General features: G+C 59.0%; 107 protein-coding genes, 3 tRNA genes and 18 pseudogenes (1 of these 128 only partly in view). 85 read left to right on the top strand and 43 right to left on the bottom strand.

All coding sequences use genetic code 11. The features are described 5' to 3' along the window. Positions 1–71 precede the first annotated feature (71 nt). The gene (locus LMTR21_RS25795; protein ID WP_065755492.1) at positions 72–362 is read right to left on the bottom strand and encodes a hypothetical protein; all 291 of its coding nucleotides are present in this window, start codon (positions 360–362) and stop codon (positions 72–74) included. A gap of 119 nt (positions 363–481) precedes the next feature. Here LMTR21_RS25795 and LMTR21_RS25790 point away from each other — a divergent pair, with 119 nt between their 5' ends. The 3 genes from LMTR21_RS25790 to LMTR21_RS25775 all read left to right on the top strand — a co-directional run bounded on the left by LMTR21_RS25790 (position 482) and on the right by LMTR21_RS25775 (position 2,394). Then, positions 482–685: a hypothetical protein gene (locus LMTR21_RS25790; RefSeq protein WP_057861979.1), complete on the top strand. Its 204-nt coding sequence runs from the start codon at positions 482–484 to the stop codon at positions 683–685. 953 nt (positions 686–1,638) lie between these two features. Next, on the top strand, positions 1,639–1,818 hold the full coding sequence (locus LMTR21_RS25780) for a hypothetical protein (RefSeq protein WP_141688548.1): 180 nt from the start codon (positions 1,639–1,641) through the stop codon (positions 1,816–1,818). A gap of 168 nt (positions 1,819–1,986) precedes the next feature. Continuing rightward, complete coding sequence (locus LMTR21_RS25775; protein ID WP_065755491.1) at positions 1,987–2,394, top strand: Rieske (2Fe-2S) protein; 408 nt, start codon at positions 1,987–1,989, stop codon at positions 2,392–2,394. Between the two features lie 15 nt (positions 2,395–2,409). On the opposite strand, the gene LMTR21_RS25770 is transcribed toward LMTR21_RS25775, so the two are convergent. Then, positions 2,410–3,000: a hypothetical protein gene (locus tag LMTR21_RS25770; protein WP_065755490.1), complete on the bottom strand. Its 591-nt coding sequence runs from the start codon at positions 2,998–3,000 to the stop codon at positions 2,410–2,412. A gap of 279 nt (positions 3,001–3,279) precedes the next feature. Between LMTR21_RS25770 and LMTR21_RS25765 the strand changes: the two genes are divergently transcribed. The 18 genes from LMTR21_RS25765 (at position 3,280) to LMTR21_RS25675 (ending at position 14,434) form a co-directional block, all read left to right on the top strand. Continuing rightward, positions 3,280–3,603 carry a HesB/IscA family protein gene (locus tag LMTR21_RS25765; RefSeq protein WP_065755504.1) on the top strand — a complete coding sequence of 108 codons (324 nt, stop codon included), beginning with the start codon at positions 3,280–3,282 and terminating at the stop codon, positions 3,601–3,603. Positions 3,604–3,619: 16 nt separating this feature from the next. After that, the gene (locus LMTR21_RS25760) at positions 3,620–3,910 is read left to right on the top strand and encodes a NifU family protein (protein ID WP_065755489.1); all 291 of its coding nucleotides are present in this window, start codon (positions 3,620–3,622) and stop codon (positions 3,908–3,910) included. Then, positions 3,907–5,094 (top strand): cysteine desulfurase NifS, encoded by a 1,188-nt coding sequence (nifS, locus tag LMTR21_RS25755; protein ID WP_065755488.1) that lies wholly within the window; start codon positions 3,907–3,909, stop codon positions 5,092–5,094. Before LMTR21_RS25760 ends, nifS begins: the two co-directional genes overlap by 4 nt. Before the next feature lie 16 nt (positions 5,095–5,110). Beyond that, on the top strand, positions 5,111–5,332 hold the full coding sequence (nifT, locus tag LMTR21_RS25750) for a putative nitrogen fixation protein NifT (RefSeq protein ID WP_057861984.1): 222 nt from the start codon (positions 5,111–5,113) through the stop codon (positions 5,330–5,332). Beyond that, complete coding sequence (locus LMTR21_RS25745; RefSeq protein WP_065755487.1) at positions 5,332–6,195, top strand: SIR2 family NAD-dependent protein deacylase; 864 nt, start codon at positions 5,332–5,334, stop codon at positions 6,193–6,195. The genes nifT and LMTR21_RS25745 overlap by 1 nt, the downstream gene beginning before the upstream one ends. 273 nt (positions 6,196–6,468) lie before the next feature. After that, positions 6,469–8,031, top strand: a complete 1,563-nt coding sequence (gene nifB / locus LMTR21_RS25740) for a nitrogenase cofactor biosynthesis protein NifB (protein ID WP_065755486.1) — start codon at positions 6,469–6,471, stop codon at positions 8,029–8,031. Positions 8,032–8,041: 10 nt separating this feature from the next. After that, entirely contained in the window at positions 8,042–8,266 is a 225-nt protein-coding gene (locus tag LMTR21_RS25735; RefSeq protein ID WP_065755485.1) for a 4Fe-4S binding protein, read from the top strand. Positions 8,267–8,280: 14 nt separating this feature from the next. After that, a complete protein-coding gene (locus tag LMTR21_RS25730; RefSeq protein WP_141688546.1) occupies positions 8,281–8,622 on the top strand; it encodes a hypothetical protein in 342 nt (113 codons plus the stop codon). Further along, entirely contained in the window at positions 8,619–9,155 is a 537-nt protein-coding gene (locus tag LMTR21_RS25725; protein WP_065755483.1) for a tetratricopeptide repeat protein, read from the top strand. Before LMTR21_RS25730 ends, LMTR21_RS25725 begins: the two co-directional genes overlap by 4 nt. Beyond that, complete coding sequence (locus LMTR21_RS25720) at positions 9,145–9,918, top strand: 4Fe4S-binding leucine-rich repeat protein (RefSeq protein ID WP_065755482.1); 774 nt, start codon at positions 9,145–9,147, stop codon at positions 9,916–9,918. The genes LMTR21_RS25725 and LMTR21_RS25720 overlap by 11 nt, the downstream gene beginning before the upstream one ends. After that, complete coding sequence (locus LMTR21_RS25715) at positions 9,915–10,235, top strand: nitrogen fixation protein NifZ (RefSeq protein ID WP_065755481.1); 321 nt, start codon at positions 9,915–9,917, stop codon at positions 10,233–10,235. Before LMTR21_RS25720 ends, LMTR21_RS25715 begins: the two co-directional genes overlap by 4 nt. Beyond that, positions 10,232–10,471: a nitrogen fixation protein NifZ gene (locus tag LMTR21_RS25710; protein WP_065755480.1), complete on the top strand. Its 240-nt coding sequence runs from the start codon at positions 10,232–10,234 to the stop codon at positions 10,469–10,471. The genes LMTR21_RS25715 and LMTR21_RS25710 overlap by 4 nt, the downstream gene beginning before the upstream one ends. Before the next feature lie 15 nt (positions 10,472–10,486). Continuing rightward, positions 10,487–10,846, top strand: coding sequence for a DUF3024 domain-containing protein (locus tag LMTR21_RS25705; RefSeq protein ID WP_065755479.1), 360 nt, complete (start codon positions 10,487–10,489; stop codon positions 10,844–10,846). A gap of 34 nt (positions 10,847–10,880) precedes the next feature. Next, the gene (locus LMTR21_RS25700) at positions 10,881–11,150 is read left to right on the top strand and encodes a DUF6129 family protein (protein ID WP_065755503.1); all 270 of its coding nucleotides are present in this window, start codon (positions 10,881–10,883) and stop codon (positions 11,148–11,150) included. Positions 11,151–11,215: 65 nt separating this feature from the next. Further along, positions 11,216–12,349, top strand: a complete 1,134-nt coding sequence (locus LMTR21_RS25695; protein ID WP_246175780.1) for a DegT/DnrJ/EryC1/StrS family aminotransferase — start codon at positions 11,216–11,218, stop codon at positions 12,347–12,349. Between the two features lie 559 nt (positions 12,350–12,908). Further along, entirely contained in the window at positions 12,909–13,358 is a 450-nt protein-coding gene (locus LMTR21_RS25685) for a Rieske (2Fe-2S) protein (protein WP_065755477.1), read from the top strand. Positions 13,359–14,107: 749 nt separating this feature from the next. Beyond that, positions 14,108–14,183, top strand: a tRNA-OTHER gene (locus LMTR21_RS25680). Positions 14,184–14,348: 165 nt separating this feature from the next. Then, a tRNA-Ser gene (locus tag LMTR21_RS25675) sits at positions 14,349–14,434 on the top strand. Between the two features lie 3 nt (positions 14,435–14,437). Here the strand turns inward: LMTR21_RS25675 and LMTR21_RS25670 are convergent. Then, complete coding sequence (locus LMTR21_RS25670; protein WP_065755502.1) at positions 14,438–14,659, bottom strand: hypothetical protein; 222 nt, start codon at positions 14,657–14,659, stop codon at positions 14,438–14,440. 112 nt (positions 14,660–14,771) lie between these two features. Further along, positions 14,772–14,978 (bottom strand): hypothetical protein, encoded by a 207-nt coding sequence (locus LMTR21_RS25665; RefSeq protein WP_187399193.1) that lies wholly within the window; start codon positions 14,976–14,978, stop codon positions 14,772–14,774. 432 nt (positions 14,979–15,410) lie between these two features. Between LMTR21_RS25665 and LMTR21_RS25660 the strand changes: the two genes are divergently transcribed. The 4 genes from LMTR21_RS25660 (at position 15,411) to LMTR21_RS40300 (ending at position 19,928) form a co-directional block, all read left to right on the top strand. Then, a tRNA-Glu gene (locus LMTR21_RS25660) sits at positions 15,411–15,487 on the top strand. A 412-nt stretch (positions 15,488–15,899) separates the two neighbouring features. After that, a complete protein-coding gene (locus LMTR21_RS25655; protein WP_065755475.1) occupies positions 15,900–16,100 on the top strand; it encodes a globin family protein in 201 nt (66 codons plus the stop codon). A gap of 1,462 nt (positions 16,101–17,562) precedes the next feature. Beyond that, positions 17,563–17,910 carry a (2Fe-2S) ferredoxin domain-containing protein gene (locus tag LMTR21_RS25645; RefSeq protein WP_065755474.1) on the top strand — a complete coding sequence of 116 codons (348 nt, stop codon included), beginning with the start codon at positions 17,563–17,565 and terminating at the stop codon, positions 17,908–17,910. Between the two features lie 1,868 nt (positions 17,911–19,778). Then, positions 19,779–19,928 (top strand): hypothetical protein, encoded by a 150-nt coding sequence (locus tag LMTR21_RS40300; RefSeq protein ID WP_187399192.1) that lies wholly within the window; start codon positions 19,779–19,781, stop codon positions 19,926–19,928. Positions 19,929–20,923: 995 nt separating this feature from the next. Here the strand turns inward: LMTR21_RS40300 and LMTR21_RS25635 are convergent. Further along, positions 20,924–21,325: a hypothetical protein gene (locus tag LMTR21_RS25635; RefSeq protein WP_084030884.1), complete on the bottom strand. Its 402-nt coding sequence runs from the start codon at positions 21,323–21,325 to the stop codon at positions 20,924–20,926. 870 nt (positions 21,326–22,195) lie between these two features. Between LMTR21_RS25635 and LMTR21_RS25630 the strand changes: the two genes are divergently transcribed. Then, complete coding sequence (locus tag LMTR21_RS25630) at positions 22,196–22,417, top strand: hypothetical protein (protein ID WP_141688544.1); 222 nt, start codon at positions 22,196–22,198, stop codon at positions 22,415–22,417. Between the two features lie 1,705 nt (positions 22,418–24,122). Here the strand turns inward: LMTR21_RS25630 and LMTR21_RS41130 are convergent. Together LMTR21_RS41130 and LMTR21_RS25620 are read right to left on the bottom strand one after the other, a co-directional pair. Next, positions 24,123–24,391 (bottom strand): annotated as a pseudogene (locus LMTR21_RS41130) (IS3 family transposase); the annotation flags it as partial. A 215-nt stretch (positions 24,392–24,606) separates the two neighbouring features. Continuing rightward, positions 24,607–24,941: pseudogene (locus LMTR21_RS25620) on the bottom strand (hypothetical protein); the annotation flags it as partial. Positions 24,942–25,257: 316 nt separating this feature from the next. Between LMTR21_RS25620 and LMTR21_RS25615 the strand changes: the two are divergent. The 3 genes from LMTR21_RS25615 (at position 25,258) to LMTR21_RS25605 (ending at position 28,655) form a co-directional block, all read left to right on the top strand. Continuing rightward, positions 25,258–26,133: a tyrosine-type recombinase/integrase gene (locus LMTR21_RS25615; protein ID WP_187399165.1), complete on the top strand. Its 876-nt coding sequence runs from the start codon at positions 25,258–25,260 to the stop codon at positions 26,131–26,133. A 14-nt stretch (positions 26,134–26,147) separates the two neighbouring features. Continuing rightward, a complete protein-coding gene (locus tag LMTR21_RS25610) occupies positions 26,148–27,347 on the top strand; it encodes an IS91 family transposase (RefSeq protein ID WP_065756975.1) in 1,200 nt (399 codons plus the stop codon). 615 nt (positions 27,348–27,962) lie between these two features. Beyond that, the gene (locus tag LMTR21_RS25605) at positions 27,963–28,655 is read left to right on the top strand and encodes an alpha/beta fold hydrolase (protein ID WP_210250598.1); all 693 of its coding nucleotides are present in this window, start codon (positions 27,963–27,965) and stop codon (positions 28,653–28,655) included. Here LMTR21_RS25605 and LMTR21_RS41645 read toward each other — a convergent pair. Next, positions 28,652–28,864, bottom strand: a pseudogene (locus tag LMTR21_RS41645) (IS5/IS1182 family transposase); the annotation flags it as partial. The gene LMTR21_RS25605 and the pseudogene LMTR21_RS41645 sit on opposite strands and share 4 nt — an antisense overlap. A 140-nt stretch (positions 28,865–29,004) precedes the next feature. Between LMTR21_RS41645 and LMTR21_RS25595 the strand changes: the two are divergent. From LMTR21_RS25595 to LMTR21_RS25565, 9 genes and pseudogenes are all read left to right on the top strand, one after another. After that, positions 29,005–30,543: a S10 family peptidase gene (locus LMTR21_RS25595; protein WP_065754712.1), complete on the top strand. Its 1,539-nt coding sequence runs from the start codon at positions 29,005–29,007 to the stop codon at positions 30,541–30,543. A gap of 195 nt (positions 30,544–30,738) precedes the next feature. Beyond that, a pseudogene (locus LMTR21_RS41955) lies at positions 30,739–31,125 on the top strand (IS5 family transposase); the annotation flags it as partial. 523 nt (positions 31,126–31,648) lie between these two features. Beyond that, the gene (gene nolL / locus LMTR21_RS25585) at positions 31,649–32,761 is read left to right on the top strand and encodes a nodulation factor fucose acetyltransferase NolL (RefSeq protein WP_065754711.1); all 1,113 of its coding nucleotides are present in this window, start codon (positions 31,649–31,651) and stop codon (positions 32,759–32,761) included. A gap of 656 nt (positions 32,762–33,417) precedes the next feature. Next, entirely contained in the window at positions 33,418–33,540 is a 123-nt protein-coding gene (locus tag LMTR21_RS41510) for a hypothetical protein (RefSeq protein WP_283813511.1), read from the top strand. 288 nt (positions 33,541–33,828) lie between these two features. After that, positions 33,829–33,957 carry a hypothetical protein gene (locus LMTR21_RS41505; protein ID WP_283813510.1) on the top strand — a complete coding sequence of 43 codons (129 nt, stop codon included), beginning with the start codon at positions 33,829–33,831 and terminating at the stop codon, positions 33,955–33,957. A 127-nt stretch (positions 33,958–34,084) separates the two neighbouring features. Continuing rightward, positions 34,085–34,342 carry a hypothetical protein gene (locus LMTR21_RS25580; protein ID WP_065754710.1) on the top strand — a complete coding sequence of 86 codons (258 nt, stop codon included), beginning with the start codon at positions 34,085–34,087 and terminating at the stop codon, positions 34,340–34,342. Positions 34,343–34,581: 239 nt separating this feature from the next. Next, entirely contained in the window at positions 34,582–35,838 is a 1,257-nt protein-coding gene (locus LMTR21_RS41120; protein WP_246174192.1) for a hypothetical protein, read from the top strand. Positions 35,839–36,254: 416 nt separating this feature from the next. Continuing rightward, positions 36,255–36,985: pseudogene (locus LMTR21_RS25570) on the top strand (IS6 family transposase). Between the two features lie 853 nt (positions 36,986–37,838). Continuing rightward, positions 37,839–39,461, top strand: coding sequence for a tryptophan halogenase family protein (locus LMTR21_RS25565; protein WP_202639127.1), 1,623 nt, complete (start codon positions 37,839–37,841; stop codon positions 39,459–39,461). A gap of 387 nt (positions 39,462–39,848) precedes the next feature. Here LMTR21_RS25565 and LMTR21_RS40295 read toward each other — a convergent pair whose 3' ends face one another. Further along, positions 39,849–40,463 carry a hypothetical protein gene (locus LMTR21_RS40295; RefSeq protein WP_187399191.1) on the bottom strand — a complete coding sequence of 205 codons (615 nt, stop codon included), beginning with the start codon at positions 40,461–40,463 and terminating at the stop codon, positions 39,849–39,851. 82 nt (positions 40,464–40,545) lie between these two features. Here LMTR21_RS40295 and LMTR21_RS25545 point away from each other — a divergent pair, with 82 nt between their 5' ends. The 11 genes and pseudogenes from LMTR21_RS25545 to LMTR21_RS25495 all read left to right on the top strand — a co-directional run bounded on the left by LMTR21_RS25545 (position 40,546) and on the right by LMTR21_RS25495 (position 50,235). Further along, positions 40,546–40,752, top strand: coding sequence for a hypothetical protein (locus tag LMTR21_RS25545; RefSeq protein ID WP_141688450.1), 207 nt, complete (start codon positions 40,546–40,548; stop codon positions 40,750–40,752). 130 nt (positions 40,753–40,882) lie between these two features. Next, positions 40,883–41,767 carry a nitrogenase iron protein gene (gene nifH, locus LMTR21_RS25540; RefSeq protein WP_028350602.1) on the top strand — a complete coding sequence of 295 codons (885 nt, stop codon included), beginning with the start codon at positions 40,883–40,885 and terminating at the stop codon, positions 41,765–41,767. A gap of 118 nt (positions 41,768–41,885) precedes the next feature. Continuing rightward, entirely contained in the window at positions 41,886–42,602 is a 717-nt protein-coding gene (locus LMTR21_RS25535; protein WP_084030804.1) for a nitrogen fixation protein NifQ, read from the top strand. A gap of 10 nt (positions 42,603–42,612) precedes the next feature. Then, positions 42,613–43,128 carry a Fur family transcriptional regulator gene (locus tag LMTR21_RS25530; RefSeq protein ID WP_084030803.1) on the top strand — a complete coding sequence of 172 codons (516 nt, stop codon included), beginning with the start codon at positions 42,613–42,615 and terminating at the stop codon, positions 43,126–43,128. 172 nt (positions 43,129–43,300) lie between these two features. Beyond that, positions 43,301–44,488, top strand: a complete 1,188-nt coding sequence (nifV, locus tag LMTR21_RS25525) for a homocitrate synthase (RefSeq protein WP_065754707.1) — start codon at positions 43,301–43,303, stop codon at positions 44,486–44,488. 199 nt (positions 44,489–44,687) lie between these two features. Then, the gene (nifW, locus tag LMTR21_RS25520) at positions 44,688–45,029 is read left to right on the top strand and encodes a nitrogenase stabilizing/protective protein NifW (RefSeq protein WP_065754706.1); all 342 of its coding nucleotides are present in this window, start codon (positions 44,688–44,690) and stop codon (positions 45,027–45,029) included. A 474-nt stretch (positions 45,030–45,503) separates the two neighbouring features. Next, a pseudogene (locus LMTR21_RS41115) lies at positions 45,504–45,679 on the top strand (nitrogen fixation protein FixA); the annotation flags it as partial. 374 nt (positions 45,680–46,053) lie between these two features. Next, the gene (locus tag LMTR21_RS25510) at positions 46,054–47,163 is read left to right on the top strand and encodes an electron transfer flavoprotein subunit alpha/FixB family protein (RefSeq protein WP_057862009.1); all 1,110 of its coding nucleotides are present in this window, start codon (positions 46,054–46,056) and stop codon (positions 47,161–47,163) included. A 10-nt stretch (positions 47,164–47,173) separates the two neighbouring features. Beyond that, positions 47,174–48,481, top strand: a complete 1,308-nt coding sequence (locus LMTR21_RS25505; protein WP_065754705.1) for an FAD-dependent oxidoreductase — start codon at positions 47,174–47,176, stop codon at positions 48,479–48,481. Positions 48,482–48,513: 32 nt separating this feature from the next. Next, positions 48,514–48,810 (top strand): ferredoxin family protein, encoded by a 297-nt coding sequence (locus LMTR21_RS25500; protein WP_065754704.1) that lies wholly within the window; start codon positions 48,514–48,516, stop codon positions 48,808–48,810. A 666-nt stretch (positions 48,811–49,476) separates the two neighbouring features. After that, positions 49,477–50,235: a glucose 1-dehydrogenase gene (locus LMTR21_RS25495; protein WP_065754703.1), complete on the top strand. Its 759-nt coding sequence runs from the start codon at positions 49,477–49,479 to the stop codon at positions 50,233–50,235. 898 nt (positions 50,236–51,133) lie between these two features. Here the strand turns inward: LMTR21_RS25495 and LMTR21_RS41110 are convergent. Beyond that, positions 51,134–51,388: pseudogene (locus LMTR21_RS41110) on the bottom strand (SOS response-associated peptidase); the annotation flags it as partial. 302 nt (positions 51,389–51,690) lie between these two features. Between LMTR21_RS41110 and LMTR21_RS41105 the strand changes: the two are divergent. The 3 genes and pseudogenes from LMTR21_RS41105 to LMTR21_RS41100 all read left to right on the top strand — a co-directional run. After that, the gene (locus tag LMTR21_RS41105; RefSeq protein ID WP_246174189.1) at positions 51,691–51,867 is read left to right on the top strand and encodes a DUF2604 domain-containing protein; all 177 of its coding nucleotides are present in this window, start codon (positions 51,691–51,693) and stop codon (positions 51,865–51,867) included. After that, entirely contained in the window at positions 51,860–52,477 is a 618-nt protein-coding gene (locus tag LMTR21_RS25480) for a putative metal-binding protein (protein WP_065754702.1), read from the top strand. The genes LMTR21_RS41105 and LMTR21_RS25480 overlap by 8 nt, the downstream gene beginning before the upstream one ends. After that, positions 52,474–52,761, top strand: a pseudogene (locus LMTR21_RS41100) (Mov34/MPN/PAD-1 family protein); the annotation flags it as partial. The gene LMTR21_RS25480 and the pseudogene LMTR21_RS41100, both read left to right, overlap by 4 nt. Positions 52,762–52,775: 14 nt before the next feature. Here LMTR21_RS41100 and LMTR21_RS41095 read toward each other — a convergent pair. Further along, positions 52,776–52,973: a hypothetical protein gene (locus tag LMTR21_RS41095; protein WP_246175998.1), complete on the bottom strand. Its 198-nt coding sequence runs from the start codon at positions 52,971–52,973 to the stop codon at positions 52,776–52,778. Between LMTR21_RS41095 and LMTR21_RS25470 the strand changes: the two genes are divergently transcribed. Further along, positions 52,966–54,501: an E2 ligase fold family C protein gene (locus tag LMTR21_RS25470; RefSeq protein ID WP_065754700.1), complete on the top strand. Its 1,536-nt coding sequence runs from the start codon at positions 52,966–52,968 to the stop codon at positions 54,499–54,501. The genes LMTR21_RS41095 and LMTR21_RS25470 overlap by 8 nt on opposite strands. A gap of 205 nt (positions 54,502–54,706) precedes the next feature. Here LMTR21_RS25470 and ahpD read toward each other — a convergent pair whose 3' ends face one another. The 10 genes from ahpD to LMTR21_RS25420 form a co-directional block, all read right to left on the bottom strand. Then, positions 54,707–55,252: an alkylhydroperoxidase, AhpD family gene (gene ahpD / locus LMTR21_RS25465; protein ID WP_065754699.1), complete on the bottom strand. Its 546-nt coding sequence runs from the start codon at positions 55,250–55,252 to the stop codon at positions 54,707–54,709. Positions 55,253–55,259: 7 nt separating this feature from the next. Next, positions 55,260–55,814 carry a peroxiredoxin gene (locus LMTR21_RS25460; protein ID WP_057862001.1) on the bottom strand — a complete coding sequence of 185 codons (555 nt, stop codon included), beginning with the start codon at positions 55,812–55,814 and terminating at the stop codon, positions 55,260–55,262. A 438-nt stretch (positions 55,815–56,252) separates the two neighbouring features. Then, positions 56,253–56,846: a DUF2478 domain-containing protein gene (locus LMTR21_RS25455; protein WP_065754698.1), complete on the bottom strand. Its 594-nt coding sequence runs from the start codon at positions 56,844–56,846 to the stop codon at positions 56,253–56,255. A 74-nt stretch (positions 56,847–56,920) separates the two neighbouring features. Continuing rightward, on the bottom strand, positions 56,921–57,118 hold the full coding sequence (locus LMTR21_RS25450; RefSeq protein ID WP_065754697.1) for a hypothetical protein: 198 nt from the start codon (positions 57,116–57,118) through the stop codon (positions 56,921–56,923). 268 nt (positions 57,119–57,386) lie between these two features. Beyond that, positions 57,387–58,553, bottom strand: coding sequence for a molybdenum ABC transporter ATP-binding protein (modC, locus tag LMTR21_RS25445; protein WP_084030802.1), 1,167 nt, complete (start codon positions 58,551–58,553; stop codon positions 57,387–57,389). Continuing rightward, entirely contained in the window at positions 58,550–59,236 is a 687-nt protein-coding gene (gene modB, locus LMTR21_RS25440) for a molybdate ABC transporter permease subunit (protein WP_065754695.1), read from the bottom strand. The genes modC and modB overlap by 4 nt, the downstream gene beginning before the upstream one ends. Positions 59,237–59,246: 10 nt before the next feature. Beyond that, complete coding sequence (gene modA / locus LMTR21_RS25435; RefSeq protein ID WP_065754694.1) at positions 59,247–59,759, bottom strand: molybdate ABC transporter substrate-binding protein; 513 nt, start codon at positions 59,757–59,759, stop codon at positions 59,247–59,249. Between the two features lie 3 nt (positions 59,760–59,762). Continuing rightward, entirely contained in the window at positions 59,763–60,161 is a 399-nt protein-coding gene (locus LMTR21_RS25430) for a hypothetical protein (RefSeq protein ID WP_065754693.1), read from the bottom strand. A gap of 135 nt (positions 60,162–60,296) precedes the next feature. Then, entirely contained in the window at positions 60,297–60,632 is a 336-nt protein-coding gene (locus LMTR21_RS25425) for a DNA ligase-like domain-containing protein (protein ID WP_246175757.1), read from the bottom strand. A gap of 140 nt (positions 60,633–60,772) precedes the next feature. Next, positions 60,773–61,126 (bottom strand): hypothetical protein, encoded by a 354-nt coding sequence (locus LMTR21_RS25420; RefSeq protein WP_065754692.1) that lies wholly within the window; start codon positions 61,124–61,126, stop codon positions 60,773–60,775. Positions 61,127–61,232: 106 nt separating this feature from the next. Here LMTR21_RS25420 and LMTR21_RS25415 point away from each other — a divergent pair, with 106 nt between their 5' ends. Then, positions 61,233–61,418, top strand: a complete 186-nt coding sequence (locus tag LMTR21_RS25415; RefSeq protein ID WP_065754691.1) for a DUF3606 domain-containing protein — start codon at positions 61,233–61,235, stop codon at positions 61,416–61,418. A gap of 1,178 nt (positions 61,419–62,596) precedes the next feature. Here the strand turns inward: LMTR21_RS25415 and LMTR21_RS40600 are convergent. Then, entirely contained in the window at positions 62,597–62,812 is a 216-nt protein-coding gene (locus LMTR21_RS40600) for a hypothetical protein (protein ID WP_084030807.1), read from the bottom strand. Between the two features lie 823 nt (positions 62,813–63,635). Between LMTR21_RS40600 and LMTR21_RS25395 the strand changes: the two genes are divergently transcribed. The 5 genes and pseudogenes from LMTR21_RS25395 to ltrA (LMTR21_RS25365) all read left to right on the top strand — a co-directional run bounded on the left by LMTR21_RS25395 (position 63,636) and on the right by ltrA (LMTR21_RS25365) (position 71,206). Continuing rightward, on the top strand, positions 63,636–63,821 hold the full coding sequence (locus tag LMTR21_RS25395) for a hypothetical protein (protein ID WP_065754690.1): 186 nt from the start codon (positions 63,636–63,638) through the stop codon (positions 63,819–63,821). A gap of 468 nt (positions 63,822–64,289) precedes the next feature. Further along, a pseudogene (locus LMTR21_RS25390) lies at positions 64,290–65,728 on the top strand (IS1182 family transposase). Between the two features lie 572 nt (positions 65,729–66,300). Continuing rightward, complete coding sequence (gene ltrA, locus LMTR21_RS25380) at positions 66,301–67,623, top strand: group II intron reverse transcriptase/maturase (RefSeq protein WP_347339129.1); 1,323 nt, start codon at positions 66,301–66,303, stop codon at positions 67,621–67,623. Positions 67,624–67,921: 298 nt separating this feature from the next. Beyond that, a complete protein-coding gene (locus LMTR21_RS25375; protein ID WP_065754688.1) occupies positions 67,922–68,146 on the top strand; it encodes a hypothetical protein in 225 nt (74 codons plus the stop codon). Positions 68,147–69,817: 1,671 nt separating this feature from the next. Then, positions 69,818–71,206, top strand: coding sequence for a group II intron reverse transcriptase/maturase (gene ltrA, locus LMTR21_RS25365; RefSeq protein WP_084030799.1), 1,389 nt, complete (start codon positions 69,818–69,820; stop codon positions 71,204–71,206). Between the two features lie 110 nt (positions 71,207–71,316). On the opposite strand, the gene LMTR21_RS25360 is transcribed toward ltrA (LMTR21_RS25365), so the two are convergent. Then, on the bottom strand, positions 71,317–71,580 hold the full coding sequence (locus LMTR21_RS25360; RefSeq protein WP_065754687.1) for a hypothetical protein: 264 nt from the start codon (positions 71,578–71,580) through the stop codon (positions 71,317–71,319). Next, a pseudogene (locus tag LMTR21_RS25355) lies at positions 71,564–72,204 on the bottom strand (SOS response-associated peptidase). The gene LMTR21_RS25360 and the pseudogene LMTR21_RS25355 overlap by 17 nt, the downstream one beginning before the upstream one ends. Before the next feature lie 298 nt (positions 72,205–72,502). On the opposite strand from LMTR21_RS25355, the gene LMTR21_RS25350 reads away from it, so the two are divergent. Together LMTR21_RS25350 and LMTR21_RS25340 are read left to right on the top strand one after the other, a co-directional pair. Next, positions 72,503–73,282 carry a hypothetical protein gene (locus tag LMTR21_RS25350; protein WP_141688448.1) on the top strand — a complete coding sequence of 260 codons (780 nt, stop codon included), beginning with the start codon at positions 72,503–72,505 and terminating at the stop codon, positions 73,280–73,282. Positions 73,283–73,718: 436 nt separating this feature from the next. Further along, a complete protein-coding gene (locus tag LMTR21_RS25340; RefSeq protein ID WP_065754685.1) occupies positions 73,719–73,937 on the top strand; it encodes a hypothetical protein in 219 nt (72 codons plus the stop codon). A 706-nt stretch (positions 73,938–74,643) separates the two neighbouring features. On the opposite strand, the gene LMTR21_RS25330 is transcribed toward LMTR21_RS25340, so the two are convergent. Further along, on the bottom strand, positions 74,644–75,117 hold the full coding sequence (locus LMTR21_RS25330) for a hypothetical protein (RefSeq protein ID WP_141688447.1): 474 nt from the start codon (positions 75,115–75,117) through the stop codon (positions 74,644–74,646). On the opposite strand from LMTR21_RS25330, the pseudogene LMTR21_RS41950 reads away from it, so the two are divergent. The 4 genes and pseudogenes from LMTR21_RS41950 (at position 75,104) to LMTR21_RS25305 (ending at position 78,421) form a co-directional block, all read left to right on the top strand. After that, positions 75,104–75,537: pseudogene (locus LMTR21_RS41950) on the top strand (ATP-dependent DNA ligase). The gene LMTR21_RS25330 and the pseudogene LMTR21_RS41950 overlap by 14 nt on opposite strands. 253 nt (positions 75,538–75,790) lie before the next feature. Further along, positions 75,791–76,042 (top strand): hypothetical protein, encoded by a 252-nt coding sequence (locus LMTR21_RS41640; protein ID WP_065754683.1) that lies wholly within the window; start codon positions 75,791–75,793, stop codon positions 76,040–76,042. A gap of 300 nt (positions 76,043–76,342) precedes the next feature. Further along, entirely contained in the window at positions 76,343–77,617 is a 1,275-nt protein-coding gene (locus tag LMTR21_RS25315) for an IS256 family transposase (RefSeq protein WP_065750578.1), read from the top strand. Between the two features lie 474 nt (positions 77,618–78,091). Next, positions 78,092–78,421, top strand: a complete 330-nt coding sequence (locus LMTR21_RS25305) for a nuclear transport factor 2 family protein (RefSeq protein WP_065756776.1) — start codon at positions 78,092–78,094, stop codon at positions 78,419–78,421. A gap of 357 nt (positions 78,422–78,778) precedes the next feature. Here LMTR21_RS25305 and LMTR21_RS40285 read toward each other — a convergent pair whose 3' ends face one another. Both LMTR21_RS40285 and LMTR21_RS41070 read right to left on the bottom strand, forming a co-directional pair. After that, entirely contained in the window at positions 78,779–78,949 is a 171-nt protein-coding gene (locus LMTR21_RS40285; protein WP_187399189.1) for a hypothetical protein, read from the bottom strand. 2,094 nt (positions 78,950–81,043) lie between these two features. Then, positions 81,044–81,221, bottom strand: a pseudogene (locus LMTR21_RS41070) (transposase); the annotation flags it as partial. Positions 81,222–81,223: 2 nt separating this feature from the next. Here LMTR21_RS41070 and LMTR21_RS25290 point away from each other — a divergent pair. From LMTR21_RS25290 to LMTR21_RS25280, 3 genes and pseudogenes are all read left to right on the top strand, one after another. Further along, positions 81,224–81,397: pseudogene (locus tag LMTR21_RS25290) on the top strand (IS256 family transposase); the annotation flags it as partial. A 1,032-nt stretch (positions 81,398–82,429) separates the two neighbouring features. Further along, the gene (locus tag LMTR21_RS25285; protein WP_065756779.1) at positions 82,430–83,167 is read left to right on the top strand and encodes a glycoside hydrolase family 12 protein; all 738 of its coding nucleotides are present in this window, start codon (positions 82,430–82,432) and stop codon (positions 83,165–83,167) included. An 804-nt stretch (positions 83,168–83,971) separates the two neighbouring features. Beyond that, positions 83,972–84,304, top strand: a complete 333-nt coding sequence (locus LMTR21_RS25280; protein WP_141688674.1) for an AMP-binding protein — start codon at positions 83,972–83,974, stop codon at positions 84,302–84,304. On the opposite strand, the gene LMTR21_RS25275 is transcribed toward LMTR21_RS25280, so the two are convergent. Beyond that, positions 84,277–84,558 carry a hypothetical protein gene (locus LMTR21_RS25275; protein WP_065756782.1) on the bottom strand — a complete coding sequence of 94 codons (282 nt, stop codon included), beginning with the start codon at positions 84,556–84,558 and terminating at the stop codon, positions 84,277–84,279. The two genes, LMTR21_RS25280 and LMTR21_RS25275, sit on opposite strands and share 28 nt — an antisense overlap. A gap of 105 nt (positions 84,559–84,663) precedes the next feature. Here LMTR21_RS25275 and LMTR21_RS25270 point away from each other — a divergent pair, with 105 nt between their 5' ends. Together LMTR21_RS25270 and LMTR21_RS25265 are read left to right on the top strand one after the other, a co-directional pair. Next, on the top strand, positions 84,664–85,155 hold the full coding sequence (locus LMTR21_RS25270) for a hypothetical protein (protein ID WP_065756783.1): 492 nt from the start codon (positions 84,664–84,666) through the stop codon (positions 85,153–85,155). An 86-nt stretch (positions 85,156–85,241) separates the two neighbouring features. Further along, positions 85,242–85,613, top strand: coding sequence for a hypothetical protein (locus tag LMTR21_RS25265; RefSeq protein WP_065756784.1), 372 nt, complete (start codon positions 85,242–85,244; stop codon positions 85,611–85,613). Between the two features lie 16 nt (positions 85,614–85,629). On the opposite strand, the gene tnpC is transcribed toward LMTR21_RS25265, so the two are convergent. From tnpC to tnpA, 3 genes are read right to left on the bottom strand one after another with little or no spacing between them, the layout of a single operon-like run. Beyond that, a complete protein-coding gene (gene tnpC / locus LMTR21_RS25260; protein WP_148635933.1) occupies positions 85,630–87,294 on the bottom strand; it encodes an IS66 family transposase in 1,665 nt (554 codons plus the stop codon). Positions 87,295–87,341: 47 nt separating this feature from the next. After that, entirely contained in the window at positions 87,342–87,662 is a 321-nt protein-coding gene (gene tnpB / locus LMTR21_RS25255) for an IS66 family insertion sequence element accessory protein TnpB (protein ID WP_430642467.1), read from the bottom strand. Between the two features lie 23 nt (positions 87,663–87,685). Next, positions 87,686–88,087, bottom strand: coding sequence for an IS66-like element accessory protein TnpA (tnpA, locus tag LMTR21_RS41945; RefSeq protein ID WP_148635932.1), 402 nt, complete (start codon positions 88,085–88,087; stop codon positions 87,686–87,688). A 79-nt stretch (positions 88,088–88,166) separates the two neighbouring features. On the opposite strand from tnpA, the gene LMTR21_RS25240 reads away from it, so the two are divergent. From LMTR21_RS25240 to LMTR21_RS25235, 3 genes are read left to right on the top strand one after another with little or no spacing between them, the layout of a single operon-like run. Beyond that, a complete protein-coding gene (locus tag LMTR21_RS25240; RefSeq protein ID WP_065754949.1) occupies positions 88,167–88,466 on the top strand; it encodes a hypothetical protein in 300 nt (99 codons plus the stop codon). A 13-nt stretch (positions 88,467–88,479) separates the two neighbouring features. Continuing rightward, entirely contained in the window at positions 88,480–88,629 is a 150-nt protein-coding gene (locus LMTR21_RS40280) for a hypothetical protein (protein WP_156435685.1), read from the top strand. A gap of 3 nt (positions 88,630–88,632) precedes the next feature. Further along, positions 88,633–88,860 (top strand): hypothetical protein, encoded by a 228-nt coding sequence (locus LMTR21_RS25235; RefSeq protein WP_065754948.1) that lies wholly within the window; start codon positions 88,633–88,635, stop codon positions 88,858–88,860. 72 nt (positions 88,861–88,932) lie between these two features. Here the strand turns inward: LMTR21_RS25235 and LMTR21_RS25230 are convergent, their stop codons facing one another. Beyond that, the gene (locus LMTR21_RS25230) at positions 88,933–90,645 is read right to left on the bottom strand and encodes an outer membrane beta-barrel protein (protein WP_065754947.1); all 1,713 of its coding nucleotides are present in this window, start codon (positions 90,643–90,645) and stop codon (positions 88,933–88,935) included. A 685-nt stretch (positions 90,646–91,330) separates the two neighbouring features. Between LMTR21_RS25230 and LMTR21_RS42175 the strand changes: the two are divergent. From LMTR21_RS42175 to LMTR21_RS25190, 10 genes and pseudogenes are all read left to right on the top strand, one after another. Beyond that, positions 91,331–91,438: pseudogene (locus tag LMTR21_RS42175) on the top strand (hypothetical protein); the annotation flags it as partial. Between the two features lie 58 nt (positions 91,439–91,496). Continuing rightward, positions 91,497–92,066 (top strand): Mom family adenine methylcarbamoylation protein, encoded by a 570-nt coding sequence (locus LMTR21_RS25225; protein WP_065754945.1) that lies wholly within the window; start codon positions 91,497–91,499, stop codon positions 92,064–92,066. A gap of 133 nt (positions 92,067–92,199) precedes the next feature. Then, on the top strand, positions 92,200–92,973 hold the full coding sequence (locus LMTR21_RS25220) for an outer membrane protein (protein ID WP_065754944.1): 774 nt from the start codon (positions 92,200–92,202) through the stop codon (positions 92,971–92,973). Positions 92,974–93,483: 510 nt separating this feature from the next. Beyond that, a complete protein-coding gene (locus tag LMTR21_RS40275; RefSeq protein WP_065754943.1) occupies positions 93,484–93,912 on the top strand; it encodes a hypothetical protein in 429 nt (142 codons plus the stop codon). A 7-nt stretch (positions 93,913–93,919) separates the two neighbouring features. Beyond that, a complete protein-coding gene (locus LMTR21_RS40270; protein ID WP_187399188.1) occupies positions 93,920–94,045 on the top strand; it encodes a hypothetical protein in 126 nt (41 codons plus the stop codon). Then, complete coding sequence (locus LMTR21_RS25210; RefSeq protein ID WP_065754942.1) at positions 94,026–94,751, top strand: phage terminase large subunit family protein; 726 nt, start codon at positions 94,026–94,028, stop codon at positions 94,749–94,751. The genes LMTR21_RS40270 and LMTR21_RS25210 overlap by 20 nt, the downstream gene beginning before the upstream one ends. A 136-nt stretch (positions 94,752–94,887) precedes the next feature. After that, the gene (locus LMTR21_RS25205) at positions 94,888–95,607 is read left to right on the top strand and encodes a terminase gpA endonuclease subunit (protein WP_065754941.1); all 720 of its coding nucleotides are present in this window, start codon (positions 94,888–94,890) and stop codon (positions 95,605–95,607) included. A gap of 144 nt (positions 95,608–95,751) precedes the next feature. After that, positions 95,752–96,075: a phage head-tail joining protein gene (locus tag LMTR21_RS25200; RefSeq protein ID WP_065754940.1), complete on the top strand. Its 324-nt coding sequence runs from the start codon at positions 95,752–95,754 to the stop codon at positions 96,073–96,075. Positions 96,076–96,426: 351 nt separating this feature from the next. Continuing rightward, positions 96,427–96,588, top strand: a pseudogene (locus LMTR21_RS41940) (ISL3 family transposase); the annotation flags it as partial. Between the two features lie 339 nt (positions 96,589–96,927). After that, positions 96,928–97,182, top strand: a pseudogene (locus LMTR21_RS25190) (integrase core domain-containing protein); the annotation flags it as partial. Between the two features lie 215 nt (positions 97,183–97,397). On the opposite strand, the gene LMTR21_RS25185 reads toward LMTR21_RS25190, so the two are convergent. Both LMTR21_RS25185 and LMTR21_RS25180 read right to left on the bottom strand, forming a co-directional pair. Further along, positions 97,398–99,158 carry an oleate hydratase gene (locus tag LMTR21_RS25185; protein WP_065754937.1) on the bottom strand — a complete coding sequence of 587 codons (1,761 nt, stop codon included), beginning with the start codon at positions 99,156–99,158 and terminating at the stop codon, positions 97,398–97,400. A 45-nt stretch (positions 99,159–99,203) separates the two neighbouring features. Then, positions 99,204–99,962, bottom strand: a complete 759-nt coding sequence (locus LMTR21_RS25180) for a glucose 1-dehydrogenase (RefSeq protein ID WP_065754936.1) — start codon at positions 99,960–99,962, stop codon at positions 99,204–99,206. Positions 99,963–101,238: 1,276 nt separating this feature from the next. Between LMTR21_RS25180 and LMTR21_RS25175 the strand changes: the two genes are divergently transcribed. Beyond that, positions 101,239–102,015 carry an acetoacetate decarboxylase family protein gene (locus LMTR21_RS25175; protein WP_065754935.1) on the top strand — a complete coding sequence of 259 codons (777 nt, stop codon included), beginning with the start codon at positions 101,239–101,241 and terminating at the stop codon, positions 102,013–102,015. 642 nt (positions 102,016–102,657) lie between these two features. Here the strand turns inward: LMTR21_RS25175 and LMTR21_RS41935 are convergent. The 4 genes from LMTR21_RS41935 to LMTR21_RS25165 all read right to left on the bottom strand — a co-directional run bounded on the left by LMTR21_RS41935 (position 102,658) and on the right by LMTR21_RS25165 (position 105,619). Then, the gene (locus LMTR21_RS41935; RefSeq protein WP_430642472.1) at positions 102,658–103,167 is read right to left on the bottom strand and encodes a DDE-type integrase/transposase/recombinase; all 510 of its coding nucleotides are present in this window, start codon (positions 103,165–103,167) and stop codon (positions 102,658–102,660) included. A 15-nt stretch (positions 103,168–103,182) separates the two neighbouring features. Then, the gene (locus tag LMTR21_RS41930) at positions 103,183–103,434 is read right to left on the bottom strand and encodes a hypothetical protein (protein WP_063800259.1); all 252 of its coding nucleotides are present in this window, start codon (positions 103,432–103,434) and stop codon (positions 103,183–103,185) included. After that, positions 103,431–103,691, bottom strand: a complete 261-nt coding sequence (locus LMTR21_RS41925) for a hypothetical protein (protein WP_430642471.1) — start codon at positions 103,689–103,691, stop codon at positions 103,431–103,433. The genes LMTR21_RS41930 and LMTR21_RS41925 overlap by 4 nt, the downstream gene beginning before the upstream one ends. A gap of 137 nt (positions 103,692–103,828) precedes the next feature. Next, positions 103,829–105,619: a di-heme-cytochrome C peroxidase gene (locus tag LMTR21_RS25165; protein WP_065754934.1), complete on the bottom strand. Its 1,791-nt coding sequence runs from the start codon at positions 105,617–105,619 to the stop codon at positions 103,829–103,831. A gap of 286 nt (positions 105,620–105,905) precedes the next feature. On the opposite strand from LMTR21_RS25165, the pseudogene LMTR21_RS25160 reads away from it, so the two are divergent. After that, a pseudogene (locus tag LMTR21_RS25160) lies at positions 105,906–106,124 on the top strand (transposase); the annotation flags it as partial. A gap of 38 nt (positions 106,125–106,162) precedes the next feature. Here the strand turns inward: LMTR21_RS25160 and LMTR21_RS25155 are convergent. The 5 genes and pseudogenes from LMTR21_RS25155 to LMTR21_RS25125 all read right to left on the bottom strand — a co-directional run. Then, positions 106,163–106,414 carry a hypothetical protein gene (locus LMTR21_RS25155; RefSeq protein WP_065754933.1) on the bottom strand — a complete coding sequence of 84 codons (252 nt, stop codon included), beginning with the start codon at positions 106,412–106,414 and terminating at the stop codon, positions 106,163–106,165. A gap of 2,080 nt (positions 106,415–108,494) precedes the next feature. Continuing rightward, positions 108,495–109,823, bottom strand: a complete 1,329-nt coding sequence (locus LMTR21_RS25140; RefSeq protein WP_065754932.1) for an MFS transporter — start codon at positions 109,821–109,823, stop codon at positions 108,495–108,497. 617 nt (positions 109,824–110,440) lie between these two features. Further along, positions 110,441–110,855, bottom strand: a pseudogene (locus LMTR21_RS25135) (hypothetical protein); the annotation flags it as partial. 1,152 nt (positions 110,856–112,007) lie between these two features. Further along, positions 112,008–112,409, bottom strand: a complete 402-nt coding sequence (locus LMTR21_RS25130; protein ID WP_141688480.1) for a hypothetical protein — start codon at positions 112,407–112,409, stop codon at positions 112,008–112,010. Further along, a protein-coding gene (locus tag LMTR21_RS25125; protein WP_065754930.1) for an MATE family efflux transporter crosses the window boundary here: on the bottom strand, positions 112,381–112,438 show its final stretch. It continues 1,364 nt past the right edge of the window; only the last 58 of its 1,422 coding nucleotides appear in the window; its start codon lies beyond the right edge, outside the window; its stop codon occupies positions 112,381–112,383. Before LMTR21_RS25125 ends, LMTR21_RS25130 begins: the two co-directional genes overlap by 29 nt.

Genomic DNA, 112,438 nt, shown 5'->3' with positions numbered 1-112,438 from the left:
CGTATCTGGCGCATAAACAAAAGTTATGCGCCCGATCGCATAAAATCAATTTATCGGAAATGTCGCATAGACTACCATTTTGGCGCCGGCCCCTGGATGGACGTAATGATCCGATGCGCCGCAGTGCGCGAAAGCACCCGCCGACGCGCCCCCAATTGCTTACACGGCCGGTTGGTCGGGCGGGTTGACCGCGACGGTCTCGCTAGCAATGCGAGACGCTGCCACAGCGCGTCCCGTTCGGCGGTAATATCCGCGACCTGTTCGAGGACTGTCTTGCGGAATTGCAGATCGCGCGTCACGCGCAACGGGAGCCCGAGGGTCTCTGCTCTAAAAAGCCCGGTCATCTGCTCGATGATCGCCATCGCTTCGTCGATCCATTCCGTAGATAGATCCGATCAAGAGAATGTATTTTACCAATTGTGCGGTCGTCATCTAAGACTGTTGAGGGCGGCTGGGGCCAATCTAAGGAAGCGAGTCTCGAATGAAAAAATTGCTGTTTGTTACTGCGAGCGCCGTCGCGCTTGCAGCGGCGGTACCGACTTTCGCCGCTGATGGTGCCGCACCACCGGTCGACACCAAGGTACTCGTAGCCAATACGTCATATCCTGAATGCGATGAGGACCCGTTGAATGGCATCTGCGATCTCTTTTTTTGCTTAACCGACCCGGCGTGCTTCGCGCGCTAACAACGTAAAACAACTAAGCAGAAAGTGGGATAGAGTCTCAGTACACCGGCGCTTGCCGGGACAGCGGTAACGTCCTCATTGCGTGCGGATAGGCGGCCATATGGTACAAGGGGCGCCGTCTTCGGTGTTCTCTCGGGCGACAATTCAGTCAGAGCAAGTCCACAACGTGGGATGAGGGCGCTGTGCAAGCAGCGCTTGCGGATACTGCCTTCACCCTCGCCCACACCCAAAGGAGTTGACATAGCAAATGCTGGGTCAACGACGATGATCGACGAGCCCCTTGCTCACATGCGCACGCATCGCAACAACATTCGCCGCTACCGGGCAGCGCGCAATTGCTTCAAACCAAGCTGACGGAGCTGGAGAGACAATATGTCCAGCGACGGCCGTCGGAAAAACGGTCGGCGCTCGATGCCCTCGCCAATGCGACCCTTCCGTTCAGCTTTCCCTCGCCGAGGCGACTTCCCGAGCGCGTGAGCACAGCAATTGAACTGACGCCTCGCTAAGGTGCCGGTCCCGCCGAACGCGGCGGGGCGTGACATGCGTTCCTCGGACGGGAGCCGAAAGGATGACGAAAGATCACAGTCTACGCGTCGCGTTTTATATATTCAGAATGTTGAGATAGTGCAGCTCGCGGCGCTGGTTCACTCGTGCAGGCGCCGATCGAGTGATGCGGCAGGTAACAACATAGACCCCTCCGGCGAGGGGGCGGTGGACCACGAAAAACCTCAGGCAGGCTCTGCCGGGACATTCGAAAATATCATCAGCTGTCAGAATACCATGGATTAAGGCCAGAGAACGCAATTATTTGCTGCGAACATTTCTTATTACGAAGCGGTTCACATCCGGATAGCGGCTGTGGAAAGCCGCGAGAGCTTCTCTTCCAACATGTGCTGCGTTCCGGTGCAGTCATGTTCTTGATGAACTGATGGCTTGGTTTGAGCGAGCCGGTGGTGGCCGACTTCTATGAGCTTCTCGTCTACGAAACCGGCGGCTTCTTCGTCGACCATTGCGATACCGCGGAATCTTGGCGCAACATGGGTGCTCCTGCTGCCTTCGGACCATCGTGGCGGCGCACAAACGTAGATCGCGTTTACCTGGTCGAGCGCGCCGCTTTACAATCCGATTCCTAAATACCCAAGAGGTGCCTGATCCCACAAAGCTCGTTGGTCCGATGATCGAACGATTCTCGTTTTGCGACGACGCGCGTCGGACTCTCAAGACAGGTTAGCGCGATCCAGGTACTTTGCGCGATTCTTGCAAGAGTCATCGCAGGATGATCCATTGAAGGTTCTTTTGTCATGAACGAGCGGCGGACGCAGTCGAATATCGCCTACGCAATCTGCGGCTTCAATGATATTCCAAGCCAGCGCGCCATGGGCTTCCACCTCATGATAGTGGACGAAGATGGCAGCCCCAGGCCGTGGCCCATTGTCGTGGTGCGCTGGGGCAAGCGGGTGTTTGCCTATCTCAACAAATGCCCGCACACTGGCGTCAATCTCGACTGGGAACGCAACCAGTTTTTCGATCCCCTCGGTATGCGACTGATGTGCGGCAAACACGGCTCGACCTTCGAGCTCGGCACGGGCCGCTGTGTGGACGGCCGGTGCAAGGGCAGCAGTCTCACGCCGGTCGCGTTGACGGTGCTGGACGGCGATATCTGCGCGACCGGCGTGCGGCTTGTCCAGGAGGAGGATTCCTCTGGCTAAAGTTGAAGCCGGTGCTCAGACCGGCCGGTTCTCGTTACGGTTTCTTACGGGTTCCATCCTCTTCAAGCCGTCTTCGTAAGAGATTTCATCATAGGACGCATCGACGCCCTTGCTTGCGTCGAGCAGGTAGTCGAGCTTGCCGGGCGCGTCGAGCTTCTTAATGTCATTTTTGTCGACCCCGACCAGGTCCATCATCTCCTTCCAAACGGTGGATTCATCGCACGGCAGCACGTTGAAGGTGATACCGCGGAGCTTGATTCGATATTTCGCCAACAGGTCTATGTTGTTGCAAAACATGAAGTAGCTGCCATCAGGACTTAGCGCGCCGTCAAGAACATTTGCGACATCAGCAAGATAAGCGAAGCAGTGCAGATAGCCGGCAAGCACCGAAATGCTGCGTTCGCCTTCCTGCACGACCGTCAGCACCTGCTCGATCGAATAGTGGGGCGGCCGCTTCTCGTCGGCGACCTGGGCCTGGAATTTTAGGGCGATATCGCCGCGAAAGCCGAACCGGCCCTGCTTGGTGGTCCCGCCCTTGAATATGGCATTGAGCAGGCGTCCCTCGTTCTCCAACCGGCCTAGCGCGGTGTTCTCGATTGCAGTCATAAAAAATCATCCCTCGATCCAAGACAATCGCCGGACACTCCGGCGGCGGAAGACGCAATGCAAATTGTTTGCCGTCGCGTTCGTAACGCTTCATCGGCTAATCCATAAAGAAGACGCCTAAAAGATTCCGCGATACCTCGAAAACCTTTGTCAGCAACCCGACACGCGTCGCAAAGCCAACAGGCACGATTTTGAAAAAAGTAAGCATTGTCAGGCTCGTGCGCGCTGGCATGCGACTTGCCAATTCTCATGCAAACGACTTGGGAAAATATGGGTGCCATGATCAATCTGACGAATAGCGCAGTGAATGCGCTCAAGAGCGCGATCTCGGCTTCGGCGCAGCCGACGAGCGGCCTGCGCATCATGGTCGAGACCGGCGGCTGCGACGGATTCAAATACAAGATGGGTTTTGCCGACGAGGCAAAGTCCGACGACACCGTCATTGAGCGCGACGGGATCAAGGTGTTTGTCGACAATAAGAGCCATGAGCACCTCGCCGGCACGACGATCGATTTCGTGGTGGCGCTGGAGGGATCGGGCTTCACCTTCGACAACCCAAACGCCAGCTCGAGCTGCGCCTGCGGAAAATCCTTCAGCAGATAAAAAGAGAAATCGAAGCATGCTGGTGGAACCAGAACAACTAAAGCAAGCGCCGATCATTGAGAGCGATCGGGAGCAACTCATTCGCGCTGTGATCGAGGAGATCCGGCCCAATCTGCAACGCGACGGCGGCGATTGTCAGCTGGTCGGGACCGAGGGCAGCAAGATCATGGTCAAGCTGACTGGTGCCTGCGTATTCTGCAAGCTTTCAAGCGTGACGCTAGAAAGCATTCAGGCGCGGCTGGTTGAAAGGCTCGGCGAATTCGTTCGCCTGATCCCGGTCGCCGGCGTCGGCAATACGCGGCATTGAACGAGGTGTTTGTGCCGATCTATCTCGATAACAATGCGACCACACGGACAGATCCGTCTGTCTTGCAAGCCATGCTACCGTTCTTCACAGAGCGGTTCGGTAATGCCTCGTCCAGCCATGTCTTCGGCAGCGAGGTCGCGGGCGCGGTGGGGAAGGCGCGCCGCAGCCTGCAGGGTTTGCTGGGAGCGGCCCACGATCAGGAGATCGTCTTCACCTCAGGCGGGACCGAGTCCAACAATACCGCCATCCTTTCTGCGCTTGCGACCCAGGAAGGGCGCGACGAGATCGTCACCACTTCCGTCGAGCATTCCGCCATTCTAGCTATGGTGGAGCAATTGGCGACAAGGGGCATCAAGACGCACGTGATCCCGGTGGATTCGCGCGGACGACTTGACGTCGAGGCCTTTCGCTGGGCGCTTGGACCACGCACGGCGATCGTGTCGGTTATGTGGGCCAACAACGAGACCGGTACGATTTTCCCGGTGGAGTTTCTGGCTGGGTTGGCGCGTGCGGCGGGCGCGTTGTTTCACACTGATGCGGTACAGGCCGTAGGCAGGGAGCCCATCGACTTGAAAGACAGTGCTATCGACATGCTGTCGCTGTCGGCACATAAGCTGCATGGCCCCAAAGGGATCGGAGCGCTCTATTTACGCAAAGGCACGAAATTCAGGCCGCTGATCTGGGGCGGCGCACAGGAACGACGACGACGCGGTGGAACCGAGAACATCCCGGGCATCGTTGGTCTTGGAAAAGCTGCAGAGCTTGCGGCCGAGCGGCTCGAGCCGGAGCGCGTTCGCATTGGTGCGTTGCGCGATCGCCTGGAGCAGGCGATTTTGCACAACTGCCACTGCATGGCGCTCGGCGATGTCGGCAATCGGCTGCCGAATACGGTTAACATCGCCTTCGAAGATCTCGAGGGCGAAGCAATCGTCCATCATCTCAAGCGCGCGGGCATTGCCGCTTCGCAGGGATCAGCTTGCAGCTCGTGCTCAATGAAGCCGTCTCATGTGCTGCGCGCCATGAACGTGCCTACGAGGAGCCTGCGCGGCGCGGTGCGCTTTTCCTTGTCGCGTGAAACCACCGTCGAAGAAGTCGATCAGGTCGTCCTAATAATGTCCGGCATCGTGGCTCACCTGCGCACCATGTCTCGAGAGCATCCCAATCACGCCAGCAATTCGCCCTGATACACGAGTTGATCTGATGAAAATCATGATTCGCCGCTCTCCGGAGGCGGGCCTGTCGATTTACGTGCCGAAAAAAGATCTCGAGGAGCCGATCGTTGAATCGGAGCACGAGATGTTGTGGGGCGGCTGGATCAAAATCGCCAATGGCTGGGTGCTCGATCTGCCCGAGATGGCCAGCGATACGCCGCTCCCGATCACGGTCAATGCCAGGAAGCGTGGCGAGGGCGCGGACGAGTGATGAAGACGGTCCCGCAAATCGACTTTGTTAACGCGGCCGATGCGGAGGCGATTCTCACTGACGTGGCGAACCGGCTGCGTTCCGGCAGCATTGTTCCCTATCTCGGACCTGGCCTGGCCGATTCGTCCAAACCGGATGCGCCGATGACTCCGGAGACCTTGGCTGCCTTCTTTGCCACCAAGGTCGCTCTGCCGCGTCGGGCCAAGTACAATGTCTGGGCGTCGGCGCAGCATATCGAGAGCAACAAGCATCGTTCTACCGTGACCGCATTGATGGTGCAGGCCTTTGCTGCACCGGTCGAGCCGATGCCACTGCATCATCATCTCGCCGCGCTGTCCCTGCCTCTCATCGTCGATGCCTGGTATGATAGCGCAATGCGTACGGCGCTTTGCAAGCACGAGGGATGGGGCGAGGTGCAGGGCATCACCCGCGCCGGCATCTGCGAGGAGCGCTGGTATCGCTTCTATAATGCGGAGGGCAGAGAGGTCGATCGTGCTGCGGCGCAGAGCTGGACCACTGTCCTCTACAAGCCGCACGGCGGCGTACTGCCTGCGAGGAACTTCCTGATCTCGGACGCTGACTATGTCGAGGTGCTGACCGAGATCGACATTCAGACGCCGATCCCCGATGTGGTGAAAGAGCGGCGCAGTGGCCGAAGCTTTCTCTTCATCGGTTGCCGCTTCAACGATCAGATGCTGCGAACCTATGCGCGGCAGCTCATCAAGCGCTCGAGCGGTGTTCATTACGCCATCGTGGAACCGGGTGTGCTGTCCAGGAATGAGCTGCGATTTCTGGTCGAACAGGGGCTGACGCCGCTTGCGATCCCGCTCCCGCGCGCGACCGCGATCCTGCTCGCTGCCTGACAGACCTTGCATATGGGGCGATGTTGCTCGCTTGCCGGCGCACGTAAGTTATCCTGCATTTCGCGCCTAGGGTTGACTGCGCTCACTGTCAGGATCGAGACGCCTTGTCACGCTTTGAACATTTCTAATCTCGTGCAGACGGCTTTGCTTCCACGGCCTACCGCGGCAGGCGGCTCACTTTTGGCTTAGATCAAAATTCGTCGCCATTCCCGGCCATGGCACGCGAGTTGCAAATCGTCTTTTTAGTTTCCGCCTGCAGGGGAGAATCGAAGCATGGACGTATCAGCGCTGGACGAAGCAAGCGCGGCAGCAAGCGCCGTCGAGATCGGCGAGATCAGGCAGGTGATAGCCGAGCACAAGGGCTGCGGCACGTCCGGCGCCAGCGGCAAGGCGAGCTGCGGCTCGCAAGCCAGCCAGGCTAAGCTGCCGACCGAGATCTGGGAGAAGGTCAAGAACCATCCCTGCTACAGCGAAGAAGCGCATCATCACTACGCCCGCATGCATGTTGCAGTCGCGCCTGCTTGCAACATGCAATGCAATTACTGCAATCGCAAATATGATTGCGCTAATGAATCGCGCCCGGGCGTGGTGAGCGAAAAACTAACGCCGGAGCAGGCGGCAAAAAAGGTGCTGGCGGTCGCCTCCACCATCCCACAGATGACGGTGCTCGGCATCGCAGGACCCGGCGATCCCTTGGCTAATCCGAAAAGGACGTTCAAGACCTTCGAGCTGGTGGCCAAGGCCGCTCCCGACATCAAGCTGTGCCTGTCGACCAATGGCCTGATGCTGCCCGACCATGTCGACAGGATCGCCAGCCTCAAGATCGACCACGTCACCATCACCATCAACATGATCCACCCTGAAATCGGCGCCAAAATCTATCCTTGGATTTTCTACAATCACAAGCGCTACACGGGCATCGAAGCCGCAACGATCCTAAATGAGCGCCAGCTGCAAGGCCTCGAGATGCTGACGAAGCGGGGTATTCTATGCAAGATCAATTCGGTGATGATCCCGGGCATCAACGACCAGCATCTGGTCGAGGTCAATAAGGCGATCAAATCGCGCGGCGCGTTCCTACACAACATCATGCCGCTGATCTCCGCGCCCGAGCACGGCACCGTATTTGGTCTCAACGGCCAGCGGGGTCCGATCTCGCGAGAATTGAAGGCGCTGCAGGATGTGTGCGAAGGGGAGACGAACATGATGCGGCACTGCCGGCAGTGCCGCGCCGACGCTGTTGGCCTGCTCGGCGAGGACCGAGGTGCGGAGTTCACTACCGAGAAGATTATGGCCATGGACGTCAATTATGATCTGGAGATGCGCAAGGCCTATCAGGCCAAGGTCGAGGAGAAGCGCGCCGCCAAGGTTGCTGCCGCGCAGGAGGAGCTCCCCGAGCTCGCCAGCGAAATGAGCGGCATCAAGCTCCTGGTTGCTGTGGCGACGAGGGGCTCGGGCCTTATCAACGAGCATTTTGGGCATGCCAAGGAGTTCCAAGTATACGAACTCTCCACTACGGGTGCCAAATTCGTTGGCCATCGCCGCGTCGATCATTATTGCCGAGGCGGTTATGGCCAGGAGGAGAACCTTTCCACCATCATCCGCGCCATCAACGACTGCCATGCGGTGTTTGTGGCCAAGATCGGCGGCTGTCCGAAAAGCAATCTGTTGAAGGCCGGAATCGAGCCAGTCGAACACTACGCCTATGAGTTCATCGAAAAATCAGCAATCGCCTGGTTCAAGTCATATCTCGACAAGGTGCAAAGCGGCGAGATCCATCATGTCGAGAAGGGCGAGGCGGCGCTCCGGCAGGGCGCGATGATTTCGGCTGCTTAAGGGAGGCGTCATGCCGTTCAAGATCATTGCCTCGCAATGCACGAGCTGCTCGGCTTGCGAGCCGGAATGTCCGAATGTCGCTATCTCGGAGAAGGGCGGGGCGTTCGTCATCGACCCGAAGAAATGCACCGAATGCATCGGCCATTTCGACGAGCCGCAATGCGTCGCGGTGTGCCCGGTCGATAATACATGCGTCGTCGACACCTCATTGCCGCGCTACCAGGCACCGGCGTAAAGAGGCTCGAGCCTATGACTTTCACGCTGGGGGCCGCCGCTGAAAAACTCACGAGTTTCGTGCTGCGCGCCGATGGCACCGCTGGCGCCAGTGTCCGGCTCGCCATCACGGCAGATGGTTGCCAGGACTGTACCGGCGATATAGGTCTTGCCCCGGCACCTCGGTCCATTCAGCAAGGACTCGACCCGCAACAGCCCGAAGTTGCTTCTCCATGCCGAGAACCAGCCAATGCTGGTCGTCTCGCGATCGATTTGACCGACACCGCTGCGCAGACCGAGCTGATCTTCCCAGGATTGGGTGTGCTGCTCCAGCAGCACCGCAAAGGCTGCTGGTTTGAAGAGGAAAGCTGCCGATGAACCTCGATGGGACAGGCAATCCGCTGTCGGAGAGGAAGGGGGCGCTCACCGCGCGCACGCTACTCGGAAACGGCCTGCCGCGCGAAGCGGAGGATCATCTGAGGCAGGCCGGGCAGACCTACCACCTGGACGAGATCGCGGAAAAACACCTGCACGAAGCGCAGGCGCTGGCGCCGGGACACGCCGCCGTCCTGATCGGACACTATCGCTTTTATTTCTACAAGGCTCGCTTGGCCGAAGCGTTGGAGCTCGCAAAGCTCTGTATTTCTAAGGCAGCGCGTGAAAACGGTCTCTCAGACGACTGGCGGCGGGTCAGCGCGACCGATGCTGCTTTCGATTGCTATGAGAATAGCTTGCCACGCTTCTATTTATTTTCACTGAAAGCCTACGCCTACCTGCAGATGCGGCTCGGCAATCTCAATGAAGGGCACGCGGCCGCCAGCAAGCTCGTAGAGCTCGACCCGACCGACAAAATCGGCGCCAAGGTACTCCTAGACGTGGTTGAGTGGACAGGACAAGACGATGATCGATGACATCGATGAGGCCCGCGACTGGCTTGGCAATGAGATCGACTGCGGCACCTGCAGGCATCTCGGGCTCAGGGCCACTGGCGGCTGCTGCTTGACGCAAGCCTGCGTCAACGACCGTTATGCCCAGCGCATAGACCGCTTCTTCAACTGGAATCCGCAGCTAGCCGACGCTTACATCACACATCCGCATTTCGAGGTGCGCGCGATCGCGGCCAGACACGCCAACCTGTTCCTACTGCCGATGCTGCTCGAGGACGCCGAGGAAACCGTGCGCTGGAACGCGGCGCGCCGACTTCCCAAGCGCTTTGTGCTGCGGCTACGCAGCGACCCGCATCGGGATGTGAGGATGCGGGTTGCGACCTTGCTGGAAGGCGAGGAGCTGGCGCCAATGATGTCGGATCAGGACTATTACGTTCGCCTGGTGGTGGCGAGCCGGATCGCATCGGCGCTGCTTGGGTGTCTCATGAACGATGACGAGCCCAAGGTGCGCCGCGTGGTTGCGCTCCGAATTCCCTATGACTGGCTTCTGGGCATGGTCAATGATCACGATTCGAGCGTGCGGCTCGAGATCGCACGGCGGCTATCTCCGGATTCGCTTAGCGTGCTGCGTCGCGATCCAGATTGGCGCGTCCGTTATGAGGTGGCAAGCCGCATTAGACCGGCCGAACTGGCTGAGTTGACCGAGGACGAGGACTCGATGGTGCAGGAAGTCGCCCGCGGGCGCGTGGCGATCCGGCCCGAACGACCGAGAGAGAGTGGGACATGAGCAACATCGTTCGCGACAGTGAGGATGTCGAGCTGACCGGGCCGCCTTTCTTCAGCTTCGGCGAAAAGGTGCGGGCGAACCGCGCCATCCGCAATGATGGAACTTATGCCGGCAAGGAAGTTGGCGAGATCCTCGCCAAAAAGGGGGAGGTGGGTTACGTCGTCTCAATCGGCACTTTCCTGCAGCAGTTCTACATTTATGGCGTCGAATTTCTCGAAAGCGGCAACCGCGTCGGCATGAAGCGCAAGGAGCTCGAGCCGGTGGTGGCGCGCGAGGAGCTTGAGGACCTGCCGTTGCCGGAAGAGGCCGCCCCGTGACCGACCCGAGGCTGCCGAAGTACCAATGGGGCCAGCGCGTCAAGGCGGCGGTCGACCTCATTAACGACGGCTCCTTTCCGGACGCACCGGCGAACGGACTCTTGATCGGCGCCGGAGCGATCGGCGAGATCGTGCAGGTCGGAAGGCATACCTTAGCGAACGTGCCAATCTATCTCGTTGAGTATGGCGAGCGGCTGGTCGTCGGCTGTCTTGAAGAAGAAATCACAGTGCTTTGAGGGGAGCCGTTCGCAATGAATGCCGCGGTAATGAGAAAAGTAGGGATCGGGATTAATCCTCATCCGAACGAGCTCGATTGCAAGCGGATCGAGCGCGCCTTGAGCTCGCGCCAGCGCTATCGCTATGTCTCGCCGAATGTGAAACCGGTGAGGGGTGGCTATCTGATCGAGAGTCCCTGCTGCTCTCACAATATCGATAAGGACGGCGGCCTCATCGACGTCGCGCTAGTCCACTATGACACGGTGAACGGGATGTGGAAGCTGTTTCGAAAGAACCACGCAAACGGACTCTGGGAGTTTTATAGCATCTACTACCGCCTGACCTCCGCAATCGAAGAATTGAACACCGATCCCGAGCGGCTGTTCTGGCAATGAAGCTGATTTTGGAACCAGTTATATGGTAGCCGCGATGCCGCTTGGCACAGACGAACTGATCGAAATCGAACGCGTGCTTGCGGAAGCGAAGCTTGATGCGAGCTCATTCTCCGAGCTGCGGCGCCGCTTTCCGCAGCTCGCCGTAACGCGCTGTGATGCCTCTGACGTGACGGAGCGGCCGTTCAGGAGCTTTCCGCATTTCGACCTGCATCTGATCGATGGCTGCGATCGCTGCGTGCAGATCACGACCGATCCTGCGCGGGCGATTGGCATCCTGCTGGCGGCAAGGAGTACTGGGCGGTGACCGGCGTTGGACTCGCAGGGCATTGCGACGATGGTGCAGACGCGGCCGAGGCCGATGTTTCCTTCATTCCACTCTCCGATCCCGATATCACCTCCGCCGAGCTCTCTGCCGTTGAAGCGCTGCTGTGTTCGCCGCGAGTCTCCAATGGACCGATCACTGACGTCTTCGAGAAAGCCTTTGCCACCTATCTTGGCCGCAAATATGCCGTTGCCGTCCCCAGCGGCACGATCGGGCTCTTGCTTGCGCTAAAAGCGCTCGGCGTCGGACCCGGGCAGGAGGTGATTGCCTCGCCTTATTCGTTTCGCGAGACGGTGCATGCGATCAGTCTAGTGGGCGCGCGGGCCGTGTTTGCCGACGTCGACTATTGGTCGGGAGCCTTGGCTCCGGCGAAGGTCGAAGAGCGTGTCACGGCCAACACGCGGGCGATAATAGGTGGCAACCCCAATGGCCATCCAGCGCCATGGTCGGAGCTGCGCGCGATCGCGCAGCGCCATCAGCTGCCGCTCCTGGAGGATTCGACCGAAGCGATCGGATCGCGATACAAGGGCGAGCTCGTCGGCCGTTTTGGCGATATGGCCGTGTTCGACTTCGCCCAGCCACTGGCCCTGACCTGCGGTGAAGGCGGGATGGTGGTGACCGATGATATCGACTTGGCCGTTGGCTTACGTCGCCATCGCGCACATCGGCTGGATGAACGCTCCTCCGTTGTCATCAGCAGCGCAGCGCCCCACCAGGCCGGCATGAGCGATCTCACAGCTGCGCTGGGCCTTGCGCAGCTAAGGCGCCTCGGGGAAATCCTGGAGCGGCGCCGGCTCGCCGAACAGCTCTACAATGCGCATATGCAATCCTTTGAGGGTATCAAGCCGCCCTATGTGGCTCCCGATGCGACCGGCGTGAACTGGTTCCTCTATCTCGTCCATCTCGGGACGCGCTTCACGCGTTCCAGCCGCGATGCCATCGTCGATGACCTGCGCGTCGAGCAGGTCGAGGCCGCCGCCTATTGCCATCCGTTGCATTTGCAGCGGCATTATTTTGATCTCGGCTATCGGCATGGCGATTTCCTGGTCACTGAAAAGATCGCCGATCGCGCCCTGGCACTGCCATTTCACACCCATCTGACCAGCGACCAAATTGAGTTCATCGTGGAGACGGTGAAGGATGCGTCAATCAACATCGGCGCTGGCGCAGCAATTTATTGAGCCGAAGAATTCAATGCGACGAAGGGAAGGCTTGAATGACAGTCACGGTCTCATATTGGGACAAGATAATGGAGATCATTCAGGCTACATCACTGTTGGCGGTGCTGCAGAACCCGAATACTCCAGACAAATGCAGGCGGCAGACTAGGGGCCAACGAGGCCGCAAGGAACTCTCGATGGCAAGCGCGAAGAGCGAGCGAAGAGAATGAGAAGCTCGAAAGCGGCCCTTCCGGCTCGCCCGCGAGCCCAAGGTGCTCGTAACGAAAACATGAATCGAGCCCTTGGGATTCAGCTCGGGTTTGTTCAGGCTCGGGGTTAAATAGCAGAGAAGGCAAATGGATTTCGCAATAGATCATTGTTCCTGAACGGGACAGCGGTGCAGGTTGGTGAGCGCCGGCCGGCTTCGCGGCGCGCTTTGGTTCTGGCATTCTCAGCGCGCCGTCGATGCCTGCCAGGAGCTGGCCGGTGGATTTTGGCGCGCTTCGGCTGACCCGTGCCGTCGTCGACGCCTTCAGGCAGGAAAGCGTGACGAGAGCATGAGCCAAGGGAGCATCGCGACATGGGCAGCCAAGAGATTGAGGTGTTCGCCATTTGTCACGCCGATCTAATCGAGCGTGGCGGCGCGAAGGGCTTTTGCCTGTCGCGGATCGATGAAAGCGGCGAGAGCCGGCCGTTTCCGATTGTCGTGGTGCGGACATTCGGAAACGCCTACCACGGCTATGTCAACCGCTGCCCGCATGACGGCGTCTGGCTCAACATCGGCGCCGGAGGATTTTTCTCGTCGGACCGCGCCTTTATTAGATGCGGCCGGCACGGTGCGACGTTCGAGATCGATAGCGGGTTTTGCATCGATGGCCCCTGCAACGGAAAAGCCCTTGAGCCGGTCGCGCTCGCCGTGATCGACGGCGAGGTCTGCCTGTGTGGCGTGAAGCTGGTAGAGGACAAGGGGTTTGCCGATCCGTTTGAGGACAGCGACGAAACCATGGACATTATAATCCATCCGGATTAACAGACATGATCTCATGACCTTGGCTCAGCAGTCTTTTGGGAAAGCGCCATCGTTCTCATGAACATTCGCCAGTCCTGCGCCTGTCGCTGCTTTCGAACGGGTGAGAGATCATGGCCCGGGCACGCTCGCGGAGTCATGCGCTGCGCGTACGAAGCACAAGTACCGCAACTGGAGCATGCAGGATTGGCTCCTGCCGGGGGCGCGATTTTCCCTGGGTAAAGCTCGTGTGGAAGAGCACCGCGTGGCGGGTGGTCGGAGCACGCTGTCCAGACCATCATCGCGCGCCGGCCGATCGGCTAGGACGCTCAGACTGGTTCGCCTCCTGTGCGCGCAGCCATTACTTTTTGGGCCACTTGGTCCGGGCGAAGGCCATGGCGCGGCGAAAGTCGGCCATGTCGACCCAGCCCTTTTCGTCCATCTGATCTTCCCACGTCCACCCGCCTTCGTCGTCGTGAACGCCTTTTCTCGATAAAATATCTATTGTCGATGGTGTCGACGCCTTTGTTCGTTACCTTCCACTGCGATCCAGTCCAAAGGTTTGGCATGAGAAACATTCTCCTTTGACCTCCAATATTGCGGCCGAGGCACCGATTGCGCGCGAAAAATACAAATAATCTGTGGCTTTAGAACTCGTCGTTTGGCGAGAGACCCAGGCGGTTAGGGTACGGTCTAAAAAACCGGACAGGTGGATTCGACTCCCGCTCTGTTCAAAAAAACCTCGACACCCCTGCGCCGGAGAAACAATCGATGGTCGTGTAGCTCAACTAGACAGAGCGCTGGTTCCTAAATCGGAGGATGCCGGTTCGACTCCGTCCACGATCACCATAAAGTGGGAACGTGGTGGGCTGGCGAGAGCACGCCCCGGCATCTTTTGCTCTGGCGAGGAGTGTTGGGGCCCAATCTTAAAGATCGCTCGTCCCAACGGCGATGATCATGAGGTCTGGCCGCAATTCCCGTCAAGTACCTTCAAACGTTAACTTCGCTCAGTTCGGAGAGTGGGCCGAACGGGTAAGCCAACGCGGTGCTAACGCGTTGAGTCCTTCGGGACGCACAGGTTCGATTCCCTATACTCTCCGCTCCTACGTCTCGGTTGATGCACGGAATTTAGCCGCACTCTCGGCGGCCACAGCCAGGGCGCGAGAGAGCTTAAGCGCCTGATCCGCCGTCACCTGAAAATGAACGCCCACAATGCTCGCAATAGCGACGGTTATCTCGTCGTCGATCTGCTCAACTGTGATCGCAGCCGACTCGTCGATCTCGATCTCTCCGACACGCTCGAGACCATCAGGTTCTTTCGCCATGCCTGCACTCTCCATAGAGTTCCCGGCGATAATATACCGGAGATCATGTTTCTGGCCACGAGCCATGAGAAGGATTCCCGCGCCCTGCGCCATAGATCGAATTTCTAAAGGATCAAAGGCGCAGCGCCAGGATCTCGAACGGCACCGCAGACCCGAAGGCCCCAAACTGTTGCAGTTCGTCATCGACGGTAACGACCGCCTCGAAGATGTTGACGTTTCCGTCGAGTGAGGCGGCGGTCGCCTGGATGACGCGATCACCAACCCTCAGGCCGGGTGCGCTTACCGTGCCAGCCGCGGCTAAACCGGTGACATTGACCAAGACAGATCCTGAGATCTGAACCATTCTTGTCTTTCGGTTGAGAGGTAGAACGTGATGTTCCATACAACCAAATTCATTTCAGGTCGATAAAATTTTAGGTAGTGTATTAGTTTGGAGAATCTAGATCAGAGACCAAAAGTCCGCTCGCACTCGCGGCAAGTGATCGTCGAAATTGTTCTTCCGCAACCAGCGTAATGAGCGGAATCACGATCTTCATCATTCCATATAACAATCCCGTCGCACCGTCGCAATTGGTTGTGTCTGTTTCAAAACCGCAGCTAGGACAGGTGTATCCAACAAATAATAGGCCATTATTCCCCTCCTTGCGCTAGCCAACTGAGACACGACCAAGTTTTGCGGCGTGGCGTAGTGGGCTGCGTGCCTGTCTTCCAAACAGGGAGATGTTCGGTTCGATGCGGACAGCTCGACCATCCTGCCATCCCCTGGTGCTAAATGGTCGGCGCTTTCAACGCTGGATTTCGCGGGTTGAACTCCCGTTGGCAGGACCAACTTCAACTCCTTCAGCTGTCAGCTCGTTAACCTGACCGCAAAAAAGCACTTGGCCCCTGTCACGCGAATGGCTTCAAGGCACCGGCGAACGCACCGGCCAATCCGGACGCCGCCAAGATAATCCCTTTGTGATGTCCTGCCAGACGCCGTTGAATCTCACGCGGTTAACAAGACGAGAGAGAGGGCGACAACAATGGGAAGTGTAGCGGTAGATACCAGAAGTACGAGTGCGAGTGCCTAGTTTCGGGAATAACGTACAGAAGGAATTCGTACGCTCACAACCACCATGCGCTACCCAACGACCGGGCGATGAATTGCGACCAAACCTTCGCGCCAACATGAAGGTTATCAACCAGTCACCAGGAGATGTTCAAGTGCTATCTCACCGACTGAAGGGCGGGCCAAGGCTATATGCGCCCGAGAAGAGCCATTTCAGCGGGCCAGCGTTATCTCGATTCTTTCATCGGCGGCGCCGAGCGCGATCCCTGGCTCGCCTGGATGCGCCTCGTATGGCAGGAGACAAGTGACAACGAATCCGCGCGCGCCGAGCTCGACCTCGCGCTGTCAACGCTCGCCGACTGGAGACGCAACCAGCCCGGCAACCCGGTATGATGAAAGATGGCGCACCCTAAAGAGTAGGTGGGACTCGTCGCGCTTGCCCTTTGTCTTTCTGTTCGCTCTTGGCGTGCGATAAGACGCCGGCGTGCTTTAAGAGAATTGGCGGCTGCTCCTCTCCATATGCGAGATCCACAAGTCGCGTGCGGGTGAGCGCGAGCTGCACGGTTCCACGCTGTTTACGAAGTGAGGCAGGCCGGCAACGTGGCGAACTTGGAAGCCAGCCGCTTTTGCTCGGATGAAGCCGGGCCCGGCCTTTGCTCCCGATGACATGCGCCCTTGTGGCGGCGCCGTGACCGAGCAGGTGCTAATGACATCCAAGGCATGCTAGAAAGCCCCCGGCGGTCTCGACGCCGCCGAGGGCTCCGTCTGGGCTGGAGGGGGATGTTTGGGCCCAGACGCAACAGGACCGTTAGGGAGATAACGATCCATTATCGGGAGTTCTTTCAGACTCGCCGAAACCAGATTGGCCGTGCGCGTAGGGGGAGTGGGGAACACCCTTGCGAAGTACAACCCCAGTCACGCGCGGCAATTCAAAGGGCTTATCCGTTGACCGTAGTCCTGTAATCGAGGTCTCCGCCTCAGGAATCAATTGATCGAAGGCAGGCGCCCTCAAGGCGTACAGCGTGAAGGGTCGGCGCCACTGGCATCGCTGATTGCGGTTTGCCATCGGCGCCAGTCGGGCTCCTAGCCGGCTTGGCTTGCGATCTCGCGTAAGCCAAGCTCGGTGATCACATGCCTCTCGTCGGAAGGTCCAGCGCTTGCCGAAAGATGCGGTCGGTTCGCGCCGGATCAAGCCTTGTTGCAGCAAAGCATCGATCCCATCGGGAAGATCGCCGAAATGCATAGGCTCCTGCGAGAAGACGACAGTCATGGTAATCGCTACAATCCTCCTGCCGCGTGACATTGCAAGAGCCGGGCCATCCGGAAGAACGGAGATCTTCCGGCTAGTTTGGCCCCGCTGCCGAAAAGCTGCGATCCGCGTGTGCGGCTCGATGTTTGTCACGTCCGCCACAGAAGAGATCGTTTCTGTAGCCAACGTGACAATGACTGGTAGTTCTACTTCGGCAGATTGAGAACGATCGGCGCAGAAGCACGACCTCCGGCATCTTGGTTCGAAGCTTGCATGAAGACGGATGATGGAGCAGACAGGCAACGCGGGAGCAAAGGAAGATGGCGATGATCGGACCAGCCATTGCAGCCCTGATCGGAAAGGCCTTTCCGAAGCTGGAGGTGTCCGTGACATATCTTGGCGGCGAGGGCGATCATTGCGGCGCCCGCGTCATTCAGCGTGCTTTCACAGTAAAGAGCCAAAGCAGCATCAGATTGTGTATGCGCCGCTCAACGGGACAATGGGTGCGGTGCTTCACGACTTTGCTCAGACACCCTCAGCCCTAGGGGCGATGCACTCCTACCTTGTCTCTCTTCAGATGAACCCAATCGCACGAATGGCAGGCGCATGAACTCAGAAATGGAATTCGAGCTTCCTCAACTCTACAGACATCATGTCTTTGCTTGTCACGTCCAGCGTCCGCCAACACATCCGCACGGCAGCTGCGGCGCGGCCGGCGCGCAAGTCCTGTGGGACAGGATGAGCAAGGCGATCGAAGCACAAGGTCTCAGCGATGTCGGCTTCACGGCGGCGGGCTGCCTCGGCTTTTGCAGCGCAGGTCCCTTAATGGTGATTTATCCTGACGGCATCTGGTACCGCCCGACCACCGCCGAGGATATCGACGAAATCATCGCGTCCCATCTGAAGGAAGGCAAACGTGTCGACCGCCTAGTTATGGTGTTGAAGCGGAGCTAGTGTCCTGAGTCACAAATTCGCAATCGCAGATTTGCAGTACATGTGTGTCGCTAGCACGTTCGAACCTCTGCGCGCGCATGGTGCGCAGCAGCCTACCGTCTGACTCCTGTGCTGCGCAGAAGAGCTTCGCCAGAAATGTGAGCACATCGCCGCCGTCCGAGGAGCAAATCGGAATCATGATTCCAGCGCAAAATAGGTTTGGAATGTAATTGATATTCATGAGCAACTCGAAACCTAGTTTGTAATGTACGCGCTCAAGAACCAAACCTTTAGCTCATCGGAGGCAGAGCTATGGCCGAAATTGTCTGCAGAAATGAACTCCGTCGCTAAGGGATAGAGCCGATTTGATCCAAGCGCGACCTTAGGCAACCGGAGGAGCACGTGTCGACTGCGTCAATCCGCACGGCCCTTTCCTCATTAGCCTCAGGCAGCCCATGAAAGATATCAATTTCCCGGCCGTCAACGTTGCTTTCGATGAAGCCTGCAAGATTCGCAGCGCACATTATTAACGCGTCACCAAGCTGGACCGCGATAATTTAGACATGCGCATCGCGGTTGCCGACGCAGCGCTTGCCCGTGGGGAATGCGAACGCGACGCAGTTTACCCTCAGCAAGCCGACTTGACGATTCACTTTGTCATCTCGAATCGGTGGCAATGATCATGCGTTGCAGGGCGGATCAGAGCGGTTTCTTTTTAGTGACTTGAAGCGGCCTTGGGAGGTTCTATGCGAGGGAGGGGGTCATTGATCCGTGCGGAGCAATTGTTGAGTGCCTTGCTGCTGAACGTGTTCTACGCATCGCTGTGAGCGTCAGTTGATCGAGCAAACTGGTCTGCAATCCTTTGCATGGCCAGTTCATGGGGCTCTCGCCCGACGATCCCGTCCGCGACCTGACCAGCTTCACCAAGAACCACGCACTTCATGACCCGGCTTCTGAACCATCCGCAGGTCAAGGCGCAGCTGTTGGCGAGCACTTCTCGGGTAGATCGGAACGCTGATCGAAGCCTCTAGCTTCATAGAAGAGCCTTTCGCCCCAAGGACGGCAGCGGCGACGATGATAGTGGCGGAAATTTCCACGCCAGCATGGAGAACCGGCATGGGCAGGCTGTAGCCGGCAGGGTTGCGCAGCAAGTGGCACCGCGCCGATCATGTGGCCAATCTTCCCGCTATTGGCGTGACGCCGCATGTGAGACCGCATGCACAGAAGAACGCGGTCTTTTCGTGTTTGATTCACCTACCTGAATCAGGGGCTGTCCACCGGACTGGCTACCTTACTTGTGTACGCAACCGATTGTGCTGCTGCTGACTTGGTGAATTCAATGGCTCAAAGAATGTCGACTGAGTTTGATGAGATAAAGGTCATAGCTGATCGCAAGGCTCGGCAATTCCGGCAACTTACATCCACAGAGATGGAATTGATCGTTGAGGACTATACTGACGAGCAGGTACCCCCGCGTAGCCACTCGCGAGAAAGAATAGGGCGGCCGGCGATGGTGCTTGCGAGGCACAAAGCCGCGCTGCGGAAACAGAATGAACAGCACGCGCTTCTTACGTGGCGCTGAAAATTCTCAGCGACGCACGACAAATCACGTCAATGAATCAACTAAGTAAACGAAGGCGCACCCAGCATTCGGCCGAGCTAATAGCGAAGAGGGGCCTTTCAGTCTCGGCTGCAACCGCCGGAGCTGCGGACAGACTGGCTGAAGGATCTGAACTGATGGCGCACGTGATGAAGATGCGGCTCCAAGCCATCATCGAGGCGTCGACAGCGCGCTCGACGGCTTCACCGAAACGCTATCAGCCGGAAGGAGTATGCGAAAACGCACGAGAGCAGCACGCCGCCGAATAAGTAAAAGCCAGGAGCGCCGCATGATCTATGATCGCAAGCCGCCGGGCGTCTTGCGGACCGATGAAGAAAAATGGGTCGATATGTGGCTGATCTGCTTCGTCGACATCGATCCGGGCGCGACGTGGATCATCCGCGGCAAGACTGTGTCGCGCGTCGGAGCGCTGTTCTGATGCCTCTTTTAAATGCAACGAATACGTGCGCGGGTCGCCATCTCGGACTCCAAGTGTTCCCGTGTTCACTTGCTAACATCGCAACCAACGTGTTCGGCAACCACAGCGCAACGTTGATACCCGCCCCTAGCCAATTTTGGTAGGTGCCTCGCAGGACGTTTTGGGCCAAACTACTCAACAGAAGCAGGAGGGACCTACAATGAAAATGGCTGTTTGGAGTGCGCTTGGCTTTTTTACGGTTAGCGTATTGGCGGTAGGTGCATTCGGATGGATGACAAGGCCGTTTATGAGTCGGCCTGTCAGGCAGATGCTGACGAAACTACTAAGCAGCTCAACTGGTAACTGAAAGCAACTCGACCCACCGCACTCCCTCTTAGAAGCGCGCAGTTTGGCGCGGTAGTGCGGCGAATCAATCATGTATAGAGAAGACGATCAGATAGAGTGTGACGTGCTTTCGCGTGAGCAGAGATGCTGACGCGTGAACCTTTTATCCCGTTGCTCGAAGCCGAGGACCTTCTCAACATTGATGTGGAAACGCTCTGCGCTGAAGAGCGGCTTCTCAGTCTGGCACATCGATGCCGTTCGGGGGCCGTCCACCCCATCATTGCGGCAGTAGAGCGCAAGTACAGCTCGCCGAGGCCGCCCTCAAGCTGGAGAGGCATCGTGATCACGCAGGTGAGCCAAGTTGCGCACCGAAGCCGGTTGGTCACCCAGTGAGGGGATTATCTCCGGTTGTCGACGCATCGTTTGGATTAGCGGTCCCGCTCTTTTACGCTGGACTACATTGAGGTGCTATTTGCGAGGGGTGGATCGCTCGGTCAATGTGGCTAGGAGGTACAAACGTAAGCAACTCTGGTAGGTGGAATTCATAGTCAATCATAGGCGGTAGCGGACGGGTCCGGTTGGAGCCATTGAAGGCGCTCTATACGATCGCCAGCCGCATGTACCGCCCCGCAGGGAATAGAGCGCGGTCCCTATTCGATCTTGGCGATAGCTTACCTTACCGCAGATAATGGGTGCGTTCTAAAGTGATCCAACATCTTCGAGCCTTGACTGAACGATTTCGACCAGGATTGCTCCGCAAGATCCAGGTGGCACCTCAGTAGGTCAGAGGGAGTTTTGGAGTCGGCAACATTTTTGAGATAAGTGGCCTGAACGTGCAGAGAGGAAGCAATCAGTTTGAGTCCATCGTTTAGTGCCGCTGCGAACAGATTTGCTGTCGCTTCGATCGATGTTTGCCAGACCGGAAACATAAGTGAAATGCGCGATGCGGCTTCTGCCGATTCTCCAGTGCCATGCGCGGCGCCACCTTTATCAGAGGCTGATGCTGGCGCCAGTGCGGGCTCTGGGCGTGTCTGTCGTTCGCGTTTCTCGTCTCCGGTTGTTATCGCGGGCATTCGACATCTCCTGGCCTGAAAGGATTGCAATGCTACTCAGCTTCGATCATGAACCATCAGGAAAGTATCACAACCACCAACAGGTCATACCTATCATATTTGGTAGCGCTTGATCACGATAAAGAAGTAGGATGATGCCGCTAAGCGTTTGTCTCCAAGGGACAATGTGAAGCTCGCCATCTGATCAAGGTGTATTTGAAGACTCTGGTCGGATCGTGTGTCACGCGCCAGCTTGGCCGCTTGCTCCAGCAACACAGGTTGAAGATCATCGAGGTCGTCTTAGCCTAGTTGCCGCTTGAAGGGCAGCACTGTTTCATTCGTGAACAGTGATGGCTCCGGTTGACCTGCCACTGGATCCAGCAGCAGTTTGGCTCTCGGGGCGTGGTGCGGCGAGACCGAATTTTGGGACCACCTGAAGCTAGAATTTGCCCTGATCACGTTGGCCGGCTGGTGGCGCGGATGTGGTTGTGCAGCAAGATTAGCGGCCGATTGCCTACCGCGCCGTGAGGCCCTTCCTCGTTTTAATTGAGGCCGTCCACAGGACTGGCCTTCGCGAGGGTTCTTATCGGCATCCTCCTTGGTTTGGTCGCCGAGTTCACTCACGGAGCTGTCGGCAAGGATGATGCTACCGTCTTTCGCTGCACGCTGGATGGATCCCAAGCGGATCGTTGCTGTAGGTTCCAGCATGGATCTTCGATCGGAGGATATGGTCCTTACCCTCAACCTGTGACAGTTCAGCCGTTTCGCAGCGTCGACGCACTTGCGGCGCTCTCTCCAATTCTCGAGCTCGCCTCGGGATCGAATGCCAGCAGCTGCCTTGGTTTCTGGCGCCATCCGGAGCCTCTCGCAACCAGGATCGGGGAGGGACTCGTGGCGCGCAAGACAGCATGTCAGGAAGACGATGCCAACGCTATTGGTAACCGCGTGGCCGGAGCTGCCGGCTGGAGCGCAGGCGGTCCTCACGAGGTGATGGCTCAGTTGATCCTCGACCATGCAGCGTTGGCACGATGCCGCCTGCAGAAAATGATCTTGAGCAAGGCGTTTCTGTTATGTGCATCAAACTTCAGCACATCAATTATTGCACATTCGTGAGAGCTGCGCGTTGCAATACGCCACCTGCGACCGGCTGACGACGTTCGGATGGTCCGACATGAAGTGATTGACATGATCCTAGTCGGTCAGCCGATGGCGGTGAACGGCCTACTCAGTCGGTGGCTCCCTTGTCAGAGAGAAAAGGTCCGTTGATCCTTCGATGGGATCCTCGCCCGTCCCTAGACGGCTCGAGGGCGCGAGCGAGCTCCGTCAGCGCCTGCATGCGGCCTTCTTAAGCATGCACGTATTGGCGGATTCGCAAAGTGCAGACGACTGTTTTGTCCTCTTTGTCGGGGATGCACCCTCAGACGGCTGGTTTGAGCGCTGCGAGTTGATCGTGCGGATATCCTGGGCGGCAGGCGGAGCGATCGCGTCATTTCAGCGAGGCTTCAAATTTGCTAGCGACTGGAATCAGTGTCGTCCTTCAGATAATTCAGCATGGTGTTGCAGGCGGCCTCGGCCTCGGCGAAACTTTGGAGGGGCAAGCCGAGAACCCTGATCGCGCCCCGGCCCCGGTGAAGCGGACGCCACGATGCGACGTAGCCCAACCTTCCGCGAAAGCCAGGACCGGTGGGGCGCTGGAAGCTGATCACGAACGAATATTTGTCGCTGCTTGCGCTCCATATCTCCATGTTTTCGACGGCGCGATGGAATTGCAGGGGCATCAGGGGCGGTTCGCTAGGCCAGTCCGCGAACTACGCTGCTGGGGGTCGGCGCCGGGTAGGGGCAAGCGCAGCTCTCGCCGGCAAAGTGCGTTCGGTGGTCAAGCCATGCCATCGCTTTCTTATAGTCCACGGCCGGAAGCAGGAGCATCGACGTCAAGCTCGGCGATAATGATCGAACTCCATCGGCTGATAGACCGTATGTCTGAAGGCCGGAGGCCTATGTTCTGTAACGTGGCCACTTCCGCTCCACATTCCACGGCAATTAATATGGATGTCTTGCGGAGGGCACCTTGCGGTAAATCAATAAGAGCTGAGCAGATCCGGATCTAAGACCGTACAACAGCACAGTGGTGAGAGCGCCGAATGCGGTGCCGGCATCCCAGCTGACCCGCATCCGTGACTGCTCTGAGCTGGGAGACATGGCGCCGCCGCCAATCTCATCGAAGATGCCGGCCGCTTCCTCCTAGAACATGCCTATGATCTGAGCGACTTGGATTAAGTGATGTCGAGGAGTGGGGTCGTTAAAGCGACAAGTGCACCGGCGGGCCAATCGACATCAGCGCGTTTGCTCGCCGAGGTCTCATTAGCCGGCTCGCGAATGGGCCGCTGCCGGACGGGTAGCCAGGCGGTCGCGAACAGGCCACAATGGAAATAAGTGGTGACCTTCTAGCGTAGAGCCGGCGATCTCGACCCGAAGCTGAGTGCGTCCACCGCCCGACACACTTCTGGCCAGTACGATAGGGTCTTTCACCCCAGCGGCGATACACGCGATAGACAGAGACCTGCCACGCCGAACGTTTGCAGCAAGCTATTATCGTTGGTTTCGATAGTGGTACCATCAGGTTTTGGCGTCAACACTGACTGTCAGCGCAACAGCGGGCACGTACCAATAATCACGTTGGCACTGAGGCCGCACGACCGTCCGCACACGGTACTGGCGCTTTGGCGCGAGTGACCCGCCAGCTCAGGGTAGCTTTTGCCTTTGAGCAGCAGTACCAATAGCCGCCCCTCGCTTTGCGCTCAGCAGCCGGGCTTTGCTAAGCGCGCCTTCTGAAAAATCGTTCTCCAGTCTCAGCTCCCCGATTGTGGCGTGCAGCGTCTCTACATCGATCGCGCATACGCTAGTTCTGTTGCCGGGATCAGCACCAACTACCTAGGCCCACATCCTGAAGCTGGACTTCCATTGCGTGATCTGCTTCGCATGCACGTCGAAATGCTGAATCAGCTGGGTCAGCTCCATCCCGCCTCAAATCAGGGCTAACGCTACCTTGGCCTCGAATGACGGGTGCCGGCGCGCACGTCTGCTCATCGTCTTTCCTGATTCGCGGACAAACTTCCGACCATCGAGCAGGAACTCTACTTCAGGTCCCCTCTCTCCTTGCACCCTGCCGTCAGGCGGGATTTTTAAGGTCAGCCGTGGCAGTGTCTATTATCTGTAGCCCGTGGAGTACGATTCCAGGTGCGGTCTCGAACTAAGAAGCGCTGATCTACTATACGCGCCCGAAACCCGAACCTGCTTGTGACTTAGTTCGCGGCCGGCTCGATGAGCACACGCCCGTAACTGATCATCGTTTCGACCTCTGTGCGAAAAGCCTGGCGCGAGGGGTTGCGTGAATGGAACATGTGACCGCCTGGAAAAAACACGAGTCTGATCCGCGGCGCTGAGGCGTAGGCGGCCAACTGATCGAGCACCATCTTCGAGCCGAAATAGGGCATGGCAAGATCGAACAGGCCATGCCCGACCAGTACGCGCATCTTCGCGTCCGTCGCAAGGATCTGGCGCAGCTCCAAAAGCGATTGCGGGGGGCTGCCGCCGAAATCCGAGGCTCGCCGACCGCGCCGTTGAGCAGTTCATAACTTCTAGTCCTCTTCGCAGGAAACCTTTGGAAGACCGTGTCCAGATTTATGATGATCCAAGAGACATGAGCTTCACGATGGGGCTGAGGCCGTGTACCTATAAACCCCGCGGCGTCGTGTGACTGTGACACGTCCGCTTTGCTCCGATAGCGACCAAGTTCGTGCCGCTAGCGCAATATGTCGCGATGCGCCAGAGGACTAAACCGCTCGCGCGGTAGGGCGCCGCGGCTGGCGACGGAGCCAAGAGGATAGCGCAACGGGGCGTCCTGCCTTGAGATCGAGGGGTTCGACAACCTCACTCAAGACAGGAGCATCCCCATGACCGACGAGGCAGTGAGCCCGTTGCGCCGGCGCATGATCGAAGACATGACGATCCGCAAGTTCGCGCCGAAGACCCAACATGACTACGTGCAAAGAATCAAGAACTTCGCTGCGTTTCTCGGGCGATCACCCGATACGGCGAGCTTCGAGGATGTCCGCCGCTACCAACTTCACCTGACGGCGAGCGGTGTTGGCGTGCCGACGATCAACCAGACCGTCTCGACCTTGCGGTTCTTGTTCCGGGTCACGCTGAAGCGGCACGAGATCGTCGAACATACCCATATCATTCACGAGCCGCGCAAGCTCCCTGTGGTGCTTAGCGTCGAGGAGGTGGCGCGGCTACTCGATGCTGCACCGGGGCTCAAATGCAAGGCGGCACTGAGCGTGGCCTACGGCGCCGGTCTGCGCGCCACCGAGGTGGTCTCGCTCAAGGTCTCCGACATCGACAGCAAGCGCATGATCATCCGCGTCGAGCAGGGCAAAGGCGGCAAGGACCGTAATGTCATGCTGTCGCCGAGCTTGCTCGACCTGCTGCGGACCTGGTGGAAGGCGGCGCGCCCACAGGGCTGGCTGTTCCCGGGCCGCGATCCGGCGCAGCCGATGACCACGCGCCAGCTCAATCGTGCCTGTCATGCCGCCGCGCAGATGGCGGAGATCAGCAAGCGCGTCTCGCTGCACACCTTGCGGCACAGCTTCGCCACCCACCTGCTCGAGCAGAACATCGATGTCCGCGTCATCCAGGTGCTGCTCGGTCACGCCAAGCTCGACACCACGGCGCTCTATACCCGCGTCGCCACCAAGACGATCAGCGAGGTCATGAGCCCGCTGGAGCATATCGCGCTCAAGCTCAAGGAGAGCCGACCGCCCAGCTGACGCGCAGGCCGCTCGTGTCGCGCCCGGCCTTGGAGGTTGCGGATATCTTCCGCAACCATGGCCCGGCATGGCGTCAAGCCCATGCCGGCCATGTCAGCCTCGATCAGTTGAAGGTGATGTCGGCGATCGAGCGCTGTCGCACGGCGGCGCTGGGCGGCCATGTCGCGCGCTGCGCGGACTGCGCCTATACGACGATCGCCTACAACTCCTGCCGCAACCGGCATTGCCCGAAGTGCCAAGGCGCCGCCGCGAAAGACTGGCTTGCCGACCGCGAGACCGAGCTGTTGCCGGTGCCGTACTATCACGTGGTGTTCACGCTGCCGGCGGCCATCGCCGACATCGCCTACCAGAACAAGGCCGTGATATACGACCTGCTGTTCAAGGTCTCGGCCGAGACCATGCTGACGATCGCCGCTGATCCGAAGCATCTGGGCGCCAAGATCGGCATCACCTCCGTGCTGCATACCTGGGGCTCGGCGCTCACCCATCACCCGCATGTGCACATGATCGTCCCGGGTGGCGGCATCTCGCCCGACGGCCAGCGCTGGGTGTCCTGCCGGCCGGGCTTCTTCCTCCCGGTGCGCGTGCTCTCCCGCCTGTTCCGCCGATTGTTCCTGGAGAAGCTCATCGCCGCCCACCAGACCGGCCGCCTCAGCTTCTTCGGCGAGAACATCCATCTGGCCGATGCGCGATCCTTCGCGGCCTATCTCGCCCCGCTGCGCAAGGCCGAGTGGATCGTCTACGCCAAGCGCCCGTTCGGCGGACCCGAGGCGGTGCTGGCCTATCTGTCGCGCTACACCCACCGCGTTGCCATCGCCAACAGCCGCTTGATTGCCTTCGACGATCGCGGCGTCACCTTCAAGTGGAAGGACTACCGCAGCGAGGGCCGCGATCGATACAAGCACATGACGCTCACCACCGACGAGTTCATCCGTCGCTTCCTCATCCACGTCCTGCCCAAAGGCTTGCACCGCATCCGCCACTACGGCCTGTTCGCCAAAGGCGCTTGTGCCGACAACATCGCCCGCGCCCGTGAACTGCTCGCCGTTGCAAAACCTGACGACCAGCCTACCGCTGCCGCCGTCGATCCCAAAAAGCCGAGCTGTCCATGCTGCGGCGGTCGTATGATCATCATTGAGGTCTTCGAACGCGGCGCAACGCCACGGCATCGGCCGACAGCTCCAGCGACCGTCATCAGGATCGACACCTCATGACCGCGTTACAATCCCGCAAATCTGCGCGTCGCGCCCGCTGCCCCTCCGCCAGCCACGGCAGAGCGCGCCCAGCTCTCTGCCCACCGTCGCAAATCGTCGGACAGCTTATGCAGTTCAGCGTCATCCGCCGCTCGTTCGTCAGCCGCTTCACCGTCGCACAACGCGTTGCTTCGGCTCGATCCCAATCAGCCAGCGCGCCCGCGGCACTCAAATTCCCATAGCGCCTGCCGCACCGCCGTACGTTCCCTTAAGCGCGGTTTCCTCCCTTGGAGGCTTTCGGACGCCGGCCGCCGAGCACGCGGCGCCGTCCCTCAAGCGGCCGGCATCCGAAACCCTTCACAACAGCCGACAAAGCTTTCTTGCACCGCCAATTCTCGCAGTTGCCAAGCGACGAACTTTGGCGTTGTTGTCACGCACGCCACTATTGGGCGATGGACTTTTAGAGGCGACGGTTGGGAAAGCCGCTGTGCGCGACGCATCGCTGTCACCAGTGGCGCAACATTCTTTGTGGCAGTGCTATCGAGGGGTTGTGCGACAGAGTTGCTTTGAGGGAAACTCGCGATGGCCATCGTTCTTGTTCACGGAAATCCTGAAACCGAGGCGATCTAGGACGATCTGGTCCCGCATCTGAGCGACCAAAAGATTATTCGTCTCTCTCCGCCCGGATTTGGGTCAGCTCTCCCACCCGGCTTTGACTGTTCTGTTGATGCTTATCGCAACTGGCTTGTTGGCGAACTCGGGAACTTGGCGCAACCGATTGATCTCGTGGGGCATGACTGGGGTGGGGGACATGTCATGCGCATTGCGATGGACTATCTGGGTCTAATACGATCCTGGGCGGTCGATATTCTGGGCGCGTTCCACCCCGATTACGTCTGGCACGACTTGGCGCAGGCTTGGCAGACGCCACAGGTCGGAGAGCAAGCGGTTGCTCAAATGGCAAGCATGCCGGCCGAAGCGCTAGCCCGGCGGTACGAGAGCTTGGGCATGACCGCGGCGATCGCGCGGAAGGTCGCTGCTGGTGCGAACGGCGAGATGGGCAGGGCAATCCTGGCGCTGTACAGATCGGCCGCGCAACCGATCATGCGCGATCTCGGGACTGGCTTGCCACGGGCAGCCGCCAAACCTGGCCTAGCGCTGATCGCGACAGAAGACCATTACTGCGGCGGGCAGACGCTCGCGCGCCGTTGTGCCGAGCGCGCCGGCGCAAAGGTCGCGATTTTAGAAGGGGCAGGTCATTGGTGGATGTGCCAGCAGCCAAAACAAGGTGCTGACGCGATCAACTCCTTCTTGGCAAAGCTGAACTAGGAGCCAGACTCAATTATCCAATAGGTGACGATGGCGGCGAGGTAAACGGCACCCAAGAAGTTTCTCGCAAACTTGTCGTAGCGAGTTGTAACGCGCCGGAAATCCTTGAGCCGGCAGAAGCAGCCCTTGCTAACATTGCGCCTTCTGTAGGAGCGTTTGCTGTAGCTGTCAGGCGTCACCCTGTTAGATTTGTTAGGAATGACAGGCTCGCGCCTGGGTTGATCAGGTACCATGATGACGGCTACTGGATTGAGTAGGTTTTGTTGTTCCCCGGCGTGAGCTAGTGGTTAGAGCCGTTTTGATAGACACGCCTCGCGCTCAAGGTGCGCGCCGGGACAGGAGAAACTCGATGCAATTGACCGCGGTGCGCCGCACCTTTCCTGCGCTGATCCTGTTTGCCTGCGGGATAATGTGGAGCGCGGGCGCCGACGATCGGCCGCCGCCCGCCCAGCTCACGACGCCGGGCGGCCAGAAGGGTGACGCCGGCCAAACGCCGAGTATGCCGTCGACGCCCGAGCAGCATCGCCTCCCGCCGGACTCCAGCAGCAGGCACACGCTTGAGCTCCCTGGGCGGACGCTCTCTTTCGTCGCGACCGCCGGCTCCATCCGCCTGTTCGACGACAAGGGCGAGCCACAGGCCGACATCGTCTATACCTCCTATCAACTTGACGGCACGGATCGCGGCACGCGCCCGGTAACATTCTTCTTCAACGGCGGACCGGGCGCATCATCGGCCTGGCTGCAGCTCGGCAGTGCCGGACCGTGGCGGTTGCCGATCAATGCTGACGAGGTCACGCCATCGACATTTCCGGAGGTGAGGCCAAACGCGGAAACTTGGCTCGATTTCACCGATCTGGTGTTTCTCGACCCCGTAGGCACCGGCTACAGCCGTTTCGTGGGGACCGGCGATGATGCGCGCAAGCGGCTCTATTCCGTTGAGGGCGACGTCAACGCGCTCGCCCTGGTGGTCCGCCGCTGGCTCGAAAAGCATGACCGGCTGTTGTCGCCGAAGTACATCGCGGGTGAAAGCTATGGTGGCATTCGCGGGCCAAAGGTTGTCGACCAGTTGCAGATGCGGCAGGGCATAGGCGTCAAGGGCTTGATCATGCTCTCGCCAGTGTTCGACTCCAGCCAGTTTGCCCGCACGAGCTTGCTGCAATACGTCGCAAGGCTGCCAAGCTATGTCGCGACCCTACGTGAAGCCAAGGGTCCGGTAAAGCGAGCCGATCTCGCCGACGTGGAAGCTTATGCACGCGGCGAGTTTCTGAGCGATCTCATCAAAGGCCAGGCGGACAAGGAAGCGACCACGCGTCTGGCCGACAAGACCGCGGCGCTGACCGGCATCGACCCGGCGGTGAGTCGCAGGCTCGCGGGCCGTTTCGACCTTGCCGAGTTCCGCCGTGAGTTCGATCGTAAGAACGGCAAGTTAATCGGCAATTATGACGCCTCGGTGCGCGGCTTCGATCCGTATCCGGACTCCGATTTCCGCCTTTCCGGCGATCCCTCGAGCGATACGCTGCTGGCGCCTCTGACCAGCGCCACTGTCGATCTCCTTACGCGCAAGCTTAACTGGCGGCCGGACGGCTCGTATGAGCTGCTCAACCGCACGGTCGCGCAGGCTTGGGATTTCGGCCGCAGCCCTCCGGAGTCGGTTTCGGAGCTGCGCCAGATCCTGGCAACGGACCGGAAGTTGAAATTGCTGGTCGGGCATGGCCTGTTTGACCTCGTCACGCCTTATCTCGAATCACAGATCGTGCTCGATCAATTGCCGCCATTTGCCTCGTCACCGCGCGTCAAGCTTGTAGTCTTTCCCGGCGGCCATATGTTCTATTCACGAGACGCCTCGCGCCAGGCTTTTCGTGCAGAGGTCGAAGTGATGATGAAGTAACGCCGACGACTTGGTCACAAGCAAGTTCACCTTCGCACAAGCATTTATAATCTCTCAACGAGTGCCGATGAAATCCTCGCGCCCGCTTCCGATCGGTGCCAGACCGGCTAGGACAACCGTGAGTCGAGACTATTAAGCGGGAGCTTGTTTGTTGGGCAAGTTTAGACTTAACTGATCCGATAGTCGACCATAGGGGTGAGCTACGCGCTCGCCGACCAAGAATGGATTGCCATCAAGCCCATGCTGCCGGATGGCGTTTCCTCGGGTGAATGACCTTCGTGTCATCAATGGCATCTTCTGGGTCTTGCGCTCCGGAGCGCCTTGGCGTGATCTTCCCGAAATGTTTGGTCCGTACACCACATGCTAGAACCGCTTCGTTCGCTGGCGGCGGGCGGGTGTGGGTGGCCGGATCATGGACGCTCTTGCCGCTGCCCTTGATGCCGCTGTCCAGATGATCGCACCTCATTGTTCGCGTACATCAGCATGGCGCCTGTATCACAAGGAACCAGCGCCAGTTGGTGGGAAAAGTCACGCGACGGCTTGACGAGCAAAATCCAGGCGGTGGTCGATAGCAATGGTCTGCTGAGACGGCAGAAAGGTGCTGCGGGAGCGCCATCGGTCCTTGCAAAGGAGCGGTTCAGGAATCGCAAACACCCACGGGCAGGCCGGCCGCTGGAAGTGTGCAAACACTCCTTCCGGTCGCACAGGCCGCAACGCGCCCCCTCGATCAGGCAAGCCGGTCGAAGTGGGGCAGAGCCCCCATAGGTAAACCTTCGTATAGCAGGTCCCCTCTTTTCGATACGGGTCGCCCACCTCCGTACAATTGAACATGCCATCGACCACCTTCAGCTATCGGAGGCCGTAGAGTATAGATGGCAAATGCCTCCGCCATCGCCGAATGGATTGTTTGGGCGATGCAAAGCTGCAGCCGCGAAGTGCTTTTTATAATAGGTGGCCGCAGCGTATACCTATGCTCGGCAGCTCGGCCTATCTCTCCTGAGATGGTCAGCGCCTTGTCACCGTGCAGCAGTACTTGGTCGCAGCGGGTATTCCCCGTCAACGAGTATCCGGCTCATCGGAACAATACCGAGAGGTTTGAAATACATTGTTAAATGTAACTGGATCGGATGTTCCCGGGCCGCGCACGCCAGAGGCAAAGGATCGAGAGCTAGGTTTAGATTTCGCGAAAGGAGTGCTCATTATTTTGGTGATCGTCGGTCACCTGATCCAATATGTGGTCTACCGAGATGAAGGCTTCTGGGAGTCGCCATGTTTCAAATGGATCTACATGTTCCACATGCCACTCTTTATGGCGATTAGCGGATATCTTTCTTGGCGAGCGCTCTTGCGAAAGTCGTTCACTCGAGCCATCGGTGATCGTGCGATGCAGCTCTTGTTGCCCATGCTCTTTTGGTACGCTCTCCTGAAGACAGCCAAGTTGGCCATATTAAGTTCGTCCGCCAGCGAACCAGCCAGCGTTTTGCAGTGTCTAAAGGATTCCGCCGGCACATACTGGTTCATTTGGGCTGCTTTTGTTTCTTTCCTTCTCGTCAAAATTCTTTTGATTTTCAATCGTTGGTCGCCCTGGATCTTATTCGCATCAGTCATACTAGTCCCACTTGCACCTGTGACATTTTCCATATTGCCTCTTATAAAATATACGTTCCCGTTTTTCTGCCTAGGATTCTCTTTTGCTCAGTCGAGAGAATGGTGGACGGGCATAACGCGATCTCACAAGCCGCTCTTAATCATGTTTCTCTCCATAGCGGCTTTGGTGTGCTTTCTAACTTGGCGCAAAGACACTTACATCTACAACAATCTCGCCCTAGTGCACGATATGCAGTCGGCACAAAACGTACTTCTGATGCTTGTCGGCTCCGCAGCGGCCTCAGCGATTGTCATCGTGCTCATCCTCCAATGCTGGAAAGTCGGCCGCTCAAAGCGTGTGATCAGCTTTATCACCGTGGAACTGGGAGAGAGCACGCTGCTGCTATACTTGATACAAGCCACGATCTTTCGTCTCATGGATTCGATACAGTACGGCGAACTTTGGGATCTCACGACTAGGTTGGTCGTCGCGGGAATTCTTGGGGGAGCGATTGTTGCCGTCGGGCTAACGATACGGTGGATCGTGCGCGACATTCCCTATCTATCTCAGCTCGTTCTTGGAGCGCCACCACGCCCGGCTTGTCCGAAGTATCAGCCAGCAGATAACTAGCTGCAGCCGAGATCTGAATTCTGAAGAGCCCGGCACCCCGTTGGTCTCCTCGCAGCCTCCGCCACTGGTTGTGGCGGCGTGACGGACCTTGTTGACGTGTGTCGTCATGCCGCTGGAGCGGAGATCGCTGATGCTGGCGTCAATTCCAGGGCAGAAGCTCGTCCAGCCGATGAGCCGGATGGGCGGCAATGCGAAGGACATCGGCCAGCGTAATCGCTTACATGGTCTCGCAAGCCGCCACCGTGGCACACGAGCGCTCTAAGCACATGGCTGAGTGTCAGGCCAAGCTTGCCTCCCAAGCTCCAGAAGAAGGCAATAAACGACCGAACGTCACCCCGATGAGGCGCAGGACATCGCCACATCGAATCGCCGAATCGCCGACTACGAAGACCGATCCATGCGTCCGTGAGGACGAGCTGATCCTGAAGGGGCGATCCGCGCGGCTCGGTACCGCTTTCCCGCACGATGCAGAAGCCCGCGAGCATACACCGCGCAACCAAAGGACCGAAGGACGCAACCGCTCAAGTACTCGGGTAATGCCGCCGCCACTCCGCAGAAAAGCGCCAGAATGAGCAACAAGGCCGGCTTTGCCAACGGCGGCGGCGTGACGCCATACCCCAAGATGGAGCATGGCGCTGACAGAGGCGAGGGCCTTCATGAGAAGACGAAAAGTACAGCGACAAGGCCAAGCCGCGGAAATGATCCTGGTGCGGCATATGGTGGCCGATGCCGGCGGCGAGCGGCAATTTTTGGCGTTACCCTTGCCGATCTCGACATAAACGTTCGTATCGTTCCGTCGCACCGTTTGGATGCTCGAGGATTACCTGCGTTCAATTGAGCTGCTGAGGGCGTTCATCCTAGGCTGCATCCTGCCCTCCTTGGGCATTTCCTCCCTAGACTTCGGCCGCTTGTGGCAACGCAGGCGGCCTTTTCTTTGTCAGATACCCGCTGACCGGCATGACGCTCCTGCAATTAGGTCGGAAATAGGTGGGCGGGCTGTAAACAAGCGTCACCACCGACACCAAGCTGGCCAAACTTTTTAAGGCCAAGCTTGATGAGCTGGATAAGTGATCGACGTCATCACGTCCGTAATCTCACAGATTGGGGCCGATATCCGCACAAGAGGGGTGCCGAAGGCGCTCGCCGACGCGCGCACGCTGCTCGCTGAGACGATGGAAGACATCCTGAAAGAGTAGGAGAAGTGGGAAGGGACGGTACGCGTTTCGACACTGGAACCGCGCTCGATGTCGGAGGACCAGAAGGCCGAGCTGATGAAACTCATCGGCGATCTGTGCAGCATCGAGCTGCTGAACAACAAAGGTCTTGGCCGGCATCTACATCGAGCCGGAGAAGACCAAGGGCGGGCTCATCCTGTCAACCGAAACTGTGACCGCGCTCGCCGTCATCGGCCGGCTGACCGAGAATCACCCCGATCAGTTCGGGATGAAACAACACTCGATCGTGCAGCATCTGCTCAAGGCACTCAGGAAGAAGACCGCCGAGAAGCTCATTGCTCAGGAACCGCCAAGTTGCAACGATTGCTGGCCCTTTGACCGGGCTTGTGGACGGCTCGGGCGATGAAAGGGCCCGACCCGCCCACAGTCCTTGCGTCGAGCGAGCGTCGATCGTCCTAGACTCAACCGATCGGTTCCTCGGGCCTTCAGCATCGATGGTGCCATCAGGCTATCATTCGTGGATGAGGCAATACGGTCAGGCTGAGCGACGCGAATGCCTCCACGCTAGCGCCGTGGCCTCGTCAGGTTCTCGAAAGCTCGCCCGAGTAGCATACCTGCTCAACTGATATTGGACGCGAGGCTAGCGTGGACCCGAAAAATCTTGACGCATCCAATTCAACAGCGTGGCCCCAGGTGCAATACGCTGGGCTGCAAGAGCATCAATCGAACCGACCCGGGCAAGAGGCCTTTGAGCAGCAGTTGCACGAGGCGCGCGAGGCCGATACCGCGATGCCCGACGAAGGGCTGCGCCGTAGCCCCCCTCCCAATGTGTCTAGTGACGGCCAGCAGTCCTCAGACGAACTGATGGGTGCGCTTGCCAGGAGCAACCTCCTGCCAAGCGCGGAGGTCCTCATCAACCACGAGCATGACACAGCGGAGTTGAGAGCAGCGAAGAGGCCGAGGGCCGTAAACAATCCGCAAGGCGTTGCCATTGAGCGGCAGATGAGCGAGTTCACCAATTCAGGTGGAGGTGATGGAGCAATGCGCGCCGCCTCGGCGCTGCAGCCGGCTCAGCCAGCGGGGACCGTGATACGGGGGCAGTGGGACAGGCGGCCTCTTTACTCCGAGGATGTTCCCGTTATCTTGGGGCTTGAGGAGGCCCTCATCAAGGCCGGGATGACCGCCACCCCCGCGAAGCAGCATGTAAGTTCTCTTCTTGGCTTTAGCCGCTGGCTCTTCGCAAAAAACAGGCAGAGCATTGTTGCTCGGCTCGACAGTAAGGCGCTGAGCGATGGCGGCGACGTACACGAGTTCACCGGAGGGGGTAATAAGAGACTTGTCAAGGCATTAGAGCATCTCCAGACCTTTCGGTCGACGGGCGTAGCCGTCGTGCGCCCAGGACGCGCTCGCGCTAAGCCGAATTCTTCCCCCCAGAACGCGGCCCTCACCAATCCCCAAGACGCGGTACTGATAGAGTCGAGGCGCGTCGCCGCTGCGCAGCACAGCGCGTCGCAGGAAGCTGGCAGTCGGCCAGAGGAGCTTCAGGGACGGTGGGATGATCAACCGGCCCCGTCGGCTTTGATTCAAGGGCACGTCGCGTTCGATGCAGAGCAGATTTCTCAGGGGGAGCTTCGGCGAGTGCTGGATCATCTGGATGACCAATCCATCCCGTCGCCAGCTTCCCTCCCTTCAGAGCAGCTTGAGCGACTGGAAAAGGAATTGCATGACGAGCTTGACGGACGAGGGGACAATCACCCTGTCCATTCGTTCTCCGTCGATCCAGAACAGTCTACTTTCGATCTAGAGCAGTTCCCTCCAGGGGAGCTTCGGCGATTGCTGGATGATGAAAGCGCACAGTTGCAAGTGGATCATCTAGCCTGCCAGTCGCCAGTCGACGAATGAGTGCAAACAGCTTTGCGCAGTCGGTGCCGTTGCCCGCCTATTTGCCGGCGCAAAGTGTCAGTCACTGAGCCCGCCATCCTGGATAAAAATTCCGGCGCATCTAGCTCGGGCTCGGCGCAGCAGACGGCTTACGGAGAATTACGGGGGCTCAAGTCTTGAAACTGGTAGATCCGCCCGATGAAAACCTGTCGGGCGTTTGTAGTTACGTTCGAGGGCCACGGCATTCAGACAATCGACCTGATCTGTGCCAATGTGTCAATCGGCGTTCAGTTTGGCTCTGTCGCAGTTTTAATGCAGCACCTTTCATCCTGAGCCGATCAGTCGAGTTTGAAGCAGATCGATTTGCCCGAGACCGTACATTTGACGCGTGACGGCACCGTCACGAATGGAAGCGGCCGAGGGGGTAGACGACCGGCATGCCGACCGTCCGGGATGCTCTTTGTCGCGGCCATCGCTTCCCACAGGACGGGATCAGATATGCCGTTGGTCGTATTTCGGATTCCATCAAGCCCGCGCATGACGAGAAATGCTGGCGGCGCGCGGCATTGGCGTGACCTATGAAACCGCCCGCCAGTGGGGAAGGGAATTCGGCGTTCTTGGATCGGATCCGCAAGCGCGTTCCCGCTCGCGGTGACAAATGGCATCGGACGAAGTCGTTATCTCGATTGCGGGCGAACAACATTGGCTCTGGCGCGCTCTCGACCAGAATGGCTGCGTTTTCGACGTCTTGATCCAGCGCCGAAGAGACCCGCGTGCTGCGCAGCGGCTCATGAAGAAGCTCTTGAAATCCGCCGGCGAGCCGCCGCGCATGATGATCACGGATAGGCTCCATTCGTACGGTGCAGCCACGGCTAAGATGGGTCCTCAAGCGAACTTCGCCGGCATAAAGCTCTGACCAATGGGGCAGAGACTTCTCATCAGCCGACGCGGCGACGCGAGCGGATCATGAAGCGTTTCAAATCGTTTCTGTCAGTTCACGATCAGGTCGCGAACCTTTTCACATCCCCCATCCCGGAGCCATTACTGCCGACTTTCGTCGTGCTTCGCGTGAGGAGCCTTTGCGATTTGGCTCGAGACCTCCATGACAGCGCTATCGCCGAATCTCGAACCTCTGAGAAGTGCCTTCTTCGGCTTAGCGGTCGATTAAGTTGATGATGCCAGCAAAAGGAAAGAAGTAAACGATGCGTGTCGCGCAGACGAAGATAGGCCAGCGATGGCACCAAGCCAACTTCGTCGCACCCGGCGAGGCCGCAAAGGCGAATTGCTGTAGCGAAGGTTCCATGGCGCGGGATAGTTCTCTTTTGGAGCGGGATGCCGGAGGGCTTGACGATAACTGGCATGCTCGACCAGTTTGTCGAGCGGCATTGTCACCCGTACGCAATCTTCTTGAGATATCCTAAGCACTCGGCTCGAGTTGTCCCCTGGTGTGGAAACCGACAGTTGGACACATTCATGCGACGAGCCACGGAGGGGGTTGAATCGCACGTAGCGTTACGTTGTACGATCTCAATAGGCGGGAATGGTCCTCGACTTGCAAAGCTTTCCAACGACTACGAATGTCTCAGCTCTTAGCCTCACGTTGTCGCCGCCGTCTCGGCGCTCCCAATGCTCTACTTTAGCAATGGTAGCTGTTGTGCTTGGTGCGAGCCCGTTCTGCCTCGAATGGACCCGGATCGAAGCTCTGAGGCAGTTAAGGAGGTTGCTCGGGCCGCTCCGGTGAGAACCGCTGAGCGAGCTGTGACGCGATTGCGGGCAACGGTTACAACAAGGATTGGAGGTTTACGAACTTCCTATACTGACCTGTTATGAACGCGATCTGCGCCTTCACGCGCTGGTTTGAGTTGTCGCCTTTGACGCGAGTAGCTTTCATCTCCCAGGCGGTGAAATCCCGATCCACACCCTAACGCAAGCATGCCAGGAGATGCTTTTCTCGCTTGAGCGGACGTAGAACTGTCCGCCCATTGCACAACTCTCGAACAACTAACGATAGAGAAACGAAAATGGAAATCATGACTGGTGAGTCCATCGTCATCCTAGGGGGCGGGTCGGCAGGATGGATGACTGCGGCCTATCTCAAAAAGGCATTGAAGGGCGTCGATATCACGCTTATCGAGTCTGCTAATGTTGGCACCATTGGGGTTGGTGAAGCCAGCTTCAGCACTATGAGATTGTTTTTTGACTATCTCGGCATTGATGAAGCGGAATGGATGCCAGAATGTAATGCGACCTATAAGCTCGCGATCAAGTTCACCAATTGGACTGCTGTCGGCGGGCATTTCTATCATCCGTTCCAACGCTATGAGGTGGTAGACGGAAACAATCTTGGTGAATGGTGGTTGCACCTAAAGCCTAATGAGACGGCATTCGATTCCGTATGCTTTAGTACCTCCGCTCTATGCGACAACAACAGATCCCCAAGGTACATGAACGGCGAAGTCTTCGATCACAAGGTCAAAGGCAGGTTTAATTCTGCAGACAAGACGCCCCCAAATGCCTTCCTATCGGATCACCGTTTGCAGTATCCTTATGGGTATCATTTTGAAGCCAGTCTGCTCGCGAGCTTTCTCAAGAAATATGCGACCGCGCTTGGCGTTCGGTGCATCGAAGACGATGTCGAAGACGTGCTTCTCTCGACCGATGGTTCGATTGATTGTCTTAGAACGCGCAGAAATGGGGCAGTGAAAGGATCGCTGTACGTGGATTGTAGCGGCTTTCGCGGTATTCTCATTAACCAGGCGCTCAAGGAACCGTTCGTTTCGTTTCAAGAAGTTTTGCTGAATGATCGCGCGGTAGCGCTGCAGGTGCCCTACCCAAACGACAGATCAGATATCGAGCCCTTTACCTCAGCAACCGCTCTGCCATCCGGTTGGGTCTGGAACATTCCTCTCTATAACCGGGTCGGAACCGGCTACGTCTATTGCAGTCAGTTCATGTCTTCCAAAGAAGCTGAATCTGAGCTTCGCGCACATATAGGTCCGCGCGCAAAGGACTGCATCGCGAATCATATTCAAATGCGAATCGGGCGTTGCCGTAATGCTTGGGTCAAGAACTGCGTCGCAATCGGTTTGTCCTCCGGTTTCGTGGAGCCACTAGAGTCAACTGGGATCTTCTTCATTCAGCTTGGTATTGAGGAGCTCCTGCGTCATTATTCGGGTCCCACGACGGACCCGGATGTAGCGGCTGACTATAATAGAATCATGGCCGATTGCATTGACGGCGTGCGCGACTTTCTTGTCCTTCACTATCGCTCGTCTGACAGGGCCGACACGCCGTTTTGGCAGGCGACAAAGGAGATCTCTGTCCCTCCCTCCGTGGAGCAACGCCTTCAGCTTTGGAAAAAGCGGCTTCCGAACGAAAGGAGTATCAACCCGTGCTATCACGGCTTCGAGTTCTACTCCTATTCTGTGATGCTGCTTGGGTTGAACTATCGGCCCGTCGATAGCCTGCCTGCTCTGCGCCACTCCAGTAATGTAAGCGCTGCCCTCGAGGCATTTCAAGAAGTGCGGGATCGCACGAGTGAGTTAGTCCGCACATTGCCTGGCCATTTGGAATATCTTCAGTATCTTCGAGGAACGAGGAAGTCTTCTGCAACAGCAGAGCAACGCGATGAGATCACGGCGTGAGCTAATGTGAGCGCACACTTACCCGACAGCGGCCAAACGCGACCTGGGCGATTGCCTATCCCCGCGCGCTGCGGAGGCAAGGCGCCGACTGCGGTACATCCGGCGCTGGCCGGAGCAGCGTGGAGGCAATCTCATTCCACTCAGTCGGCTTTCGCGCGCCGACCGGCGTCACGTGAACATTTGGCTTGCTGGCAAACGATTGCGCCGCGCCCTTGAGCGACGCCATGCGGGCCGGCCACAGTTCTCGGCATGCCTGCCCGGTCGAGGCGATCGGCAATGCAGATCAGTTCAATGTTCCTAGCGTGCGGTCAATACCGGCATCGAGAGGCGGCCCCGTGCTCGCCGCGATGCAAGCCGCGCGTGCGATCGAGAGTGATCCCGCCGCCTTCACGCGGCGCGATCATCTACGCCATTGCTCCCGACGGCGCGCCGCGCTGCTGATCGCCGCGCTAATGCAAAGCTGCGTTCCCTCTGTCCGTCGTCAGATAATTTCAGACTGATCAGGCTTTTCGAGAAGGGAGGCTTTGGCTCATCAGGGGTTAGAGTTGCTTGCAATTGATGCTGCGAACGGCGCTTTATGATGCTGTTGCGCTTGACACGTTTTCGCTTGGCGAGGATCGGCCTCAGCCCTGCCGAAGTACCATCGGCAGGAGTGAGGTTATCGATGCTCTCATGGAAGCGGATGTGATTGTGGTGTTCGACGAAGGCCCGTATCTGGTCGGATCTGTCGGAGATGATCAGGATCCGATCGTCGGGAAATGGGGCGCCAGTTCGCCGATCAGCGCCGCCCCTCTTGCTTAAAAAACGGCGTCGAGCAACACCAGATGCGGTTTTAGCCAATCGACGCCCATGGCAAAGGCCTCTTCCGGCGTTGCAAGCTCGGTGCGTCTCGATCTCCTCATGCAGCATGAATTGCAAGGCCGCGCGGGTGATCTCGTCATCGTCGACCACGATCACCCGTCGCTGGTCGACTTCTTTCGGCTGTCCGACACCGATCTGCAATGTTGCTCTCCTGAAAATCCGTTCCGACAAACCGGCTTGCAAGAGCATTAGAGATTTCCGTTCCGTGCATGAATGCATTGAAATGGCCCGCCAAGCCGGCGTTTTCCCGTTTGATGCTGGCGATCCTTGTCCGGCTTCTGACAGCGGCACGAATCCTGTCACGTTCAAAACACCTGGTTTCATCCACCGGCTCGCGAATTTTTCAAAGTGTAATCAGAAGCTTAAAGGGCGTGGACAGGGTTGGCACGGCGGTTGCTATCAGGATGCAGCAACACTGAATAAGGGCTGAGTGCACGCAGACGCGCGAGACGAGCGCTGCTCTCCTTCCCTTGAACCCGTGTGCCTCGTTTCTGAGAGAGAAACAAGCTCGCGCGCGAGCCAGCGCGCAATCTTTGGCAAATTGGTTGATGGAGAGCAACATGGCTTCACTGAGACAAATCGCGTTCTACGGTAAGGGCGGCATCGGCAAGTCGACCACCTCGCAAAACACGCTGGCGGCGCTGGCCGAGATGGGTCACAAGATCCTGATCGTTGGCTGCGATCCCAAGGCGGACTCGACTCGCCTGATCCTGCACGCCAAGGCGCAGGACACGATTTTGAGCCTGGCGGCGAATGCCGGCAGCGTCGAGGACCTGGAAATCGAGGACGTGATGAAGATCGGCTATCAGGACATCCGCTGCGTAGAGTCGGGCGGTCCAGAGCCGGGCGTCGGCTGCGCCGGCCGCGGCGTCATCACCTCGATCAACTTCCTGGAAGAGAACGGCGCCTATGAGAACATCGACTACGTCTCCTACGATGTGCTCGGCGACGTCGTCTGCGGCGGTTTCGCGATGCCGATCCGCGAGAACAAGGCGCAGGAGATCTACATCGTTATGTCCGGCGAGATGATGGCAATGTATGCGGCCAACAACATCTCCAAAGGCATTCTGAAATATGCCAACTCTGGCGGCGTGCGACTCGGCGGCCTCATCTGCAACGAGCGGCAGACCGACAAGGAACTGGAACTGGCGGAGGCGCTGGCCAAGAAGCTCGGCACCCAGCTGATCTATTTCGTGCCGCGCGATAATGTCGTGCAGCATGCGGAGCTGCGTCGCATGACCGTGCTGGAATATGCGCCGGAATCCCAGCAGGCCGATCACTATCGCAATCTCGCAACCAAGATCCACAACAATGGCGGCAAGGGCATCATCCCGACCCCGATCTCCATGGATGAGCTCGAGGACATGCTGATGGAACACGGCATCATGAAGCCCGTTGACGAGGCCATCATCGGCAAGACCGCAGCCGAACTCGCAGCCGAGTAATAGGCCAGACCGAGAGAGGCCGGCCTTCCCAATGCTGATTAGGAGGTCGGCGCTCCGGCGAAAGATGTCGTGACCAGCATCACGACATACTTGATCACTGTGAAAAGGTCGGCAATTCATGTTTGAAGCCCAGTTCTTTCCGCTTAGGGCCGCCAGAGCGACTGAAGCGAACGATGAGCAGCATAGGGGAATTGCGACATACCGCCTGCTCACTGGGGCGGACCCCGCAGATGCCGATATAGCTAGTGACAGCAATTTCGATCGTCACGTGCTGGCGTCCATTCTGGCGGCCGCCACGATGGATGGTGGTCTGGTTTCAGAGAAGGTCGGTCTGTCCAGCCATGAGCTGGCCGCGGTGCTGGAGCAATACTTCCCGTCGATCCGGATAAACCGCGAGGAGTTGCCCTTGGGTGTCAAGCGCAATGAGATCGACGAGGCGGCAATGTTGCGTGATCTCCTGCTCGCACAACGCTCGACCGAAGGGGACGTCGGCAACTGGCTAGCTGCGATGATCGCGCGTCGCGCAATCGAGCCAAATCACTTGTGGGAAGACCTCGGATTGCGCGGTCGTGGCGAACTATCCAGGCTCCTAGGCCGCCATTTCGCACCACTGGCCGCGCGCAATACCAATAATATGCGCTGGAAGCGCTTCTTTTATCGCACACTGTGCGAGGACGACGGCCTTGTCATGTGTACGACACCGGTGTGCACGCAATGCAACGACTTCAATCTTTGCTTTGGCGATGAAAGCGGCGAGAGCCGGATGGCCGAGCGTCGGCGGGACGTTCTGCTGCAGGCGGCTGTCCCGGTCGCCGCCGGCACCTGGCCGATGTGAGCGACATCAGATGGATCGGCCGTTGGCCAGACTTCCGACCAGCAACGCCGGGGATCGTGCGAACCTCGACGATGTGCAGGTAGAACCGGCCTCCGTCCAACTCAGCGGGCAATCTCCCGCCGTTGGCGGCTGGAAGAATGTGTTACTCAAGGCCGGGCTACGACCGACGCGGCAGCGCCTGATGCTAAACGAGCTATTGTTTGCCAGGGGTGCCCGGCATGTCAGCGCAGAGATGCGATTTGCCGAGGCGCGCGAGACCGGCTTTCCGGTCCCGTGGTCTACCGTCTACAACACTTTGAACCAGTTCACGCAAGCCGGCCTCTTGCGCCGGTTCTGCCTTGATCGTTCGCGAGCATTATACGACACCATCACCACACCGCATCCGCATTATTATCTACATGGCGAGCATACGCTGCTCGATGTCCCCAATGCGGATCTCCTGCTTGTGAAGGTGCCGGAGCCGCTGCCAGGCCACGAAGTCTCCTGCGGCGGTCTGATCATCCATCTGCGCCGCAAGCGGAGTTGATACCATCCAGCGCGTGGTGAGGTAAGCCGACGCCTTGAGTTTGCGATGCTGTCGCGTTTGCGACAATCCGAATGTGCCGAAAACTGCTTGCTAGTCCAATAGCTTGGGGCCGGGCGCCGGCGTGGCATGCGGGTTGCTCAAGTCTTGCTTTGCCAGGAACAAGGAGCCTTCCATGATCGCCGTCGCCTCTGCCAAACCGTCATGGACCAAGACGTCATGGGGAGGTCCGATCGTACTCAACGACACGACGCTGCGCGATGGCGAACAGGCTCCTGGTGTTGCCTTCACCACCGACGAAAAGGTGACGATCGCGCAGGCGCTGGCGCGCGCCGGTGTCACCGAGATCGAAGTAGGCACGCCTGCCATGGGCAGTGAGGAAATCGCGGCTATCCGAGCCGTGGTCGAGACCGGTCTTCCGATCACCAGCATTGGCTGGTGCCGGATGCGTGAAGTCGACGTCGATGCGGCAATCGAGGCCAAGGTGTCGATGGTCAATGTCTCCATCCCGGCCTCTGACGTGCAGATTGCCGCCAAGCTTGGCGGTGACCGCGAGCTGGCGCTGGAGCAAGTGAGACGGGTGGTAAGTTATGCGCGCGAGCGGGGGGTTGAGGTTGCCGTCGGCGGCGAGGACTCCTCCCGCGCAGATGTCGATTTTCTCACCACGCTGATCGCCACCGCAAAAGCCGCGGGCGCACGGCGCTTTCGCATTGCCGATACGCTCAGCGTGCTTGATCCCGACTCCACCTTTGCGCTGATCGCTCGTTTGCGTTCGACCACCGATCTTGAGCTCGAATTTCACGGCCATGACGATCTCGGGCTCGCGACCGCCAATACGCTCGCCGCCATCAAGGGCGGCGCGAGCCATGCCTCGGTGACTGTCATCGGTCTCGGCGAGCGGGCGGGCAATGCACCGCTGGAAGAAGTCGCGGTCGCTCTCAAACAGCTCTACGGGCGCGACACCGGCATCGTGCTGCCGGAGCTGCAGAACGTCGCGGCCGTTGTGGCAGCCGCGGCTGCACGCACGATTCCTCTGAACAAGGCGATCGTGGGTGAGCATGTGTTCACCCACGAATCCGGCATTCATGTCCATGGCTTAATGAAAGATCAACGCACGTATCAGTCGCTCGACCCCCATTTGCTTGGTCGCTCCAACCGTATTGTGATCGGCAAGCATTCCGGGCTGTCGTCGATCACCACGTTGCTTGACGAATTGCAGCTCGCCGCCAGCGCCGAGGAGGCAAGACAGATCCTGTTGCGGGTGCGGAAACATGCCATCGAGCACAAGCGACCGGTCGCGTGCGAGACGGTGGTGGCGATCTGGCGCGACGTCTGCGAGCGCTTGTTGATCAATGGTGCGTGAGGCGGCCATAGTCCGGCATTATTACAGCCGATCACTTCGAAACCGCCGGCGTGCCACGGAAGCCCTCGCTGACCCACGACGACATAGGCCTGGAGGCCATATGCAGCGCCGCCTGCGCGAAGCAGCGTCGCAAGGAGATGACCAGCCGGCGTCGGGTCCCGACCACAGGCCGGCGATCTAACCCAATGGAGATAACGCGATGAGCAACACGCAGGCGGCAGTCGGCATCCTGGATCGACTTAACAAGGCCTCCTCGGCCGAAGACGTTTTTGCGCTGCTTGACGTCGATTACGACCCGAAGATTGTCAATGTCGCGCGCCTGCATATCTTAAAGCGCATGGGACAATATCTCGCCAAGGAAGTATTCGAAGATCGCGCGGAGGCCGAGGTCAGGGCGCGGTGCAAGGCGGTGCTGGAGCAGGCTTATGCCGACTTCGTGGCGTCCTCGCCGATCGACCAGCGGGTGTTCAAGGTCTTGAAGGATGCGGTCGCGGAGCCCAAGAAACCGGTGGCATTCGTGCCGTTGAGCTCGCTGAAATAGCCTCACACATGGTTCAGATCTGCCCCCAAGCCATGTCGGTGCAGCGCGTTGTGCCATATTCCTCTTCATCCAGATCAACTCTGTACAGCAATGAAGCGAAGCGGCGCTGTCGCATTCGCGACTTATGTCGGAATTGTAGGATCGGCGATGCTAACGCCCAGTCTTTGTCAACTTTCTTAAGTTGTTGAATGGACGGCTGATTTTTGATGTCCCCAACTGGTACGACACTTGCTGTTCTCCGGCCAAGTCCGTCATTGGCGCCGACTACACAGTTTTGTTGCCGTCGGAGATGAGATTTGGAGAAAAAACAAAAATGTTGTGCCGTTACTGCTCGCCGCTCGCGCCGGGATCATCTTATGGCTCACGCTAGCGTAATGCCGTTCGCAGTTGCCTCTGACGCCGCCATTGAGGCTGGGATTGACCCGGAGACGGCCGCCAATGGTAGCTCGCGTTCCACGCTACTCTGGAGAAGGCATGCACAGTATCGTTCGCACCAAGCAGGTTCCCGATTCCGCGCAGATCCGCGTCAATCCCGTGACCAACACCATGGTACGTCATGGCGGCCGAGCATCATCAACCGATACTTGTTCGCGCTCGAGGCCGCGCTCCAATTGCGTGACAAGTTCGGCAGCGAGATCACCGCGCTCACCACGGTCGACGCGGAGCGCCGCGCCGAACCCGGCGTGCAGATATTGCGCACAAATCCGCTGGCCAACCATGGCGGAGGCAACGAGCCAGATTTGCCGTCCGTGATGACCGCCGCCCTGCGGGCGGCGCTGGGGCCGATTGTAAAAAATGGAGCGCGCAGGAGGCCGACGTCGAGGAGTGTCGAAATGCGTCGCGCTCGGCTCGCGGGTCGTCAAGCGGGCCTTTGCGCCGGCGCCACGTGCCGAGAAGGCGGGGCTGGTGGAAGCCCCCCAAGCAGCCGATGGAGGTGCTGATGAAAGCTATCTTGAAGGGCCAACCCAACCTAGAGACCGATCTTGTGGCGCAGGCGCGCAGGTTCTGAGGGGAATTCAAAGCTATGAGCAACGTCACCAAAGCTCCCACGCCTGCCGCGGCCGGCCGCGCAGGAATCAAAAAAGAATTGCCCGAGCACTTTAAGGCCTACAAGCACGTCTGGGTCTTCGTCGAGCAGGAGCGCGGCCAGGTGCATCCCGTCTCCTGGGAACTCATGGGCGCAGGCCGCAGGCTTGCCGACAAGCTGAAGGTTGATCTCGCCGCGGTCGTCATCGGCCCGGAGGCCGCAAGCACGCGCAATGCTGCGCTCGAATCCTTCTGCTACGGGGCCGACCTAGCCTATCTTGTGAGCGAGCATGTGCTGTCGGAGTATCGAAACGAGTCCTACACGAAGGCGCTGACCGATCTCGTCAACACCTACAAGCCAGAGATCCTCCTGTTGGGCGCCACCACGCTGGGTCGCGATCTTGCAGGATCGGTAGCCACTACACTACTTACGGGTCTCACTGCGGACTGCACTGAGCTCGACGTTGACGCGGATGGTTCGCTTGCCGCCACGCGTCCGACCTTTGGCGGATCGCTGCTTTGCACGATCTACACGTTGAATTACCGGCCGCAGATGGCAACCGTCCGCCCGCGCGTGATGCCGATGCCAGAGCGTGTCGCGCGCGATGCCGCCCGCATTGTCGTCCATCCGCTCCGCCTGCTCGAAGAAGACATCGTCACCAAAGTGCTATCCTTTCTGCCGGACCGTGATTCGGCCAAATCCAATCTCGCGTATGCCGACGTCGTCGTCGCCGGCGGGCTGGGGTTGGGCTCGCCGGAGAGTTTCCAGCTGGTACGACAGCTCGCCACCGTCCTCGGCGCCGAATATGGCTGTTCGCGTCCGCTGGTACAAAAGGGCTGGGTCACCTCCGACCGGCAGATCGGCCAGACGGGCAAGACCATCCGGCCAAAGCTCTATATAGCCGCGGGCATTTCTGGCGCGATCCAGCATCGGGTCGGCGTGGAGGGCGCCGATCTGATCGTCGCCATCAATACCGATAAGAACGCGCCAATCTTTGACTTTGCCCATATCGGCGTCGTCAACGACGCTATGCACTTGTTACCGGCGCTGACGGCCGCATTTCGTGCACGGCTTTCACCGCATTCGCGCGACCGTATCGCGAGCTAAGGAGGTTGTTGTGATCGAGGAGAAGTTCGATGCAATCGTGGTCGGCGCCGGCATGTCGGGCAACGCGGCGGCGCTAACGATGGCTAAACGCGGCATGAAGGTGCTGCAGCTCGAGCGCGGTGAATATGCCGGATCGAAGAATGTTCAAGGCGCAATCCTCTATGCCGACATGCTCGAAAAGCTCATCCCGGACTTCCGCGATGACGCGCCGCTCGAACGTCATCTCGTCGAGCAACGGTTCTGGATAATGGACGATCGCTCCCATTTCGGTGTGCACTACCGCTCCGAAGACTTCAACGAGGAGCGGCCGAACCGGTATACGATCATCCGCGCGCAGTTCGATAAATGGTTCTCCTCGAAAGTGCGCGAGGCCGGCGCGACCGTGCTGTGCGAGACCACCGTCACTGAGCTCGCGCGGGACGCCAATGGGAAAGTCATCGGTGTTCATACGGATCGCTCCGACGGCGAAATCCAAGCGGATGTCGTGGTGCTGGCCGAAGGCGTGAACGGCCTTCTCGGTACGCGTGCGCGCCTGCGCGAGCGGCCCAAGCCCGACAAGGTAGCACTCGCGGTTAAGGAAATGCACTTTTTGCCGCGTGAGACCATCGAGGCCCACTTCAATCTCAAGGGCGACGAAGGCGTCGTTGTCGAAGCGGCCGGCACCATTTCCCGTGGCATGACCGGAATGGGCTTCATCTATGCCAATAAAGAGTGCATCTCGATCGGCATCGGCTGTATCGTCGCCGACTTTCAGCGCACCGGAGAGACGCCATATGGGCTGCTCGACTGTTTCAAGCGTCACCCATCCGTGGCGCCCCTGATCGAGGGCTCGGAGGTCAAGGAATATTCCGCCCACCTCATTCCTGAAGGCGGCTACAAGGCGATCCCGCAGCTCTATGGCGATGGCTGGGTGGTGGTGGGCGATGCGGCGCAGCTCAACAATGCCATTCATCGCGAGGGCTCTAACCTCGCGATGACTTCGGGCCGCATCGCGGCGGAAGCGATTGTCCAGGTGAAATCGCGCTGCCAACCCATGACCGCGGCAAATCTGTCAGTCTACAAGAAGATGCTGGATGACTCTTTCGTGATTAAGGATCTGAAGAAGCACAAGGATATGCCGATGCTGATGCATACCAACTCGCAAAACTTCTTTCTTACCTATCCGCAGCTCGTCTCGAAGGCGATGCAGAACTATGTACGCGTCGACGGTACGCCGAAGGCTGAGAAAGAGAAGGTGACAATGAAATCTTTTGTCAACGCGCGGTCCTGGACCGGTCTATTTGGCGATGCATTCCGCCTCGCCCGTGCATGGCGCTAACCAGCCCAAATCGAAGTCAAGGAAGCTGAAATATGAATGTCGAGACATCAGTGCGCGTCGAGGACAAGCTGTTCTATAACCGCTATCTTGTCGACGTCGGTCGTCCTCACGTCAAAGTGCGCGCACACACGAAGCCATCCCCGCAGTTGCTTGCGCTTTTAAAGGTCTGCCCGGCGCGCTGCTATGAGCTCAACGATAAGGGGCAAGTCGAGGTCACCGTCGACGGCTGCATCGAGTGCGGCACCTGCCGCGTCATCGGCGAGCCCACCGGCGACATCGAATGGAGCTACCCGCGTGGCGGATACGGTGTGTTGTTCAAGTTCGGATGAGAACTGCACAGCAGGCTCAGCGTGAACGCCGTTGCTAAGGCATCTCACGGCAAATCCATGTCTCCGCGCCCTTCTTGTGCGGAGAGCCTTATCAATGGCGGTAGCTGGTGATGCGCCCGGCGCACGGAACGGTCGCGGGAGCTTTGCCTCGCAATCAGATTCTCCTAGTGTTTCTGCGCGCGCCATCATTGGCGCACCGATTAGAAGATCTGGATCTTCCCGCCGCTGCACGCCGGAGAACCTCATGTGCGTTGCTCTCGCTCGTCAACGCCTGATCCAAACGCGGCAGGCGGCAGCCAATCTCATCAACGAGGCGCGGAAATATTGGGCGAGAATGTCGTTCCTTTGAGAAGAGGGAGCAGTTTGGTGACAGCAGCCATGCCCATGCTGAAGGATGGCTAGGTCATGCGCGGCGAGGCACATGTTCGAGGAAGATCCATTTGCACCTACGAACTGCTAACCCCCATTTCCCTAGCAGGCGTCCGGCCAAGTCGGCGAAGGACGAACTGATGGAGTACCATCAGGAGTTCTTCTGGCATGACAGGGGGCGCCTGGTTTCGGGCGGCGAGATCGTCAAGGTTGTCCGGTCTAAGCGAGAAAGATGGGCTCGAGCTGATCGCCCCGCTGCGCAGCCACTGATCGACGGAGCGAAGCAAGGAACATGTCATGGGACGTGTGAACGAAAAGGTCATTCTGGTGACCGGCGGAGCTCGTGGGATGGGTGCAGCTCATGTGCGCCTGCTTGTAGCTGAAGGCGCCAAGGTCGTAATCACTGATATTCTTCATACACAAGGAGAGGCTCTCGCGGCTGAACTGGGCGCTTCCGCCATCTATGTACCTCAGGACGTCACCCAGCCGGAGGAGTGGGCTAGGGCGGTCGCGACCGCTGAGAGCAGCTTCGGCGCGCTGCATGGGCTTGTTAACAATGCTGGCATCGCCAGCACGGCCCCGATCGAGCAGTTCCCGCTTGATCAGTGGAACAAGATTATTGCAGTCAATTTGACCGGAGCGTTCCTTGGAGTGCAGGCGGCTCTGCCGGCAATCCGGCGCGTAGGCGGAGGTTCGATCGTTAATGTCTCGTCCGTCGAGGGGCTCCGGGGCACTGCCGGGCTTCATGCCTATGTCGCTTCCAAGTTCGGCGTGCGAGGCATAACCAAGTCTGCTGCTCTGGAGGCCGCGGCCTCGGGCGTCCGCGTCAACTCGATCCATCCCGGCTTCATCACCACGCCGATGACCGTGAGCTTCGATCCCTCCATTTTCCCCATTCCACTGGGACGGGCCGGCCGGCCGCAGGAAGTGTCGCAGGCAGTCTTGTTCCTGCTCAGCGACGAGTCCAGTTATCTTACCGGTTCCGAGATCGTCATCGATGGCGGTCTGACCACCGGCGTCCCACACAAATGGCTGGCTCCCGAGTATATCTTTTGATGAGCACCAACTGATCGTCCCCGCCAGGACAACGAGACGGCGGTTCGTCGTCTCAGCTCTCGGGATCTTCGGACCCGGTATCGCCAACGATAACTTCTCCGGAGGCCGCAGTTTGGCGCCAGCGCAGCCCGCGGGCACCTTCGATGCGCGAACAGTGCTTGCAGCTGGAGCAGAACGGAGCTGTTTTAGCGACTCGCTGCACTCGGTGATGCGGCGATTAGATCAGGTTCTGCCTGCGCTGGAGCAGGCCGAGTTCGACCAAAAAGGCGATTGATTAACGAGAACGACACGTCAAGTCGACGAACCAGCGCTTTGTGGAGGGTACAGAGCAATGGTCGCCCTGAGTCCTGGTGTGCTTAGGTGAACCGCAGCACTGCAGCGTAGGCAGCGGGATCAACTTTGCGACGTTGCGTAGGTTTTGGGCGTGCCAGCCAGGAGCAACTCGTCTTGAGCACCAGCTGGACCTCGCAGCCTGAGCCGGTCAAGGCGCAGAATCGAGCACTGGGATTTGCGGGAGGCATGTTCAGACAACAGCGCGGCCCAGCCTGGGCAGATGTACATGTCGCTTTATGTCATAGGCAAGCATTTCATCAGCGGACCCTCGGGTTCGGGGGCAGGGAACGTACTCCGGCTTGAGCACGCCTCCGAATAGGATTCGGAAGGCGGGATTGCGAATCAGCAGCTCAGCAGTGGTATCGACGTTGAGCGAGTGTCGAGTTGCTGGGTCTCGCCCCTTGGGGCGGTAAACCAGTCGATGCTCTCCGGTAATGCGCCGCAACCATCACCCTTCAAAATCATGCTTATGGGGTTCCGGTTCCCGAGCCCTTATGTGGATTGGCGCTTGTCCTTATTTACATCGTTAACGGCTTTGAGAATTTTGGGGTCTTCCTTCTGCCATTGGGACCGGCTTGGATATGGTGCCGCGGTCGCCGCTGAACTCGGTCCCGATGCCAGCGCAGGCACAGAGCGGCCGATCCTCGTTTTAGCGCGAACCAGACGACATCCTTCTTCTTCGTCTCGGGTTCGGTTCGCGGGCATATCCGGCAAAGCCGTTGAAGGGCACGAGACATCGGTTGTCCAGCTTGAGCCGCATGCGCCAGTGTGGCGACGTGTTCCGGATGCTGCTCACTGGCGAGCCCGCCGGTCTGCGCGGCTCAAGCCGCAACGGGTCGGAGATGTGGACGAAAGAGCGCTAACGCCTGAAAACTGCATAACCCCGCGCCAAAATGAAGTCTTTCCGAATGCATCTTGTGGCATGCTCGCTTTTTTTAACACGTCGTCCCCTGCATACAATCGACAGCATCGATTCCAAGCGCCGCCCACACACAACAGGACCAAAAATGAAGAATGAGAAGAAGCCGGGAAGTGATCACGGCGCGGATTTCGTCGAAATCACGATGGTCGTGAACGGTCAGCCTGTCGTCATTTAAGGCCATAGAGCAGCAGCCGCTGCATGTGGCCCGCCAAAAGGCGCTGGAGGAGACCAATAACCTGGCTCAGCCGCCCGAAAATTGGGAGATCAAGAACGAAGCGGGCGAGCTGTTGGATCCGGACAAGAAGCTAGGCGAGTTTGGATTTGGCAAGCAAGTGACGCTGTTCCTGAGCCTCAAGGCTGGCGTGGCCGGTGGCTGATCTCCAAACTGTCGATCCCGAGGTCTCGCGCGTAAAGTTCGAGCGGGAGCTTGCCAACTATCGGAGCATGGAATCGGCCTATCGCAAGAGGGGCTGGATCCTGCTTGACGCAGAGTTTCCGGAGATCTTTGTGGCTTTCGCGGCGACTAAGCCGAGACCGCCTCCGATCGTCGCTGCCATCGTGCTGAATTTTACGAATTACGATCTGCGGCCGCCCTCCGTCAGGTTCGTGGACCCTTTCATGCGCGAACCGATACCCGCCAAATTGCTCCAGCTGCAAATGCTTCGCCGTGCGGCAATCCCCGGCGCAACTCCCGAGACCATTCTGGCGCTGGCCCAGCAGGGAGGGGTGCAAATGACAAACATGATTCAGTACAACAGCCCTGATGATCGGCCATTTATTTGTCTTCCCGGCATTCTCGAATACCACAACGATCCCGCTCACACGGGTGATTCATGGCTGCTGCATCGAAGCTCTGGCGAAGGATCGTTGGCTTTTATCCTCGAAAAGATCTGGCACCACGGGGTAAAGCCGATCGAGCATTACCAGGTGCAGGTCCAGATCCCGGCGGTGAACGTGCTGCCCTCATTACTGGCCGTACCGGAATGAATCAAATTGCGGACGTTACGGTCCTCTCGGTACCGCCTGGCTGCGTAGACGAACTCCATGCCCATTTGCGGAAGGTGGGTCGTGAAGGGCATGAAGGTCTCGGCCTTTGGGTAGGCCGTCAGACGGGGCACCATTTTCAGGTACATAGGACGCTCATTCCTGCCCAGCGCCACATACGTACTGCCGATGGGGTGTGCGTCGTAATAGGACCTGAAGAGCTGCATCGCATAAATGTATGGCTGTACCGGGAGAAGCTTGCGCTCATTGCCCAGATACACAGTCATCCCGGCCGAGCCTATCATTCCAGCACGGACGACGAGTACGCGATCGCCACGACGGTGGGGTGCTTGTCTTTGGTCGTGCCGGACTTCGCGCGATTGCCCTTCGATCTCAGGAACGTCGCATCGTACCGGCTTGACGGGGCTGGAGTGTGGCGCTCCTTGTCGGTTGGCCAGGTTACGCGGATGATTTTAATCAAGGATTGACCGATGGCCATGGCCAACTTCATGGACCGCGCGGCGTCGGCAGCGTCGCGGGTGCTGACCAATTTCAAGGCGTCGGCGTTCGAGGACAGGCTTGCCGCGCAAGTGATCGGAGTGTCTTTCGACGGCGCAGCCGTGCAGTCGCGGGAAGGCAGAGCCAGCCTGGATATGATCATCAGGCTGTTGTCGCGTCTTTATCCGACGATCGCGCTGCAGCCGCTTGATGCAAAGGCGAAGGATCATGTTCCAGTCCTGGAGTTCCTGGCGAATTCTATAAATCCTGAAATCGAGCTCGCCAAAATCAGGAAGGCCGTCACGGTTTCCGTGGTCGTTGGAAGCAGTCCGTCGCGCATTAAGTGTCCGACCTTCTTCATCGGCTCGGACGGATGGAGAGCCAAACTTTCGAGCCGCGGTCTGGTTGGCTCCGGCAACTCGAAGAATCCGTTTGGCGCGGGAGCTGCGTCATGCTTCGCGGCAGCCAACGTCTTTCGGACGGTATTTGCCGACCAGCTGGAGCAGGGCGACGCCGACGAACTTATCGACCTGTCAATGCTGACCTACGCCCAGGGTACCCCTGACTCCGGTCCTGGTTTGGAAGAAACGGATATCGGCGAGACTCACCTCGTCGGGCTCGGCGCGATCGGCAATGGTGCCATTTGGGCTTTGGCTCGCACGGCGAGCCTTAAGGGATCGCTCCGTCTGGTGGACGATGAGGAGGTCGATCTTTCGAATCTACAGCGCTACGTGTTGGCCGGCCAATGTGATGTTGGTTCACCAAAAGTGGATCTGGCGCGGGCCGCGCTCGCGGACACCGCGCTGGAAGTGTCGGCGCATTGTGCCAAATGGGGCGTCTATGTGAGCGACCGGAACGATTGGATGTTCGAAAGAGTAGCTGTCGCATTGGACAACGCTCCGGACCGCATTGCCGTGCAGGGGGCGTTCCCGAAATGGATCGTAAACGCCTGGACACAAGAGCTTGATCTCGGAGTGTCGCGCCATGGCTTTGATGACGGCCGGGCATGTCTGGCCTGCCTTTACTTGCCTCACGGGAAGATAAAGGACGAAGACGAGAAGATTGCTGAGGAGCTGAAGATGCCGGAGGCCCAACAGGAGATCCGGGATCTCCTTCAGACGAACAGGCCGGTGGATGTAGGTTTCGTCGAACGTGTCGCCAAAGCGTTCAACATTCCGTCCGAAGCCCTTAAAGAGTTTGTCGGCCAGTCCGTCCGATCCTTTCACCAGCGGGCAATCTGCGGAGGGATTGTCATGCGCCTGACGGACGGAGCGCAGCCGGTGAGAGCCGTTGTGCCGATGTCGTTTCAGTCGGCTCTCGCTGGTATAATGTTGGCGGCGGATCTCGTGAAGCACGCTTCCGGGCTTCTGAACCTGCGGACCACAAGCACACGGATTAACCTGCTTCGTCCACTCGCGTCGCATCTTCACGATCCTAAGGCAAAAGATACGTCAGGACGGTGCATCTGCGCCGACGAAGACTTCTTAGCTGCATACCGACGAAAGTACCGAAGCTGCAGAGCTCCTTAACTTCGATCTGATCACTATTGGAAGGCCTCGCCTCGCGGTAGGCGCCGCGAACGTGCGCTCCAGCCGGACGCGCTATTTTCGTTTGGAGAGGGCTGCCAAGCTATTGAAATTGCTGAGGGGGCGCTTTTTTCCGAATGCGCCTGAAGTTGTTGGAGTATCAACCGGATCTGGATTCTAAAACACCCTCGGCAATGAGCGCGGAGGATCACTCCACCGCCTGGGTCACGCCCATGCCGGCCGCCTCGATCGCAACCGCAACCGACTGCACGATCGCGGCAAAGCGGACCGCGGTTTGGATGGCCGCCGAGCTGACGCCGGCTTCCCGCAGCGCCTTCTCATGGGCGTCCATGCAGGCGCCGCAGCCGTTGATGGCGCTTACCGCCAGCGACCACAGCTCGAAATCGGCTTTGTCCACGCCGGGATTGCCGATCACGTTCATGCGCAGCCGCGCCGGCATCGTCTTGTATTCCGGATTGGAGGCGAGGTGAACGAAGCGGTAGTAGACGTTGTTCATCGCCATCATGGAGGTCGCGGATTTTGCCGCCGCGACCGCGGCCGGCGTTATCACGACGGCGGCCGCAGATTCCATTGCGGCGATCACCAGGGGATTGCGGACCGCAATCGCGGTGGCGAGCAACAGCCCGTATTTGCTCTGCGGTGATAGCGTCTCATCCGACAGGATCGAAGCCAAGTTGAGTCTCACGTCCTTGGCGAAATCGGGAATCTGGTCCTTTAGCTGTTCAATCGACATTGATGCCTCAAGCAACTTTCAGGGTTTCGCCGCCGATCTCGCGGTTACAGGCGCAGAGCTCGTCGGTCTGTAGCGCGTCCAGAACGCGCAGCGTGTCCTTCGGGCTGCGGCCTACATTTAGATTGGTCGCGTAGACGTGCTGGATGGTATTGTCGGGGTCGACGACGAATGTGTAGCGATAGGCGACGCCGTCGGGCGAACGCACATCGAGGCCATCGACCAGCCCGCCCTTAGTGTCGGCAAACTGCCAGATTGGCAGATGTTGCAGGTCCTTGTGCGAGCGCCGCCAAGCGAGCTTGCAGAACTCGTTGTCGGTCGAACCGCCTAGCACCACAGCATCGCGCTCGGCGAAATCCTTCGATAGCCGGGCAAACTCCGCGATCTCGGTTGGGCAGACGAAGGTGAAATCCTTGGGGTAGAAGAAGATGACTTTCCATTTTCCAGGAAAGCTGTTTTCCGTCAGCGTCTCGAACGCGCTCTGCCCGTTTTCCTCGTGCAGATGAAAACCGGGCTTCACGCCTGTGATTTCGAACGACGGCAACTTACTTCCAATTCCAAGCATATTGTCCTCACAAGATTGCTTCGCGCAGAAACCGATGATTCCGGCATCAGGCGAAGCAAGCGATATGCCAGATGATATCGCGATTCAACTGGGTGAAATGTGACAATCGGATGCTCGTCGTGATGGCATCTTAACAGCATGGTTTGAATGGTTCTGCCGTCCTGCATCAACAACCGAGCATGTTGCCGTGCTCCGCCGGTTGCGCGCCTTTGAACGATTAGCCCCAAGCCAACTGTTCGGGTTATGATGCCGAACGATTGCAATTGATTAAGTTGAAACCCAGACGCCCGCGGCAATGTTCCGCCAAGCCACGGATCGCCCCCACGACGCGCACGAGGACAGCGGATGTGAGGTGGCGCGGGAACCGGCAATGACGTTAATGACGTGGCGCACGTTCTCGGGATCAAAATTGTGGATGTCCTCCCGCGCGTGATCAGTCTATCGGATCTGATGTGGGTAAATAGCCGCTGACGGGATGCAATGCGCGCGGATGCGCGGCAGGCGCAGGGCGATGTCGCGCCACCATCCCTCCACGACCTGGCGCTCGCACCGCAGCGTCGTGCCGACATCTCCGGTGAATGTCCGCCAGGCGGCATGGCATTTTTCGGGGACGGCGGTGAGGAGCGGCACGCCAGCAATGATGGCATCAGCAAATTCGTCGCGCAGGCCCCGGCCGGACGCCTCCTGCTTGGAAAATTTCTTGATCACGAGTAGATCGACCTGCCGCTTGATCGCGCGGGACACGACGACCGCAGCATCGGCTAGCCCATTAGCATCGAGCTTGCAGGACATGGCGCCCCTGCCGAGTGGTTGACAGATCGGAATCTCGCGCCCCGTTGCAACGTCGAGTGCTAGCATGGTTTTCGTGCCGTTTGCGCCCTTGAAGTTGCGCTGGACGATGCCGCCGACGCGCACACCGTGCCGCGCGAGATCCTGGGTGAAGTCGGCGAGCAGTCTATCCGCGTCTTGTTCCGGCCTGTAGAGGATTGCCGCAAGGCGCTTGGGATCGAACTCGGCGAGGTTGGCGATCATAGGCTTGATCCTCTGTTGCGCCCGGCAGCGCCTACCTGTCCAGAATCTACTGCTGGCGTAGATGGCGCGATGCCCTAGGGTTCAGAGGTCGTGAACGAGCGAGACGACCTTTGACCTGGGCGAATACGTCTTCTGCTCAAACGACGCTGCATCTCCTTTGCCGACATGGTGAAGTTCGCAGCGACCGCCACATCGATCTCTGCCGCTTCTGCATTTCCGACCACAAGCAGCATCAGACTTGAATTGATCAGGATCAATCGGGTAAGCGTCATCGGAAATTCCTGGACGGGGCCGCTGCGATGGCTTTGGCCATCGCGGCTCTTTAGCTCCTCATCCCAGCAATCCGCGTGCCGTTCAGGAAAATGGAGCGCGGCCTTGGTTGACGACAGTAAACGCGCATAGCTGCCAGCGTGCCCTGTCGAATGGCTGGGTCGGCTGGTCGTGCTTCCGATATCGGCGTCTTCAACCGCACATGGCGTGGCACGACAAGAGTGGAGGCTTAAGATGATGCTGCTCGCCTCTCGTGCCGAGCTTCTCGTTTCACGCCGCGGCGCTTGCCTGTCCAGGCTCTGCTGTTGGCGTGGAAGCTAGTATGGTTTGCAGTGGCGGTTCAGAGGCCGAGAGTAGCGAGATGTGCTTGAGCTGGGCGAATACGTCCATTCCATCCTTGAGCCCTAGCGAATCAAAGGAGAAACGCGTGATGCGCGCCAAAATCTCTGCGCCCGAGCCCCCGGTGCCGAGCGCAAGTACCAGCGTGATCTCAGCCGCGCCGAGCGGCAAACAGGCTCTGATGCGCGCCGGAAAAACGTTGAGGATGGAGCCTGCGCGCGGCGCTTCGCGCGCGACGCTGACGTCGCAGGCGGCGATGCGCAGCCGTTGGTGCACGCCGGGTGCAAGCGGCGGCGCCGGAACCAACAGGCGCGCACCTTTGAGGCGGAGAATAAGAAGCCCATAGCGCCCATCATAGCCGCTCACCACGGCATCAAGGCTGATGGCGGCTTCGCGGCTTGGCGCAAGCGGCAGCGCAGGATCGGTCTGCAAGACATGCAGCGGCCCAGCCGCAGTCACCATGCCGCGCTCCATCATAACGAGATAATCGGCAAAGCGTTCGATCTCCGCCATGTCATGGCCGATGTAGATCATCGGCAGCGCGAGCTTCTCGGGCAGGCGTTCGACGAACGGCAGAATCTCACGTTTGGCGCGGCTGTGGAGCGCAGCAAGCGGCTCGTCCATCACAAGCAGTCTGGGCTGAGACAACAGCGCGCGCCCCATGGCGACGCGCTGCCGCTCCCCGCCGGATAGATGCGAGGGAGAGCGGTCGAGTAGCGGCGCTAGGTCAAGCAGTTCGACCACCTCATCAAACGCGATCGGCATCGGTTTGGGTTTCGGCGCACCATAAAGCAAGTTGCGCCTGACCGACAAATGGGGAAAAAGGCCCGCCTCCTGAGACACATAGCCAATAGAACGCAGATGCGGTGGGCGGAAGGTAGTCTCGTCCTGCCATACCTCGCCATCGATGGCGCAGAGGCCGGTCGGCAAACGCTCAAGGCCAGCGATGCAGCGCGCCACCGCAGTCGTTCCGCAGCCTGGCGGGCCGAAAATCGCCGCCACGCCTTTGGCCGGTACGCTGAATTGCGTATCGAGTGGAAAGCCAGCGATACTGCCCCTGAAGGCAATTTCAATATGGCCCGGTGTGGCTGTCCTCACGTGCTCCTCCTTCTGCTGTATTTGTCGATCAAGGTTAAGGTGAGAACTACCGCAACGGCGAACATCGCCATGGCGCCGGCAAGCCAGCTTGCTTCGCGCCAGCGCGACTCTTGGACAAAGTCAAAGAGAAAGGCCGACAGCACCTTGGTACGCCCAGGAATGTTGCCGCCGATCATCACCACGACGCCGAACGTGCTGATCGTATGCGCAAAGCCAAGCACGGCGGCTGTCAGAAGACCCGGTCGCGCCAGAGGCAGGGCGACCGTGAAGAAGGCATATATGGGTGAGGCGCGCAGAGTGGCCGCGATCTCCAGCGGCCGGTCACCCACAGCAGCGAAGGCGGAGCGGATGGGCTCCACCACCAAAGGCAGCGCTGACAAAACCGATCCAACCACGAGCCCCGCAAAGGTGAAGGCCAGCGTGCGCCCGCCCCAGAGAGAGGCGAGAAGGCCGACCGGGCCGTTCGGGCCGAGCAGGGCGAGCAGATAAAAACCGAGTACTGTTGGCGGCAGCACCAGCGGCAGCGCGATGATCGTGGCCACGGCCTCCGTCCAAAGGCTCTTCGAGCGCGCTAGCCACCACGCGAGCGGCGTGCCGACGATCAGCAGGATCACGGTCGTCACGCTCGCGAGCTCGATCGTGAGCCCAAGCGACTGCCAGATTTCTGGTGAAAAGCTATCCATGCGCGTCAATTTAACTGTTCGAGCACATTGTCACGCTCGCGTAATAATTGAGTAGACTACCGGGACCTTTAGGCGCGCGTCGCTCGGTTATCGGCGTCAGTCTGCAACCGCACCACGTTCTGCAAGATCGGGTCACAAACTCCTGCGGCACGAGCCAGCACGAAACGCTCTTGCTGTCTGCGAGTTGCGGAAGCGGGGCGGCGCTGAGCTCGGCATTGACCGTCTTGATGAATTGGTAGGCCTGCGTGATGGTTGCGCCCTCGACCAGCTTCGGTTGCATGCCCTCATAGGCATCGATGGCCTTCATCGCTTCCACCGCAGCGCCATAGAGCGCCGGGGCGGAGTTGCAGATCTGTAATTTTAGGATAGATGCCGTCCTGAACGTGTCGAAGCCGTTCACGAACTTCGCCGTTCTGCTCCAGAGCACCAGGTTGCTGCTAGCGTAGGTGAGTCGGCCTTCACGTACAGCAAAACCATTCTCAACCAATTTCTTCGGGTGGGAATCGTCGGCCGTGAGAATCATTTGTCACGACCCGCCTTGCGTGATCTGGCTATAAAGCTGTCGGCTCGCGCCGAACACGGCCTTCTGTGCGGATTTCTGCTTGAAGGATACGATATCCCCGGCCGGCTCGGTGAACTCGGCGGCAAGCGCGACATTGATGTTCGCCGACTGTTCACTTTTGAGCATAAGCGGCATCAGTGCCTTAATCGGGATCGATCGAGCGCGGCTCATCGGGCAGTCCTGAGACGGGCCGCTGCGAGCACTCTGGCAGCGGCGGCGGGTTTGCGCCTGATCCCAGCAATCGGCGTGCCGCTCGCCGAATCTGGTGAGCGCCTTGCTTGGCGAGGAAAACACCGTAACTGCCTGCTTTTTGATGACGTTGCCGATTGTCGGACCTCCGACATCGTTGTCTGAACCGGACAAGGTGGCCGCTCGTGTGATGTGGCTCGCCTCTCAGCGCGCGGCCAGTTCTTCGAGGCCGTGTTGGGGTAGGAAAATCATGACAAGATCGGAACTGCGGCCGCCGCGCGGGCGTCTCGACCGTGGTAAAAACCTCCCTTATGTCCAGGCTCTGATTGCGATCCTGATCGGTGTCCTCGTCCGCTGCTGTCGCAGGAAGCTGCCGTCCACTCGCCGCGCGAGGAGCCTGCACAAGCTAGACTTGCGCAGACAGGTTACGGATATCGTCACCATCGCTCGCCAGCATGTCGAAGGCAGAGAATTGGACTTCCTCGTCGTGCGTCCGTCGACGCCAAGCAGCACCGCTTCGCCGTCGATCACAAAATAGGTTTGGCGGTTTCGGAGCGCGGCCTCGAGGACGAGGGGAAAACGGTGGCTCCATTCATACCCGTTGCGAGTGAACAGCCGCACTCGCTTGCCTTCACGTTGAGGAATTAGCCGATAGCCAACATGCTTGATCTCGTGGAGCCATTCCGGCCGATCGGGACCTTGGTCCCGCGCATCGGAATGCAGGGATCGAAGGCAGGCTTAGGCATGCGGGATAAATAGGCAATCGCACGCGTAATGCGAGTTGATCAGACCAGCCGAAGGGTCAACTGGCGCCGATCCGGCTCCTCGTGCCTTTCCGCGAAACTAGCGATCGCGGCGGGGAGTTCGCGCATCTGTAGATCGCAGCGACGGCGCAGCTCGCGAGCAACATCTTCGGAAACATCTTCCGACCAACGCTCAGCGGTATTGAAGGCGATGACGCGGATCGGATTGCCGTATTGGCCGGTCAGTAGGTCCTGAATGACCGTTTCGAGATCGGTGGCTTCATAGTCCGCTTCCGGCCAGGCGCGGCCTAATCGACCGAAATTATCTGCTACCAAATAGACCGTCTCATTATCGCCGCTGGGGACGATCGACGGCGTCCAACCGGGCTTACGCATAATGAACTCCACGCAATGCGGATTCAAATTGGGTTAGGCTGAATCGTTCCCGCAGGAACACGGCCCATCACGCCGCGTTGCCGTTCGTAACGGGGGGTATTTCAGGATGGAGAAGTCAAAGAAGAAATCAAGCCGCGAACCCAAGCAGGACCGGCCGCCGGTCGCCGACGGGCAGGATTACGAGGTGCGCTACACGGCGAAGAAGACGAAGAGGTCGGCAGGCGCAGTAAAGAAGACAGTCAAAAAGGTCGGCAGCAGCCGCAAGCGCGTCGAGCGCCGGCTCGGACGTTAGGAACGCGATCGAGGGTAGAGGGTTGAGCGGTATCGCATCTCCCCTCCAAGATGCGACTACTCAGTCTCCAGAAGGGTCTCAGCACCGCCGCTGGGGCCCATCGGCATGAGGAACTAGGTCGTGAACAAAAGGACGCTTAGCGCGCCGACCGTTAGTGTCAGCGTGGCTGCAAAGAGGATTGCGTAACTCCAATCGATCCGCGCCATCGGAATAGAAGAGACCGCGGTTCTGTTCGGCTGTTGATATAGATCAAGGTTGGAGGGCAAACGGTCAGGAGATCTTCCCGCCATGCTCGAGGCTTCCTTATCGAGGGGAAATAGAGGCCGAAAAGCAGCGGCCCGGGCGCTCTCTCATCACCGGGCCGCTAAGTGGCTCCAGCCTGCACCACTGGGAGCTGGTGAGCCGGAGGATCGGGAACGCTTTGGTCCCGCAACGTACAGCCGGCCTGAGCGTCTACAACCACATGGCGGCTGCGATCAGGATGACCGCTCCAACTACAAGGACTATCACGTCGGTAGTGAGCGAACGAGGAATGCGCTTCGCACTCATGGCGTGGATCCTCCGCAGCCTGGCAACGTGCCTTCTACGACGCACCCGGCGTCGGACTTTGTGATCCCGTTGACGTATGCAGGAAAAAAATAGCAATTCGGCCGGCCAAGTCGCGCCCTAGAGTTGACGCTGTGGTGGCGTACTTAACTTTTGTTGTAGTGAGAAACTGGCTGTCCGCTGCTGTGACTCGCCCCGGGCAAATAGTCGGCAGCAGCCGCAAGCGGGTCGAGCGTCGGCTTGGACGTTAGGAACGCGATCGAGGCTGGTGGGTTGAGCCGATGTCGCACCGCTTCCCCCCCAGGTGCGATTCCTCAGTCAGAAGGGTCTCGGCGTCGCCGCTCGAGGCCCTTCTTTCACGGCGTGCGCCGAGCTGACGAAGAGGTCTCCAACGCGCAATTTTTATGGCCCTGGCGATTATAGGAGGAATTTGACGCCGATCATCGTTTCCGTTCGCCAAATAGCTATGCACCTGATGCGGTCAGAGGCGACCACCAGTGTAAACTGTGCCGGGAGGCTGCTCGTGCTGACTAACTGCAAGGCCGCTCCAGTCTCAGACTGGTTACGAACGAAACAGGCAATCGCGTGCCCGCTAAACTCAATGCTTCCAGGTTTCAAAACGCTTCATCCGATCAAGCGCAACGATCACGTTTTGAGGGCTGCGGACCTGGTGATTTCAACCACTCATTCAAGCGCGCTGCGTGTTCAGCCTGCCGGGCACGCCTCAGGAGCAGTTCCTGAGCCGTGCCGGGGGGAAGGGCCTCAGCTGCCTCTCTAAAGCGGTTAGCTTCTTCAGCTAACCGTTCTCCAAAGCTCTTTTCGTGCTTGATGCGGCGACGTTTCTGCATGCGCTGCTCCATTCCATTTGGTGAAGGCGGGAGCGCGTCGTTGCGATCTCATCACCGAAGATGCCGGGACCGCGCGGTGATGGTTGGTATGATAGTTCAACTGGATACGTCGGCTGTTCGCTACCCGACTTACGAGCTCATTCCTTTGGAGGGGCTGGTATGGGTGCGTCAAGCGGAACGAAAGCCGTTTCACTCAAGTTGAGTGACTGTAGCCGATGGCGCGTAAGACTAAATTGCGTCTAGCGGATCGCGACGATAGCGCGGTTAACTGTCATTGTAGCGACAGCCGGCTGTGTGGTGCTGTGATTGCGGCGCGGCCCTTGTGGGTGAAGGGCTGGCCACCAGGGGCCTCAGCTGCACATCCCGGAGCTGAGGCTCTTGGTGTCACTGGGCAAAAGCGCTTAATCGCTTCGCAATTGCGAACGAAAGCGGCATACCTGCTTTTCCCCCAAATGATCAGTAAAACGACTCGCGCCTGCGCACTATGAGGCGCATAGTTCCATTGTCACCGCCCGGCCATTGGCATCTATCGGTGATGAGAACGCTCAGTTGCGCTCCCGCCTCTAACGGAATGGAGCATGGAGCGACGCCGTTTCAATCGAACTCAGTCCCTTGAAGATTGTCTCGCTGACGAAGCCAAGCTATTGCGCGAACAGGCTCAATTGCTGCCGCCGGTGCGGTGCGCGATGCCACCTTAAGAAAGGCGCGCCAAGCTGAGACCGGATCGCACATAAGCGATTGGTTGCGGTCACCTGGGCTGAGAGCGCCGACCTAAGCCCCCCCGCAGGACCCGCGAAAACCGCCGGTAGGGACCGCATACACAATGACGCTGACTGAGAAGATCGCCCAAGCTCAACGTCACGTCGAACTTGGCCGGCGCATCGTTGAGCGTCAGCGATTGATTGTTGCTCGCCGCACGACGCCGGCTTCTGTCGATCTCCTCGAGACCTTCGAAAGCACGCAGCGGATTTTCGAAGGGGACTTGGCCGACCTGCTCGAGAGGAAATAAGAAAGCGTAGTTTCTTTGCCTGTCAGGAGAACAGCTCGGCGCCAGCCGGCGTGAAGGTCACGAACGTCCCGGATTCGGGCATCGTCAGCCAGCCGCGTTCGATTAGCTCAGATCGGGCGTGAAGCCCGCCGGCATTGAGGGGACGTCGTCAGGATCGGCGGGATTTCTATTGCAGTTCGGGCAGGGTGCGCCGGCGTCGCCGCAATTACAGGCCCTTTCTCCCAAGAACGGCCGATCGAGGTGATTTTCACAAACCCACCGAGTGTTGTCACACCGAGACAGTACCGCATCGAAGTCCGCCCGGTAGCAAAGGAAAACCAATGTCCGTGCGGTCATTGAGTTCCGGCGCCGCTTTGGGAGAGTAAGCGGAAGATTTTTGCTCGATCAGAGTATTGCCGGTTTTGACCCTGGCTGTGCGAAAACGCTGTGCCGCTGTTATGATTCTCCCGTGATTCTGTGGGGGAATTGATGATGCGCTTCGTTGCGGGGGCGGGCCGTGGGCAATGGACGCTATTGCCGGAATGCCTCGATGATTTCATTGACGAGAGCAATCCTGTTCGCGTGATCGACGTATTTGTCGATGCGCTCGATCTGGCCGAGATGGGCTTTGAGGGGGTTGAGCCGGCGGCGACCGGTCGGCCGTCGTACCATCCCTCGGTTCTGCTGAAGCTTTACATCTACGGCTATCTGAACCGGGTGCAGTCGAGCCGGCGGCTCGAACGAGAAGCCGGGCGCAATGTCGAGATTATGTGGCTGCTGGGTCGGCTCACTCCCGATCACAAGACGATCGCGGACTTCCGCAAGGACAACGGCCTGGCGCTGCGCAAGGTCTGTGCGCGTTTTGTCGAACTCTGCCGTGAGATGGGCCTTCTCGCGACGGCGAGCGTCGCCGTCGATGGGAGCAAGTTCAAAGCCGTGAACAACCGGGACAAGAACTTCACAAGGGCGAAGGTGCAACGGCGGCGCGCTCAGCTTGAGGAGAGCGTCGCGCGCTATCTCAGCCAACTTGACACGGCGGACCGGCAGGAGCCGACGGAGGCGCTGGCGACGAAGGTGACGAGGCTTACCGAGCAGCTGACAAAGCGGAGGGAGGAAATGGTCAAGCTTGCTTTCTATGAGAAGCAAATGCTTGCTTCGCCTGACCAGCAAATCTCGCTGACCGATCCCGACAGCCGCTCGATGGCGACGAGCGGCCGCGGCTCTGGCGTTGTCGGGTACAACGTGCAGGTCGCCGTGGACACCGAGCACCATCTGATTGTGACGCACGAGGTGACGAACAGCGGCTCAGATCGGGCACAACTTGCCAATATGACCAAGCAGGCGAAGGCTGTTCTCAAGACCGAGACGCTCGATGCCGTGGCCGATCGCGGCTACTTCAACAGCTCGGAAATCCTCGCGTGCCATGAAGCAGGCATCACGGTAACTCTGCCCAAACCGCTGACATCGGGTGCTAAGGCGGACGGACGCTTCGGCAAACAGGACTTTGCCTATTTGCCAGAGGTGGACGCCGATCGCTGTCCAGCTGGGGAGCGCTTGCCGTATCGCTACACAAACGAAGAAGAAGGCAAGATGCTGCGGCGCTACTGGACCACGGCCTGTCAACGCTGTTCGCTCAAATCCCAATGCACGCCGGGCCAGAGCGGCGGATTACACGGTGGGAGCACGAGCATCTGCTCGAGGCTGTGCAGCAGCGCCTCGACGCAAAGCCAGAGGCGATGCGCCAGCGTCGAGAGACAGTCGAGCACCCATTCGGCACCATGAAGGCACGCATGGGGGCGACACACTTCCTCACGAAAACGCTCCCAAAAGTAGCCGCCGAGATGGCGCTTTCGGTCCTGGCCTACAATCTGACACGGGTCATGAACATCGTCGGGATCAAGCCGTTGATCGCTGCGATCGCGGCCTGAGATAACCCCGCTTTTGGCTCTCAGATCCGACCTCCTCTAAGACCGTTTTTACACGGGTGCGCCGGGAGACCGGCAAGGAGTAGGTGGTGCAAGTCCACTACGATGAAGGAATAGCGAACCGCATCGACCCCGAGCCGTGCGCAGGCATCCGCGAGGATGCCGGCGAAGCGTCGGCAGGGGAACGTGCAGGCCAACCATTGAGCCGCGATAGAAAACTAATTCCGGGTGCCGACGCTGTCTGTGTAGCGGAAGGCAACATGCCCAAGAGCGTCATCGCAAGCGCTTGGGTGACCCGGCGTGGTCGAAGAACCTGGCATGCACGCACGCTCCTTGCACGGGAACCGGGAGATCTCCGGGTCGGCCGAAAGCCCCCTTGGGCGGACGGTCCGCGGCGGGAAGGCGAGGAGCCGTAGCCGCCGATGCACGATCCGGAGAAGTCAGACTCTGCCGTAGTAGCTGGGAAGTCGCCGAACAAAGCCGGGTCTCCGGCAGCGGAGGTAGCGGAGCAAAGGGCAGGGACCAAGAGGAACGCGGATCAGCAAAGCACGCACCGGACGCAGACCCGGACGCGCGTGACCCAAGCGCTGAACCGCGTACGGCAAGCCGCAAGGCAAAGGAAGAAGGAGCGGTTCACTGCGCTTCTCCACCATGTCAACGTCGACACGCTCTCGGCAGCATTCTACGCGCTCAAACGCAAAGCCGCCGCTGGAGTCGACGGGGTGACCTGGCAGGACTACGAGGTGAACCTCGGGCGCAATCTCGAGGATCTCCACGGAAGAGTCCATCGGGGAGCGTATCGGCCTCATCCATCGCGCCGGACGTACATACCGAAGGCGGATGGTCGACAACGGCCGCTGGCAATCGCGGCTCTGGAAGACAAGATCGTCCAGGGCGCATGCGTCATGGTGCTCAACGCGATCTACGACGAGGATTTCCTCGGGTTCTCGTACGGGTTCCGACCTGGACGAGGGCCGCACGATGCGTTGGATGCTTTGACGGTGGCGATCACCCGCCGGAAGGTGAACCACATACTTGACGCCGACATCCGGGACTTCTTTGGCAGCGTCAACCACGACTGGTTGATCCGCTTCCTGGAACACCGCATCGGTGACAAGCGCATCATCCGTCTGATCCGCAAATGGCTCAAGGCGGGCATCCTCGAAGATGGGATCGTATCCGTAGCTGAGAGTGGAACTGGCCAAGGTTCGGTGATCTCACCACTCCTCGCCAACATCTACTTGCATTACGTGTTCGATCTGTGGGCCGAACGCTGGCGACGGCAGGAGGCCCGCGGCGACATGATCGTCGTGCGCTACGCCGATGATCTGGTAGCTGGCTTCGAGCACGAGGACGACGCCCGTCGCTTCCTCGATGCACTGCGTGAGCGGTTCGGGGCATTCTCGCTGTCACTCCATCCGGGCAAGACCCGCTTGATTGAGTTCGGCCGCCACGCGGCAGCCGAGCGCAAGAAGCGCGGTATCGGTAGACCGGAGACCTTCGCTTTCTTGGGCTTCACCTTCATCTGCGGCAAATCTCGACGGGGAGCCTTCCAATTACAGCGGAAGACCCGGCGCGACCGCATGCGGGCGAAGCTGCAGGAAATCAAGACGGAGCTGCGGCAAAGAATGCACCAGTCGATCCCGTCTCAGGGACACTGGTTGAGGCAAGTCGTTACAGGCCACTTCGCCTACTATGCCGTGCCCACAAATAGTCGGGCGCTCTCAGCGTTCCGGCATTACGTGGCCGACCTCTGGCGCCGCACGCTTCGGCGGCGCAGCCAGAAAGACGGCTTTACGTGGGACCGGATGACGAAGCTGGTCGCCGGCTGGCTTCCCGCGCCGCGCATCCTTCATCCCTGGCCCGACCGGCGCTTCGCCGTCAAACACTCGAGGTAAGAGCCGGATGCTCGAATCGGGCCTGTCCCGATCTGTGCGGGGGGTGCCCAGCAACGGGCATCCCTACCGCGATCCAAGACCCAGACCGGAAGTCCCGCTTGTGACGGCGAAGATCGGTAAGCTCGAAATAAACAGTCTCTGAACTGCCCGTTCGGCCGACGTTCACGTCAACCCGGTTAAGGTCTCCACCTAGGAACTGAAAGTTAGTGAACCCATAGACGTAGTTCCCAGCGGTGGGGCCCTACTCCACGCCGCCCAATAATCTACGCAGGGACACACTCACAATGGAGGAGACGTTATGAAGAAGTTTCTTATTCCGGCTGCAACCGTAGCAATCATGACAGGCGCTGCCTACGCTCAGACGGAATTTTATGTCGTGCAAGACACCTCCACGAAGAAATGTACCATCGTGGATAAGAAGCCGACCACCACCACCACTGTCGTAGTTGGCGACGGCAAGGGGTTCAAGTCGCGCACCGCAGCTGAGACCGGGATGAAGACCATCAAGGTCTGCGCGAACTAGGGTTGGCGGTGGCGAGAAGCGATAACGCCCGCTCCGTGCCTTCCCATCGACAATAAAGAGGCCGCCGAAGCGGCCTCTCTATTCACCGGTACATAGCAACTGGAGGATTAGAAATGTTGAAAGCAATGCGCAACTATGCGTTCGGCGCCGCAGCGGCAACCGCTCTTTTTGTAATTCCGATCTCGGCCTTTTCCCAATCCATTGAGGTTGGACCGGGAGGCGTCCGAGTGTACGACGGTCGAGGGGGTGGGCAATGCGAGCAATTGCGGCGTGCCTGCGAAAACAAGGACGCGCTAGGGGAACGGGGCGAAGGAAATTGCCGCAGATACCGTGAGACCTGCCAAAGACCAGTTCGGAGGGATGTGTGCGCCGAATTGAGACAAGCCTGCCTCTACAAGAACGAATTGGGCGAACAAGGCGCAGGAAATTGCCGCAGGTATCGCGAGACTTGTAGAGGTCGCCTGTAAAGGTGGTCTTGCAGGGTGATCCGGCATCGCTCGACACCGCCCCGCGCAGCGGTCATCCCGAAGGCCGCCTCGGTTGGCGGCCTCGTTCATATCAGGCCAAGCCTGCAAGTCGCCTGTTGTGAAGGGTTTCGGATGCCGGCCCAATGAGTGACGGTGCCGCGAGCTCCGAGGGCCGGCGTCCGAAAGCCTCCAAAGGAGGAAACCGCGCTGGGGGGACGTAGGACGATGCCGCGTGATCGAGCTAAGTCGCGTCAAACAACCTTCAGACGATCAATAGGGTCGTCTATGGGGATTTAATGTTTGGCGGCACCTGTACTTTCAAGGGCTTGGCCGTAGTAAAAATACCACAGCACACAACCTAAACGTGAGGTCCTCGATATTCGAATCTCATGAGGCAAACTGATCTCTATCGATCTGGAAAGCCACCGGAGCTACTGAGCCGAAACTGTTTTGAGTCGCTCGTCAAGAGTATCACCGCATTTGTAATTCTGCTTGCGTCGAGATTCCTGGGCTGGGTCCAACGAGCGCGATGGTGCACACAATCACGGTCGAGAATGCCGGGTTCGAGTTGGCTCTTGTGCAATGGGGGTGCTCCGCCACGAACTTCCAGATCAGCAGGTCCTCGATCATCGGATCATCGCCAGCAACGGGCTAATTGCACCGCGCGTCACGATGAGCTGTCGCCTATTGCTTCGCCGTGTCGCCAGCCGCGGGGTTCTACCGCGCGAGCGGTTTAGTCGTGTGCTGGGCATGCTCAGTAGCTTGGAGGTGAAAGTCCTCTACCCAACCTGATGGAGGTGAAGGGTTAGCGACAACGCAAGGGCTATCGTCGCGAGGCGAGGTCTGAAGGAAGCGTACAGCAAACGTGCGAGTCGATGGACAAACATCGGGTACAAGGCGCGAGCGTCGGACGAGCGGGCGACTTACCGCGAAGTCCATATCCATCAAGGATGCGAAGCGTAGACCCGGCGACGGTGCACGGAAGGCGACTGAGCTTACCCCAGGAGATCTGCTCGGTGTCGCTTCGGCGACTGAGAGCGCCGTGAGGCGGTCTGATCGCAGGGCAGAAGTCAGCAGAGGGCGTATTAGGCCATGCTGTCGGTAAGGCTAGTGAGGCACTCCGTCGCCGAAAGGTGGAGTCAACAGATAGGCCGAACCGGAAACGATGGCTGAAGGCCCGAACGAGAGGAGAGGCAAGTAGGACATGAACCTCGAAGGCGACAAGCGGCTGAACATCCAGTTGAGATTGGACTTCTCATCGGCGCCGAAGGGTGAAGCCCGGCAGGCGGGACGGGAAGACATCGAACCGCTTTCGGTGGTGAATGAATCCGAACGCCCAGCCAACACGCATCGAATCATGGAGGAAGTATGTGAGCGAGCAAACCTGAAGGAAGCATTGCGGCAGGTGAAGAGCAACAAAGGTAGTGCGGGCATCGACAGCATGACTGTCGGTCAACTCGAAGACTACCTAAAGCAGCACTGGCTGGCTATTCGGGAGAAACTGCTGATCGGGACCTACGAACCGAAACCGGTGAGGCGGGTGGACATCCCGAAGCCGGATGGAGGAGGGGTGCGAAAGCTTGGCATCCCTACCGTGCTGGACCGCTTTGTCCAGCAAGCGGTGATGCAGGTGCTGCAAAAGCGGTGGAACCCGACGTTCTCCCAACACAGCTATGGGTTCCGACCGCGCCGATCGGCACATCACGCCGTGGCTCAAGCGCAGCAATATATCGCTGCAGGCTACAGCTGGGTGATTGATCTCGATTTGGAAAAGTTCTTCGATCGAGTCAATCATGACAAACTGATGGGCCAGATCGCCAAACGCGTCGAGGACAAGCGGTTGCTGAAGCTCATCCGGGCATTCCTCAATGCCGGGGTGATGGAGAACGGACTGGTCAGCCCGAGCGTGGAAGGGACTCCGCAAGGAGGACCGCTTTCGCCACTGCTCAGTAACCTCGTGCTCGACGAACTCGACCGTGAGCTGGAGTACCGGGGACACCGCTTCGTTCGTTATGCGGACGACTGCAACATCTACGTTCGCAGCGAACGCGCGGGTCAGCGGGTGATGGAGAGCATCACGCGCTTCATCACACAAAAGCTCAAGCTCAAGGTAAACGAGGCAAAGAGTGCGGTGGCACGACCGCAGGAACGGAAGTTCCTCGGGTTCAGCTTCTCGGCTGGTCCGGAGATCAAGCGCATGATCGCGCCGAAATCTCTGGAACGGTTCAAGCGGCGAATCCGGGAGATCACGCGAAGGGCCAAGGGCGTCAGTATCAAGACGACAATGGAAGAGTTGGCCACGTATATGCGGGGCTGGCGCGGCTATTTCGGCTTCTGCGAAACGCCCGAGGTGCTGATCGCTCTCACTCGCTGGGTCCGGTTGCGACTGCGGGCCGCTCTATGGCGTCAGTGGAAAACACCACGGCGTCGCCGAGCGGCACTCATCGCGCTGGGAGTCGCGGGGGAGTTGCGCAATACGGCCGCCAGCGGCCGTGGCACCTGGCATCTCGCCCGGAGTAAAGCCCTCTCTATCGGGCTCTCCAATGCCTACTTCAAATCGCTCGGTCTCCCGACCTTGATCGAAGCGCGTTAGCGCAACTTCTCGAACCGCCGTATACGGAGCCGTACGTACGGTGGTGTGGGAGGGGCGGAGCCGCGAGGCTTCCCCCTATCCCGATCGTTGGGGATAAGCGGACATTTGTCTTAGGCAAATAGATCAGCGCCGCTCTGCGTTAGCTTCACGAACGTTCCGCTCTCGTGCAATTCCAGCCAGCCACGCTCGATAGCGAGCGCGAGGCCAGCGCTGTATTCGGCCGGTGTGCCCTTGTGCTTGAACAGGAACTGCTCGTTGATTTTCTCGATGTAGATCCGACCATCGTGGCTAGGTTCGAAGGCGCGCGCGTGCTCCATCAGGCGGCGCGCGGCTTTCTCGGGGTCGGAGTAGGGGCGATCACTCGTAAGCTTCATCTGCTGCTTTGTCTTCCTTGTCAGCGGCTCTAGCAACTACCCTGATCGCATGGTCGGGTAACGGACGCTGCAGGGCCTTGGCCTCGTCCCACGGTGCTCGCATCCAGACGTAGTGTTCCTCGTCTGTCTGCAGGATGACCGGCATGGCCTTCGGGTGGATCGGTTCAACGACAGCGTTCGGCGTTGTGGTGAGGAAACCGTAGACCAGGTGCGGCCCCGGGACGGGGTTCGATTTGGTACCGCGGTCGCCTTTGCATTCGGTCCAGATGCCGGCAAAGCAGGTCAGGGGCCGATCATCATTGATGGCGAACCAAACGACGCGCGTATTCGGCAAAGCTGTTGAACGGCACCAAGCAGCGGCTTTCCGGTTTCAGCCAGCCGCGCCAATGCGGCGAGGAAGTGTTGCGGATGTTAGTCACGGGCGGCCCGCCTGTCCGGGGCGGTGACGGCATGCCCCAGCGCATCAGGACTAGCTCGCGCTCGGCGCCGGCGTTACGGACGACGGGCGCCGGATAGTCCGGAAACACGCCTGGCATCGGCGGCAGGTTGCCGACGTAGCTGCATCACGTGGAAGAGCGCTCGAATTGCTTCTTGGTTGGTCGTGATCGAATAAAGGTTACACACAGCCCGTACCTATAGCGCCTGACATCCGTTCCTGGCCCCAAAGCCTAGTAAAGTTGCGGAGATACGCCAATCTCAAATTACGACGATGAGTACCAAGACGCGTGAGGTCATATGGGGTGGCCGGATCGCCTGCAGTGTCCCACTCGCCATAGCTGCCGCTAGAAAGACCTCTCACTCGTCTCACCAGCTGGGTGCGGAAGGAGGACTCGTTCTTGAACAGCAGAGGGTCATGGTCCTAGAGCAGATACATCGCGATGACCGTTATCGCGACATCGCGGCCTGACACGGTGTTGGCCAGTTGCAGAAGTTCGTTGGTCGAAGCCCTTACGAAGCGGAAGATAGTCTTCGGAGGCTGCGATCTCCAATCGCGTATCAACACTTCCCAGCGTTGGTCGCAGATGGACCAGAGTTTCGCATCTGGTTGCTTCGCGATCCTCGCCTGAACCATCTCGATGAACGGCTTCAGGTCGGCCTTGCTGACCGTCCGCTGTTCTTCATGGCTCTGTCGGCGCTTGCGGGACCTATGCTTGGAGCAAAGATGGGAGTGACCGGCGCGAGCATTCGCGCAGCCATTTACTCGGCAGCGTGGCATCGTATTCCTTGGATGTTTGCATTCCGCAGCCATGCCCAGACAGACCGACGCAAACTGTCGCGAGGCAGCTCACTTTCAAGACGGGTCCTGACCGAGATCAGCCCTCGTCACAGCGCGGCCTTTAGCATCGCCCCAAAGATCATCGCAAGTGAAAAATCCAATCAACTTATTGATTTTACTTCGATATTTGGAGTGCTTCCATATCTGGAAGGCGTCCATGAGTTACGGGTGGTTGACGCCAAGTTCTTATTTTGTTCTAATCCCTTCTCGCGCAGGGGTGGCGCAATGGGACTTGATCAAATCCGTGCAGAGATAGCCTTGAGGCGGCTGGTCGGTAGGCAGCGGAAGGAACTGCTTCAGCTACAGCGAGGCAGCACCGCCTTGGCGTCAGCGAAGGCTCTGTTGCAGCGGTTGCTGGACAAAATCGAACACGTTCTGCGCCGAACGCGACCGATTGAAGGCCAAACTACCCCAGCCAAAAGGTAAGGTGCTTGGAGGCCGCAAATGGGGAAACACTTCCAAGGCGATCCTGATCCGCCGCCCTTCATCAGGGCGCTGGAGGACCTCCCCCACTTGGCCACCCGCGAGGGCTACTGCTATACCACGTTCAGGCCATCTTGGTGGCCATCGATCAGTACGCCGCCAAGGCGTTCGGCAACCGCGAATACTTTCTCAACAAGCCGTGCAGCATCGGGAGCAAGATGAACGGCGATGTTCCTTAAATCTGCGACCGCAACGGAATGGCTGGGCCAGTCGGCGGGTGATCAAATCCGGGTGCCATAATCTCACGGAACGGTGAGGCTGTTTCGTTCGCAGCTTCTCACGAAACCTGCGCGGCTATTCTCGGTCTCCCACGAAACAAAATAATTCTGACGACATCATTTTCTCGCGAAACGGCAAAGTCCTGAAACGCGACAAGTTCATGATCGCGGCATCCACCGACACGAAGGATGCGATCATGTTCAAGCTATTCTTCTCAACGGGCACAATTGGAATCGGAATTGCTGTTGCAGCTTTGATCGCATGGTCGCAGGCCGTTACGCCGCTGCAAGCGACTACTGCATCATCGACGATCAACCCCACCGACATCATGGCGACTTACAAGGCTTCGTTACCAGTCGAGCAGTGGGACGCCATCTGAAGTTCTGTGTAGTTCTAGTTTCCTCCCAAGTAACCTAGCCCCGGTCCATCGCCGGGGCTTTTTTACGTGGGCAAAGGTCGCTAAGTCCGCTACCGAACAGTCAAGGTTCGCCAAAGACAGATAGGTTGTTCCATCACCGAGCGGTTATGGGCAGATGTCGGTGATGTGAACGCAATGTGCGCTCCCGCCTCACTCAAGCAGGGGAGCAGCGCCAATGCTGAAGCATCGTCGTATCAAACAGACGGAATCTCTGGAATGTCGGTTGGCAGAAGAGGCAAGGCTCGCTCCGCGAGCAGGCCGAGTTGCTACCTCATGGAGCAGAGCGGGAGGCCGCACTTCGAAAGGCCGACCAGGCTGACACCGCGGCACACATGAGCGACTGGTTAAGGTCACCCGGCCTGAAATCTCCAACGTAACTTGACCTCGACAACCAACCTTGAAGTGCGGAGGCCCAACGAAGGCATTCTCACCGGACGACGACGGTGCTTGCAAGCACTGCCGTTACGAGCAGCGCTGCGCCGAAGATTGCTACGCCAAGACAGATTCGTGCTGCTATTGAATACGAATCGAGTTGGGGCAGTTCGATCACGACACGCTCCCTTGTGATGTGCAGGCGGGAGCGCAATGGGTCTCTCAGCCACCGACGCCTACAGACAAAGCCTTGGCCGGTAGTGCCGGGTTAACCTTAGGGAACCTGGGTTGGTTGCTAGAAGGTCCGCGCCAGCGTGATGGTGTGGCGAACTGCGATCCAGTTTTTTTGGGATGGTCGAAACCAAATGTCCACTTTCTGAGTTAGTGGAATCGCCCAACCAACCACGGGCGGCGTCACATGAGTGAACAGCTCGACTCTTCCGAAGTGTCCCGGCAGGCAATCCCTCCGACTAATTACTGTGCGTATTGTGGCGGGTTCACCGTGGCGATGGCTGTTCTCGATGCTCGCCAAGGCAAGAGCTACCGGCTGCTGCGCTGTCCAAGCTGCGGAAAGATGAGTTGGATCGAAGAGCGGTGTTCCGCCAAGTACCAACCACTCAGCATTGGTGGTGGAAGCAACGATCACGTCCCCTGATTGTTCGGGATTCCTGCGGAGTGGGTAAGAATGTCCGCCGTTGCCTTCCAGCGCGGCGGGCATTTTTTTATGAGTTTGCGTTGTGTCGAAGCGTATTTCCATGCCGGGATTCATCCGGCCTCAACTAGCCACGTTGAAATCCAAGGCACCGCCTGGCGATCAATGGCTGCATGAGATCAAATACGACGGCTACCGCGTCCAGGTTCATGCCAATCGCGGTCGGAAGAAGGTCTACATCCGCAGCGGGGTGGACTGGACAAAGCGCTTCTCATCCATCGCTGCCGCTCTCGACATCCCGGCCAGGCTATCGTTGATGGGGAAGTCGTTGTGGTCCATGAGGGGCGCACCCACTTCAGCGAACTGCAGGCGGAGTTAGCGGCAGGTAGACAGGGCCGGCTGGTCTATTACGCCTTCGATCTGTTGTGTCGTGACGGTGATCTGCGCCAATTACCCCAGATTGAACGCAAGCAGACCTTGCTGCCCAGCTCGGTGAGAACGCAATCGAACTGCCTGTGTTGTATTCCGAACACCTGACCGGGGATGGTCAACAGATGTTTGACCATGTAGCCAAGTTGAATTGGGAAGGTATCATCTCGAAGCGGGCTGACGCCGCGTACCGATCAGATCGCAACGAAAACTGGCTGAAGATCAAGGCGGTTCACAAGGGCAAGTTTCCGGTTATCGGGTTTGTGAAAGATCCGACGGGTGTTGCTGCGCTGTATCTTGGAAGGCGGGAAGGCAGTGATCTGGTTTACATGGGTAAGGTCGGACGGGCTGGTGCCGCACCGTGTCCAACCAAATCAGGCGGCAGCTCGACACGGTGGTCAGCCCCAAGTCCAAGCTAACCAAGGCCATTAGGAAGCCAAAGGCGACATGGGTTGAGCCGAAGTTCTACGCCGACGTTGAATACCGGGACATCGCGTCGGAGGGCTTGTTGCGGGGTGATCGACAACATTGCTTGCATGATGAGACGTGGCGAACGGCGCAGGCTGTTGCTCTCGAACGCCGCCATCGATGCGTACAGGAAGCGATCGATTAGGCGGGTATCGTGATCGACCCCCTTGCAAGGTCTGTCTTGGTATCGGCTGGGTTTGCGAGAACCACCCAACGCAAGCATGGGCGGAAGAATCGGGTTGTCAGTGCGGGGCCGGAATGCCTTGCGAATGTGTTCGCGCTGACGGCCTCGAAGAGCCTGACGTGAGCCAGATAATCGAAGAGAGACCATCAGCCCGAAACTAGGGGGATGTCCCGGGGTTCTGTTGAATTTCTGAAGAGGTCGGCGTTGCCCCCCTTGAGCCGGTAGGCTCGGGGTGCTGATTCCACAAAGGAGAGCAACGCCATGACGAGAGATATCACACCGGCTGGTTCGCCGGCGACCGGGGCTGTGGACGAAGCGTTTGCAGAAGTGCGGGCGAGCTTCGATCGGTTCTGCCTTGCGGCAGGGATCGAGGCGCTCGGCACGATGATGGAGGCGGATGTCACGGCGGCCTGCGGGCCGCGCCACGGTCGCGACGCGGCGCGGCGGGCGCACCGTTGGGGCCGAACGCGGGGACGGATCGGCTTCCACGGCGGCAAGATCGAGGTCGAGCGCCCGCGGGTCCGGGGCCTGGACGGCCGCGAGGTCACGATCCCGAGCTGGGAAACGGCGGCGGAGGAGGACTGGCTTGGTCGCTGGGCGATGAACCTGATGCTGATCAATGTATCGACGCGCCGGTTCGGCCGCGCTGTCCGGCTGCCCGAGGGTGATGTGCCGGCACCGCCCGGATCGGGGGTTTCGAAGTCGGCGGCCTCGCGGAGGTTTGTGGCGCTGTCGGCGGCGCGGCTGGCCGACTTCATGGCTGCCGATCTGTCCGCGCTCGACCTTCTGGTGGTTCAAATCGACGGGCTGCATCTCGGCGACGATCTCGTGCTGGTCGCCGCGATCGGGGTCGACGGTGAAGGCAACAAGCATCCGCTGGCGCTGGTGGAAGGGGCAACCGAGAACGCCGCAACGGTTCAAGCCCTGCTGGACAACCTGGTCTCCCGCGGGCTCGCCCCGACGGTGCCAAGACTGTTCATCGTCGACGGCGCGAAAGCGTTGTCGAAGGCGATCCGCCGCACCTTCGGTTCGGCCGCCGCGATCCAGCGCTGTCAGATCCACAAGGCGCGCAACATCACGGAACGCCTGCCGAAAGAGCATCATGCGGCCACCCGTCGGGTGCTGCGCCAGGCCTGGGAGCTCGATGATGCCGACAAGGCTGAAAAATTGATCCGCAATCTCGCGCGTCGACTCGACCAGCAATGGCCCGGCGTAGCGGCCAGCATTCTCGAAGGCCTCGACGAAATCCTGACTGTCGTCCGGTTGAAGCTGCCGAAGGAGCTGCGTCGATCGCTCGCCTGTACCAACATCGCCGAGAACATGATGGGTACCATTCGCCGCGTCACGCGCAACGTCAAACGCTGGCGGGATGCCGGCATGGCCTTGCGATGGGTCGCGGCCGGCATGATCGAGGCCAACAAGGGCTTCCGACGATTGAAGGCGCATAAGCAATTGTCGGTTCTGCGTGCGGCCCTTCAAGCTCACCACGATCGCATGACGATCAAGCCCGTTGCCCACGTCACGAGAGCCGCGTAACATTCATTCCGCCAACGCCGGTCCGACGTAGTTCAACAGCGATCGGGACATCTCCGAAACTAGCGCCGCGACTTCTTAGCGGCCGTGCGCCGATTGTAAGGGGAACGGTTGGTGCGTCTCAGGGAGATGCCCTCGCGTTGCGCCTTGCTTGCTATCGACGCGGGTGGACGTTCCATCTTCAGGCTGATGACGCCAGTTGGCGTGTTGGCCTTGGCAAGCGAGCGTAGTTGCTTTACTTCCTTGTCGCTCCACGGCTGACGCGAGCGGCGTTTGTATTTCGGGTTTGCTTTGTGCGGTCCCTTCCTGCCAATAGGTGATCCAGGTCGCTTCGATGCTGGTTGTCGTCTTGCTGCTATGTGCACCTCCAATGATGGTTAAGGCGCGATTGGGCGGCTGGTTCCCTCCATGACATTGAGATAATGTTCGCGCTGGCCGTCCTATCCCGGCTGACCAATGGAAAGTAGATATGGGAACATGACGCCCTATGACCCGATGGCCGTCGCGGTAGACTGGCTAGACGCTTACTGCGCTCGTCGCATCAACCAGATGGTTAGGATGCACAGCCCTGACGCTCTGATCGACTGCACCTGTGGAGGTAGCAACGCCATCTACGGTCAGGAAGTTATTGCGGCCTATTGGAAGCGCCGGTTCATTGAAAGTCCGGTGCTCGAACTACTAGATTTGCACGTGGCCGGTGAGGATGTGCTGGTCACCTACCGAACCAGAAGCGGGATGATCGTCGAGGCACTGCTAAACATCGCAGAGGATGGCCTGATCACTTATTGCTCTTGTGGTTCTGTTTGATCGGCGACGTTAGCGATTAGGGGCGGCTCAATGCAGGACATGCTAGCGCAGTTGGAGAAGCTACGCAGGGATGCGGCAGAGTGCGAGCTAATCCGAGACTTGGCGACCGATCCAAAGAAGCGCCAACTATTCGACCGGCTAGCGGCCCATCTGACACAGCTAGCGTCTGAGGTCGAGCAGACGATGCTAAGGTACGGGAAGGGATAGGTGCGACTACTGAAGGGCGGCCCGACGCATGACGTTGTGGGACGACACACGTCGGGCCTTGCCACAATAAGGTTCAGCCCCAGTATGGCCATTAGCCGCGCTGGCCCAACAACGCTATAGCCCTTCACTGGGGTCGGGAACACCGTGGGACTACGGAGGCTCGCCAGTGTTCTTCGATCGATGGGTGCGCTCGCGCAAGCCTTCCAAGGCTAGGCGGGCGTGGTGCGCAGCCTTGCGATCGCCGGTCTTCTCGATGTGCTCCAATGCCCACAACAAGTATTGCATGGCAGTCATGGCATCAGAATCATGGCGAATGGTCATGACGTCCTTCGTACACAATCTCCTTTTGATCGTCGTCGCTGCCGTTGCATACGCGAAATGCGCAAGTGACGGTCACTCAAGTATCAAACTGCACAGACCGGTAACTGAAGACCAGCCAACACCTTCACGTCCTCCAGAAGTCCTTGAACCTTGTTGGCGATAGCTCGGTGTACCTCAAGGTGTGCTGGTGTTGCGGTGGCCGAGACAGACTTCAAGGCGCTGATGTGTGGCTGCATTAGATCGCATTCACGCCTTATAGATCGCACCGCGTGAGCAACCGAGTTGCTTGGCAATGGCAGTCGCGCCAAGCCAACGTGTCGGAGCCGTTCACGAACTTGGCCATTCTGCTCCAGAGCACCAGGTTGCCGCTGGCGTAAGTGAGCCGGCTTTCCCGTAGTGCCAGAACATCCTGGACCAATTTCTTCGTGCGGGAATCGTCGGCCGAGATAATCACTTTGCACGACCCGTCCTGCGTAGTCTAATTAAAAAGGGTCGGCTCGCGCCGAACACGGCCTTCTGTTTGGATTTCTGCTTAAAGGTTGCGATGTGCCCCGCCGGCTCGGTGAACTTGGTGGCAATCGCGAACATTGATGTTCGCCGGTTCTTCACTTCCGAGCATAAGCGGCATCAGTGCTTGACCGGGATCAATCGAGCGCGGCTCATTGGCAGTCCCTGAGACGGGCCGCCCGCGAGCGCTTTGGCAGTGGCGGGTTAATCGCCGTGCCGCTCGCGGAATCTGGTGAGCGCCTTGCATGGCGAGCGGAAATACGCGCAACTGCCTGCTTTTGAATGACGTTGCTGACCGTCGGACTTCCGACATCGTCGTCTTGAACCAGACAAGGTGGCGCTCGTGTGATGTCGGTTGCCTCTCAACGCGCGGCAGCTAGATTTTCGGTTTCGTATTGGGGGAGGAAGATCATCACAAGACCGGAACGGCGGCCGCCGCGCTAGCGTCTCGATCCTGGTACAAGTTCCTTTAGGTCCAGGTGCTGATCGCGATCCTGATCAGAGTCCTCGTCCGCTGTTGTCGCCGCCTCGCGACTAATGACTGGTCTCTGCTCGGGCGATAGCACGTAACAGCCTATCATCTATCTGCTCGTCTTCGCTATGCAAGATTGGTTGGCCGCGCTACCAAGCTACCGCGCGATTTCTAAAGCGGGAATACGGGCATCAGTTCGTTCAGCCGGTCTGAATACGTGCGCGGTTGGCCATTTGAATTCCAAGGTTTCCCATGTTCACTTCCTAATCTCACAATGGACGTGTGTTCGGCGACCGTAGCGCAACTTTTGAGACCCGTCCTTTACCAATCCTGATAGGTGCCTCGCAGGCCTTTGTTGGCGATACTGCTCAACCGAAGCAGGAGCGACCCACAATGAAGATGGTTGTTTGGAGTGCGCTTGGCGTTTTTGCGTTTGGAGTCTTTGCGGTAGGCGCCTTCGGATGGATATTAAGGCCGTTTATGAGCGAGCCTGTGAGGCAGATGCTGACGAAGCTATTAAGCAGCTCAACTGGTATTGAGGCGAAGTCCCCACGAGAGGATTAGAAGCTTTGGTGGAGTAAATTCCGACCTCAGCCGTTTGAGAAATCTGTCGACCAAACGATCAGATACATCGAAAGCGGCAGATGCCAGTGCGACGTGAAATCGTCCAGTCTGACCGCGAAATCGACGACATTCGTTATTTCGCAATTGCCGCGAGCGGCTCGCTCGTCTGATCAAGACTCATCAATGATGAAAGTGGTATCGCTGGACACCGATCCGCCGGCTCCTCTAGGCGGATCCGTTGGTGCTCGACGCCAGGGGGCGTCCTAATGTTAGTTGCCGACCGCAATGGACGATAGTCTTGGCGAGTTCTTCGCCGAGCTCGGTTAGGACTTCGTTGCAGCTTGCTCGAGCGCAGCATGAATTCCCTCCGGACGTCGCGATTTTGGGTGACGAGGTGACCAGGCGGCGCTGTTAGCCGGCATTTGGATGATCTCGATGCCATCGTTGAATCTGACACCCGCAATGATCTTCGGCAACTGTTTGTGCCTTTGGGCCGCCAAAGCTCGTGATGCGGCGATGACACTTCAGCCTGGCGGTGGTCGGCGACAACGAGAACGTGGTGCGCACGTCCTGTGCCGCATGGTGACGAACACGCTCTCGATGCGATTGGTCGTGCGCAGGTGGTCGCAATGCTCGGCAGGAAAGTCGCAGAAGGCCAGGAGCGTCGCGGTCCTTGACCAGACATTCGACCGCCCGGCCGTACTTGGCGCGGTATTTCTCGGCGAATTGGCGAGCGGATCCGGTTCAGCTCGACGATCCTGCCGCTGTGGGCACGGCGGACCCGAAGTCTGGATGCGCTGTTGCCAGTGCTGTATCTGCGCGGCATCTCGACCGGGGATTTCCAGGAGGCGCTGACCGCCTTGCTGGGTGAGGACGCGCCGAATCTGTCGCCTGCGGTGATTTCCATGGAAGCACTGAGCAGCCTCGGTTGAATGGTGGCTCAGCTGAGCGGCCTGCCACTTTCTCAGCTCTGTTTTGAGATTAACACTGCATCAATTGCGGCTAGCTGCGTTGGCCTGCTTCACACTTCCAGATTCCATACAGAATGCCGATACCGTCAGCGGCACTCACTTAAGGTGAGCCTCATTCCAAGAAACCTCTTTTCAAGGCTGCCCGTAACAGCGCAGAGGAAGCAGTTGGCCAAGTTTGCGCTTCATGACCATAGACAATCCTCATCAATAATCTGGCGAGCTAGGCGAAAGGATCGAGATCGTTCATCTTGCAAGTATTCGTTCAGGGCGCGACGAAGGCCCAGTATTCGACACTACTGTCGACATAGCGCCCATTGCGGCACATCTACGACGTGCTAGCGCGCCTACAAGAAGCATGATCAGGCTTGGTCGAGCAGAAGAACAGCGCGGGCGATCTGGCGATTCCTTAGATCGGTCGCTTATCACCTGTCTCGGACTGGCGCTGAAACCAGTGTCGCCCGCCTTTTCGATTCTTCGGGATGAGAGGGTGCTGCGCTTTTCGGGAAGCACCCAAAGACAGCTCACGATCTTAAGCCGGACCCATCTTGCACAGCATAACGCATGATATCGGTGAAGCAGCCTAATCTGCATCGTCGGGGCGCCCGTTGTTAACACCACGAGACCAGCGGCAGCTTTCCGGAGCAGGCCGTCGGGCTCGACGTCGAGACCTTTCTTGTCGGGCTAAGGGCTCTCAGATTGCCGACGGACGCGCACGTCTGGTGCGGCATGGTTATAGTTCGGCGCAAAACGATCGAGACCTGCGTAGGCCTGGATCCAGTGCAGTCCGCGATCGTGCTGCGACACGCCCAGTATCTAGGTGCAGTACTTCCGGCGTTCAGAAGCAGAACCCGCCTTCCTGTTGCGAATACGAGGTCAAGCGCGCAAAAGATGCCGCGGTTCTCGTTGTGGCATCACTTTTGCTTGCTGCTGGGTCGCTGGCGGGCAGATCTCAGGTGGAGATTTAGAATGTCTGAGTTGTCGAAGCTGAACGTACTTGCGCTGCCTTTTGCGGTAATGATTGCGCTGTTCCCAGCGTCCGCGAAAGCGCCGATCTGGAGTTCGAGCGATCAATACGGTACTTATTCCCTTAATGGCTATTCCTGGAACAACGACGTATATGGCCAAGGTGCTGGGCCTCAGACGATCTCGGTGCATGCGGTCAATCAATGGAATGTGTGGTCGAACCAACCTGAAACCGACGGCATCAAGAGCTATCCCCACCAGGCCTTCAACGTTGGGAAACGGCTGAGTGCGATTAACAACCTGAGCTCAAGCTTCAATCAGAGCGTCCCGACTGGCGGCCGTTGGAACTTCGCCTACGATATCTGGGACAGCTCAAATGGTTATGAGATAATGCTCTGGACCAATTACACGGGGAATCCCGACGGAGGCGGCGATGTTAAGCCCATTTCTTACAACTACACTTCTTCCGGGGCCGCGATTCCCGTCTACAAAGGCATCAATGTGGGCGGAGCGACTTGGAATGTGTTTGAAGGCTGGAACAAACACAAGGTCATTTCGTTTCTACGCACTTCCAAGACCAACAGCGAGACCGTGGATCTCAAGAGTATCCTGCAATGGATCAAGTCGAAAGGATACTTCGGCGACATAATCGTCGGCAGCGTCCAATACGGCGTTGAGATAACCTCGTCCCCAGGTGGACTAAACTTTGACGTCAACCATTGGGCTGTGACCTCGAAGTGACTACTTTTTTGGGACCGTCGGCGAGGTGATCGTCGGCCCGGAGTGGGCACGGTCTTTGGGCGTTTTCTGTAGCAAGTCGGTGGCTGGAATGGCAGCTTCAGTGTAAATCTGGCCCGGCGTTGGCATGCCCCGCTCAATTCGTCTTCGGAAGCATGGCGACGTTCAGTCTGTAGTTGCCCGCATCTTAGACATCAAAGCCAGCCCAACGTCACCACCGGAAGGGCTGACCCGCTGCAGCACGATCGCTAGGGGTAAGGTGGACTCTTCGATACCATCAAGACCGAACATGGGTGTTATGCGGATTGACACTTCGCGCTGGGAGCGCCAGTACGGAAAGAAGCCTAGCGGGCGCCGCTATTGGCGCTTTCGGATCATCTCGCCCCAAAATACAGCCCAAGATTATGAATTCAGAACGGTCATACCGTTGACCTTCCCCAGCGCGTGCCGCGCCGCAATGGAGAAGGCCCGCCAGCGCGGTTCGGCCCAAATCGTGGTACTCCCTTGAGGGACCGTACGCGGCGGACCATAGAACGCGTTTACCGCAAGACGCGCCGACGTGAGGTGTTCTGCAGGCATCGCCAGTCCGAAGCACTGTATTGCAGATCGAACGAGGTGGGCTCCACGCCAGATCGAGCTGCTGCTAGTTTGATGGATATCGGGTTAAGCCAAACCCACCTTGCGCTCGAACTCAACCGGGCTGAGATAGCCGATCGTCGAGTGTCCTGCGGGTAGTGTTGTAAAATCTGTCTGTCGTCCTTGCATCTGCTGCAATGGTGGCGATATCAATCGCTGGACATTGCCTTCTTGATCACGACGCTGGCTACACTCGCGCTGGAAGATAAGCTCATCAATTTGCAGATTGGAGTAATGCTTGTTGGCGGGGATCGTCTCCAGCGTGTGCCTGGGCTTCTACCAGCGGCTCTCAAGCTCATCAACAACTATGGGCCGACTGAAGCTACGGTCGTGGTGACCTCGGGATGGCTCTTCAGCGACAACGCTGTGCCGCATGGCCGCCCGATCGCGAACACGCGGGTGTACCTGCTGGATGCTCATGGTGCGCCGGTTCCGTTTGGGGGGACCTTTTGCTCGGGGGGCGGGGTGGCGCGCGGCTACCTGATCCGCGATGGCATAAGATAAAGCATTGCAAAATCGATTGCTTGGGTTTTCTGACCACGCCCGGAGATGACATCGGGCGCATACATGCGAGCCCAATTGCGCGACGTGTTGTAGAACAATTGCAGGTCGGGCTTGATGTCCCAAAGCGGCGAGCCCTTGATCCGGCCGCAGTCGTTCCGCTTCGGGCGCAGCTTGCCGGGCGTGAACTGATCCGGCGCGGCATCGAGCGGCGGGAAATAGCGCGGCTCCTTCTCGTCCTTGAAGGTCGCCCACACCCGCACCGCCGCATGTCACCTTCAGACCTTCGATGGCATCCGGGACAATTGGCCGTGGTCGGAGATCGGCTGCGCGTTCTGGGAAGAATCGCGACATAGGCGATCGTGGCCGAGGCGACCGAGGTGCTGCCGCGCGATCCCGAGGGGCGGCTTGCGGTCCGCGCCGAGTTCGCTCGGCGCCAAGTCGAGGCGGTCGCCGCGCGCCGGAAGATCACACTCACCAACCACGACGCAGCGATGTCGCGGGTGCATGCGGCGGTTCGCCATGTGCAAGAGACAATCAACCAGGCCAACGCGACCGGTGATCTCGCTTGGTTCAACGCCGCCTATCGTGCCTGGCGGATCGAAGCAAAAAATTTTGGGCGCGTCATGAGCTACGCCGAGGCGCTCGCACGGCTGCGCAAGGCGGTGACTAAACGACTGATTACCCTTGACGTAATCAATTTGGACGTTGATCTCTTGCCAGGCATCTTCCCCGAGCTGCCAAAGCAAGGCGCAGAAATTTACGTTGACGACTTGAAAAAAACCGGTGCTTTCTTCGCGCACGCGCACGCGCACGCGCACGCGCACGCGCACGAGGCCAAAGCCACACGCTGATGGATCGGGCCGCCGTGGTGTTTCCACACTAAACGCTAGACTGTTCGACCGATCTCGGCGGCGGGATCGGTCTTTTGTGGTTGCCCATGCCAACGCTCGGGGTTGATTTTGATTTCTCGAAGATCAAGCAGCGCGCCATAGACCTAAGCGGGACCGCCGATCAAATCCCCTATATCATGGCGACCACGCTCAACATGCCCGCCGAGAATACCCGGTCATATCTGATCGAGACGACATGGCCGTCGTCGGTCCGCAATCGATCGTTCCTGAAAGCTGCACTGACGACCAAGGGGTCGCGCGAGACGAAGGGCGATCCGTCCGTTAATATTTACGGCGAACCTCGCCCTGCATGCCACGGGTGGCACGCGCCGAGCGAAGGGCGGCAACCTTCCGATCCGTACGCATACGACGAAGACCGCCTGATTGACGCATGCGCGCGGGCGCGGCGGGCTCTATGATGGCGTTGCGTGAAGGTCAGGCGGCCTGCTGACCGGCGGCTTGGCGCAGGAGTTTCCATTCCCAGGGCAGCAGTTCGTGCAGACGCGAAGCGGGAAGATCGGCGATACGGGCGAGGACGTCGGCGAGCCAAGCCTTGGGATCGACGTCGTTGAGGCGACAGGTCGTGATCATCGTCAGCATGATGGCGGCACGGTTGGCGCCACGCTGGCTGCCGGCGAAGGTCCAGTTGCGCCTTCCCAATGCGATGCCTCTCAATGCGCGCTCAGCACAATTGTTGGTCAAGCAGATCCTGCCATCGTCGAGGAAGCTGGCGAAGTCGTCCCAGCGCCTGAGCATGTAGTTGATCGGCTTCAGGACATCGGAGGAGCGCGAGAGGGTTTCGCGCTCACGCAGCAACCAGGCGCGCATGTCATCGAGAAGCGGCTTGCTGTTTTCCTGGCGCACGGCGCGCCGCTCGTCGGCGCCACGGCCGTTGATGGCGCGCTCGATCTCGAACAACGCATCGAGGCGCTTGACCGCCTCCAGCGCGATCGGAGAGACCGGCTTGCCCTTCTTACCTTCCCGAGCATTTTTCTCGATGTCAGCCAGCTCGAAGAAGCCCCGCCGCGCATGGGCAAAGCAAAACGCCGGCGTCATCGGCAGCACTTTCCGCTGCGGGTCGAACAGCGGCTCGAAGCCGCTGTAACAGTCGCACTGCAGGATACCCGTGAAGGCGGCCAGATGCTTCTGGGGGTGCTCGCCTCGTCGGTCGCTCGAGGCGTAATAGACCGCCGCCGGCGGCGCAGGCCCGGCGAAGGGCCGGTCATCCCGCACATAAGTCCAGATCCGCCCGGTCGTGCACTTGCCCTTCGCCAGGATACGGATGGTGGTGTCATCGCCATGCAGGCGCTCGGCCGCGAGCACATGGCGTTCGATCAAGTGGAAGAGCGGCATGACGGCGAAGGTCCCGTGGCCGACCTGATCGGCCAGCGTCGACAACGGCAGGTCGATCCCTTCGGCCTTGAAGCGCGCACTCTGGCGGTTGAGCGGGATATGCATGCCGAACTTGTCGAACAGCATCGTCGCCAGCAATTGTGGGCCGATGAAGCCACGCGGCGTGGCATGAAACGGCGCCGGCGGCTGGCTGATCTTCTCGCAATCGCGGCAGGTAAATTTCTCCCGTACCGTCTCGATCAGCTTGAAGCGCCGCGGGATCTCCTCCAGCGTCCCGGTCACATCCTCACCGATCTTCGCCAGCCGCGATCCACCGCAGCAGGCACAGGTCGTTGGAGCTTCAATGACGACGCGCTCGCGTTCGATGTCATCCGGCCATGGCTTGCGCACCGGCCGCTTGCGCATGAAGGGGCGGACGTTCTGCGTCTTCGCCGCGGCGGCCTGCGCGGCAAGCTCATCCTCGCTCGCCGTGGTGACGAGCTCTTCCAGCTCCAGCTCCAGCTGCTCGAGCAGCCGTGCCGTGCGTTCGGAGCGTTGCCCGTACAGTTCGCGTTTCAGCTTCTCGATCCGCAGCTCGAGATGCGCGATCAGCGCCTCGGTATCCGACAGTTGCGCCTGCGCATTCGCGGCTTGCGCCTGCCAGTTGGCAGCCACCGCCTCAGCTCGCAGCCGTGCCTCACGCTCGGCCTGCAGCGCCGCCAGGGCACTGACGAGGTCCGATGGAAGATCGTCCGGCTTCGATATCATGAAGCCATTGAATCAGATCAAGCAGCAGATTCAAACCGTAAAAGCGGCTATCCGACCCGCGTCGGCCGATGGGTTTCTTGAGGGTTACGCCAATCGATCCCGGACAGCAGATAGCTCAACTGCGCCGGCGAGATCGTTACCGATTCTCCGGCAACCGATGGCCAGATGAACTTTCCTCTCTCGAGTCTTTTTGTGAACAAGCAGGCTCCCTGGCCATCGTGCCAGATCGCCTTCACAAGATCGCTGCGGCGACCGCGGAAGACGAACAGATGACCGCTGAGCGGGTCTTTGTGCAGCACCTCCTGCACTTGGAGTGCCAGCGACGGAAAGCCTCTGCGCATATCCGTGTAGCCTGTCGCGAGCCACACTCGCACATTCCCCGGTATCGCAATCATCGGCGTCCAAGCACATCGAGGACCCGCGCCAACGCCTCCGAATCGACGTGCGCATCCACCCGGATGCACCGTCGGTTGCCGAGATCGATCTCTATCAATCCAGTACGCGCGGCTGCCACGGAGCGAACTCGGCCATCAACCGTAGGCAAAAGCCTCGGAGTTTCCTCAGCCGATGCCGCTACGGCAGCGATCTGCACCGGCGTAAAAGATGGTACAACTTGTTCCGATGTCCGTGCTTGTCGACGCCAGGTAAACACCAAGCTGGCCGCTACTCCGTTGCGACGCGCAACCTCAGTCACCTTCGCGCCCGGCGCCAATGTCTCCTCGACAATCCGTGCCTTGTCGTCCTGCGACCAGCGCCGCCGCCGCTCCAGCCCACCCAAAACCTCGACCCGCATCGCCTGATGACCTTAAAGCTAGACTTAAGGCCACACGCTTCGCGAATTGCCACCCGTCACGCAAGACGGCCCCCGTCGGATGCGTACTCCGATCCCGTCGTCGGTCAACGTGCAACGGACGAGCGGCGGCGCTCGCAAGCAGCAGCAGCCGAAGAACTTGCAGAACAGCCTCAAGCGCGGGCGCTTCATCTTCCAGCGCCAGAGCCGTTCGACTCGCAAGGCGAAGGGCCGCATCAAGCTGATGTATTCGCTGCGGCCGTCGGTGCCGATCCAGCAAGACGTGCCGTTCTACAGGGACTTCGCCGAGGTGATGCGGCAGGAGATGTCGCTCAACCTCGCAATCGCGGTCATCCGCGCCATGTCCACGCGGCGCCGCTAACAGGGAGAGAGCCATGGCGACCAAACCTAGCGACGACGACAAGCACAAGGACAAGGCGCAGGCGGATCATGCCGAGCGCGAGAAGCCGCCCGCGGATCAATCCGAGCAGCAGCAGCCCCAGCCGGAGGATCCCCGCCAGGGCGTGCCGCCCTATAAGGACTGACCCGTGCTGATCGAGCGCGTGGCCCGAGACAGGGTGATCAATCACCTCGATCCCGAGTACCTCGCGCAATGGCGCTCCTACTATCGAAAAATCGTCGAGCGTTACGTCGCGGGCGCCCTGTCATGGAGCGACGCCCACAATGCGCTGATGTCCCTCGGCTTCCGCGACCATGCGCTCAAGATCGAACTGCTCGAGCTCGACAAGGCTCGCGACCGGCAAGGACATGGCTGATGATCCTTGCTCGATGCGCGCGCCATTTCTTAGCGTCGAAGAGGCCCGGAGCTTGGCTGGAGGTGTGATCTTTCAATCGAACCTATAGGAGGCCTGAAAGAACGTACCCCACCGTTCCATGCTGAACTTCGAAAAGCTAGTCGCAGTTGTTTCCGGACCACCACAGCCTGTGCATGTCGCTTCGCTGTCCTTTTTGGTCCACATGGCCCAATAGCGGCCACCGACGCCGACGCTGAAGTTCTTGGTTATGAAGTAGGACAGCACGCCTTCGACCTGTACACCCCCGCCTCCGTTCCCGCGTTGATCAATAAAGGTGGTCGTCGGGCGCAAGAGATGATTGTCACGCCCTTTGAAATCGGTCCAGGGCAGGTAAGCGACGTCCGTGCTCAGACGCCAACGCTCGGTGAGCCTGGTTTCGGCGCTTAGGCCGAGACGAGGTGCATTCCACTGAGTATTCTGGCTTGCAACGATCCTGTCGTCGCCAGGCGCCAAGCATGTAGTCATCGGGTTGGCGATCTGTATACACCCCCTCGAGTCGGAGCTCTGTTCGTAGTAGGTCCAGCCGATAAATCCGCCGACCTTGTAGTGGGTGGCGTGCAGAAAATCGTAACCCGCATCGGCCGTGTAATACGTGAACCTTCCGTTTGCCTGGCCTGATATCGTGTTGGAATAGGAGAAGCTGCGTTCGATGCCCCAATCTTCATCATTCATGCTTCCTTTGTCGAAGCGCCCGATCCCCACGTTGCCCTTCAGGAATACCCTCCAGGGGCTATCAACACGGCCAAATAGCTCTCCGGAAAGTCCGTCAAGCCCGTGATAGGTGAGCCTCGATACAAGAATGTTTCGGTCTCCAGTAGCGATCTCATCGGGCACCGCGCTGGCGTTCCATTGAAATCGTCCCCGGCTGAGCCAGAGCCGCGATCCGCCTTCGAACGACCAACCGGCCGTGTAGGCAATCGGCGGCACGCTAGCGGGTGCTTTCGCGTACAGCGGCGCATCGGACCATTGCGCCGCCCAGGGGTCGGCGCCAAAATGGTAGTTCAACCCGATCCTTCCGACGTGATAATTGCTGGACGGGCTCGTTGTGTTCGCCGGAACAATTGCGAAGGGCGGAAACTGCACCGTCGGAGGCGTTGCGACACTCGGCCCGCCGAAATGCAGATAGTCATACTCAGCTTTGACCGACCATGCGGGCGTAAGCGCTTGCTCGACGCCCAGGCCGATGACGCCACCGAGGCGACCATAATCGAAATGGGTTTTCTCCTGTGGGAACCGGCCCTCAAACTCGTTGTTGTTGACAACGTCGCCCTGATTGTTTTGCCAAGCCACGCCTCCCTTAAGATAGGCCAACGTGCGGCCCAACGCGCCAAACGCGTAACCGACGCGGCCGGTCGCGGTGGCAAAGACGCTCGGACCTGCCTTGCAGTTTACACTCACGACAAAGCCGGACGCCGCGAGGCAAGTATTTGTGCCGTCAGAGGCAGCACCGCTGGCATCGAGTTCGACACCAAACACCCAGCCGTTCTTCTGCCAATTGTAGCCAATCTGGCCACCTGCGAGGAACACTGGGGTATCGACGACATCGCCATAGATGGACGGACCATAGGGATTGCTGAAGGACGTTCGGCCGTACCCGCCGCCGACATGCCCGCCAAGATAGCCTCCGGTCCAGTTCCACACCGCCGCTGGCAGTTTCACTTCTGGCTCAAGATCTGCCGCATTCGCTGCACCACTTGCGACGAGCGCAATTGTCGTGGCTCCCAAAAGAAGAATTCCAGATCGCATCCAACACGTCCCTGCATTTTCTCGGTCCACAATCGAGCGCCCTTAGTTATCGCGCAGCAAACCGTCGGGGCGGATCAGACGCTAACAGCGACGCGCGCCGAGTCCGTCCCGAAGACCATCGCAGTGCGATTGGTGATGATGCCGCAAAGAGAGCAAGTCGCGTGCCGAAGTGAATTCGCGGGCTTTGCAGGCACTTCGTCGCGGCGTGTGGCGTCAAGTTGCTGACATTGTCTCAATACCGGCAGCCGCGCAGCCACTGCTCGAGCAATACTTGGCTACCCCGGTGTCATGGGTCTACATCCAAAATGTGCTGGTCTCCCTTGGCGACCGAGACCATGCGCTCAAGATCGAACTGCTCGGGCTCGACAAGGCTCGCGCCGCCATGATGATCGCTTACGGGAGTTCTAGCTCTAATCGCTAGAGCCGCAATCTCCGCCGGCACTTAGGAGTATATACGCATTTAAGAGAAAGGTCCGAAATGGCTCAGTTCGATAGTTGCGTTGCGAATGGGAAGTGCAATAAACAAGTTTTGTAATGAACTGCCGATGGATAGTTTGATTTACCTTAGAGGTGGGAGATGAGCGGCACCGACTACAACCTGCAAGTCGGCCGAGCCATGGTACCGCCGTACTCTCGGACCGGAGCTTCGAATGATGCTCTATGGACTCAGTGACGAGCTAAAGAAATCTACCTCGCGCCGATCGCGAAGCGCGACGCCGACGCCGACGCCGACGCCGACGCGCTGATCATCCGGCTGCATTACAGCCACAAGACGGTCAACAACGCTTTCCTAGCGCTGGGTGTCTTCCTCGGCGGGCGCCTTGAAGGCGCGATGACGTTCGGCCCCGTCGATGGACAAGAGCAACATTCAAGGGCTGGTGCGCGAGACCGCGTGGAATGGTTTCCTCGAGTTGAACCGGCTGGCGTTCTCGGAAGCCCTGCCGCGCAATTCCGAAAGCCGCGCGCTGGCGGTCGCGATGCGGATGATCAAGAAGCACTATCCGCACATCGAATGGGTGATCTCGTTCGCCGATGGATGCCAGTGCGGCGACGGCACAATCTATCGCGCGGCGGGCTTCGTCCAGACCGGGATCAAAGTGAACAAGAGCATTCTGCGACTGTCCGACGGCTCGGTCACGCACAAGATGACGCAAGTGACCGGCAAGAACCGCGCGGATCACTTCGCCAGAACTGGCGGATCATGGTCGGGACAGGGCGTGCCGCTCGACGGCTACCAGATGCGGTACATCTATTTTCTCGCGGCGGCGCGGGTGCGGCTGGTGCCGAAAGAAATCCCCTATGCGGAGATCGAGCGGCGCGGCGCCGGGATGTATCGGGGCATTGCGCGTGGCAAGCAGGCGATGGCTGGGGTCCCCTCGGCACAGCGGCGCGGCAGCGCCGACCGACACGCTCCAACGTAATCGCGCGAATTTCACCGGCCTCTCAGGACCCCCAGTCAACTACCAACTCTGGCAATTGCTGGAGAGACGAACACATGTCAGTCGTTGTCAATACACCGTCAAGGAAGTCGAATTCGAAATTAGGTCGAGAAGAATGAAAAAATTGTTGCTGGGCACGGTAGCCCTCATCACGCTGGCTGCTCCTGCCTCTGCCGCTGATCTGGCCGCCCGGCCCTACGTCAAAGCGCCTCCGCCGGTCATCCCTATCTACGATTGGAGCGGCTTTTACGTCGGCATCAATGGCGGCGGTGGCTCTGCGCATCAGTGCTGGGACCTAGTCAACGCCGGCGGCGTTGTCGTTGCTCCGCCCCTTGTCATGGGGTGCCATAATGGGACTGGAGGCACGGTCGGTGGTCAAATCGGCTACCGCTGGCAAATAGCGAACTCGGTGTTCGGCCTAGAGGAGCAGGGCAACTGGGCCGATTTCAAGGGCTCCAATGCCAACCTTGCTTTCGCAGGCGTCCTGGATGAATCCAAGCTTGATGCATTCGGCCTGTTCACGGGCCAAGTCGGCTATGCCTGGAATAATGTGCTGGTCTATGTGAAAGGTGGGGCTGCAGTCGTCCGTGACAAATACCGGGCCTTCGATTCTACGTCTGGGCTGACCATCGACAACGGCAGCGAAACCCGCTGGGGCGGCACGGTAGGGGCCGGCCTTGAATTTGGCTTCGCTCCGAACTGGTCCGTCGGCATTGAATACGACCACCTGTTCATGGGTCATCGGGATATCGATTTCTTTTTTTCACCCGGAATCGTGGGTGTTCCGGCGGGCGCTTTTGCAGGGACTGCCCGGATCGGTCAGGACGTCGATATCGGTTTGGTCCGCGTGAACTATCGCTGGGGTGGCGCGATCGCCACGACATACTGATCTTCCCCAAAACGGAAGCGTTACATCGCGTGGGAGACGGAAACTGAATATTTCTGGCGCGCTGCTCTCCTCTCAAGCTAGTAATCATTGATGTTCAAGAAATGACGTAAGGATGTCTGTGCGCATGGGAGCCGAGGTGCCATATGGCATTAATCTCACTGAGCCATCACGGAAAATGCCCTCGCTGCGGTTCTGGGTTGTTCCACCTTGAGTGGCATGAAAGCCCAATGCGGACGAAGTCCACGAATTTGTCACCGTCGTCAGGTCTGATGAGAAGGCGCTGTCAGATCACAAAGCCAATCCTTACGAGCCTGCTCGTCTGACCAATGACACCCGAGCAGGTCGACCTCACCCGGGCGCCAATCCCGCACCAGCGGGCGCCGACGGCGGCGGACGCGGCCAACTACTGACGAGCAATCATGCCGGGCGCCTGCTCATGGTCTCGGCAGAGCGCGTGCGCAACTCTCGAAAGAGGGCTGGATCGAGAAGCAGGGCAAGGACCAGTTCTATTTGGTCGATGTCGTGCAAGGCTACATCCGCTTTCGCAACGACGCGGATCGGCGCGCGCAGAAATCCGCCGCTGACAGTCGGGTCCGCGACGCGAGGGCGCGCGAGATCGAGTTGCGCAACGCGGTGCGCGAAGGCCACCTGATCGAGATCGACGAAGCGATGGCAATCGTCGAGCAGATGACCGGGCTTTTCAGAGCAGAGACCGCCGGGCTTCCGGCGCGCGTGACGCGCGATCTGCAATTCCGCAAGACAATTGAAACGGCTTTGAATGACATCCTCGAACGGGTCGCAGATATTGCCGCCGAAAGGGGACGTACTGTGGCATCGGCTCGCTTTGCTAGCGAGACCGTCGCGGCCAACGCCGCCCGACGAGTGGGCGGCGACGAACCGCATCTATCCGCAAACGGCAGCAATCCCGGGTCCGCGTGATCCGCATTTGACGCCTTACGTGATCGCGCCCGAGCGCATGATCGCAAGCGGACGGTTCCGCCGAGTGGTCATGGTGTTCGGCGCCCAGACCGGCAAATCGGAGGCGATGCTCGATGTCGCGGGCCAGCCTTGATCAGCGGCCGGGGCCGATTCTGTACGTCGGGCCGAACCGGCAATTTCTCATCGAGCAGTTCGAGTCGCGAGTCATGGCGCTGCTCGATCAGGCGCCGACGCTGACCGAGAGGTTGGCGCGCGGCAAACGGATGACGAAGACCCGCAAGCTCGTCGCGGGCGTCCTGTTCCGTCTCGCGCATTTGGGATCATCGGCGGCACTGAAGTCCGATCCGGCTGTCCTGGCATTGGTCGACGAGTACGACGAGATGCGCGCCAACGTGAACGAGCAAGGCGGCCCGCTCGGTCTCGTCGAGCGGCGCGGCGACACCTATGCGGATTTCGTTTGCGTGGTCACATCGACTCCAAAGCGCGGGTGCGTAGAGGCCGTCGAGGACAAGCGATCCAAGCTGTTCTTTTGGAACGTCGCCGTTGCTGACGATATCGAAAGCCCGATCTGGCAACCCTGGCAGCAAGGCACGCGGCATCACTGGTGCTGGCCGTGCCCGCATTGCGGCGAATACTTCGTCCCGCGCTTCAACCTGATGCGCTATCCGCCAAAGGTTTCGCCGATGGCGGCGGCGCGCGAAACCTATCTGGAATGCCCGCATTGCGGCGGCGTCATCGAGGACGGCTACAAGGCGGCGATGAACGAGCGCGGCCAGTATGTGCGCCCGGCCAGACCATCGATTGCAACGGCCAGGTTTCCGGCGATCCGCAGGATATGATGTCGGTGAGCTATTGGGTCTCGGGCCTCGCATCGCCGTTCGTCTCGTTCGGTGATCGCATTCGGGTCTATCTCGAAGCTATCGGGCTTGGCGACGACGCGATGGTGCACCAGGCGATCAATGCAGCTTCGGTGAGTTGTATTCGCCCGGCGGCGGCGAGGTGCCGGAATGGGCCGAGATCAAGGAGAAGGCGCGCCACGCCGAATACCGGCGCGGTGAAGTCCCCGAGGGCGTGCTGCGGCTATCGATCGCCGCGGACGTGCAAAAGCAATCTATCCCCTACGTCATTCGCGGCTGGGGACCCCGGGCCACGTCATGGCTGATCGATTGGGGATATCTGCGCGGCGACACCGCCGACACCGAGGTGTGGGATCAGCTCGCAGAATTGATCTCGACGCCGATCGATGGCTTCCTGATCCATCTGACGTTCGTCGATAGCGGCTTTCGCCCGGGCAAGGCGGACACTCTGCCGCTCAATCGCGTTTACGAATTCTGCCGCCGCTTTCCGAAGCGCGTCCGCCCGACCAAGGGATCGAGCGCGCCGATGCGTGTGCCGCTCTCCAAGATCGAGGTCAATCGATCCGGCAAGGCGGCGAAGTTCGATCTCGATCTGGTGCGGCTCGATACCGATCACTGGAAGTGCTTGGTGCACGAGCGATTGCGCTGGCCGTCCGAAACGCCCGGCGCATGGAATGTGCCGGTCGGCATCGATGACGATTACTGCCACCAGATTGTCTCCGAGGCGCGGGTCAAGTCACCGACCGGGCGCCGGGAGTGGATCAGGCGGTCGAAGAACAACCATTTCCTCGACTGCGAGGCGATGCTGGCCGCGACTAGCTACCTCATGAACATGTAGCGGGTTGGCCAGCCGCGAGAGCGAGAGGCGCCCGCCAGGACGAACGAGAACCCGCCGCCACCGAATGACGTGCGACCGACGCACCGGACTTTCCCGCGTGCGCCGCGCCGGATCGTGCGGTCGGGCTATTTGGGAGTGTGAGCCATGGCAAGGAAATCGGGCGCGCTGACATTCACGCAACAGCAGCAGGAAGACTTGCTGACCGCGATTGCATCCGGCGCCGAGCGCGTGAGCTATTCGGACAAGTCGGTCGAATATCGCTCGCTCTCCGAGTTGCGGGAAATCCTCGCGGGCATCGATGCCGATCTGAGCGGCGCCGGGGTGCGCCGCCGGACGTTCCGCATGGTCGCGCCGTGGGGCAATGCCTGTCGCCACCGCGACCGAGAAGCCGCGCTATCGCGTCAAGGCGCCGTCGATCCGCAATCAGGCCGATCCGGCGGCGCTGCCGCGGAAGCCGCGCGCCCTTAGGCGCCGCCAAAGTTCAGCGCCGTTAAGGCAGCCGGTGGCCCACTGATCGTCAGGCCATGGCGGGTGCTGATCGAGCAAACTCTGCCGGGTCGGAAGAATCATGGCGTTCGTCACGGATCACCTGTCGAACCAGTTTTCTGCTATGACCGGTTTGGCACGATCTACTTGATCCGCGTTCCGCTTTTCGACAGGGCCAAGATCGTCGCATTGGTCTCTTCGCGGCGAAGATATCCGTCATACTGCAAGCGCTCGGCCGCAGGGAGCAGTTTGGGATCGATTGTTGTCACCCCGATTGCGCTGCGGATCTGGCGCATCGATTTGCGGACGGCATCGAATGTCGAAAACCTTCACCGGATCCCGTCGGCCAGAACTATCGCTCGTCTCATGACGGTCGGACAGGATACGCTGTCGAAGGCAGAGACGGTCACTGTCGCGGCGATCGAAGCTGGCGTACCAACCCTGGTCGAGGCGCGCGAGATCATAGCCGAATTCCACTTGATGATCCGGCGCAGGAGCCGCCGCCGAGTTGTCGCGATGGATCGAGCGCGCTCGCGCCAGTCTCGTTGCCTCATTCGCCCCCGCGTTACGGATGATGAAGCGGCGGTTCGGGCGGCGATCACCTTGCCTTGGTCCAACGGAGGTGCGAACGAGGAGAAGAACGACATGACTTCACCTCGCCGGAGGCGTTGACGACCGGTCACCCGGCCCTGGCTATCAACTGCATGGATGTGAAACACGTGCTTCGAAATTCCAACCCAATTGTCGCGGCTTCCATTGGTGAATTGCTCCTGTTAGCGGGTTCGTGCATCACCAGTATATCGCCGCGGCCGAGGGAGCGGGGCCGTCTTCCCCATCAATGGCCGGATGCGCGATGAGTTGCTCAACGAGACCCTCTTCTTCGATCTCGACGACGCCCGCACCAAAATCGCTAATTGGGTCGCCGACTACAATACCCGGCGGCCTCACTCGTCGCTGAAATACCTCACCCCTGCGGCCTGCGCTGCCCACCTCACCGCAACGGACGACCGGCTCCGCAACCCCGACCAGCTCCGCGGATCGTCCGCTGTTCCACCCGCGCCACCTGGCGTACAAACCGGCGAGCTCTAACCGCCGCTGGATGAAAGTTCAGGCAGGTCAGGGCTTGTAAGAGCGGCGGGAGCAACACAATGGACATTGGCTCCATAAGCGCGTTGGAACTAGTGACCCTGAGAATTGCCTCGGTCCTTCTCGTCGCAGTTCTCGTCGGCTAGTGGTGGGCTACTCGAGACTTCCGCGATTTGTAGGTGAGGTTACCTCTCCGACAGACAACGTCCCCACCTCGGTCAACTCAGGTGATACTTATTGAACAGTTCGCCAATCTCGGTTGCCTTAATCTTTTTCAGAATAAGTTCGCGCAGGAACGCTCGTCCTGGGATCTCAATTTCCTTGCCGTCACGCAGTCTACCCATTGCTGCAAGCAACTTGCGAATATCATAAGTTGAGTTGAATACCTCAGGCACGCCACGTTCAATCTTGAGGAGTATATAAACGGCTTCCATCGCCGTCCGAACAGAGTATTCCGTCGTGAAGATACAATCCCGTTCACCCGACTCCGCGAACTGGCCGATGAAGGCGAAATTGACCGCCTCTTTAGGCACAACATCTGGCCGGTCGCCCACCTGCCGCGGCATGAAGAAGGAAGTGACGTAGGGCATCATCACCGGCACCGTTTTGGCTGCGCTCGCGGCGAGTTCCGGTATGCTCGGGACCGGCACACCGAGGTGATAAAGCCATTCTTGCGTGATTTCCTCGCCCGTACAATCTTGCATCGGTTTCTTCACGTAGTCGCCGGCTTTCTCGACGAATAGTGAATAGAGCCAGGCAACGACTTGGTCGCTGCGCTGGTGCTTGAAATGCGGCTGGCGGTTTGCGGTCCAACTGAGCAACCAGCTCGAATCTTTCACCGTAACGATGCCTCCTGTGACGACCCTGCCGCTGAACGGATCGCGTTTGGCAATCTTGTGAATGTATGCCGGAATGCGTGCGTCCAGGGTCGTGATGGTCGCCGATTCCCATTTGGTTGCAGAGATATTGCCGCCAAAGACGTCTGGACGGCCAAAGGCGGCATCCTTAGCCGCAATACGCCGCCACAGATCCCAGGCGGGCGCGGGGCCTTCGTCGAGCCTGGGAGCCGTGTGATGGTCCCCCATGTCCGAGTTTTCGGTAAGCGACCCGATCGTCATGAAAACAAGATCGTCGGCGCCAATATCGACACTGCCCACAATGCCATTCTCCAGCCATCGGATGCCTGTGGCTTGCTTGCGTCCGCGTTTTATGTCGAAATCAATATCGGTGACTTCGACACCGTAGCGAAAGTTGACGCCTTGCTCTAACAGCCATTTGCATAACGGCAGAACAAGCGATTCATACTGATTGTACTTGGTAAACTTCAGCGTGCTGAAATCCGGCAGGCTGCCGATATGATGGATGAATCGATGCAAATAAAGCTTCATCTCGAGGGCCGAATGCCATTTTTCAAAAGCGAACATAGTACGCCAGTAGAGCCAAAAATTGCTGTTGAAGAAATCTCTCCCGAACACTTCGTCGATGCGCTTGGCCTCCATCTGCTTACGAGTGGCAAGAAAAAGGGCAATCAGCTCTCTCTGGGCCTCTTCGCTCAAAGTGAAGAGGCCATCGGTATGGGCATTCTGCCCCTGGTTCACCGTCACCCGCTGTAGTGTGTAGTTCGGATCATCCTTGTTCAGCCAGTAAAACTCGTCGAGCACGCTGGCGCCTTCAAGTTCGAGCGATGGGATCGAACGGAACAGGTCCCAGAGGCACTCGAAATGATCCTCCATCTCTCTACCACCTCGAATCACGAATCCCCGTTCCGGGTCTTGACTACCGTCCAACGCGCCCCCCGGAAGGTTCAGTCGTTCGAGGATGGTGATACGGTCGCCACTCATTTGTCCGTCGCGGATCAAGAAGGCTGCGCCGGAGAGCGCCGCTAACCCCGAACCAACGAACCAAGCTGTCTTGCTATCCACACCTGCGGGTTTGCGGGGGCGAGCAAAAGCTTCGTAGTTTCCACTGCTGTAATACATCGTGAGATTCCATCTAGTTCGACGTGACAATCCGTCAGCTGATAGTCAAAAGATGTTTGCAGGCGCCGGACACGTGTGCGGGACGCCGATCGTCAGGCCGCCATCGACCACGATTTCGGAGCCCGTGAGATAAGAGGACTCGTCGCTGAGCAGGAACAAGACTGCCCGTGACACTTCCTGCGGCTCGGCGGCCCGCCCGAGCGGAATGGGGAAACTGGAAGGCTCGAAATTCTCAGTCATCCGAGTGTTGGTTAGGCCCGGATGGATAGAGTTTACGCGAACGCCGGACGCGGCGGCCTCCAAGGCAGCGGACTTGGTTATGCCCCGCACGCCGAACTTGGAAGCAACGTAGGCGTGAAGCCCAGCAGTCCCCCTCAACCCCTCGATCGACGAGATGTTAACGATCGAGCCTCCGCCCGCGCGGCGCATGGCCGGTAAGGCAGTCTGCATTCCCAAGAAAACACCGGTGAGATTGACTGCAAGTGTCTTCTTCCACTGCTCGAGCGGGAACTGCTCGATGGGAGCCATGCTGGCTATGCCTGCATTGTTGACGAGGCCGTGCAGCGCGCCGAACTTGCTCTCCGCAGCCGCGATCGCCTGGCACCAATCCTCTGGCTGAGCGACGTCTTGACGCACATAGATCGCGGATGTGCCAAGTTCGGCCGCGAGAGCCTCTCCTTCCTTGTGAAGAATATCGGTGATCACGACTTTCGCGCCCTCGGCTACCAGCAGGCGCGCATGAGCAGCCCCCATGCCTTGAGCCCCGCCGGTTACCAGAACGACTTTTTCGCTCACACGTCCCATAACTTTTGCTTCCTCGATCAGTGGCGGTGCAGGGTCTTCCCAGTATCAGGCATGAGGATCATGCTGACGGAAATGTTTGAGAACCCGAACCTTGGAAGTAAAGCAAGTCGCGAGCCGCGGTCTGCACCATGCCCACTTAACTCCTGTCGATTATCCTGTGCCGCGCATCATCTGCAATGCACCCAAGCCTGCAGCAGTGCTCATGTAAATTGGCGCGAAAGCAGTTCGATAACGAGTTCACGTCGTGAACAAGCGTTCGCGGCGCAGGCGTTTACGTCGGAGTGTTGCATTGGCCTCGCCAAACTGGGCCACCTTCTTGATACCGACAATTCACGACCGAGTTTCTTCCAATTTTGGGTGAATTGCCGCTGACCGCAAGTGAGGCAAGACCGGTTCCGCACAAGCGCGCACGGTACTGAGCTCTTTGTGGGTCGCAGCGGTAGAAGCGGGGCGCAGAACACATGAGGTTCTCCCAGTCTTGCGAATTGTAATATCCCTTATGTGCAATCGCCGCGCCGAGAATCTGATCGCAACGCAAACTCAAGTGGCTCTTGCAGTTGCTGGAGGTCTTCCGACGTGCTAGCGCGACGTCGGTGTTCGCGTGGCCTGCGTTTTCGACCATGCACAGCATAACGTCTTGGCACCAGTAAGAGAGTCTCATCGATACTTTCTGTCCAGAGGCTTGGTCATGTCGAGCCTTCGACATCGCGTCGTCAATCTGACAAGCGAGGAAGGCAACAGAACAAGAGCCGAAAGTTGCCAGCGGTCTCTCGTACCAAGTTCGGCATCCGCAGCCGAGTGAGCCCTATAACCCGCTCGAGGTGCTTGGCATCGACGTTGCATAATGACAGATAGGAGGGCGCCTTGACGTCATCGTCGGCGAGCACGCTTCGCCGGAATGAATGCACAATCAACAGGCGCATTCGGCCGCACCGCATAGCGGCCTGTCTAGAATGGAAAGGTCAAGCGTGTTTGATGTTTTCGGATCGTTTAACGGTGGATTGATGTGCAAGGCGCAGAACTCGGTACTCGGCCTGGCGTAGCGACGATCGCGATCACTGGATCGATCAGCCCCGGCTCGCTGCTTGATAATGCCCCGATCAATCCACACCATGAAAACCCAACTCGTCCATAGCCGTTACGGACGGCCGAGCCTGCATTGGGGCCAACGCAATACAGTCGCTTCAGGGATGCTCCAACAACCGGATAGGCGCGGTGAGATGAATTAGCTCAACTCCCAATCGGTGAAAATAGTTCGAAAGCGAGGAGAAATGTGATGTCCGACGTCGAAGGCATTCCGTTTGATGCGCCCCTTTACCATGGGGGCAAAGATCGTGGCAGCTCGTTTCTCGGCTGCCAAGCCATAAGCCTTATGTTCAGGGTGGGACACGAGGTGAACCGTCTATTACCGAACGGGCTGGTACCTGCAGCAAACCCTGCAATCGCCATTGTGGGGGTCGCGAGTTATCGCTCAAGCACTGTCGGGCCATACTTGGAGTGCTATTCGGGAGTTCAAGTTCGTGATCCCGGTGGTGAGACTGGCTATTACATTCCTTACATTTACGTGACAACGAATGATGCAGCGCTCGCCTCGGGACGAGAGCTTCTTGGTGCTCCAAAAAAGCTCGCGCACATTACTTTGATCAGAGAAGGCGGCCTAATTCAAGGCACGCTCGAGCGTCCGGATGGCAAGCGCCTGCTGACCCTTACCGCTCAACCAGACCAGCGCATGAGCTCGGGTTCGCGACAGATGTATTCTGCGCGGACGAATTTCTACTCGGTTCGGCACCTGCCGCCCATCAATGAGTCCGGGAAGGGAGCAGTAACGCAACTCGTCAAATGGTGCACGGACCGAACGTTGCGACGCGACGAGCGTGGCGAAGAAATTCTATTTACTGGACCTATCTCCCTAACTTACGACTCCCCCTCGATTGTCGATCCCGTGCACAATTTGAAAGTTGGCCAAGCCTTGCTCGGCATATACGAGGAGTATGACGCCATGCTCGAGGCCATTGATATCATTTCGCAAGAATTAAACCAGGTAAACAGCTGATTGATGAGCTTGAGGAATTTCATCCAATCCTGAGTTCTGCCCGGCCTGTCGGCTTGCCCGCTGATGGGCCGTTATGACGACGCGAGCTACAGTCCAGACGCGCAGCATGACATCGCAAAGGGGCAAATTGCCTCGCCGGAGGCGTCACATGTACAAGCATACTCGCGCCAGGCGCCTGCACGGCGGATAGCCTATCATGGAGATGGCGTTCGTATCGCCCATGACGGTTGGGGAATCGTCACAGCTATTGGCGATAGGGCAGGCAGCGTCGGCATCAAGTTGACGGATGCATCCGTCCGCCCGGCTCGCATCGACTGTCGCAATCGTCGCTATGGCATCACGGCTTAGACTGCCGGTCGCGGGCGGACCCCAATCAGGATTTCAGGGGTATCCGCGCGTGTTCCATCAAATGATGACGGACCGGCGTGAAATGGACGCGCATAGCGGGACCGCTTAAACCGGTTTCTTAGTTGGAAGATGACCGCTCCTTCTCCTACTATCATGCCGCAAGGGCCGTCGTCTGCTGTTGTTGCGGCTGTGGGCATGTGGGCAACGCGGCGGCGTTGTCCATCATGTCCACAGCGGGCGGTCCCTGTTGCCGCGCGCCAGACGGCTATCAGCGTGCGGTAGCCGAGCGCCTGGTCAGGGCGATGCTCGTTGTAGAAGGCGATCCAGCTGGAGATTTCGTCCGTGGCCTCGCGGCCGTCGTGTATCCCTTAAGGTAGATGTCCTTGTGCTTGAGCGATCGCCAGACACGTTCGATGAAGACGTTGTCCATCCAACGCCCGCGTCCGTCCATGGAGATCCGGATTCGGGCGGCCGAAAGCGCGCCGGTGAACGCGGCGCTGGTGAACTGGCCAGCCTGGTCGGTATTGAAGATCTCCGGCTTGCCATGCTTGGCCAGGGCGTCGCGCCGCCACGCAGAACGAGACACCCATCGCGTTTCGACACTCGCCACGCCAGGATGGCGCGGCTCGCCCAGTCGATAATCGCCACCAGATAGAGGAAGCCCCGTCCGACCGGGATGTAGGTGATGTCGGCCGCCCAGAAGTGATTGACGCGCTCGGATTGTGAGTTTGCGCAGCAGATATGGATAGATCTTGTGGCCGGCGGCAGGGCTCGTTTTGCGAGGTCGTGGCCCGAGCGCCGCAATCGCCATCTTGCGCATCAGCCGTTGCCCGCGCTTGCGGTTGATCCGCAGCCTCGGGCGCGCAGCATCGCATTCATGCGGCGCGAGCCGAGAGACGGCCACGCCGTGAACAGCTCGTCGATCAGGCGCATCGGTGCGGCGTCGTTGTCATTGGCCGGCGGTCGCGGCCGGTAGATGCCGTAACGCGCAACGCCGACCAGGGCGCATTGTCTTATCGACAGCGTCCGATCGCCGCGGTCGAGCATCGCTCGGCGGCCCGGCGCGCTCATCTTCCGGACCTCTTGGCTAAAAAGTCCCGCTCGGCATGCAGTTTCTCGAGCTCTCGCTCGCGATCGGCCACGGCATCCCGGCCGACACCGACGTCGAAGACTCGCATTCTCCAGCAGCTGCTTCTTCCAGGCGTAAATCTGGTTGGGTGGACCTCGTAGCGCTGGGCCAGATCGGCAACCATCGCCTGTTCCCGCACTGCCTCCAAGGCAATCTTCGCCTTCAAGGCGGCGTCAATCTTGCGTCTCGTCTTCGTCATGGTTCGCTCCGTTTAAACGGAGCGGCCGATCTCCTTAGCCCCGGTCCTAAAACCGGATCCATTTCAGCCAGAGCTGGAACCTGGCTATTTCTCTAAAATGTTGGCTTCAGCCTCAAAAGAGGAAACAACGCAGCGGGTTACAGCGTCTTGAGGTATTCGAGCAACGCCTTTTTGTCTTGCTCGCTCAAACTAGTCCCGTACTCGTGGCCGCATCGGCTGTTTCCAGAATTGATGTCATTACAATCCGTGGTGGATAATGTTTCACTCAGAGGCTCCTGGGTGGCAGCAAGACCAACGTTTTCAATGTCGTATTTCCGTCCAATGCTAAACTGCGATTTGCGCTGCCCCGATGGCTTGAGCAATTCCGCCAGGGTAGGGACCGAGCCGTTGTGAAGATAAGGTGCGGCGGCCCAAATACCCTGCAGAACACGGGCCTCGTAGGCGCCCCATGGAGGGAGCCGACTGCGAGATGCTCTTTCTGTCCCCTTCCGCTTGGCCTTTTCGATTGCTTCCGAGGTGCTGACAGCGTTGAAAGCCGTTACCAGATCCTGCAGGGTTGGCGGTAGTCGTACCAGCCCCAGAGACTCCCGAGTCTCCGACGACCCCGGATCTGGCGCCGTCGCGACCCGTGCGTTGGAAGGGGCACCGCCGGCCAACAGGTGTTCTGCGATCGAACCAATGACCGAGGTTGCAAGAATGTTAAAGATCTGATCGTTTTCCTTGAGCGGCGCGGTCGCGAAGGGAATGTACGCTCCATTCAGCACGCCCGTCTTCGCTTTCCAGGCGAGGACATCGTATTCTCGTGTATCCGTACCGACGTTCTGGACCACGGTTCTCCATGTTTTGATGAATGGAAAGCGCTGCTCGCCGTCTTCAATCCCATGGCACCCGCTACATCCCCCTTCAGCGGGATATCTTTCAAAGATCATTTTGCCCCGGATGGCTAAGGCAGCGTCAATCTTCCAGGGCCATTTCGGAGGGCCGATTCGCTTCACCAAGTTTTCAAGCTCGCTAAGACCGTCGAAATTGGTGGAATTGTCATTGAGGAAATTGATGAGCGCGCCCTGACGCTTCGGCTCGAACGTAGCGAACACCCCTAGAACCTCGCCAACGTTCCGGGCCAGCCCCAAGATGTCACTTCCATTCTTTGCAAATCCCGGCCATTGCGTCTTGTCTTGCCGCGGCGCATTCCAAAGGAATGGGTATCTCACGGGAGCGTCAGCGGTTTTTATGTTTTCCGGAATCATGAAATCGGGTGGCGGACCGATGTCCAGTCCGGATAAGCGGTTGAAGATCATCCCGACAGCATCCAGACGGCCCACTCCCCAGCCGTTTTTGGGCAGGGCTCGCGCCATAAGCGTGTGAAACCGCAAGTACCACCTATCTACCTGCCGGCGAAGATTCTCAACATCGGTCGGATCGGGAGTTTCGGATTGCAGAACAGCTGCAGCAAACGGAGCAAACGAGTCGTCGCTAGAAAGCACATCACCGACTGCCTTGTCCAAATCGCCAAGCAGCGCGTAGAAGTCCACGAGCCCGGGACCACCATCGACGCGATACACCTTGCCTTCAACTTCGATCTGGCGCGTATGACATGCCGAGCAGGTCATTCCGACAACCTGGAAACCTTCAGGACCGGAGGCATGAAAGCCGATGGGAAGGTTGGCTTTGTTTCCAGGATTGGCTAGATAGCCGTACCGCGACAGACCATCCGCGAGGAACGGTTGCCCGTTCCTTTGCTTTAGCGCCTGCATCCAGGATAGCGTGATCAAACGCGAGCCCTGATCGCGCACATAGAAGTCCGCTCTCGCCGTCGCGGTCCAATCTACACCTTGATCAACATATATTGGATTGGCGTCAGCGCCCTGGGCGCTCGATCTTGTCATGGCTGCAACGGTTAAGCCAATCAGAAAGAGAACACGAAGCATAGTATGGCCCGCCGTCTTTTAGACTCGCCTGAAGAGCTGTTCGCGGTACTAAAGTCCTCTCGCCGTTGCGGCAAGTTTGATCTTAGCCCTCTAACCTAGTTATTATTAAAGGTCTCAGACCAACTAAGTTCAACCTACCAACTTTTGGAGTGATGCCGGTTGCCTGTGTATCGGCCCCCATTTGAAATCGCAGAACCTCATAGCTGGCTCCGGAGATCTGGACAGGGCGATAAGCGGAGTTTCTGCCTGACAGCGGGTAAGATTGTCCCGCGCTTCAGGAGAGATGATGAGCAAACGAGCCCGCCGGCACTACGCACCAGCATCTAAGGCCATAGCTGGCTGAGCAGTTGGACGTGCACCCGAACCAGATCACGCAGTGGAAATCCCAGCTTCAGGAAGCGGCGGCCGAGGTATTTTGGTCCTAGCGGAGGCAGCAGAACGATCGATCCTGCGTGGACTTGAAACGCTGCACGCCAAGATCGGGGAGCTGACGTTGGAGAACGAGCCGATGGCGAAGTGACGACGTGCGCGACGTTGCTGCCGTCATTGAGAAAATTGCAATCCCATAATCTTTGCGAGGTCACCTTTGCTAGCAACCGCGCGCGCTCGTAATTCCGGCTTTTGGTGAATCGACATCCGCAGCGCATTCGGAAACATCGCAGCGACATCATCGAAGCCTGGCGGCGCCAGCAACCGGTCGGCTCTCTGCTGAGATATTTCGTTATCGTGCAACACTTCGAGGCTGCAGACGCGAGCGATCGTCACGGCGCGGCGCCAGATTCGCTGATGGTTCATGGATTTTGCTTTTAGCTCTGATGCCGGTAGCGGACTGGCTGCCGGGACTCAGAAACCGCAAACGTGAACGGCCAATGTGCTTTTGGGGTGCCCCTTGGACATGGGCGCACCGCCGTGCCAACGCGGCTATTAGCACGCTGGCCCATTGATGGCTCCGATTGCCATCAGTAAAAGGATCCATCTGACTGCTTATGGCGAGGATATCAGACTGCAAGCTTGCTCGAATGACAGCCGTCGCGTGCAAAGTTGTCCCGGCGCTACGTCTTGGGTTCTTGGGGCGCGCGACCTATCACTTGCCAACGGCGAGAAACTCGAGCGCAGCAGGGAGAACCTCAGGCAGCTCGCTAGCCGGGTTGGAGCTCGCGTTGATGCAATCGAGGAGGCACTACTCGGCGTTGTCGGCCAAGGAGCTACCGCCGCAGCAACGCGGCCGAAGGAAGCCGGAGAACGACGTGATCAGGTGCTGCGCGATGCTCTCAGTCGCGGCCTCGAAGAGGCGCGCTATGCCGCCGGCCGCGCTTTCCGGCAATACGATGCCGCGGACCCAGCGAACCGGCTGCTGGCGAGCGAGCTTGCCGGGAACAGGGCACTTGTCCACGTGCCAGAGGTCGAGGGCAAGCTTGCCGCGCAGAATGCGAGGACACCTGCTCCCGGCGTTGCTCCGGCCTCGCTCGGCGTCTTGGCTTCCAACCTGCGAACCGTCTGGTCAGCGCCGACGACCGATGCCCGTGTCAAGAAGCGCATCGGGCGCACCTTGATCCACGAGTCGCCGCTGAGATCGACGACGGGGCCTCGGAGATCGTTCTCATCGTTCACTGGGTGGGTGGCGCCCACAGCGAGTTGCGCTAGCCGAACCGCCGGCGCGGATAGCGTAACAGCACCTCTGCCGATATGATGCAAGCCGTGCGTCAGCTGGTGCTGATCGCCAGCGACGATCTGATTGCCGGCCTGCTCAACCGCAACGGCCTCAAGACGGGCAACGGCAATCGCTGAACCCGCGCGCGCGTCACATCAATCCGTTCGCACTACCGCATCCCGGTGTTCAAGCCCGCCGAGGACGGGATCGAGCCCTGGCTCAACCTCAGCAACGCCGCACAGATCCTAAAGCGCGCCGAAGACGCTCCGGCTGGCCGCTGAGGCCGGCGAGATGGAATCTATCGATCCGCTGTCGGACGGCCTTTGGATCTTCGCCCGCGCCGAGCTACTGTGGATCTGCGCATCGATCTGGGCGAGCAGTCGCTCCGAGACGTTCATTGGGACCAATCGTTCCTTGAAAATCCAAAGCGAATTGGAACCTCCTGGTGATAGATCCATTTAACGAGAATGGTCGAAGGACTTAGGTTGTACGTCGCGTTCGCGGTCGATGCCGCAGGAGTCGCGGGGGCCACTTATGAATTCACCAGCCATAGCGACAGAGGGGCCAAGAAGCGGCTGAGGGGTATCAGATGCCCACGATATTATCGAGCTTAGGATCGACCATAGGTTGGTCACTCGTCTGAAACGTGGCTAGGTGAACCGTCAAGCCCTGCTACTGCGGGGCGTCACCTCATCTGGCCTGGGGAGCCAGCCGCCGTAGGGAATGCTCTCGAGGTCTTTCGTTGAACAGCTGTTGGAACAGCCAGGAAGGTAATCACGAGGTGCGCCCGGAAACGGAGCTTTAGCTAGCTGCCGTGGTCAGCTGCGGGCTGGCATTTCTGATCGCCGCGTTGACGATCGTGTCACTGAACCAGCCACCGACCAGACGTCAAGACGTTTAACCGAAGATCCTTGGTGACGTCGACCTCACGGAGGGATCGTGTTCGGGCATCCTGGGGACGGCGGCTCGGACCCGGTCTTGGCATCTCGGACAAACGGGCCATCCTCGCTTCGTGGGTGCCAGGAGATTGGTCGATCGCGTCCTGCTAGGCGTTGCGGGCGCCCGACAGTCTGACGGCGCCGATAACCTCGACGAGATCCTGGATCCCCTCGGTGCTCTCGACGACCCATGGCGGCCAAAAGGCGGCGATCTACATTCTTCCCGGACGACGTGAGGGGGCGCGCGATATGAGCCGGAAGGGACCCCTGATCACATTCTCCAGCGCTATGATGGGCTTCGCTTGTTCGTGCTCTGAATTTTCGGCGGGGCGGTCTCGGGCATCATGAGCATGGCACAGAGCCCGGCTGCGCTAGCGACAAGCATGTACCAGGCGGGCGCCAGCGCGTTCCCGGTCAGGTGGATGAGCAAGGTGACGAGTGGTTGAGCGGTGCCTCCGAAGATCGCTATTGCAAAAGCGTAGATCATCGCGAAGGCGCCACCACGAATGTTCTTGGGCAAACCTTCTGCCATACTCACATAGAAAGCGCTATACGGAATCGTTCCGATCAGGGTGAGCGCGCCGAGGCCTCCGAGAAGTGCGAGGGCACTGCGGCTCTCGGAGATCCAGAAGAACACCGGATAAGTGATCAGCAAGGCAGTGATCTGCGGCCATATCATGATGTGCCGGCGGCCCGCGCGGTCTGCGAGCCAGCCGCCCAGCAGTGCGGCAGCAATTCCTACCGAATTGCTGATGAGCGTGGCGCCAAAGGCGAGAGGCGCGGAAACTTGCAGGGTGTTCAGCGCATAGGTGGTCATATATCCCGTAACGTAGGTGATGATCGTGCAACTGGCCAAAATGACGAATCCCAAGCTCATGATGCGGCGAGCGGCAAGCGATCTCCTTACAGGCTGAATGCCGGGAACCGGTGCTTCGGGGCGGTGCAACGTTTCGGGCAGGGCGCTCCGCAACCAGAGTCCGAACGGCAGCGTAGCGGCGCCGAGCAAAAGCGCGATCCGCCATCCGTACGCATTGAGTGCCTCGCTTGTCATGGTGAGGGAGAGTATTTCGCCCACCAACGCGCCGGCCGTCGCAGCGATCTGTTGGCTGGCAGGCTGAAACGAGACAGCAAGACCGCGCCGTTCGGCCGGGGCCGCTTCCATCAAATAGGCGGTCGTCGGACCAACCTCACCGCCAAGCGCGAAGCCCTGCACCAAACGTGCAAAAATGACCAGCAACGGAGCGGCAATTCCTATTGTCTCGTACGAGGGCGTAACCGCCAACACAATGATCGCGGCGCTCATCATTGCAAAGCTGGCGGTCATCGCGGGCCGACGCCCGAGACGATCCGAGTACGAGCCGAGCAGGATAGCCCCGATCGGTCTAGTCACAAAACCCGCGCCGAACGTTGCGAGTGAGAGCATAAGGCTGGCGAACGGGTCACTTGCCGGGAAGAACGCCTGACCGATCGGGATAGCGAAAAAGCTATAGGTCCCGAAGTCGTAGAATTCGAGAATATTTCCGATGGTTGCTCCCCACACGGCGCGGCCGGTCAAGCGTTCGTCTGCCGGAATAGGGACCGGCTCCAGCTTCTTGCGAGTAAATTGCCTGGCCATCCTCGATCCGTCTGAAGCGTGCAATCGCTGGCCTGAACATTTCGACCAGTCAGCCCGCGCGCGTTGCATTCCATTTTCTCTACACGTCGTCTAGCTTGAGGTGGCCGGCCAACGCCCCGGTGCTCCACATCTGCCTGACGCAGGCCAGGACGAGCTCAGGGCGATGAGTGCAACAAAAATGCCTGTCTGCTGCAGCCCCATTCAAACCTTGAACTGATCGCGGCAATCGCCAGCAAAGATGAATAACGGAACGCGCTGCAATTTGTCGGGTGGGTTCCGCCGTTGTGCTCCCGTGCAATGGCGCGTTTGCGACAACATTGGCGAGCGCCGAACAGGTAGTGCCTGTTTTTCATACCGAAGGGCCGCCGCGCGCGTTCTGCTGGTTGCGCCCGGCGGAGCATCAGGCGATTTGGCCCGGCTTTTGCTCCGTTGCTTGTTAGTTGCGCGCAGCCGCCGCCTTGTCGGGATTGATCCGCTGCAGAATGCAGGATCTTCGTGCGATCAAAAGACAATAGGAGTTCGCATTGTTGACGGCACCATGAAATCGATCGACATCGCCGCGGCGCCGTAGGCATCAGGCGGCCAATTCGGTCTGGCGAGCAGCGGCTCGGGACGCTCATCCGAAAGAGGCCGCCGCCGATGCCGATGACGAGCGATACCGTGCCGACTTGCCGGATGAAATCAAGCCTCCCGGCAGCCGGATCGAGCATGCCAAACAGCGGGAAGACGTACAGTGCGAACGGCGCCAGGCCCCAGATTATCAAGAGCACAAATCTTGCGCGTCTGGTTGTAGCCGACCTTGACCGCCTCCTTGTACTCATTGCTGACTTTGTTCACGTCATCGTAGCCGTTCGGCTCGAAGAAGAAATGTCCGGTCTGCCGCGTCAGCATCGCAAACCAGCCGATGAGGCCGGCCATCGCCGGGTCCTTGAACAAGAGCGCATATCAACCGAGGAAGATGAAAGCGCTGATCAAATGCAGCGTCTGGTTAGTTCTGCTCTGGTGATCGTAACGGTAGTCATCCCACCGCAGGCTTGCAGCATGTCTGACAAATGGCTCATGATCAACCTCGGTCACTGACGGCGTTGAAGCCATAGGCCGAGTCCGTAACAGATGCGTGAATGAATTTGGTCGATATGACCGGGGAGCCCAGATCGACCACGATCTGCCTTTATCCAAATTAGCTGCTCATGGCCACGGGACATAGCGCTGGGGCATCCTCAACGCTCCCGCCACCGGCAAAGCCTTGATCTAATTGATTACAAACGCCATTCGCGACGACGCTTGACACTGCCTCCTTCGATCCGAGCCGACTGCGGCCATTGAATCGGCTCGGCCGCGAGGCCCATGCTTATGACAGGTTCACAAAGGGCCCACGAAGGGCGCAGTTGGAGAAAACAATCAGCAAGACCTCATTGCGGGTACCGACGAAGCCGGCCATGCAGCCGATATGTTAGCAGATTGCAGCCTCTTATGTGGAGCACCTTGCGCTCCGCATGAGCAATAAGCGACTCACCATCTCAAAAGCTGGATCACTACGGCGCACCGTGAGCCTGAACGTCGCCCACTACAACCTTTGCCCCGTCCGTAAAACCCCGCGGACAACGCCATCGATCGCGCTCGGCGTCACGGATCGGGTATCGGCGATCGATGATTTGTTTGGGCGCAGCGCAACCAGATGGCTGCGCTTGAAAGGAGCCTTGTAACTCAGAGGAGTGCCGACAAACACATGTACCGCCACCAAGGGCAAGAGCCGACTTCTCACGCTCCGCACCATTGCCTCTCGCCCTTTTCGGCGTTGGAGGCGCATTCTTGCAAGTATCCATTCGGCTCTCCCCACCTAAACAGTACGACAGTCAGTTTCCTCGGTTCGGGCCGAATGGACAACTTTCTGAAAGCTCACTGCCGGCGCCGGCACCTGACGTGTATGCGCGGATCGCGGGTGTCGCGTGCGTAAGGCGGCCTCCGAGACGTCTTATTGCATCTGGCGACCTGCGTTCGTTGTATATCCGCGACAACAGGACAAGCTCGCGGCTACGCTGTGTCTGCCCGGATGAGATGTTTCCTTTGATTAATGAACGGTTTAATGCGCTGTTTTCACCACCGGTACGTATTTGCCCAGACCCGACGATTGCTGCGATTAAAGGTTGCTACTCGAGCACAAGGTCATCTTTCTTCCGCAACCTATGTCACCACGATTCCGCCGAGCAGGAGCAGTTCGCTGCCCGCTTGAGAAAGCTGGTGCAGCATCCGACGCTCGGTGTCGCTGAGGGAAATCGATCCTCGAGCTTGATCCCGCTCGCAGAGCCGGCGGGGCCGATGTGGCAGGCCGGTTGGCCGATGACTATTCCATAGGGTTTTGGTGCTGCAAGCCGTTGTAATTCCCAATTTGCGGCGATACCATCTGATCGGATCAAACAGCCGCGGCTGCTCATCTGGACGCGCCGCCGCCGCTGCAACGGCTTGCAGACGAGCTCTGGGCCTTTCACAGCAATGTCTTCGATTATGCCCGAATGACCTGTCCGCGAGCTCGATAAGAAGCATTTTGACGAGGTCTTCACCAGAACCGTCTTCGAGACTGAGCATCCCGGAGCGCTCGTTTGAGCTCGGCGAAC

This window comes from Bradyrhizobium paxllaeri (assembly GCF_001693515.2).
In the GTDB taxonomy this organism is placed as follows: Bacteria; Pseudomonadota; Alphaproteobacteria; order Rhizobiales; family Xanthobacteraceae; genus Bradyrhizobium; species Bradyrhizobium paxllaeri.
Note: the sequence above shows the minus strand (reverse complement) of the source record. Positions and strands in the feature narration are given on the sequence as shown.

What these genes read in the sequence shown, in the direction of transcription:
- tnpA (WP_148635932.1), bottom strand. Translation starts at nt 88,087, where the DNA reads ATGCGGGTCGAGGTTTTGGGTGGGCTGGAGCGGCGGCGGCGCTGGTCG.
- LMTR21_RS25510 (WP_057862009.1), top strand. Translation starts at nt 46,054, where the DNA reads ATGAGCAACGTCACCAAAGCTCCCACGCCTGCCGCGGCCGGCCGCGCA.
- LMTR21_RS40280 (WP_156435685.1), top strand. Translation starts at nt 88,480, where the DNA reads ATGGCGACCAAACCTAGCGACGACGACAAGCACAAGGACAAGGCGCAG.
- LMTR21_RS25450 (WP_065754697.1), bottom strand. Translation starts at nt 57,118, where the DNA reads ATGACGCTTACCCGATTGATCCTGATCAATTCAAGTCTGATGCTGCTT.
- LMTR21_RS25220 (WP_065754944.1), top strand. Translation starts at nt 92,200, where the DNA reads ATGAAAAAATTGTTGCTGGGCACGGTAGCCCTCATCACGCTGGCTGCT.
- LMTR21_RS41510 (WP_283813511.1), top strand. Translation starts at nt 33,418, where the DNA reads ATGAGAAGACGAAAAGTACAGCGACAAGGCCAAGCCGCGGAAATGATC.
- LMTR21_RS25240 (WP_065754949.1), top strand. Translation starts at nt 88,167, where the DNA reads ATGCGTACTCCGATCCCGTCGTCGGTCAACGTGCAACGGACGAGCGGC.
- LMTR21_RS25470 (WP_065754700.1), top strand. Translation starts at nt 52,966, where the DNA reads ATGGCCATGGCCAACTTCATGGACCGCGCGGCGTCGGCAGCGTCGCGG.
- LMTR21_RS25155 (WP_065754933.1), bottom strand. Translation starts at nt 106,414, where the DNA reads ATGAACCATCAGCGAATCTGGCGCCGCGCCGTGACGATCGCTCGCGTC.
- ltrA (WP_084030799.1), top strand. Translation starts at nt 69,818, where the DNA reads ATGAACCTCGAAGGCGACAAGCGGCTGAACATCCAGTTGAGATTGGAC.
- nifB (WP_065755486.1), top strand. Translation starts at nt 6,469, where the DNA reads ATGGACGTATCAGCGCTGGACGAAGCAAGCGCGGCAGCAAGCGCCGTC.
- LMTR21_RS25700 (WP_065755503.1), top strand. Translation starts at nt 10,881, where the DNA reads ATGCCGCTTGGCACAGACGAACTGATCGAAATCGAACGCGTGCTTGCG.
- modA (WP_065754694.1), bottom strand. Translation starts at nt 59,759, where the DNA reads ATGATTCTCACGGCCGACGATTCCCACCCGAAGAAATTGGTTGAGAAT.
- tnpC (WP_148635933.1), bottom strand. Translation starts at nt 87,294, where the DNA reads ATGATATCGAAGCCGGACGATCTTCCATCGGACCTCGTCAGTGCCCTG.
- LMTR21_RS25765 (WP_065755504.1), top strand. Translation starts at nt 3,280, where the DNA reads ATGATCAATCTGACGAATAGCGCAGTGAATGCGCTCAAGAGCGCGATC.
- LMTR21_RS25530 (WP_084030803.1), top strand. Translation starts at nt 42,613, where the DNA reads ATGGATCGGCCGTTGGCCAGACTTCCGACCAGCAACGCCGGGGATCGT.
- LMTR21_RS25500 (WP_065754704.1), top strand. Translation starts at nt 48,514, where the DNA reads ATGAATGTCGAGACATCAGTGCGCGTCGAGGACAAGCTGTTCTATAAC.
- nifH (WP_028350602.1), top strand. Translation starts at nt 40,883, where the DNA reads ATGGCTTCACTGAGACAAATCGCGTTCTACGGTAAGGGCGGCATCGGC.
- LMTR21_RS25330 (WP_141688447.1), bottom strand. Translation starts at nt 75,117, where the DNA reads ATGAATCCCGGCATGGAAATACGCTTCGACACAACGCAAACTCATAAA.
- LMTR21_RS25545 (WP_141688450.1), top strand. Translation starts at nt 40,546, where the DNA reads ATGGCCCGCCAAGCCGGCGTTTTCCCGTTTGATGCTGGCGATCCTTGT.
- LMTR21_RS25795 (WP_065755492.1), bottom strand. Translation starts at nt 362, where the DNA reads ATGGCGATCATCGAGCAGATGACCGGGCTTTTTAGAGCAGAGACCCTC.
- LMTR21_RS25715 (WP_065755481.1), top strand. Translation starts at nt 9,915, where the DNA reads ATGAGCAACATCGTTCGCGACAGTGAGGATGTCGAGCTGACCGGGCCG.
- LMTR21_RS25415 (WP_065754691.1), top strand. Translation starts at nt 61,233, where the DNA reads ATGGAGAAGTCAAAGAAGAAATCAAGCCGCGAACCCAAGCAGGACCGG.
- LMTR21_RS25230 (WP_065754947.1), bottom strand. Translation starts at nt 90,645, where the DNA reads ATGCGATCTGGAATTCTTCTTTTGGGAGCCACGACAATTGCGCTCGTC.
- LMTR21_RS25730 (WP_141688546.1), top strand. Translation starts at nt 8,281, where the DNA reads ATGACTTTCACGCTGGGGGCCGCCGCTGAAAAACTCACGAGTTTCGTG.
- LMTR21_RS25595 (WP_065754712.1), top strand. Translation starts at nt 29,005, where the DNA reads ATGCAATTGACCGCGGTGCGCCGCACCTTTCCTGCGCTGATCCTGTTT.
- LMTR21_RS25745 (WP_065755487.1), top strand. Translation starts at nt 5,332, where the DNA reads ATGAAGACGGTCCCGCAAATCGACTTTGTTAACGCGGCCGATGCGGAG.
- nifW (WP_065754706.1), top strand. Translation starts at nt 44,688, where the DNA reads ATGAGCAACACGCAGGCGGCAGTCGGCATCCTGGATCGACTTAACAAG.
- LMTR21_RS25395 (WP_065754690.1), top strand. Translation starts at nt 63,636, where the DNA reads ATGACGCTGACTGAGAAGATCGCCCAAGCTCAACGTCACGTCGAACTT.
- LMTR21_RS25770 (WP_065755490.1), bottom strand. Translation starts at nt 3,000, where the DNA reads ATGACTGCAATCGAGAACACCGCGCTAGGCCGGTTGGAGAACGAGGGA.
- LMTR21_RS25705 (WP_065755479.1), top strand. Translation starts at nt 10,487, where the DNA reads ATGAATGCCGCGGTAATGAGAAAAGTAGGGATCGGGATTAATCCTCAT.
- nifV (WP_065754707.1), top strand. Translation starts at nt 43,301, where the DNA reads ATGATCGCCGTCGCCTCTGCCAAACCGTCATGGACCAAGACGTCATGG.
- LMTR21_RS25305 (WP_065756776.1), top strand. Translation starts at nt 78,092, where the DNA reads ATGACGCCCTATGACCCGATGGCCGTCGCGGTAGACTGGCTAGACGCT.
- LMTR21_RS25760 (WP_065755489.1), top strand. Translation starts at nt 3,620, where the DNA reads ATGCTGGTGGAACCAGAACAACTAAAGCAAGCGCCGATCATTGAGAGC.
- LMTR21_RS41925 (WP_430642471.1), bottom strand. Translation starts at nt 103,691, where the DNA reads ATGACGAAGACGAGACGCAAGATTGACGCCGCCTTGAAGGCGAAGATT.
- LMTR21_RS25360 (WP_065754687.1), bottom strand. Translation starts at nt 71,580, where the DNA reads ATGAAGCTTACGAGTGATCGCCCCTACTCCGACCCCGAGAAAGCCGCG.
- LMTR21_RS25735 (WP_065755485.1), top strand. Translation starts at nt 8,042, where the DNA reads ATGCCGTTCAAGATCATTGCCTCGCAATGCACGAGCTGCTCGGCTTGC.
- LMTR21_RS25455 (WP_065754698.1), bottom strand. Translation starts at nt 56,846, where the DNA reads ATGATCGCCAACCTCGCCGAGTTCGATCCCAAGCGCCTTGCGGCAATC.
- LMTR21_RS25225 (WP_065754945.1), top strand. Translation starts at nt 91,497, where the DNA reads ATGGACAAGAGCAACATTCAAGGGCTGGTGCGCGAGACCGCGTGGAAT.
- LMTR21_RS25725 (WP_065755483.1), top strand. Translation starts at nt 8,619, where the DNA reads ATGAACCTCGATGGGACAGGCAATCCGCTGTCGGAGAGGAAGGGGGCG.
- LMTR21_RS25165 (WP_065754934.1), bottom strand. Translation starts at nt 105,619, where the DNA reads ATGCTTCGTGTTCTCTTTCTGATTGGCTTAACCGTTGCAGCCATGACA.
- LMTR21_RS25285 (WP_065756779.1), top strand. Translation starts at nt 82,430, where the DNA reads ATGTCTGAGTTGTCGAAGCTGAACGTACTTGCGCTGCCTTTTGCGGTA.
- LMTR21_RS25375 (WP_065754688.1), top strand. Translation starts at nt 67,922, where the DNA reads ATGAAGAAGTTTCTTATTCCGGCTGCAACCGTAGCAATCATGACAGGC.
- LMTR21_RS25720 (WP_065755482.1), top strand. Translation starts at nt 9,145, where the DNA reads ATGATCGATGACATCGATGAGGCCCGCGACTGGCTTGGCAATGAGATC.
- LMTR21_RS25180 (WP_065754936.1), bottom strand. Translation starts at nt 99,962, where the DNA reads ATGGGACGTGTGAGCGAAAAAGTCGTTCTGGTAACCGGCGGGGCTCAA.
- LMTR21_RS25460 (WP_057862001.1), bottom strand. Translation starts at nt 55,814, where the DNA reads ATGCTTGGAATTGGAAGTAAGTTGCCGTCGTTCGAAATCACAGGCGTG.
- LMTR21_RS25790 (WP_057861979.1), top strand. Translation starts at nt 482, where the DNA reads ATGAAAAAATTGCTGTTTGTTACTGCGAGCGCCGTCGCGCTTGCAGCG.
- LMTR21_RS25615 (WP_187399165.1), top strand. Translation starts at nt 25,258, where the DNA reads ATGACCGACGAGGCAGTGAGCCCGTTGCGCCGGCGCATGATCGAAGAC.
- LMTR21_RS25200 (WP_065754940.1), top strand. Translation starts at nt 95,752, where the DNA reads ATGGCAAGGAAATCGGGCGCGCTGACATTCACGCAACAGCAGCAGGAA.
- LMTR21_RS40285 (WP_187399189.1), bottom strand. Translation starts at nt 78,949, where the DNA reads ATGACCATTCGCCATGATTCTGATGCCATGACTGCCATGCAATACTTG.
- LMTR21_RS25635 (WP_084030884.1), bottom strand. Translation starts at nt 21,325, where the DNA reads ATGCCCGCGATAACAACCGGAGACGAGAAACGCGAACGACAGACACGC.
- LMTR21_RS25685 (WP_065755477.1), top strand. Translation starts at nt 12,909, where the DNA reads ATGGGCAGCCAAGAGATTGAGGTGTTCGCCATTTGTCACGCCGATCTA.
- LMTR21_RS25645 (WP_065755474.1), top strand. Translation starts at nt 17,563, where the DNA reads ATGAACTCAGAAATGGAATTCGAGCTTCCTCAACTCTACAGACATCAT.
- LMTR21_RS25140 (WP_065754932.1), bottom strand. Translation starts at nt 109,823, where the DNA reads ATGGCCAGGCAATTTACTCGCAAGAAGCTGGAGCCGGTCCCTATTCCG.
- LMTR21_RS25535 (WP_084030804.1), top strand. Translation starts at nt 41,886, where the DNA reads ATGTTTGAAGCCCAGTTCTTTCCGCTTAGGGCCGCCAGAGCGACTGAA.
- LMTR21_RS25185 (WP_065754937.1), bottom strand. Translation starts at nt 99,158, where the DNA reads ATGTATTACAGCAGTGGAAACTACGAAGCTTTTGCTCGCCCCCGCAAA.
- LMTR21_RS40600 (WP_084030807.1), bottom strand. Translation starts at nt 62,812, where the DNA reads ATGCAGAAACGTCGCCGCATCAAGCACGAAAAGAGCTTTGGAGAACGG.
- LMTR21_RS41930 (WP_063800259.1), bottom strand. Translation starts at nt 103,434, where the DNA reads ATGAGCGCGCCGGGCCGCCGAGCGATGCTCGACCGCGGCGATCGGACG.
- LMTR21_RS25265 (WP_065756784.1), top strand. Translation starts at nt 85,242, where the DNA reads ATGCCAACGCTCGGGGTTGATTTTGATTTCTCGAAGATCAAGCAGCGC.
- LMTR21_RS40300 (WP_187399192.1), top strand. Translation starts at nt 19,779, where the DNA reads ATGATCTATGATCGCAAGCCGCCGGGCGTCTTGCGGACCGATGAAGAA.
- LMTR21_RS25775 (WP_065755491.1), top strand. Translation starts at nt 1,987, where the DNA reads ATGAACGAGCGGCGGACGCAGTCGAATATCGCCTACGCAATCTGCGGC.
- LMTR21_RS25210 (WP_065754942.1), top strand. Translation starts at nt 94,026, where the DNA reads ATGTCGCGGGCCAGCCTTGATCAGCGGCCGGGGCCGATTCTGTACGTC.
- modB (WP_065754695.1), bottom strand. Translation starts at nt 59,236, where the DNA reads ATGGATAGCTTTTCACCAGAAATCTGGCAGTCGCTTGGGCTCACGATC.
- LMTR21_RS25655 (WP_065755475.1), top strand. Translation starts at nt 15,900, where the DNA reads ATGCGCCCGAGAAGAGCCATTTCAGCGGGCCAGCGTTATCTCGATTCT.
- LMTR21_RS25565 (WP_202639127.1), top strand. Translation starts at nt 37,839, where the DNA reads ATGGAAATCATGACTGGTGAGTCCATCGTCATCCTAGGGGGCGGGTCG.
- LMTR21_RS25420 (WP_065754692.1), bottom strand. Translation starts at nt 61,126, where the DNA reads ATGCGTAAGCCCGGTTGGACGCCGTCGATCGTCCCCAGCGGCGATAAT.
- ahpD (WP_065754699.1), bottom strand. Translation starts at nt 55,252, where the DNA reads ATGTCGATTGAACAGCTAAAGGACCAGATTCCCGATTTCGCCAAGGAC.
- LMTR21_RS25495 (WP_065754703.1), top strand. Translation starts at nt 49,477, where the DNA reads ATGGGACGTGTGAACGAAAAGGTCATTCTGGTGACCGGCGGAGCTCGT.
- LMTR21_RS25175 (WP_065754935.1), top strand. Translation starts at nt 101,239, where the DNA reads ATGTCCGACGTCGAAGGCATTCCGTTTGATGCGCCCCTTTACCATGGG.
- nifT (WP_057861984.1), top strand. Translation starts at nt 5,111, where the DNA reads ATGAAAATCATGATTCGCCGCTCTCCGGAGGCGGGCCTGTCGATTTAC.
- LMTR21_RS41095 (WP_246175998.1), bottom strand. Translation starts at nt 52,973, where the DNA reads ATGGCCATCGGTCAATCCTTGATTAAAATCATCCGCGTAACCTGGCCA.
- LMTR21_RS25340 (WP_065754685.1), top strand. Translation starts at nt 73,719, where the DNA reads ATGATCGCGGCATCCACCGACACGAAGGATGCGATCATGTTCAAGCTA.
- LMTR21_RS25130 (WP_141688480.1), bottom strand. Translation starts at nt 112,409, where the DNA reads ATGCTCAGTCTCGAAGACGGTTCTGGTGAAGACCTCGTCAAAATGCTT.
- LMTR21_RS25670 (WP_065755502.1), bottom strand. Translation starts at nt 14,659, where the DNA reads ATGGCGAAAGAACCTGATGGTCTCGAGCGTGTCGGAGAGATCGAGATC.
- LMTR21_RS25315 (WP_065750578.1), top strand. Translation starts at nt 76,343, where the DNA reads ATGACGAGAGATATCACACCGGCTGGTTCGCCGGCGACCGGGGCTGTG.